General features: G+C 71.5%; 104 protein-coding genes, 1 tRNA gene and 1 riboswitch (1 of these 106 only partly in view). Of the genes, 51 read left to right on the top strand and 54 right to left on the bottom strand.

The annotated features are described in order from the left end of the window. Positions 1-83 precede the first annotated feature (83 nt). Entirely contained in the window at positions 84-1370 is a 1287-nt protein-coding gene (locus tag CP973_RS02195; protein ID WP_030662862.1) for an adenylosuccinate synthase, read from the bottom strand. Positions 1371-1545: 175 nt separating this feature from the next. Here CP973_RS02195 and CP973_RS02190 point away from each other — a divergent pair, with 175 nt between their 5' ends. Continuing rightward, positions 1546-2580 carry a hypothetical protein gene (locus tag CP973_RS02190; protein ID WP_425281926.1) on the top strand — a complete coding sequence of 345 codons (1035 nt, stop codon included), beginning with the start codon at positions 1546-1548 and terminating at the stop codon, positions 2578-2580. A gap of 31 nt (positions 2581-2611) precedes the next feature. Here the strand turns inward: CP973_RS02190 and CP973_RS02185 are convergent, their stop codons facing one another. Then, positions 2612-3127 (bottom strand): GbsR/MarR family transcriptional regulator, encoded by a 516-nt coding sequence (locus CP973_RS02185; protein WP_150237093.1) that lies wholly within the window; start codon positions 3125-3127, stop codon positions 2612-2614. A 101-nt stretch (positions 3128-3228) separates the two neighbouring features. Here CP973_RS02185 and CP973_RS02180 point away from each other — a divergent pair, with 101 nt between their 5' ends. The 4 genes from CP973_RS02180 (at position 3229) to CP973_RS02165 (ending at position 7258) form a co-directional block, all read left to right on the top strand. After that, positions 3229-4173 carry an ABC transporter ATP-binding protein gene (locus CP973_RS02180; RefSeq protein WP_150237091.1) on the top strand — a complete coding sequence of 315 codons (945 nt, stop codon included), beginning with the start codon at positions 3229-3231 and terminating at the stop codon, positions 4171-4173. Further along, the gene (locus tag CP973_RS02175; RefSeq protein WP_150237089.1) at positions 4170-5810 is read left to right on the top strand and encodes an ABC transporter permease; all 1641 of its coding nucleotides are present in this window, start codon (positions 4170-4172) and stop codon (positions 5808-5810) included. The genes CP973_RS02180 and CP973_RS02175 overlap by 4 nt, the downstream gene beginning before the upstream one ends. A 377-nt stretch (positions 5811-6187) precedes the next feature. Continuing rightward, entirely contained in the window at positions 6188-6922 is a 735-nt protein-coding gene (locus CP973_RS02170) for a DUF6082 family protein (protein WP_244409692.1), read from the top strand. Between the two features lie 147 nt (positions 6923-7069). Beyond that, positions 7070-7258 carry a hypothetical protein gene (locus CP973_RS02165; protein WP_150237085.1) on the top strand — a complete coding sequence of 63 codons (189 nt, stop codon included), beginning with the start codon at positions 7070-7072 and terminating at the stop codon, positions 7256-7258. 24 nt (positions 7259-7282) lie between these two features. Here the strand turns inward: CP973_RS02165 and CP973_RS02160 are convergent, their stop codons facing one another. From CP973_RS02160 to CP973_RS02100, 13 genes are all read right to left on the bottom strand, one after another. Further along, positions 7283-7939 (bottom strand): response regulator, encoded by a 657-nt coding sequence (locus CP973_RS02160; RefSeq protein WP_003979912.1) that lies wholly within the window; start codon positions 7937-7939, stop codon positions 7283-7285. Next, positions 7936-9294, bottom strand: coding sequence for a sensor histidine kinase (locus tag CP973_RS02155; RefSeq protein WP_150237083.1), 1359 nt, complete (start codon positions 9292-9294; stop codon positions 7936-7938). Before CP973_RS02155 ends, CP973_RS02160 begins: the two co-directional genes overlap by 4 nt. Positions 9295-9361: 67 nt before the next feature. After that, positions 9362-10114, bottom strand: a complete 753-nt coding sequence (locus tag CP973_RS02150) for an alpha/beta hydrolase family protein (protein ID WP_150237081.1) — start codon at positions 10112-10114, stop codon at positions 9362-9364. Next, positions 10111-11298 (bottom strand): kynureninase, encoded by a 1188-nt coding sequence (gene kynU / locus CP973_RS02145; RefSeq protein WP_150237079.1) that lies wholly within the window; start codon positions 11296-11298, stop codon positions 10111-10113. Before kynU ends, CP973_RS02150 begins: the two co-directional genes overlap by 4 nt. Next, the gene (locus CP973_RS02140; RefSeq protein ID WP_150237077.1) at positions 11291-12169 is read right to left on the bottom strand and encodes a tryptophan 2,3-dioxygenase family protein; all 879 of its coding nucleotides are present in this window, start codon (positions 12167-12169) and stop codon (positions 11291-11293) included. The genes kynU and CP973_RS02140 overlap by 8 nt, the downstream gene beginning before the upstream one ends. Before the next feature lie 225 nt (positions 12170-12394). Beyond that, the gene (locus tag CP973_RS02135) at positions 12395-12808 is read right to left on the bottom strand and encodes a DUF3151 domain-containing protein (RefSeq protein ID WP_150237075.1); all 414 of its coding nucleotides are present in this window, start codon (positions 12806-12808) and stop codon (positions 12395-12397) included. A 623-nt stretch (positions 12809-13431) separates the two neighbouring features. Continuing rightward, on the bottom strand, positions 13432-14454 hold the full coding sequence (gene fbaA / locus CP973_RS02130; protein ID WP_150237074.1) for a class II fructose-bisphosphate aldolase: 1023 nt from the start codon (positions 14452-14454) through the stop codon (positions 13432-13434). A gap of 205 nt (positions 14455-14659) precedes the next feature. Next, on the bottom strand, positions 14660-15202 hold the full coding sequence (gene pyrE, locus CP973_RS02125) for an orotate phosphoribosyltransferase (RefSeq protein WP_150237071.1): 543 nt from the start codon (positions 15200-15202) through the stop codon (positions 14660-14662). An 81-nt stretch (positions 15203-15283) separates the two neighbouring features. Beyond that, positions 15284-16132 carry an aldose epimerase family protein gene (locus CP973_RS02120; protein ID WP_150237070.1) on the bottom strand — a complete coding sequence of 283 codons (849 nt, stop codon included), beginning with the start codon at positions 16130-16132 and terminating at the stop codon, positions 15284-15286. A 67-nt stretch (positions 16133-16199) separates the two neighbouring features. Continuing rightward, complete coding sequence (locus tag CP973_RS02115) at positions 16200-16964, bottom strand: SRPBCC domain-containing protein (RefSeq protein WP_150237068.1); 765 nt, start codon at positions 16962-16964, stop codon at positions 16200-16202. A gap of 116 nt (positions 16965-17080) precedes the next feature. Beyond that, positions 17081-18841, bottom strand: a complete 1761-nt coding sequence (locus CP973_RS02110) for a spermidine synthase (RefSeq protein ID WP_150237066.1) — start codon at positions 18839-18841, stop codon at positions 17081-17083. Positions 18842-18990: 149 nt separating this feature from the next. Beyond that, complete coding sequence (locus tag CP973_RS02105) at positions 18991-19509, bottom strand: DUF2617 family protein (RefSeq protein ID WP_150237064.1); 519 nt, start codon at positions 19507-19509, stop codon at positions 18991-18993. A 300-nt stretch (positions 19510-19809) separates the two neighbouring features. After that, on the bottom strand, positions 19810-20076 hold the full coding sequence (locus tag CP973_RS02100) for a hypothetical protein (RefSeq protein WP_167538242.1): 267 nt from the start codon (positions 20074-20076) through the stop codon (positions 19810-19812). A gap of 251 nt (positions 20077-20327) precedes the next feature. On the opposite strand from CP973_RS02100, the gene CP973_RS02095 reads away from it, so the two are divergent. From CP973_RS02095 to CP973_RS02085, 3 genes are all read left to right on the top strand, one after another. Then, on the top strand, positions 20328-21506 hold the full coding sequence (locus CP973_RS02095) for a pyridoxal phosphate-dependent aminotransferase (protein WP_150237061.1): 1179 nt from the start codon (positions 20328-20330) through the stop codon (positions 21504-21506). Between the two features lie 144 nt (positions 21507-21650). Next, on the top strand, positions 21651-22856 hold the full coding sequence (locus CP973_RS02090) for a hypothetical protein (RefSeq protein ID WP_208853121.1): 1206 nt from the start codon (positions 21651-21653) through the stop codon (positions 22854-22856). A 131-nt stretch (positions 22857-22987) separates the two neighbouring features. Then, positions 22988-23263 carry a hypothetical protein gene (locus CP973_RS02085; RefSeq protein WP_150237059.1) on the top strand — a complete coding sequence of 92 codons (276 nt, stop codon included), beginning with the start codon at positions 22988-22990 and terminating at the stop codon, positions 23261-23263. Positions 23264-23336: 73 nt separating this feature from the next. Here the strand turns inward: CP973_RS02085 and CP973_RS02080 are convergent, their stop codons facing one another. After that, the gene (locus CP973_RS02080) at positions 23337-23873 is read right to left on the bottom strand and encodes a YbjN domain-containing protein (RefSeq protein WP_150237057.1); all 537 of its coding nucleotides are present in this window, start codon (positions 23871-23873) and stop codon (positions 23337-23339) included. Between the two features lie 143 nt (positions 23874-24016). After that, positions 24017-26665: an ATP-dependent chaperone ClpB gene (gene clpB / locus CP973_RS02075; RefSeq protein ID WP_150237055.1), complete on the bottom strand. Its 2649-nt coding sequence runs from the start codon at positions 26663-26665 to the stop codon at positions 24017-24019. 456 nt (positions 26666-27121) lie between these two features. Between clpB and CP973_RS02070 the strand changes: the two genes are divergently transcribed. Together CP973_RS02070 and CP973_RS02060 are read left to right on the top strand one after the other, a co-directional pair. After that, entirely contained in the window at positions 27122-27526 is a 405-nt protein-coding gene (locus CP973_RS02070) for a pyridoxamine 5'-phosphate oxidase family protein (RefSeq protein ID WP_150237053.1), read from the top strand. Positions 27527-27909: 383 nt separating this feature from the next. Continuing rightward, positions 27910-28314, top strand: a complete 405-nt coding sequence (locus tag CP973_RS02060) for a hypothetical protein (protein WP_150237049.1) — start codon at positions 27910-27912, stop codon at positions 28312-28314. A 79-nt stretch (positions 28315-28393) separates the two neighbouring features. Here the strand turns inward: CP973_RS02060 and CP973_RS02055 are convergent, their stop codons facing one another. From CP973_RS02055 to dnaK, 4 genes are read right to left on the bottom strand one after another with little or no spacing between them, the layout of a single operon-like run. After that, positions 28394-28849, bottom strand: a complete 456-nt coding sequence (locus tag CP973_RS02055; protein ID WP_150243011.1) for a heat shock protein transcriptional repressor HspR — start codon at positions 28847-28849, stop codon at positions 28394-28396. Between the two features lie 5 nt (positions 28850-28854). Beyond that, on the bottom strand, positions 28855-30030 hold the full coding sequence (gene dnaJ / locus CP973_RS02050) for a molecular chaperone DnaJ (RefSeq protein WP_030645189.1): 1176 nt from the start codon (positions 30028-30030) through the stop codon (positions 28855-28857). Positions 30031-30072: 42 nt separating this feature from the next. Then, entirely contained in the window at positions 30073-30732 is a 660-nt protein-coding gene (gene grpE / locus CP973_RS02045) for a nucleotide exchange factor GrpE (protein ID WP_150237047.1), read from the bottom strand. Continuing rightward, positions 30729-32585 carry a molecular chaperone DnaK gene (gene dnaK / locus CP973_RS02040; RefSeq protein ID WP_150237046.1) on the bottom strand — a complete coding sequence of 619 codons (1857 nt, stop codon included), beginning with the start codon at positions 32583-32585 and terminating at the stop codon, positions 30729-30731. The genes grpE and dnaK overlap by 4 nt, the downstream gene beginning before the upstream one ends. A gap of 352 nt (positions 32586-32937) precedes the next feature. Here dnaK and CP973_RS02035 point away from each other — a divergent pair, with 352 nt between their 5' ends. From CP973_RS02035 to CP973_RS02020, 4 genes are all read left to right on the top strand, one after another. Beyond that, positions 32938-35202, top strand: a complete 2265-nt coding sequence (locus tag CP973_RS02035) for a (Fe-S)-binding protein (protein ID WP_150237044.1) — start codon at positions 32938-32940, stop codon at positions 35200-35202. Between the two features lie 429 nt (positions 35203-35631). After that, positions 35632-36513, top strand: coding sequence for a trypsin-like serine peptidase (locus tag CP973_RS02030; protein ID WP_244409243.1), 882 nt, complete (start codon positions 35632-35634; stop codon positions 36511-36513). Between the two features lie 200 nt (positions 36514-36713). Continuing rightward, positions 36714-37715: an AraC family transcriptional regulator gene (locus CP973_RS02025; protein ID WP_244409242.1), complete on the top strand. Its 1002-nt coding sequence runs from the start codon at positions 36714-36716 to the stop codon at positions 37713-37715. Positions 37716-38351: 636 nt separating this feature from the next. Further along, positions 38352-39350 carry a Yip1 family protein gene (locus CP973_RS02020; protein WP_150243007.1) on the top strand — a complete coding sequence of 333 codons (999 nt, stop codon included), beginning with the start codon at positions 38352-38354 and terminating at the stop codon, positions 39348-39350. A gap of 171 nt (positions 39351-39521) precedes the next feature. Here CP973_RS02020 and CP973_RS02015 read toward each other — a convergent pair whose 3' ends face one another. The 3 genes from CP973_RS02015 to dcd form a co-directional block, all read right to left on the bottom strand. After that, positions 39522-41054 (bottom strand): ricin-type beta-trefoil lectin domain protein, encoded by a 1533-nt coding sequence (locus tag CP973_RS02015; RefSeq protein WP_425281925.1) that lies wholly within the window; start codon positions 41052-41054, stop codon positions 39522-39524. 206 nt (positions 41055-41260) lie between these two features. Next, positions 41261-41758 (bottom strand): phosphoribosyltransferase, encoded by a 498-nt coding sequence (locus CP973_RS02010; protein WP_030180867.1) that lies wholly within the window; start codon positions 41756-41758, stop codon positions 41261-41263. Between the two features lie 16 nt (positions 41759-41774). Beyond that, positions 41775-42350, bottom strand: a complete 576-nt coding sequence (gene dcd, locus CP973_RS02005) for a dCTP deaminase (protein WP_150237040.1) — start codon at positions 42348-42350, stop codon at positions 41775-41777. Between the two features lie 592 nt (positions 42351-42942). Between dcd and CP973_RS02000 the strand changes: the two genes are divergently transcribed. Beyond that, positions 42943-43016: transfer RNA gene (locus tag CP973_RS02000), tRNA-Gly, on the top strand. A 51-nt stretch (positions 43017-43067) separates the two neighbouring features. Here CP973_RS02000 and CP973_RS01995 read toward each other — a convergent pair. The 10 genes from CP973_RS01995 to CP973_RS01950 form a co-directional block, all read right to left on the bottom strand. After that, positions 43068-44231, bottom strand: coding sequence for a tyrosine-type recombinase/integrase (locus CP973_RS01995; RefSeq protein ID WP_150237038.1), 1164 nt, complete (start codon positions 44229-44231; stop codon positions 43068-43070). Further along, entirely contained in the window at positions 44231-44434 is a 204-nt protein-coding gene (locus tag CP973_RS01990) for an excisionase family DNA-binding protein (RefSeq protein ID WP_150237035.1), read from the bottom strand. The genes CP973_RS01995 and CP973_RS01990 overlap by 1 nt, the downstream gene beginning before the upstream one ends. A 2-nt stretch (positions 44435-44436) precedes the next feature. After that, on the bottom strand, positions 44437-45747 hold the full coding sequence (locus CP973_RS01985) for a replication initiator (protein ID WP_150237033.1): 1311 nt from the start codon (positions 45745-45747) through the stop codon (positions 44437-44439). 167 nt (positions 45748-45914) lie between these two features. Continuing rightward, a complete protein-coding gene (locus CP973_RS01980) occupies positions 45915-46160 on the bottom strand; it encodes a SpdD protein (RefSeq protein ID WP_150237031.1) in 246 nt (81 codons plus the stop codon). 25 nt (positions 46161-46185) lie between these two features. Then, on the bottom strand, positions 46186-46380 hold the full coding sequence (locus CP973_RS01975) for a hypothetical protein (protein ID WP_030023165.1): 195 nt from the start codon (positions 46378-46380) through the stop codon (positions 46186-46188). Between the two features lie 26 nt (positions 46381-46406). After that, the gene (locus CP973_RS01970; RefSeq protein WP_004986816.1) at positions 46407-46598 is read right to left on the bottom strand and encodes a mobile element transfer protein; all 192 of its coding nucleotides are present in this window, start codon (positions 46596-46598) and stop codon (positions 46407-46409) included. 12 nt (positions 46599-46610) lie between these two features. Further along, positions 46611-47258, bottom strand: a complete 648-nt coding sequence (locus tag CP973_RS01965) for a DUF2637 domain-containing protein (RefSeq protein WP_150237030.1) — start codon at positions 47256-47258, stop codon at positions 46611-46613. A gap of 80 nt (positions 47259-47338) precedes the next feature. After that, entirely contained in the window at positions 47339-48715 is a 1377-nt protein-coding gene (locus CP973_RS01960) for an FtsK/SpoIIIE domain-containing protein (protein ID WP_150237028.1), read from the bottom strand. Then, complete coding sequence (locus CP973_RS01955; protein ID WP_030184321.1) at positions 48715-49071, bottom strand: SCO3933 family regulatory protein; 357 nt, start codon at positions 49069-49071, stop codon at positions 48715-48717. Before CP973_RS01955 ends, CP973_RS01960 begins: the two co-directional genes overlap by 1 nt. A gap of 156 nt (positions 49072-49227) precedes the next feature. Further along, positions 49228-50013 carry a GntR family transcriptional regulator gene (locus CP973_RS01950; RefSeq protein ID WP_030184318.1) on the bottom strand — a complete coding sequence of 262 codons (786 nt, stop codon included), beginning with the start codon at positions 50011-50013 and terminating at the stop codon, positions 49228-49230. A 110-nt stretch (positions 50014-50123) separates the two neighbouring features. Between CP973_RS01950 and CP973_RS01945 the strand changes: the two genes are divergently transcribed. The 4 genes from CP973_RS01945 to CP973_RS01930 all read left to right on the top strand — a co-directional run bounded on the left by CP973_RS01945 (position 50124) and on the right by CP973_RS01930 (position 53011). Beyond that, on the top strand, positions 50124-50531 hold the full coding sequence (locus CP973_RS01945) for an NUDIX hydrolase (protein ID WP_060730812.1): 408 nt from the start codon (positions 50124-50126) through the stop codon (positions 50529-50531). Positions 50532-50577: 46 nt separating this feature from the next. After that, positions 50578-51006, top strand: coding sequence for an ATP-binding protein (locus CP973_RS01940; RefSeq protein WP_150237026.1), 429 nt, complete (start codon positions 50578-50580; stop codon positions 51004-51006). Then, a complete protein-coding gene (locus tag CP973_RS01935) occupies positions 51000-51389 on the top strand; it encodes a hypothetical protein (RefSeq protein ID WP_150237024.1) in 390 nt (129 codons plus the stop codon). Before CP973_RS01940 ends, CP973_RS01935 begins: the two co-directional genes overlap by 7 nt. 989 nt (positions 51390-52378) lie before the next feature. Beyond that, the gene (locus tag CP973_RS01930) at positions 52379-53011 is read left to right on the top strand and encodes a hypothetical protein (RefSeq protein WP_150237022.1); all 633 of its coding nucleotides are present in this window, start codon (positions 52379-52381) and stop codon (positions 53009-53011) included. Positions 53012-53298: 287 nt separating this feature from the next. On the opposite strand, the gene CP973_RS01925 is transcribed toward CP973_RS01930, so the two are convergent. Further along, the gene (locus CP973_RS01925) at positions 53299-53703 is read right to left on the bottom strand and encodes a MerR family transcriptional regulator (protein WP_150237020.1); all 405 of its coding nucleotides are present in this window, start codon (positions 53701-53703) and stop codon (positions 53299-53301) included. A 75-nt stretch (positions 53704-53778) separates the two neighbouring features. Here CP973_RS01925 and CP973_RS01920 point away from each other — a divergent pair, with 75 nt between their 5' ends. Next, a complete protein-coding gene (locus tag CP973_RS01920) occupies positions 53779-55011 on the top strand; it encodes an MFS transporter (RefSeq protein ID WP_150237018.1) in 1233 nt (410 codons plus the stop codon). A gap of 85 nt (positions 55012-55096) precedes the next feature. Here the strand turns inward: CP973_RS01920 and CP973_RS01915 are convergent, their stop codons facing one another. Next, positions 55097-56089 carry a D-alanyl-D-alanine carboxypeptidase family protein gene (locus CP973_RS01915; RefSeq protein WP_150237016.1) on the bottom strand — a complete coding sequence of 331 codons (993 nt, stop codon included), beginning with the start codon at positions 56087-56089 and terminating at the stop codon, positions 55097-55099. A gap of 285 nt (positions 56090-56374) precedes the next feature. Here CP973_RS01915 and CP973_RS01910 point away from each other — a divergent pair, with 285 nt between their 5' ends. The 6 genes from CP973_RS01910 (at position 56375) to CP973_RS01885 (ending at position 64165) form a co-directional block, all read left to right on the top strand. Next, complete coding sequence (locus CP973_RS01910; protein WP_150237014.1) at positions 56375-57727, top strand: ATP-binding protein; 1353 nt, start codon at positions 56375-56377, stop codon at positions 57725-57727. Then, positions 57724-58791: a tetratricopeptide repeat protein gene (locus CP973_RS01905; RefSeq protein WP_244409241.1), complete on the top strand. Its 1068-nt coding sequence runs from the start codon at positions 57724-57726 to the stop codon at positions 58789-58791. The genes CP973_RS01910 and CP973_RS01905 overlap by 4 nt, the downstream gene beginning before the upstream one ends. Before the next feature lie 254 nt (positions 58792-59045). Further along, complete coding sequence (locus CP973_RS01900) at positions 59046-59699, top strand: response regulator transcription factor (protein ID WP_150237012.1); 654 nt, start codon at positions 59046-59048, stop codon at positions 59697-59699. Between the two features lie 243 nt (positions 59700-59942). Continuing rightward, complete coding sequence (locus CP973_RS01895) at positions 59943-61247, top strand: sensor histidine kinase (protein ID WP_150237010.1); 1305 nt, start codon at positions 59943-59945, stop codon at positions 61245-61247. A 105-nt stretch (positions 61248-61352) separates the two neighbouring features. Next, the gene (locus tag CP973_RS01890; protein WP_150237008.1) at positions 61353-61955 is read left to right on the top strand and encodes a GNAT family N-acetyltransferase; all 603 of its coding nucleotides are present in this window, start codon (positions 61353-61355) and stop codon (positions 61953-61955) included. A gap of 302 nt (positions 61956-62257) precedes the next feature. Beyond that, a complete protein-coding gene (locus CP973_RS01885) occupies positions 62258-64165 on the top strand; it encodes an MFS transporter (protein ID WP_208853120.1) in 1908 nt (635 codons plus the stop codon). 39 nt (positions 64166-64204) lie between these two features. On the opposite strand, the gene CP973_RS01880 is transcribed toward CP973_RS01885, so the two are convergent. Further along, positions 64205-64711, bottom strand: coding sequence for a DUF6344 domain-containing protein (locus CP973_RS01880; RefSeq protein WP_208853119.1), 507 nt, complete (start codon positions 64709-64711; stop codon positions 64205-64207). 427 nt (positions 64712-65138) lie between these two features. Between CP973_RS01880 and CP973_RS01875 the strand changes: the two genes are divergently transcribed. Continuing rightward, a complete protein-coding gene (locus CP973_RS01875) occupies positions 65139-66521 on the top strand; it encodes an alkaline phosphatase (protein WP_150237005.1) in 1383 nt (460 codons plus the stop codon). 322 nt (positions 66522-66843) lie between these two features. Continuing rightward, positions 66844-67299 (top strand): tellurite resistance TerB family protein, encoded by a 456-nt coding sequence (locus tag CP973_RS01870; protein ID WP_150237003.1) that lies wholly within the window; start codon positions 66844-66846, stop codon positions 67297-67299. 153 nt (positions 67300-67452) lie between these two features. Here the strand turns inward: CP973_RS01870 and CP973_RS01865 are convergent, their stop codons facing one another. After that, positions 67453-68028, bottom strand: a complete 576-nt coding sequence (locus CP973_RS01865) for a TerD family protein (protein ID WP_150237001.1) — start codon at positions 68026-68028, stop codon at positions 67453-67455. 171 nt (positions 68029-68199) lie between these two features. Between CP973_RS01865 and CP973_RS01860 the strand changes: the two genes are divergently transcribed. From CP973_RS01860 to CP973_RS01845, 4 genes are all read left to right on the top strand, one after another. Beyond that, positions 68200-68634, top strand: coding sequence for a BlaI/MecI/CopY family transcriptional regulator (locus tag CP973_RS01860; RefSeq protein ID WP_150236999.1), 435 nt, complete (start codon positions 68200-68202; stop codon positions 68632-68634). A gap of 7 nt (positions 68635-68641) precedes the next feature. Continuing rightward, positions 68642-69607, top strand: a complete 966-nt coding sequence (locus tag CP973_RS01855) for a M56 family metallopeptidase (RefSeq protein ID WP_150236997.1) — start codon at positions 68642-68644, stop codon at positions 69605-69607. 263 nt (positions 69608-69870) lie between these two features. After that, entirely contained in the window at positions 69871-70125 is a 255-nt protein-coding gene (locus CP973_RS01850; protein WP_244409240.1) for a hypothetical protein, read from the top strand. 250 nt (positions 70126-70375) lie between these two features. After that, positions 70376-71710 (top strand): LCP family protein, encoded by a 1335-nt coding sequence (locus CP973_RS01845; RefSeq protein ID WP_150242999.1) that lies wholly within the window; start codon positions 70376-70378, stop codon positions 71708-71710. A gap of 242 nt (positions 71711-71952) precedes the next feature. Here the strand turns inward: CP973_RS01845 and cobN are convergent, their stop codons facing one another. Continuing rightward, positions 71953-75624, bottom strand: coding sequence for a cobaltochelatase subunit CobN (gene cobN, locus CP973_RS01840; protein WP_150236995.1), 3672 nt, complete (start codon positions 75622-75624; stop codon positions 71953-71955). Between the two features lie 55 nt (positions 75625-75679). Beyond that, positions 75680-75752: riboswitch (cobalamin riboswitch) on the bottom strand. Between the two features lie 117 nt (positions 75753-75869). On the opposite strand from cobN, the gene cobG reads away from it, so the two are divergent. The 4 genes from cobG (at position 75870) to CP973_RS01820 (ending at position 80371) form a co-directional block, all read left to right on the top strand. Further along, positions 75870-77471, top strand: coding sequence for a precorrin-3B synthase (cobG, locus tag CP973_RS01835; RefSeq protein WP_244409239.1), 1602 nt, complete (start codon positions 75870-75872; stop codon positions 77469-77471). Positions 77472-77518: 47 nt separating this feature from the next. Beyond that, entirely contained in the window at positions 77519-78151 is a 633-nt protein-coding gene (locus CP973_RS01830) for a precorrin-8X methylmutase (RefSeq protein ID WP_150236991.1), read from the top strand. After that, on the top strand, positions 78148-79692 hold the full coding sequence (locus CP973_RS01825) for a precorrin-2 C(20)-methyltransferase (RefSeq protein WP_150236989.1): 1545 nt from the start codon (positions 78148-78150) through the stop codon (positions 79690-79692). Before CP973_RS01830 ends, CP973_RS01825 begins: the two co-directional genes overlap by 4 nt. A gap of 178 nt (positions 79693-79870) precedes the next feature. Continuing rightward, a complete protein-coding gene (locus tag CP973_RS01820) occupies positions 79871-80371 on the top strand; it encodes a hypothetical protein (protein ID WP_150236987.1) in 501 nt (166 codons plus the stop codon). Position 80372: 1 nt separating this feature from the next. Here the strand turns inward: CP973_RS01820 and CP973_RS01815 are convergent, their stop codons facing one another. Further along, a complete protein-coding gene (locus CP973_RS01815) occupies positions 80373-80582 on the bottom strand; it encodes a DUF397 domain-containing protein (RefSeq protein ID WP_150236984.1) in 210 nt (69 codons plus the stop codon). After that, complete coding sequence (locus tag CP973_RS01810; protein ID WP_341874785.1) at positions 80579-81397, bottom strand: helix-turn-helix domain-containing protein; 819 nt, start codon at positions 81395-81397, stop codon at positions 80579-80581. The genes CP973_RS01815 and CP973_RS01810 overlap by 4 nt, the downstream gene beginning before the upstream one ends. A gap of 131 nt (positions 81398-81528) precedes the next feature. On the opposite strand from CP973_RS01810, the gene CP973_RS01805 reads away from it, so the two are divergent. Then, on the top strand, positions 81529-81756 hold the full coding sequence (locus tag CP973_RS01805) for a hypothetical protein (protein WP_030662600.1): 228 nt from the start codon (positions 81529-81531) through the stop codon (positions 81754-81756). 175 nt (positions 81757-81931) lie between these two features. Here the strand turns inward: CP973_RS01805 and CP973_RS01800 are convergent, their stop codons facing one another. The 3 genes from CP973_RS01800 to CP973_RS01790 all read right to left on the bottom strand — a co-directional run bounded on the left by CP973_RS01800 (position 81932) and on the right by CP973_RS01790 (position 83874). Next, the gene (locus tag CP973_RS01800; protein ID WP_244409238.1) at positions 81932-82306 is read right to left on the bottom strand and encodes a hypothetical protein; all 375 of its coding nucleotides are present in this window, start codon (positions 82304-82306) and stop codon (positions 81932-81934) included. Positions 82307-82313: 7 nt separating this feature from the next. After that, the gene (locus tag CP973_RS01795; protein ID WP_150236980.1) at positions 82314-82913 is read right to left on the bottom strand and encodes a hypothetical protein; all 600 of its coding nucleotides are present in this window, start codon (positions 82911-82913) and stop codon (positions 82314-82316) included. Positions 82914-83070: 157 nt separating this feature from the next. Next, positions 83071-83874, bottom strand: coding sequence for a cobalt-precorrin-6A reductase (locus CP973_RS01790; protein WP_150236978.1), 804 nt, complete (start codon positions 83872-83874; stop codon positions 83071-83073). 17 nt (positions 83875-83891) lie between these two features. Here CP973_RS01790 and CP973_RS01785 point away from each other — a divergent pair, with 17 nt between their 5' ends. Further along, positions 83892-85106 (top strand): cobalt-precorrin-5B (C(1))-methyltransferase, encoded by a 1215-nt coding sequence (locus CP973_RS01785; protein ID WP_150236976.1) that lies wholly within the window; start codon positions 83892-83894, stop codon positions 85104-85106. Here CP973_RS01785 and CP973_RS01780 read toward each other — a convergent pair. Genes CP973_RS01780 through cbiE form a run of 3 tightly spaced genes read right to left on the bottom strand, consistent with a single transcriptional unit; the run spans position 85103 to position 87901 of the window. Beyond that, complete coding sequence (locus tag CP973_RS01780) at positions 85103-85750, bottom strand: cysteine hydrolase family protein (protein WP_244409237.1); 648 nt, start codon at positions 85748-85750, stop codon at positions 85103-85105. The genes CP973_RS01785 and CP973_RS01780 overlap by 4 nt on opposite strands. Before the next feature lie 40 nt (positions 85751-85790). Continuing rightward, the gene (cobM, locus tag CP973_RS01775; RefSeq protein WP_150236974.1) at positions 85791-86570 is read right to left on the bottom strand and encodes a precorrin-4 C(11)-methyltransferase; all 780 of its coding nucleotides are present in this window, start codon (positions 86568-86570) and stop codon (positions 85791-85793) included. Next, entirely contained in the window at positions 86567-87901 is a 1335-nt protein-coding gene (gene cbiE, locus CP973_RS01770) for a precorrin-6y C5,15-methyltransferase (decarboxylating) subunit CbiE (RefSeq protein WP_150236971.1), read from the bottom strand. Before cbiE ends, cobM begins: the two co-directional genes overlap by 4 nt. Before the next feature lie 336 nt (positions 87902-88237). Between cbiE and CP973_RS01765 the strand changes: the two genes are divergently transcribed. From CP973_RS01765 to CP973_RS01755, 3 genes are all read left to right on the top strand, one after another. Then, positions 88238-88471, top strand: coding sequence for a hypothetical protein (locus tag CP973_RS01765; RefSeq protein ID WP_150236958.1), 234 nt, complete (start codon positions 88238-88240; stop codon positions 88469-88471). A 265-nt stretch (positions 88472-88736) separates the two neighbouring features. Then, the gene (locus tag CP973_RS01760; RefSeq protein WP_208853118.1) at positions 88737-89993 is read left to right on the top strand and encodes a hypothetical protein; all 1257 of its coding nucleotides are present in this window, start codon (positions 88737-88739) and stop codon (positions 89991-89993) included. Between the two features lie 365 nt (positions 89994-90358). Next, positions 90359-90646: a hypothetical protein gene (locus tag CP973_RS01755; protein ID WP_150236956.1), complete on the top strand. Its 288-nt coding sequence runs from the start codon at positions 90359-90361 to the stop codon at positions 90644-90646. Here CP973_RS01755 and CP973_RS01750 read toward each other — a convergent pair. Then, positions 90624-92705 carry a tetratricopeptide repeat protein gene (locus tag CP973_RS01750; protein ID WP_244409236.1) on the bottom strand — a complete coding sequence of 694 codons (2082 nt, stop codon included), beginning with the start codon at positions 92703-92705 and terminating at the stop codon, positions 90624-90626. The genes CP973_RS01755 and CP973_RS01750 overlap by 23 nt on opposite strands. Before the next feature lie 140 nt (positions 92706-92845). On the opposite strand from CP973_RS01750, the gene CP973_RS01745 reads away from it, so the two are divergent. Continuing rightward, a complete protein-coding gene (locus CP973_RS01745; RefSeq protein ID WP_244409235.1) occupies positions 92846-96223 on the top strand; it encodes an AfsR/SARP family transcriptional regulator in 3378 nt (1125 codons plus the stop codon). A gap of 80 nt (positions 96224-96303) precedes the next feature. Here the strand turns inward: CP973_RS01745 and CP973_RS01740 are convergent, their stop codons facing one another. After that, on the bottom strand, positions 96304-96522 hold the full coding sequence (locus CP973_RS01740; protein ID WP_150236953.1) for a hypothetical protein: 219 nt from the start codon (positions 96520-96522) through the stop codon (positions 96304-96306). A gap of 200 nt (positions 96523-96722) precedes the next feature. Here CP973_RS01740 and CP973_RS01735 point away from each other — a divergent pair, with 200 nt between their 5' ends. Next, complete coding sequence (locus CP973_RS01735; RefSeq protein ID WP_150236952.1) at positions 96723-97877, top strand: cation diffusion facilitator family transporter; 1155 nt, start codon at positions 96723-96725, stop codon at positions 97875-97877. A gap of 36 nt (positions 97878-97913) precedes the next feature. Here the strand turns inward: CP973_RS01735 and CP973_RS01730 are convergent, their stop codons facing one another. Further along, positions 97914-98810 carry an NADP-dependent oxidoreductase gene (locus tag CP973_RS01730; protein WP_150236950.1) on the bottom strand — a complete coding sequence of 299 codons (897 nt, stop codon included), beginning with the start codon at positions 98808-98810 and terminating at the stop codon, positions 97914-97916. A gap of 459 nt (positions 98811-99269) precedes the next feature. Between CP973_RS01730 and ligD the strand changes: the two genes are divergently transcribed. Next, complete coding sequence (gene ligD / locus CP973_RS01725) at positions 99270-100205, top strand: non-homologous end-joining DNA ligase (RefSeq protein WP_150236947.1); 936 nt, start codon at positions 99270-99272, stop codon at positions 100203-100205. Between the two features lie 73 nt (positions 100206-100278). Beyond that, positions 100279-101436: an ABC transporter ATP-binding protein gene (locus CP973_RS01720; RefSeq protein ID WP_150236945.1), complete on the top strand. Its 1158-nt coding sequence runs from the start codon at positions 100279-100281 to the stop codon at positions 101434-101436. Between the two features lie 53 nt (positions 101437-101489). Here the strand turns inward: CP973_RS01720 and CP973_RS01715 are convergent, their stop codons facing one another. The 4 genes from CP973_RS01715 to CP973_RS01700 all read right to left on the bottom strand — a co-directional run bounded on the left by CP973_RS01715 (position 101490) and on the right by CP973_RS01700 (position 105379). After that, a complete protein-coding gene (locus tag CP973_RS01715; protein ID WP_150242990.1) occupies positions 101490-102407 on the bottom strand; it encodes an ABC transporter substrate-binding protein in 918 nt (305 codons plus the stop codon). A 59-nt stretch (positions 102408-102466) separates the two neighbouring features. Beyond that, the gene (locus CP973_RS01710; RefSeq protein WP_150236942.1) at positions 102467-103141 is read right to left on the bottom strand and encodes an ABC transporter permease; all 675 of its coding nucleotides are present in this window, start codon (positions 103139-103141) and stop codon (positions 102467-102469) included. After that, a complete protein-coding gene (locus CP973_RS01705; protein ID WP_150242988.1) occupies positions 103138-103830 on the bottom strand; it encodes an ABC transporter permease in 693 nt (230 codons plus the stop codon). Before CP973_RS01705 ends, CP973_RS01710 begins: the two co-directional genes overlap by 4 nt. Positions 103831-104107: 277 nt before the next feature. Further along, the gene (locus tag CP973_RS01700; protein WP_150236940.1) at positions 104108-105379 is read right to left on the bottom strand and encodes an alpha/beta hydrolase; all 1272 of its coding nucleotides are present in this window, start codon (positions 105377-105379) and stop codon (positions 104108-104110) included. Between the two features lie 563 nt (positions 105380-105942). Here CP973_RS01700 and CP973_RS01695 point away from each other — a divergent pair. The 6 genes from CP973_RS01695 to CP973_RS01670 all read left to right on the top strand — a co-directional run. Further along, the gene (locus CP973_RS01695; RefSeq protein WP_150236938.1) at positions 105943-107412 is read left to right on the top strand and encodes a vWA domain-containing protein; all 1470 of its coding nucleotides are present in this window, start codon (positions 105943-105945) and stop codon (positions 107410-107412) included. Between the two features lie 288 nt (positions 107413-107700). After that, positions 107701-108135 (top strand): SseB family protein, encoded by a 435-nt coding sequence (locus CP973_RS01690; RefSeq protein ID WP_341874782.1) that lies wholly within the window; start codon positions 107701-107703, stop codon positions 108133-108135. Beyond that, positions 108132-108749, top strand: coding sequence for a hypothetical protein (locus tag CP973_RS01685; RefSeq protein ID WP_150236934.1), 618 nt, complete (start codon positions 108132-108134; stop codon positions 108747-108749). Before CP973_RS01690 ends, CP973_RS01685 begins: the two co-directional genes overlap by 4 nt. Further along, positions 108749-113542, top strand: coding sequence for a putative T7SS-secreted protein (locus CP973_RS41335; protein ID WP_150236932.1), 4794 nt, complete (start codon positions 108749-108751; stop codon positions 113540-113542). The genes CP973_RS01685 and CP973_RS41335 overlap by 1 nt, the downstream gene beginning before the upstream one ends. Before the next feature lie 25 nt (positions 113543-113567). Continuing rightward, positions 113568-113954: a hypothetical protein gene (locus CP973_RS01675; RefSeq protein WP_150236930.1), complete on the top strand. Its 387-nt coding sequence runs from the start codon at positions 113568-113570 to the stop codon at positions 113952-113954. A gap of 278 nt (positions 113955-114232) precedes the next feature. Then, positions 114233-115343, top strand: the 5' portion of a protein-coding gene (locus tag CP973_RS01670) for an MFS transporter (RefSeq protein ID WP_150236928.1). 422 nt of this gene lie beyond the right edge of the window; only the first 1111 of its 1533 coding nucleotides appear in the window; it begins with the start codon at positions 114233-114235; its stop codon lies off the right edge, out of view.

The raw sequence follows: 115343 nt of genomic DNA, 5'->3' as shown, positions 1-115343 counted from the left end.
CGCCCGCCGGAAACGCGAAAGCCGCGTTCCCGCTCCGGAGCGGAGCGGGAACGCGGCTCGGAACCGGCGGTTCCGTTCGGCCGTCAGTCCAGGAACGAGTTGATCTGGATCGTCTCGTCCCGGCCCGGGCCGACGCCGATCGCGGAGATCGGGGCGCCCGACATCTCCTCCAGCGCCTTGACGTACGCCTGCGCGTTCTTCGGCAGCTCGGCGAAGGTCTTGGCCTTGGTGATGTCCTCGGACCAGCCCGGCAGCGTCTCGTAGATCGGCTTCGCGTGGTGGAAGTCGGTCTGGCTGTACGGCAGCTCCTCGACGCGCTTGCCGTCGATCTCGTAGGCGACGCAGACCGGGATCTGCTCCCAGCCGGTGAGCACGTCCAGCTTGGTGAGGAAGAAGTCGGTCAGGCCGTTCACGCGGGTCGCGTAGCGGGCGATGACCGCGTCGAACCAGCCGCAGCGCCGGTCGCGGCCGGTGGTGACACCGCGCTCGCCGCCGATGGTGCGCAGCGCCTCGCCGTCCGCGTCGAACAGCTCGGTCGGGAACGGACCGGCGCCGACCCGGGTCGTGTAGGCCTTGAGGATGCCGATGACCCGGCTGATCTTCGTGGGGCCGACCCCCGCGCCGGTGCAGGCGCCGCCCGCGGTCGGGTTGGAGGAGGTCACGAACGGGTAGGTGCCGTGGTCCACGTCGAGCAGGGTGCCCTGGCCGCCCTCGAAGAGGACGACCTTGCCGTCGTCGATCGCGTTGTTGAGCAGGAGGGTGGTGTCGGCCACGTAGCCCCGGATCTGGTCCGCGTAGCTGAGCATCTCCTCGACGACCTGCTCGGCGACCACCGCGCGGTGGTTGTAGAGCTTGGCCAGCACCTGGTTCTTGAAGTCGAGGGCCGCCTCGACCTTCTGGTGCAGGATCGACTCGTCGAAGAGGTCCTGGACGCGGATGCCGGTGCGGTTGATCTTGTCGGCGTAGGTCGGGCCGATGCCCCGGCCGGTCGTACCGATCTTCCGCTTGCCGAGGAAACGTTCCGTGACCTTGTCGACGGTGATGTTGTACGGCGTGATCAGGTGCGCGTTGCCGCTGATCAGCAGCTTGGACGTGTCGACGCCGCGCTCGTTGAGTCCGCTCAGCTCGGAGAGCAGGACCGCCGGGTCGACGACGACGCCGTTGCCGATGACCGGGGTGCACCCCGGCGAGAGGATTCCGGAAGGGAGAAGGTGCAGCGCATATTTCTGGTCGCCTACGACAACCGTGTGACCGGCGTTGTTGCCGCCCTGGTAACGCACCACATAGTCGACGGACCCACCGAGCAGATCGGTGGCCTTTCCCTTGCCCTCATCACCCCACTGAGCACCGAGCAGCACAAGTGCGGGCACAGGCGTACACCCCTTCCGGGCGGGGCATGTCCAACGTGCGCGAGGCCGTATGCGTGCGGACGCATGCGTACGACACCGCTGAAGCCGTCGAACCGGTGCCCCGGAATAGACGAAGCCCCTGGCGCAATCGCGCAAGGGGCTCTTGCACCGAGATGCTACCTGAGGAAGGACCGAGGTGTCGGCGCAGCCATCTGGGCACTGCTTTCCGGACGGGGTCCGGGGGCGCCCCCTGCTCGTGGTCATCGACCCGGTCGCCCGCAGAACGGACGGGGAATCCGTACGCATCGCCAAGGACGTCCTGTGCGCGGGCGCGGCCGCGAAGATCTGCCTCCCGGACGGCCCCGAGGAGTACGCGCGGGCGCTCGCCCGCCGCGGCCATCGCCGCCCCGTGGTGATCGGGGACGACCGGGCCCTGCTGCGGGCGGTGGCGTTGCTGCACAAGGAGCGCGACCTGGCGGGGGTGGCCCTCGCGGTCGTGCCGGTGGGCGCGCCGGGCGCGGTGGCGCTGTCGCGCGCGCTGGGCGTGCCGACGGACACCGTCGCCGCGGCGCGCACGGTCCTGGACGGTACGGAACAGAGCCTGCACCTGCTCACGGACGACAGTGACGGCATCGTGCTGGGCGGCCTGGACATCCCGTCCGGTACGGAGGAGGGCGACCAGGCCCGCCGCCGCAAGCGCTCCGGTGGGCGCCTGCCGGGACCCCGCGAAGCCTCGGACGGGGCGGACGCGGCGGACTGGGCGGGCGAGGAGGCGCGGGACGCGACGGCCGGGCGCCTGGCGCCGGAGGAGGGGCCGGGGGCCGACGCCCGCCCGGACGCGCCCGCCACCTGGTGGCGCGCACCGTTCCGTAAGGCCCGCGCCGCCCTGGCGCTGCTGGCCGCCCGTGTCCGCCCCGCGGGCGGCGACCGGTCGGCCCCGCCCGGCCACCGGCTGCGGGTCGAGGCGGACGGCGTGGTGCTCGCGGACCTGGACCGGCCGGTGCGGTGGGTCTCGGTGACACCGGGCGACGGCGCGGACGGCAGCGGGCTGGCCGAGATCGTCGTCCACTGGCAGGCGGCCGAGCCTCCGGTACGGGCCCGCGCGCGGGCGGTGACCGTGTCCGGCGCGGACTTCCGCTACCGGGCGGACGTGGTGGTCGGCGGCCCGGTCAGGACCCGTACGTGGACGGTGCAGCCGGGCGCCTGGCGGCTGACGCTGCCGCACGACTGACGCCGGGGCGGTGCCGGGAGGCGGCCGTGCCTCAGCCGTCCTCCGCCAGCCGCTGCGCCCGGTGCTCGCGCCAGCGCTCCAGCAGCACGTCCAGCTCGCCCTGCATGAACTCGAAGAACTCGACGGTCTCGGCGACCCTGGCGCCGGCGGGCGTGTCCGGCCCGAGGGTCTTCGCGCCCTCCCGCAGCACTTCCTCCCAGCGGGTCAGCACCTGCTCGCGGTTGCCCAGCGTCTCGTACCAGAGCTCGTTGTAGAGCCGGTAGCGGTCCCGCCGGGTGCCCGGTTCGCGCTCGCGGCGGACCATGCTGACCTGCACCAGGTAGCGGACCGCGCCGGAGACGGCGGCGGGGCTGATCCGCAGCTGTTCGGCCAGTTCGGCCGAGGTGAGGGCGCCGGAGTCGGAGGCGAGCAGCGCCGCGAAGACCCGGGAGGCCATCCGCTGCATGCCCGCCTCGGTCAGCTCCGCCGCGAAGCGTTCCACGAAGCGGGAGACCGCCTCCTCGTCCCGCCCGGTGTTCTGGCCCCGCTGCTCTGCCTGCTCGCTCACCGTCTCATCCTCTCCCCTGCTCCCCCGGCCCGGAACGTTCCCTCAACTTTATACGGTTTCCTAACTTCACAAATTTGTGAAACGAGCGTACGTTCAGAACCATGACGAAGGCAATCACGGTGTCCGGCCTCCGCAAGGCGTTCGGCCGGACCCAGGCGCTGGACGGCCTCGACCTCGATGTCGAGGCGGGCGAGGTGCACGGCTTCCTCGGCCCCAACGGCGCGGGCAAGTCCACCACCATCCGCGTCCTGCTCGGCCTGCTGCGCGCCGACGGGGGTGGCGCGCGGCTCCTCGGCAAGGACCCGTGGCGCGACGCCGTCGCCCTGCACCGCCGGATCGCGTACGTCCCCGGGGACGTCACGCTGTGGCGCAACCTCTCCGGCGGCGAGGTCATCGACCTGTACGGACGGCTGCGCGGCGGCCTGGACACGGCCCGCCGGGCCGACCTCCTGGAGCGCTTCGAGCTGGACCCCACCAAGAAGGGCCGGACGTACTCCAAGGGCAACCGCCAGAAGGTCGCCCTGGTCGCCGCGTTCGCCTCCGACGTGGACCTGCTCATCCTCGACGAGCCGACCTCCGGGCTGGACCCGCTGATGGAGGAGGTCTTCCAGGACTGCGTCGAGGAGGAGCGCGACCGCGGCCGCACGGTGCTCCTCTCCAGCCATGTGCTGTCCGAGGTCGAGGCGCTGTGCGACCGCGTCAGCATCATCCGCAAGGGCCGCACCGTCGAGTCCGGCTCCCTCGCGGACCTGCGGCACCTGACCCGTACGAGCGTGACCGCCGAACTGGCCGGCGCGCCCGACGGCCTCTCCCGCCTGCCCGGCGTCCACGACCTCGACATACAGGGCCACCGGGTCCGGCTCCAGGTGGACACCGACAAGCTGGACGCGGTGCTGCGCTCGCTCAGCCGGTCCGGCGTCCGCAGCCTGACCAGCACACCACCCACGCTGGAGGAGCTGTTCCTGCGGCACTACCAGGACGACACCCGGGGCGACCGGGCCCCGGCGTCCGCCACCTCCGCTCCCGAGAAGGCGAGCCTGCGATGACCGCCGTGCCGCTCCCCGCGTCCGCCCGTACCGGCGGCTCCCGCGACCTGGCCGGCACCGGCACCCTGCTGCGCCTGGCGCTGCGCCGCGACCGGCTGATGATCCCGGCCTGGGTGGTGCTGCTCGGACTGACCGTCGTCAGCATGAGCGGCGCCCTCAAGAAGCTCTACGACACACCCGCCAAGCGTGCCGACGTGGCGAGTTCGATGACGGGCAACGGCTCCCTGCGCGCCATCTACGGCCCGGTGTTCGGCGACTCCCTCGGCGGCCTGACCGCCTGGCGCATCGGCGGCATCGCCGCGCTGCTGGCCGGCGTGATGAGCCTGCTGATCGTCGTACGCCACACCCGCGAGGAGGAGGAGACGGGCCGCCAGGAACTGCTCTCGGCGGCCATGGTCGGCCGGCGGGCCCCGCTCACCGCCGCCCTGCTCGCCGCGCTCGCCGCCGATGCCGCGCTGGCCCTGCTCATCGCGGCCGGGCTGGCCGGGGCCGGGCAGCCGGCGGACGGCGCGCTGGCCCTCGGTCTCGCGATCGGCGGCACCGGCCTGGTCTTCGCGGGCCTGGCGGCGGTCACCGCCCAGCTCACCGAGAGCGCCCGGGCCGCCAAGGGGCTGGCCGGGGCCGTCCTGGGCGCGGCCTTCGTCCTGCGGGCCGCGGGCGACGCCGCCACCGAGGACGCGTCCTCCCCGCTGACCTGGGTCTCGCCGGTCGGCTGGGCCGAGCAGCTGCGCGCGTTCGCCGACGAGCGCTGGTGGGTCCTGCTGCTCTTCCTCGCCGGTACGGCCGTCACGGTCGGCGCGGCGTACTCTCTCACCGCCCGCCGCGACCTCGGCATGAGCTTCCTGTCCGCCCGGCCGGGCCCGGCCCGCGCGCCCGCCTCGCTGAACGGCGCCACCGGCCTGGCCTGGCGGCTCCAGCGGACCACCCTGTTCGGCTGGGCGGCCGGCTTCCTGGCCGCCGGTGCCGTCTTCGGCGGCATCATCGACGGCGCGTCCGACCTGGTCGGCGACAACGAACAGGCCCGCCTGATATTCGAGCGGATGGGCGGCCGGCAGGGTCTGTCGGACACGTTCGTGTCCGCCCTGACCGGCATGCTCGGCATGGTCGCGGCGATCTACGCGGCGGGCGCGGTGCTCCGGCTGCGCGGCGAGGAGACCGGCGACCGCGCCGAACCGGTGCTGGCGGGTGCCGTCGGCCGGCTGCGCTGGGCGGCCGGACACCTGGTCATCGCCTTCCTCGGCACGGCCGTCGTGCTGCTCCTGGGCGGCCTGGGCCTCGGTCTCACGTACGGCCTGACGAGCGGGGACGCGGGCGGGCGGCTCGGCCCCACGGTGGGTGCGGCACTGGCCCAGGTCCCGGCGGCCTGGGCGCTCACCGGCCTGGCGGTGCTGCTGGTCGGCGCGCTGCCGAAGGCCGCGGTCGGCACCTGGGCCGTGGTCGGCGGCTGCCTCGGCATCGGCTGGGTGGGCCCGGCCGTCCAGCTGCCCCAGTGGGTGATGAACCTGTCGCCGTTCAGCCACCTGCCGAAGCTGCCGGGCGGCGAGGCCACCGCGGCGCCGTTCCTGTGGCTGCTCGGCCTGGCGGCGGTGTCCGTGGCGGCGGGCCTGGCCGCGCTGCGCCGCCGCGACATCGGCTGATCCAGGGTCCCGCCCTCATACGTGCGGCGCCGGAGCTGTAGCGGACTCCGGCGCCGCACTTCCCCGTACCCCGCCGGTGTGTCGTACGGCGGGAGCGATCCCCGCCCGGGGGCGTACGCCCGCCCGGCGCGCGTGCTCCCCGCCCGCTCCAACTGGTAGAGACCTCATCCCGTCACCGCTGCTCCACAAGCGGCTCCGAACGACCAGTGGAGCGGGAGTGGAACATTCCGCGCCCGTGTGCTCCGGGCCACGCCGCCGGACGCGGTTGTCCCCGTTTCCGCCTGGGCACAACCCCCGCGAGCGGCGATGGCGGCGCTTATCCAGCCGGCACGCCGCGGTTTCGCGCCTAGGGGCGGGCGGAGGTATCCGTGAACGAAATGGGACCACGCAAGGCGATGTGGGTGCTGCAGAATCTGGGGGTCGTCCTGGCGGCCGGAGCAGCCTGCGTGCTGCTGAGCCTGATCATGACGGCGGTGCCCGGACTGCGCACCCCGGGCAGTGGGAATGCGGGCCAGGCCTATGGCGCCGCGGCGTCCTCCACTGCCGCACTGGTGCTGTTCTACATGGCGAGGACGCTGCGCCTGCAGCGGGACGAGACCTCGCTGCAACGCCAGGAACTGGAACTGCAACGCGCGGAAATGCGGCTGCAACGCACCGAACTGGAGCTGCAGCGGGACGAGATGCGCCGGTCAGCGGGCGAACTGCACCGCAGCGCCGAAGCCGGTCTGCGGCGCCTGCACATGGACCTGCTCAAGATGAGCATCGCCGACCCGGAGCTGGCCGAGGTCTGGCCCCGATTCGCCCCGGACCTGTCGGTGAAGGAGAACCGCCAGTATCTGTACGCCAACCTGATCTACTGTCACAGCATGCTCGTCCACAAGCTCGGGATGGCGAACGACCGGGAAATGCTCGGGCATCTGCGCTACATCACCAACACTCCGGCCTTCCGGGGGTACTGGGAATCCGCGCGCCGTATGCGCGACGAGATGGACCCCGCCTCGCACGAACACCACTTCGCCGTGCTCGTCGACGAGGCACTGACCCAGACGAACGCACAGACACACCATGTCCCGAATCTGCGTTTGGTCGACGGCCAACACACCGAACAATAAAGCGCTCACCGGTGTAGCGACTGTCACCAAAAAGGAGCAACTCCGTAATTCGGCTCGCGCTGCCGCGCACCGCCGGGGTATTCCGGCCCGGTGACAGCACCAGAGATTTCCCGACGGTTGGGCGCCACCCCTCAGGAGCGCGGCAGCGTGGGCAACGGCAGTTGCCCCGACCTCTTCGAGCTGAGCGACGGACGCTTCGCCGTCATCGGCACCGACATGACAGCCGATCTGGACGCGAAACTGCCGGACGACGCCGGCCGCGCCGGCCACGAGAGAATCGTGGTGATCTCCCGCGACACCCTGCTGCGGGCCAAGGCCGATATCGCCGCACTGTGACCCGGCGGCCCGGCCCGCCGCTCCTCAGCCGCCCGGCGTGACCAGCCGGGCCTCGTACGCGAAGACCGCCGCCTGGGTGCGGTCGCGCAGCCCCAGCTTCACCAGAATCCGGCTGACGTGCGTCTTCACCGTCGACTCGGCCACGACCAGATGCTCGGCGATCTCACCGTTGGACAGGCCCTGGGCGACCAGCACCAGAACCTCGGTCTCCCGCTCGGTGAGGTCGCCGACGCGCTCCTGCGTCGGCGCCCGCGGCGTGCCGAGCTTGGAGAACTCCGAGATCAGCCGCTTGGTGACGGCCGGCGCGAGCAGTGCCTCGCCGTTCGCCACGATCCGCACGCCCTCCGCGAGCTGCCCCGCCGAGGCGTCCTTGAGCAGGAAGCCGCTGGCCCCGGCCCGCAGCGCCTGGTACACGTACTCGTCCAGGTCGAAGGTGGTCAGCACCAGCACCTTGGCGTCCGCGTCGGCGGCGACGATCTCGCGGGTCGCCTCCAGGCCGTTCATCTGCGGCATCCGGATGTCCATCAGCACCACGTCCGGACGCAGCTCGGCGACCTTGGCCACCGCCTGCCGCCCGTCCACCGCCTCGCCGACGACCTCGATGTCCGGCATCGCGCCGAGCAGCACCGAAAAGCCCTCGCGGACCATGACCTGGTCGTCCACGATCAGTACGCGGATCATCCCGCCGTCTCCCCCTTCACGTCCGGCGTCGCCGGAACCGGAATGAACGCCGCGACCTCGAACCCGCCGTCCTCGGTGTGGTCCGCGGTGATCTCACCACCCAGCATCTGCACCCGCTCCCGCATGCCCAGGACACCGTGCCCGGCCCCCGGCGACGGCTTGGCCAGCCGGCTCGGCGCACCGTTGACGATACGCAGTCCGAGCCCGCCGAGCACGTAGGAGATCTCCACCCGCGCCTCGGCGCCCGGCGCGTGCCGCAGCGTGTTGCTCAGCGCCTCCTGGACGATGCGGTACGCGGACAGCTCGACGCCCTGCGGCAGCGGCCGGACCGAGCCGGTGACCACGGCCTCGACCTCCAGTCCCGCGCTGCGCACGCTCTCCAGCAGCGCGTCGAGGCTGGCCAGCGTCGGCTGCGGCGCCTCGGGGTCGGCGTCGGCGAAGGCGTCCGGGTCCTCGGACCGTACGACGCCGAGGATGCGGCGCAGCTCGGTCAGCGCGGCCACCGCGTTCTCCCGGATGGTCGAGAAGGAGGTGGCCAGCTCGGGCGGCGTGTCCTTGACCCGGTACGGGGCGGCCTCCGCCTGAATGGCGATGACCGACATGTGGTGTGCGACCACGTCGTGCAGCTCACGGGCGATCAGGGCGCGCTCCTCCAGCAGCGTGCGCCGCGAGCGCTCCTCGGCGGTGGCGGTCCGCGTCTCGACGACGTGCTGCCGCTCCTCGCGCCAGGCGCGGATGGCGGCGGCGGGCACCAGCACGAACACCGACACCACCGCGAACGGCGCGATGGTCGAGACCGCCCGGGGCATGAGCAGCGTCAGCACCCCGGTCCCGGCCATGGTGAGCAGCCACATCTCCAGGGCGAGCCGCGGCCGGGTGCGCAGGACGACCAGCGCCATCACCGCGAGGTGCGCGACCAGGCTGATCTCGAACCACCCGTGCCCCGCCCCGGCCATGGCGCCGGCCAGCATCGCGAACAGGAGCGCCCCGACCGAGATCCAGAACGCGCCGACCGGCCGGAAGAGCGTCAGGGCGATCGGCGCGGCGGTCAGGAAGCAGTAGGCCACCGCGATGAAGGACTCGATCGGCCCGCCGCCCGCCGTCTGCGCGACGATCACGAGGAACACGAAGGCGGCGATCCCGCCGAGCGCCAGGTGCGGTGCCCAGCGCACATAGCGCCGCAGCCGCTGCGGGAGCCACTCCCACCCGGGCACCCGGGCGTCGTCCAGGGGCAGCATCGGACGGAAGGTGAAGGCGTCCACGATCAGGTCCTGGCGCAGCCGGTGCAGCGCGCCGCGGACGAGCCGGGCTTCCGAGCGCAGGTCGTCCCGCCGCGGGTGAGTCGTCTGGTTCACGCACACCACGGTATGCAGCGCGCGGCCCGCGGGCGTCCCCTCCTGAGCGGATCTCCGGGCCTCCTCCTCAAGTACTACGGAGGGTGGCCAGGAGGACGCGGAAGGCCGCGGTGCCGGGGGTGACGGGCGCGTAGTGCCCCGTTCCGGCCTGTTCGCGCAGTTCGGGTACGACGCCGCCGGCGGCCTCGGCGGCCCGTACGTAGCGCCGGGACAGTTCCACGGGCACCTCGGCGTCCTCGGTGCCGTGCAGCACCGTCACGGGCACCGCGCCCGGCAGCTGCCGTACCGGGTCCGCGGCGGCGAGCCGGTCCGCCCACCCGGGCCCGGCGCCCAGGAACTCCGCCACCGCGCCGTCGCTCAGCCCCAGCTCGTGGGCGTGCGCGAGGTCGGCGACGGGGGCCAGGGCGACGATCCGCCGCGGCGCGTACCGGTCTCGGCCGCCCGCCAGGAGCAGCGCGAGGTGCCCGCCCGCGGAGTGCCCGACGGCGATCACGGGCCGCTCCAGGGCGGCCGTCGCCGCCGTCACGTCCTCGTACGTACGCGGCCAGCCCCCGCCCGCGCCCACCCGCCGGTACTCGGCGAGGGCGACCGGCAGCCCGTGCCGGGCCAGCTCGGCCGCGAGCGGCGACAGGTGCGCACGGTCGTACGCCGCGCGCCAGAACCCGCCGTGCAGCAACAGCACCACCGGGCCGTCGGACGCCGGGCCGTACAGGTCGATCACCTGGTCCGGGTGCGGCCCGTACGGCAGCGTCGCGTCGGGCGGCACGGGCGCGAGGCCGAACAGCGCCGCCTCCTCGCCCCCGGCGCCCGCGCCGCTCACTCCAGGACCTCGCCCAGCACCCGCGCGGCACGCGCCACGTCCGCGAAGGACGTGTAGAGCGGGGTGAAGCCGAAGCGCAGCACGTCGGGGTGGCGGAAGTCGCCGATCACCCCGCGCCGGATCAGCTCCGTCATCACCTTGCCCGCGTCCGCGCACGACAGCGCCACCTGGCTGCCGCGCAGCCGGTGCTCGCGCGGCGTCACGCAGCGCACCCGGCCCTGCGGTACGCACGCCTCCACGCACTCCAGGAAGAAGTCGCCGAGCGCCAGGCTCTTGGCCCGTACGTCCTCGATGCGCACGCCGTCCCAGACGTCCAGGGCCGTTTCCAGCGCGAGCATCGACAGGATGTCCGGGGTGCCGACACGGCCACGGGTGATGCCGTCGGCCGGGGCGTACGCGGCGTCCATGCCGAAGGGCACCGCGTGCGAGTTCCAGCCGGGCAGCGGCGAGTCGAAACAGGCCTGGAGCTCCTCGCGCACATACAGGTACGCGGGCGCGCCCGGGCCGCCGTTGAGGTACTTGTACGTACAGCCCACCGCGAAGTCCACGCCGTGCGCGTCCAGCCGGACCGGCAGGGCGCCCGCGCTGTGGCACAGGTCCCAGGCCGCCAGGGCCCCGGCCTCGTGCAGCGCGGCGGTGAGGCCGGGCAGGTCGTTGAGCCGGCCGGTGCGGTAGTCGACGTGGTTGACCAGCGCGAGCGCGGTACGCGGACCGGCCTCGTCCGGGATCCGCTCGGCCGGCAGGGCGCGCAGCGTGCAGCCCGTCATACGCGCCGCGGACTCCGCGATGTAGCCGTCGGTCGGGAACGACGCCTCGTCCGCCAGGATCTCGTCCCGTCCCGTACCGGCCATCCGGACCGCGCCGACCACCGCCTTGAAGATGTTGACGCTGGTCGAGTCGCCGACGACCACCTGCCCCGGCGCGGCGCCCAGCAGCGGGGCGATCCGGTCGCCGACCCGCTCCGGCGCGGACCACCAGCCCGCCTCCTCCCAGGAGCGGATGCGCAGTTCGCCCCACTCGCGGGCGATCACGTCCGCTACCCGGCCGGGCACCTGGCGGGGCAGGGCCCCGAGGGAATTGCCGTCCAGATACACACACGTATCGAGGACGAACTTCTCCCGTACGTGCCCGAGTCCGTCCCGCGCGTCCAGCGCCGCGGCCCGCTCCGCCGGTGTCTCAGACATGGCTGCGCGCCGTCCACAGTTCGGGAAAAACGTTCTTGCGGGCGCGTTTCTCCAGCCACGCCACACCCGCCGAACCACCGGTGCCCATCTTCGCCCCCATCGCCCGCCGCGTCGCCACCAGGTGATCGTTGCGCCACCGCCACACCAGCTCCGCGACATCCGTCAACGCCTCGCCCAGCCGCACCAGTTCGCTGTCGCGCGGGCCCGCGTACACCTCGGCCCACACCGCCTCGACCCGCGCGTCCGGCTCGTACCTGGCCGTCACCTCGCGCTCCAGCACCTCGGTGGGTATCGCGTAACCACGGCGCGCCAGCAGCCGCAGCACCTCGTCCCACAGACTCGGCTCCTGCAACGCCTTCTCCAGCTCCGCGTGCTCCCGCGGCGCCCCACGGTGCGGCACCAGCATCGACGCGGACTTCTCCCCGAGCAGGAACTCCAGCCGCCGGTACATCGCGGACTGGAACCCCGACCCCTCGCCCAGCGCGCCCCGGAACGCGTTGAACTGCGTCGGCGTCAGCCGGGCCAGCGGCTTCCAGGCCGCGTTCAACGCCTCCAGCTCATGCGTCGAACGCTCCAGCGCCTCCATCGCCACCGGCAGGTCGTCCCGGCGCAGCGCCTGGGCGGCCGTATGCCACTCGTGCACGATGACGGTGAACCACAGCTCCATCACCTGTGTCGTGACCAGGAACACCATCTCGCCCGGATCGTCCGACAGCGGATGCTGGAGGTGGGTGAGCACATCCGCGTGGACATAGTCCTCGTACGGCGTCGTGCTCGTACTGCCGATGCTCAGATCAGGCCGCCGCGGGCCGGCGGCCGTCGGCTCGGCCGGTTCCTCCGGCTCGGCGTGCGGGGCGGAGTGCTGCGACATGAGGAACTCCTCGATGTGCTGGCTTCCGGGTAGCGGTCCGCTCCTTCCCGTCGGCAAACGGAGCCCCGGTCCCCTCGGGCACGGACTCTCCCGGCCCATGGGCATCATCCGTGCTCCACGGAAGGCGCGCAAGGGGGTGGCCAGGCGTGCGAAGGGCCGGTCGCGCTCGCGCGACCGGCCCGTGTTTTTCCCCCGGCCCTTCAGCCGGGAGCGCAGCTCAGCGCCTTAGGAAAGCGTGTCCGCCGCCGTCGGTGACGAGTCACGCAGGAACGTCGTGCAGCGCTCGTACTCCTCCTGCTCACCGATCGCCTGCGCGGCGCGGGCGAGCGCGTGCAGAGCACGCAGAAAGCCCCGGTTGGGCTCGTGCTCGAACGGCACCGGGCCGTGCCCCTTCCAGCCGGCCCGGCGCAGCGCGTCCAGCCCCCGGTGATAGCCGGTACGGGCGTACGCGTACGACTCGACCGTACGCCCCGCCTGGAACGCGTCATCCGCAAGCTGCGCCCAGGCCAGCGAGGACGTCGGGTACTTCGCCGCAACATCCGCCGGCGCGGCCCCCGAAGCGAGCAGCTCGCGGGGCTCGGGGTCGTCGGGCAGTTCGGTCGGGGGCGGTCCCCCGAGGAGGTTTTCGTGAATGGCCATGGGTACCAGTATTCCCGTGGGGCGGTCGGATGCGGCTATCGCGGTGGGTGGGGGCCTGGCCCGCGCTTCGCGCGGATACGCGTTTGCTTGGTTTGTGGGGCGGGGGTGCGCAGGGGGCCATCTCCTCGGCGCCTGGAGTGAACCAGTGTGTGTTGGTGACCGGGGCTACGGTCGTCCTGCGGGGAGTGTCCCCCTGCACACCCCCTCCCGCCGGTTTGGCGAGTGCGGGCCGGTGGGGGGAGTTTTTTCGATGACCCAGGTGCGCGCCCACCCTGTGGTGAGGCTCGCGGGGCGTAGGCGCAGAACCCCGGGCGCCTACACGTGAGGCGTAAGCCCGCGCCAGGGGTCTGTAAAGACCCCAGCCACGGCGGCGGGAAAGCCGCAAACGGCGCGGGCTCGGGGACACGTAGGGGTCTCCCCGCAGGACGACCGAGACCCCGGTTACGAAAAACCACAAGGATGACTCCCGGCGCCGAGGAGTGACCCCTGCGGGGCCCCGAGCCCCCACCCACCGAACCCTAGGCGCGAAACGCGCACCCCCACGCACCGAACCGCGCCGAAGGCGCCAAACACACGGAGGCCCCGCGTTCACCTGAACGCGGGGCCATCGCACGCACAAAGAGCTACTTGATCCGGGTCCCCGTCGAGCGCAGGTTCGCGCACGCCTCGGTGACGCGCTTCGCCATGCCGGCCTCGGCCAGCTTGCCCCAGCTGCGCGGGTCGTAGGTCTTCTTGTTGCCGACGTCGCCGTCCACCTTCAGCACACCGTCGTAGTTGCGGAACATGTGGTCCGCGATCGGCCGCGTGAACGCGTACTGCGTGTCCGTGTCCAGGTTCATCTTCACGACGCCGTTCTCCAGCGCCGTAGCGATCTCCTCGGCCGTGGAGCCGGAGCCGCCGTGGAAGACGAAGTCGAACGGCGCGGCCTTGCCGTACTTCGAGCCGACGCCCTCCTGGAGGTCCTTCAGCAGCTCGGGACGGAGCACGACGTTGCCCGGCTTGTAGACGCCGTGCACGTTGCCGAACGACGCGGCGAGCAGGTAACGGCCCTTCTCGCCCAGGCCCAGCGCCTCAGCGGTCCGCACCGCGTCGTCGACGGTGGTGTAGAGCTCGTCGTTGATCTCGTGGGTGACGCCGTCCTCCTCGCCACCGGTCGGGGTGATCTCGACCTCAAGGATGATCTTCGCCGCGGCGGCCTGGGCCAGCAGCTCCTGGGCGATGGACAGGTTGTCGGCCAGGGTCTCGGCGGAACCGTCCCACATGTGGGACTGGAACAGCGGGTTCTGGCCCTTGGCCACCCGCTGCTCGGAGACGGCCAGCAGCGGACGGACGTAGCCGTCCAGCTTGTCCTTGGGGCAGTGGTCGGTGTGCAGCGCGACGTTGATGTCGTACTTCTCGGCGACGATGTGCGCGAACTCCGCCAGCGCGACCGCGCCGGTCACCATGTCCTTGTTGTGCTGGCCGCCCAGGAACTCCGCGCCGCCGGTGGAAATCTGGACGATGCCGTCGCTCTCGGCCTCGGCGAAACCACGCAGCGCTGCGTGCAGAGTCTGCGTCGAGGTCACGTTGATGGCCGGGTAGGCGAACTTGCCTGCCTTCGCCCGGTCCAGCATCTCGTTGTAGACCTCGGGAGTTGCGATGGGCATCTGTCCGCTCCTTGTGATGTGCGGGTGTGCGTTCTGGGCCCTGACCAGGGGGCGACGACATCGCCGTAGCTCATCTTCCCAGACTCGGCGGTTTGCTCCACATCCCGTACACGCCAGCCGCACGCAAAGGGGTGGCCGGTTTCACGTGAAACCAGCCACCCCTTTGCGATAAGCGCAGGTCAGCGCCGGAGAGGCGGTACGGGACTCAGGCGAGGCCGAGGTCGCCGAGGCGATAGCCGGTGATGTACGGCAGACCCGCGTCGGCGATGGCCGACTCCGCCCCGCGGTCCACGATCGTGGCGACCGCGACCACCTCCGCGCCCGCCTCGCGCGCCGCCTCGACGGCGGTCAGCGGCGAGCCGCCGGTGGTGGAGGTGTCCTCGACCACCAGGACCCGGCGGCCCTTGATGTCCGGGCCCTCGATCCGCCGCTGCATACCGTGCGTCTTCTGCGCCTTGCGTACGACGAACGCGTCCAGCCGCCGGCCGCGCGCCGCGGCGGCGTGCAGCATCGAGGTGGCGACCGGGTCGGCGCCCAGCGTGAGACCGCCGACCGCGTCGTAGTCCAGGTCGGCGGTGATGTCCAGCATCAGCTGCCCGACGAGGGGCGCGGCCGCACCGTCGAGGGTGATCCGGCGCAGGTCGATGTAGTAATCGGCCTCCTTGCCGGAGGAGAGGGTCACCTTGCCGTGCACCACGGCCTTGTCCTTGATCTGCTGCAGCAGATCGCCGCGTACGTCGTCAGTCATGTGCATGAGCTTAGAAGGTGGCCCGGGCCCCGGCCCGACGCCGGGGCCGGGAGCGAGGAGCGGCGGCCGGGCCCCGGCCGGTCACGCCGGCGTGCGCCAGCTCCACGTCGTGGACATCTCCAGCGGGTCGATGGGGGTGACCAGGCGCGGCACCGTGTTGAGGCCGTTCGGCGGGCCGGACTGCGGCTCCACGCAGACCGCCGCCTCCTGCTCGTCGTAGACCACCACCCATTCGGCGCGGCTGGTGACCTTCAGCTCCAGCCGGTCCGGCCAGGTGAGGGTCACGTCCACGCCGTCCGGCATGCCGAAGCAGTCGTCCCAGGGGCCGGGCCGCGGGTCGATCCGGCGCCCGGTGGGCAGGTGGTCCTCGCCGCGCTCCTCCTGCCAGGCGGCCGAGAAGTCGATCCGTACGTCCTCGCTCTGTTGCCCTTCCTCGCCGAGCCGGCGCAGGAACCAGGGGTGCCAGCCGGCCTGGGCCGGGAAGGAGTCGCCGCTGGCCTCGATGCCCATGGTCAGGGTGAGCGATGCGCCGTCCGCCGCCAGCTCGACCAACTGGGTGACGCGCCCCGGGTACGGCCAGGGGGCGGCGCCCGGGTCGAGGAGGTCGTAGGTGAAGGCGGCGCTGGTGGCGTCCGCGCGCGCCGTCTTCCAGGCGACGTTGCGGCCGGTGCCGTGGATCGCGTGCGGCGGTGAGTTCACCGGCATCTGGTGGAGCTCGCCACCGTTGCGGAACCGCCCGTTCTCGATCCGGCCGCACCACGGGACCATCGGGAACGAGCCGTACTTGGCGCCCTGCCGCAGCACTTCCGTGCCGCCGATGCGCAGGCTCGCGAGCCGGCAGCCGTTGGCCGGGTCCACGGTCACTTCGGTGTCGCCGGCGGTCAGCCGCACCTGTCCCGGCGCGGCGTTTCGCGTGTCGTTGTCACTCACGGTCCGACCCTAGCGGGGAGTTCGTTCGAGACGACGGCAGGCCGGGCGCGGGTCGCGGGCCGGGCGCTCAGCGCCGTCGCCGCAGCACCCTGCCCACCACGACCGCCGACGCCAGCGCCAGTGCCGCGGCCGGTGCCGCCCAGCGCAGGGTGGCGGAGGTGGTCGCCGACTGCGGCGCGGGGACCGGTGCGTACCGGCCGCGCGGCGGCGCGTGGTCGACCTCCTCGGCGCTGCGCCCGATCATCGTGCGGCGCGCGTGCGCGGCCTCGGCGGGCACGGTGTCGTCCTGGTCGTCGTCGGCGAGCGGGTCGAGCGACGGGGGCGGGACCTCGGCGTCGAAGACGCCCTGCGCGGCCGGCGGCGCGGCCGCGGCCGGCTCGTCGGCCGGGTTGTCCGTGAGGTCCGCCGCGAGGTTGGCCGCGAAGCGGTCCAGGACGCGGCGGCCGGCGGACTCGGCCGCCTGGCCGGTGGCCTCCGCGAGGCGGCCGGTGCTGGTGACCGTGCCGGTGCAGCTCAGGACCGTGGCGCCGGTGTCGTCGGGCGCGGTGGCGAGCCGTACGGTCAGGGACAGCTCGGCGGAGCCGTCGCCGCGGGACTCGATGCCGCTCGCCTCGACGGTGACCGTGTCGGCGCCGCGCTCGGTGACGGTCAGCGTGCCGCGGTAGGTGATGGTGGAACTGCCGATGCGCAGCCGCAGCCGCCCGCCGGGGGTGCCGGGATCCGCGTCGGCGTCGAGTTGGCATCCGGGGACGCAGCGCGCCACGCGCTCCGGCTCGGACAGTGCCTGCCGTACGGTCTCGACGGGAAACGGAACGTACACCTCGTGCTCCATGGCAAAGGAGCCTACCCAGCCCTCCCGGCGCACGTGCCCGGTCGGGCACCATTTTTCTCCCGGCCCGGTGGTGCGCCACCTGTCCGCCCAGGGGTCACGGCCCGGGCGGGCAGGTGTCAGTCCAGGTGCCGCGGATGCATCAAGGTGGACGGCGGAAGGCCGTCGATGCGGTCGCGGCAGGCGGCGCGTCCGGCGGCACGCAGCCCGTCGCGGGTGAGCGAGCGCAGCGCGGGCGTGTCCGGCGCCAGGTCCAGACGCGGCGTCCGGCGCGCCGCGAGGACGAAGCCCCAGCCGCAGGCGGTCCGGCCGGTGCCGTGCGGAGCCGGTGCGCAGGAGCGTTTTGCCGCATCGTTCCGCCCGGTGGTCCGCCCCGGAATCCGGTACGGGGCGGTGCTCAGGCCCGCTGCCCGCACGGTCGCGTCCACCGTCCAGTACGAGCGCGGCCGGACCAGCGGCTCCCCGGCGTGCACCGCCAGCCGGCCGTCCTCGGCCAGCGCGCGGGCCGTGAGGCCGTAGAACTCCTGGGAGTAGAGCTTGGTGCTGGCCTGGCTGCCGGGGTCGGGGAGGTCGGCGACGATGACGTCGTACGGGCCGCCGTCGCGCGTCGCGCCGCCCCGCCGCAGCCACTCGAACACGTCGCCCGGGACGATCCGTACCCGCGGATCGTCCAGCGCGTGCCGGTTGAGCGCGGACAGCCCCGGGTCCGTACGGGCCAGCCGGATCACGCCCGGGTCCGGTTCGACGACCGTCACGGACGCCACGCCGGGATAGCGCAGCACCTCGCGCGCGGCGAGCCCGTCGCCGCCGCCCAGCACCAGCACCCGGCGGTGCGGACCGACGGACATGGCCGGATGCACCAGCCCTTCGTGGTACGGGAATCCGTCGCCCGCGCTGACCCGCAGCCGCCCGTCCAGGTAGAGCCCGAGCGGCCCGCCCCTCCCCGCCGCGCCGCCGGCCCCCGCCTCCCGGCGTTCCGTCCTGGCCGCGCCACGGCCCGAACTGCCCCGGTAGTCGGCCGCGTCGGTGCGCCCCGTGGCGGCCGGACCCGTACCGCCCGTGATCACCACCTCCTGCGCGCCGGTACGGACCGCGACCCGCGCCGCCGAGCCGTACACCGCGTCCCGCGCGGCCCGTTCGAACGGGGCGACCAGCACCGTCCCGGCGGCGAGCAGCGCCAGTACCAGCACGTTGGCGAGGACCAGCGCCCAGCGGGCCCGTACGGACAGGTCGCTGCGGAAGAGCCACAGCACCAGCCCGCCCCCGGCCACCGCGTTGACCGAACCGGTGAGCAGGGCGCCGGAGACCTGGCCCAGCAGGGGCAGCAGCAGGAAGGGGAAGGCCAGGCCGCCGACCAGCGCGCCGACGTAGTCCGCCGCGAAGAGGTCGGCCACCGCGCCGCCCGCGTCCTGGCGGCGGACCCGCTGGATCAGCGTCATCAGCAGCGGCACCTCGGCGCCGATGAGCGCGCCGATGGCCAGGGAGAAGGCGACCAGGACGGAGCGGGACTGGCCGAACCAGGCGTAGCAGGCGTAGAGCGCCATCGCGGAGAACCCGCCGACCAGCGCGAGGCCCGCCTCCAGCGCGCCGAAGCCGACGGCGGCCCGGCAGCGCAGCCGCTTGGCGAGCAGCGATCCGATGCCCATCGCGAAGACCATGACGGACAGCACGACGGAGGCCTGGGTGACCGAGTCCCCGGTCAGATAGGAGGCGAGGGCGACCAGTTCGAGTTCGTAGACGATGCCGCAGGCGGCGCAGACGAAGACGGTGGCCAGGACGAGCAGCCGGCCGATCCCGGCGGGTACGGGCAGTCGCGCCGGACCTGGAGCCTCCGGCGGGTCGGGCGCACCGCGGTGGACGGGATCAGGCGGGTCGATCATGCCGTGAACGCTACGTGACACCTGGATGGCCCTACGTCACCCACACGAGCGTAGTGAGCCTTCCACACGGGCGACTTGGCGCACTACGGTCGCGAGACGCGGTCCGCGAACCGGCCCGCGGACCCGGCCGGGAGCCGCCGACCGGGCGGTCACAGCGCCGCCGTCATCCGTACGCCCACCCGCGTACGCGTCGCGACCAGGCGCCCCTCCTGCGGGTAGGCGTGCCACGTACGCCAGCGCACCTGTCCGTCCTCGCGCTGCGCCAGCATCGCGGTGAAGGCGTGCGGCGAGCCCGGGAACGTTCCGGCAAGGCCGTGGGGGTGTTCGGCGACCAGGGCGAGCAACTCCTGTGCGCGCCCGGCGAACGAGCCGTGCGACAACGTCTCGACGTGCGCCGCGAATTCGTACTCCCAGTCGCCGATGCGTTTCGCCACGCCCAGCGGGAGCGGGGTGCTGCTGCCGGGTATGCAGGCGACCGTTTCGGAGCAGCTGCCGTGCTCCTCCTCCAGCAGCACCTGGTGGGATGCTCCGAGCAGCCTCAACTGCACGTGCGCCGTGGCGAGTTCCAGGTCGAGCACGGCGAGGGACGGCAACGGCTCCCTGCCCAGCGCCCAGGCCAGATCGGAGGCACGGGTATCGGTGTATGCCGTTTTCAGGGTCGTGAGCATGGGTCGGCTCCGCAAGCACGCAGTGGATGGTGGGCCGGCCTGCCCCGGAGACGGGATCAGGTGGTGACTGTCTGCCGGCTCGTGCCCACGTGGGGTCCGAGAACTGGGATTCTCTAGGGAGAGGGAATCATGAAAAGAGCGGGGCCCACAGCGTTTTTACCCATCTTCGTAGGGTTTCCATCCCTCAGAGGGCCACTCAGTTCAGTTGTTCAACAGCCCACCGCCCAGCGGGCGTTGGCCCCACCCGGCGCATATGCGGACCTGCATGGGCCCCGCGCATGTGGACGGGGCAACAACGCGTCAGGAACCGCCGCAGCCCCCGCCGCCACCACAGGACGAGGAGGAGTGTCCACCGCCCCCACAGGAGGAGTGCCCACCGCTCCCGCAGGAGTGGCCGTGATGGTGGTGCCCGCCGCTCGGTCCCGGATCACCGGCCACCCACCAGCCGGTGCCGTCCCGCCGGCCCCTGCCGAGGCTGCGGTGCCCGCCGTCGCGGCCCTGCGCCGCCGCGGCCACCAGCGCCGCGACCACCCCGCAGATCACCAGGAAGACCACGAATCCCATCATCGCCCCACTCTCCTTTCCGTCCCCCGTAGCGAGGCACCCGCCCCGGCGCCGCCGCTTCCCGGCGAGCCCGGGGCCCTGTCGTACGTGTCCTGCGATCCCTCTCCGATCCGCGCTGATCCACTCCGGTGCGCCCGGTCCGTCTTCCGGACGGCCCGCACCGCGCCGGGTCCGTCGGCGGGGCTCATGCCCCGGCCTCCCCGGCCCCAAAGCACAGTTGAGGAAGTCCAGAGGTTCGGCGGAGGATGGCGGGCATGTCACGACCGCTGCTCAACCGCCGCCTCGCGGAGTTCGGTACGACGATCTTCGCCGAGATGTCCGCGCTCGCCGTACGCACCGGATCGATCAACCTGGGACAGGGCTTCCCCGACACCGACGGGCCCGAGGAGGTCAGGGAGGCGGCGGTCCGCGCACTGCGCGACGGCCGCGGCAACCAGTACCCGCCCGGCCCCGGCGTCCCCGAACTGCGCGCCGCCGTCGCCGCCCACCAGCACCGCTTCTACGGCCACCTCGGCGTCGCGTACGACCCCGAGACCGAGGTCCTGGTCACCGCGGGCGCCACCGAGGCCATCGCCGCCTCGCTGCTCGCCCTCTTGGAGCCCGGCGACGAAGTGATCGCGCTGGAGCCGTACTACGACTCCTACGCGGCGTGCATCGCGATGGCGGGCGGCACCCGTGTCCCGGTGACGCTGCGCCCGTCCACCGAGGACGGTACGTACGCCCTCGACCTGGACGAGCTGCGGGACGCCATCACCGACCGCACCCGCCTCATCCTCCTCAACACGCCCCACAACCCCACCGGCACCGTCCTGGACCGCGCCGAACTCACCGAGATCGCCCGCCTCGCCTGCGAGCGCGACCTCCTCGTGATCACCGACGAGGTCTACGAACACCTCGTCTACGAGGGCGAGCACCTTCCGCTGGCGTCCCTGCCCGGCATGCGCGAACGCACCGTCACCATCGGCTCGGCCGGCAAGACCTTCTCCTTCACCGGCTGGAAGGTCGGCTGGGTCACCGCGAGCCCGGAGCTGGTCGCCGCCGTCCGCTCGGCCAAGCAGTTCCTCACGTACGTCTCCGCGGGGCCGTTCCAGTACGCGGTCGCCGAGGCGCTGGCGCTGCCGGACAGCTACTACACCGGGCTGCGGGACGATCTGCGCGCCAAGCGCGACCTGTTGGCCGACGGCCTCGCCGCCGCCGGTTTCCGCGTCTTCCGCCCGTCCGGCACGTACTTCGTCACCACCGACATCCGCCCCCTCGGCGAGGAGGACGGCTTCGCCTTCTGCCGGGCCCTCCCGGAGCGCGCGGGCGTCGTGGCCATCCCCAACGCCGTGTTCTACGACCACCAGGACCAGGGCGCGCCGTACGTCCGGTTCGCGTTCTGCAAGCAGGAGAAGGTCCTCCAGGAAGCGGTCGACCGCCTCCGCGCCCTCTGAGCGGAGTCCCGCGCGCCCCCGTAGGCCACCCGGTCGGCCTACAGGGGTCGCGTGGCGGGCGGGCCGCACCGAAAGTCGTGGTGTCGGGGTGTGCCGGGTGCGTGAGACCCGGCGGATGGCCGCCGCGCGTACCGGAGGTGTTTCGTGTCCGCCGAGACCGTCGACACCGCGGCAGCGCCACGGCCCGGCTCCGTACGCGTCCACGTCCGGGCCGCGCTGCGCCGTGCGGCCCCCGCCCTCGCCCTGTTCACGGCCATCCGCCTCGCGGGGGCCGTCTGCACGGCGCTGTGGGCCTGGCACACCGGCCGCCACCCGCGCAATCTGCTCGGCGCCACATGGGACTCCAACTGGTACCTGAGCGTGGCCCGGTACGGCTACGGCTCCCCGACGCCGCACCACATGTGGCCCCCGGACCCCCTCGCCGACCTGGCGTTCTTCCCCCTGTACCCGGGGCTGATCCGCGGCGTCTCCACCGTCCTGCCGATCGGCGCGCTGAGCGCCGGGCTGCTGCTCGCGTGGACGGCCGCCGCCGTGGCCGCCTGGGGGATCTTCGCGGTCGGCGCGCACCTCCACGGACGGCGCGCCGGCACGTTCCTGGTGGCGCTGTGGGCGCTGCTGCCGCACGCCGTCATCGAGTCGCTGAGCTACACGGAACCGCTGCTCACCGCGCTGGCCGCCTGGGCCCTGTACGCGCTGCTCACCGACCGCCCGCTGTGGGCCGGAGCGCTGGCGGCCCTGGCCGGCCTGGCACGGCCGAACGGTCTCGCGGTCGCCGCGGCGGTGCTGGCGGTGGCGGCCGTACGGACGTGGCGGCGCGGCCGGGACGGTCCCGTACCGCGGCAGGGCTGTCCCCTCCGGCACTACTGGGCGGCGGCCCTGATCGCCCCCGCGGGCTGGCTCGGATACGTCCTGTGGGTGGGCGCGCGCACCGGCGCGGGGCCGCGCGGCTACTTCCAGGTGCAGGAGATCTGGGGGTCCCGTTTCGACTTCGGCCGGGAGACCCTGCGGTCCCTGAAGCGGATGGTCCTGCACGACGCGCCGCTGGTGCAGCACATGGCGGCGGCGGTGCTCGCCGTGGCGCTGCTGCTCCTCGTACTCCTGGTGCTGGACCGGCCGCCGCTGCCGCTGCTCGCCTACACCGCCGTACTGGTGGCCATGGCCCTCGGCGGCACCGGCTACTTCCCGTCCAAGCCGCGGTTCCTGCTGCCCGCCTTCCCGCTGCTCGTCCCGGCGGCCGTCGCGCTGGCCCGCGCCCGCCCGCGCGCCGTCGTCCTGGCGACGGGCTCGCTGGCCGTGCTCTCTCTGGGTTACGGGCTGTACCTGCTGACCATGGCGCCCGAGCCGCTGTGAGCTTCGGCGGGCGGGCGGTCCCCGCGGTCACCGGAATGGCCGCTGCCAGGAGGGCAAGCGGCCGCTGCGGTGCGTTCATGAGTGGGGGAACCGCAACCCATGTGCTCGGGGAGTGTCCGAAAGGAATCGCCATGCTCAAACGTCTCGCTGCCGCCCTCGGCTGTATCACCCTCGCCTTCGGTGGTGCTGTGGCCATTGCCCCGACTGCCCAGGCCACTCCGCAGTCTTGCTACTACTACGTGCTGGAGCAGTACCCCGGCGCAGATGAAGAGGTGGCCGAACGGGCCTGCCGCGTCGGTGGACAGGGCGGTAGGGAGAACTTCCGCGCCTGCTACTTCGAACTGCGGAAGGACCACGTCCCCGCCGTGGTGGCCGGCGAAGCCTGCCGGCGCGCGGCCCGGGGCTGACGGCAGCACGGCGACGGGCCCCGGAGCGGATCGCTCCGGGGCCCGTCGGCGCCGCTACGGCCGTGTGGAGGACTTACGCCTCCTCGTCACCCGGCTTCGCCTCGCCGTCACCCTCGATGTCGGCCTCCAGGCCGAGCTGCTCGACGATCCACTTGTCGAACTCGATCGACGCGCGGACCCAGCTGACCGTGCTCGACACGAAGTGTTCGAGTGCGACGCCGGTGCCGATCAGCATCGACGCCTCGCCGATCAGGCGGACCGTGCCGTCGTCGTGGGTGTGGGTATAGGCCTTGGGCCACAGCGTCCGGCGGTTCCAGTCGTCGATCGCCTCCAGCAGCTTCGACTTGTCGTCGATGCCGTGCGGGCGGTCGTAGAACGTGCGGACGGAGAAGATCTGCTGCTCCTCCTCGCCGCGGAACATGAAGTACGTGCGGAACTGCTCCCACGGAGCGGCGAGGTCACCCTCGTCGTCGACTACGTACTTCAGCTCCATCTGGTCGAGGAGCTGCTTGACCAGGTCCTGGTCGGGCAGGACGGGACCATCAGGCCCCGACGGCTGCGGTTCGGGCTGGCCCCCGAAATTCGGGATCGAGGACGGGTCGATGCTCACCGTGGAATTCCCTTCGTATGGTCCTCGCCATCCTCCCCCATCCCGGCCCCGTCCTGGCAAGCCCGCCGCCGTCTCTCCGCTGTGGGCCGAACCGGCCCGGCGGACGGGACGGCGGCGGACCGCCGCGACCGCTCCGGTGCGCCTTACCGTACGGGACCGACGGCCAGCGACCGGCCGTCCTCGGCGACATCCACCCGTACGGTGTCGCCGTCCAGCACCTCGCCCGCCAGGATCGCCTTGGCGAGCTGGTCGCCGATGGCCGTCTGGACCAGTCGGCGCAGCGGGCGCGCGCCGTAGGACAGGTCGGGCCCCGGGGAAGCCTCCTGCGGCTGGTCCACGACCGGCTCCTGGCCGAGCCAGGCCAGCCAGGTCAGGGCGCGGTCGGTGACGTCCAGCGTCAGCCTGCGGTCGGCGAGCCGGCGCTGCAGGTGGGCGATCTGGATGCCCGCGATCCGCTGGAGCTGGTCGGTGCCGAGCGGGTGGAAGACCACCAGGTCGTCCAGCCGGTTCAGGAACTCCGGCCGGAAGGACGACCGGACCGTCTCCAGCACCTTCTCCTTCTTCTGGTCCTCCTTCAGGAGCGGGTCCATCAGGAAGGTGGAGCCCAGGTTGGAGGTCAGGATCAGGATCGTGTTGCGGAAGTCCACCGTGCGGCCCTGGCCGTCGGTGAGCCGGCCGTCGTCCAGCACCTGGAGCAGCACGTCGAAGACCTCGTGGTGGGCCTTCTCCACCTCGTCCAGCAGCACGACGCTGTACGGGCGGCGGCGCACCGCCTCGGTGAGCTGGCCGCCCTCCTCGTAGCCGACGTAGCCGGGCGGGGCGCCGACCAGGCGGGCGACGCTGTGCTTCTCGCCGTACTCGCTCATGTCGATGCGGACCATCGCCCGCTCGTCGTCGAAGAGGAAGTCCGCGAGCGCCTTGGCCAGCTCGGTCTTGCCGACACCGGTCGGGCCGAGGAAGAGGAACGAGCCGGTCGGTCGGTCCGGGTCGGCGATGCCGGCACGCGTACGGCGCACCGCGTCCGAGACGGCCCGGACGGCCTCGGCCTGGCCGATCAGGCGCTTGCCCAGCTCGTCCTCCATGCGCAGCAGCTTCTGCGTCTCGCCCTCCAGCAGGCGCCCGGCCGGGATGCCGGTCCAGGAGCCGACCACGTCCGCGATGTCGTCCGGGCCGACCTCCTCCTTGACCATCGAGGACTTGCCGTCGGCGGACGCCTCCTGCTCGGCCTCGGCCGCGGCGGCCTCCTCCAGCTCCCGCTCCAGGCCCGGGATCTCCCCGTACAGCAGCTTGGAAGCGGTGTCGAAGTCGCCGTCGCGCTGGGCGCGCTCGGCCTGGCCGCGCAGCTCGTCCAGCTTCTCCTTCAGCTCGCCGAGGCGGTTGAGGCCCTGCTTCTCCTTCTCCCAGCGGGCGGTCAGGCCGCGCAGCTCCTCCTCCTTGTCGGCGAGGTCCTTGCGCAGCTTCTCCAGGCGCTGCACCGAGCCGGCGTCGGTCTCGTTCTTGAGCGCCAGCTCCTCCATGCGCAGCCGGTCGACGGCGCGCTGGAGCTCGTCGATCTCCACGGGCGAGGAGTCGATCTCCATACGGAGGCGGGAGGCCGCCTCGTCCACGAGGTCGATGGCCTTGTCCGGCAGGAAGCGGGAGGTGATGTAGCGGTCGGAGAGGGTGGCGGCGGCGACCAGCGCGGAGTCGGCGATCTGCACCTTGTGGTGGGCCTCGTAGCGGCCCTTGAGCCCGCGCAGGATCGCCACGGTGTCCTCGACGGTCGGCTCGGCGACCAGCACCTGCTGGAAGCGCCGCTCCAGCGCCGGGTCCTTCTCGATGCGCTCGCGGTACTCGTCCAGGGTCGTGGCGCCGACCATCCGCAGTTCGCCGCGGGCCAGCATCGGCTTGAGCATGTTGCCCGCGTCCATCGCGGAGTCGCCGCCGGCGCCGGTGCCGACGACCGTGTGCAGCTCGTCGATGAAGGTGATGATCTGGCCGTCGCTCGACTTGATCTCCGCGAGGACGGTCTTGAGCCGCTCCTCGAACTCGCCGCGGTACTTCGCGCCCGCCACCATCGCGCCCAGATCCAGCGCCACCAGCCGCTTGTCGCGCAGCGACTCGGGCACGTCGCCCTTCACTATCCGCTGCGCCAGGCCCTCGACCACGGCGGTCTTGCCGACGCCGGGCTCGCCGATGAGCACCGGGTTGTTCTTCGTACGGCGGGAGAGCACCTGCACCACGCGGCGGATCTCCTGGTCCCGGCCGATGACCGGGTCGAGCTTGCCCTCGCGGGCCGCGGCCGTGAAGTCCGTACCGAACTTCTCCAGCGCCTTGTAGGTGCCCTCCGGGTCCGGGTTGGTCACCCGCCGGCCGCCCCGGCTGTCCTCGAAGGCGCTCAGCAGCTTCTTGGCCGTGGCGCCCTGCTCCGCCAGCAGCTCACCGGTGCGGCCGCCCTTGGCGGCGATGCCGATGAGCAGGTGCTCGGTGGAGATGAAATCGTCGCCCAGCTCCTTGGCGCGCTGCGCGGCGTCGGCGATGACGGCCAGCGTGTCGCGGTCCGGCTGCGGCGGGGCGACGGTCGAGCCCTGCACGCTGGGCAGGGCGGCCAGCTGGCGTTCGGCGCCGGAGCGCAGCGCGACGGCGTCCGCCTCGACGGCCGCCAGCAGGTCGGTGATGTTCTCGTTGTCCGCGCCGGCGAGGAGGGCGAGCAGCAGGTGCGCGGGGGTCATGTCCGCGTGTCCCGCCGTCACCGCCCGCTCGTTGGCGGCGCTCAGCGCCTCGCGGCTCTTGTTGGTCAGCTCGGCGTCCACTCGGCCGCTCCTCCTTGTGCTCGGTGTGTGCTCGGTGCCGCCAGGCGGCAGAACCTGCTCAGCTCAACGTCCGATAAGTTGAGTCTATTCCACTCAAGGCCGTTCCGGACAGCGTACGGCGTCTTCCGGCCCTTCTACGGGTGCACCCGGAGCGCCGGGCCATGCTTTTCCCGCCCCCGCCGGTTCCCGCGCGGCCGGTCACCGGAGGCCGCCGTTCGGGCACCGGAGACGCCCGTCCGGGCACCGCCGTCGACCGGACCGGGCCGTCCGACCTGCCTCCGTCGTACCGGGCCCGGACGGCCGGGACCGGTGCGGCGCCGGGCGCGATCTTCCGCGTTCTCCCGGGACATAGGGCGCTTTCCCGGCACCTCCCCGGTACCTCCACTCGGCCTTCACCGTTCCTCCGCAGCTTTTTCTCACGGCGCCCCCACAGGTTCCCCAATTACTCTTCCGCTCATGGCCCACGACCTGGACGACCTCAGCCCCGAGTACCTCGCCTTCTGGAGCGAGCACCTCATGTGCACGCTGACCACCCTGCGCCCCGACGGCACGCCCCACGTGGTCCCGGTCGGCGTCACCTTCGACGCCAACCAGCGCATCGCCCGCGTGATCACCCGCAAGGACAGCGCCAAGGTCGGCCACATCCTCGCCGGGGGAGCTGACGGCGCCCGGGTCGCGGTGTGCCAGGTGCACGGCAAGCGATGGGCCACCCTGGAAGGCGTGGCCCGGATCCGCACGGACGCCGACGTGGTGGCGGACGCGGTACGGCGCTACGCCGAGCGGTACGGCCGCACCCCCACGCCCAAGCCGGACCGGGTGATGGTGGAGATCACCGTGACCAAGGCGCTCGGCCGCGCGTAGGACACCGACCGGCCAGGTCCGTACCTGGCCGGATTCGGACGGCGCGCTTCCGCCGCCGCACGCCCCCCTGCTAAGCCGAGAGCGGGACAACCGCTCCCGCCGCGCACCCCCGCGGAGCGGAAAACTGCTGTTGGAGAGCGCATGGCGTCTGCATCACGCACCGGACCCGCCCCTGCCCGTACGGGCGTCCGCTCCCCCGGCACCCGACGTCCCGCCCGCGCCGAACTGTGCCCCCGCTGCGGCGGCCAGCTCGCCGTGAACCAGGACGGCTGGGCGATCTGCCACGCGTGCGGATACGCCTCCCCGCCCGGCACCGCCCCTCCACCCCGGTCCGCCCACGGCGGTATCGTCACCCCCACACCCGCCACGCCCCGGGGGGCACGATGAACTCGGTCCGAGTGACGGCGATCGCCTGCCTCATGCCGCTGTCGGGGCTGGACGACGACCCGTTCCTGGTGGACGACCGCACACAGCACGCCATGTGCACGCGCTGGGCCGAGGCCCGCGACTACGACCTGACCTGCCGGCTGAGCGTGCACCAGCTCCGCGCCGACCACGCCGCGCTGTGGCAGGACGTGGAGGCCGGGCTGGTCGATGTCTTCGTCGCCGCCAACCGGCGCGCCCTGGAGAACGCCATCGCCTCGGCCGACGAGTTCACCGCCCGCTGCGCCGCCGCCGGCGTCCGCCTGGAGATCGCCGACTACGACGAGCCGGTCTACACCAGCGCGATGAAGTCCCATGTGCACCGCCGGCTGTCCATGCCGACGGCCGGGTACAACGGCTGCTGAACCCGCCGGGCACCACGGCACGAAGCGGCGGGGCCGGAGTGCGCTGTGCACCCCGGCCCCGCCCACGGACGATTACGGCCTAGTCGGAGGACCGCTTCTTCGGACGCCACACGACCAGCGCGCCGGTCTGCTGCACGTCCTGGTAGGGCACCAGATCCCGGCGGTACGAGGCGTGCACGGCCGCCTCCCGCTGCTGCATGGCGGCAGCCGCGCCCTCGACCGCGTGCTGGAGCTCGGCGACCCGCTGGCGCAGCGCCGTGACCTGGTTCTCCAGTTCGATGATGCGCTTGATGCCGGCGAGGTTGATGCCCTCGTCCTGCGACAGCCGCTGCACTTCACGGAGCAGTTCGATGTCCCGGGCCGAGTAGCGCCGGCCGCGCCCGGCCGTACGGTCGGGCGAGACCAGCCCCAGCCGGTCGTACTGCCGCAGGGTCTGCGGGTGCAGGCCCGAGAGCTGAGCCGCGACGGAGATGACGTACACCGGCGACTCTTCGGTCAGTTCATACGGGTTCCGACGCCCGCCCCGGCCATCCATCCGACTCATGCTCCCTTCGCGGCCTGGAACAGCTCCGCCCGCGGGTCCTCGCCCGCGGTCGCCTCACGGTAGGACTCCAGCGACTCCCGTGCCTTGTCGCCGAGGTCCTTCGGGACGCTCACCTCGACGGTGACCAGCAGGTCGCCGCGGGTGCCGTCCTTGCGCGACGCGCCCTTGCCGCGCACGCGCATCGTACGTCCGTTGGGAGTCCCGGCCGGCAGTTTGAGCGTCACCGGCGGGCCGCCGAGTGTCGGCACCCGCACCTCGCCGCCCAGCGCGGCCTCCGGGAAGGTGACCGGGACGGTGACGGTCAGGTTGTCGCCCTTGCGGCCGAAGACCGGGTGGGCGTCGACGTGGACGACGACGTACAGATCGCCGTTCGGGCCGCCGCGCTCGCCCGGGGCGCCCTTGCCGCGCAGCCGGATGCGCTGCCCGTCGGAGACGCCCGCCGGGATACGCACCTGCATCGTGCGCGAACTGGTCGCCCGGCCGCTGCCCTTGCAGACGTCGCAGGGCGTCTCGGCTATCAGGCCGCGGCCCTTGCAGTCCACGCACGGGTCGGTGAGCGAGAAACCGCCACCGCCGCCGCGGCTGACCTGTCCGGTGCCGACGCAGGTCGGGCACACCCGCGGCGTGCCGTTCTTGTCGCCGGTGCCCGAACACGCCTTGCAGGGCGCCTGGCTGGACATCCGCAGCGGGACCGTGGCCCCGTCCGCCGCCTCGGTGAAGCTGAGCGTCACCTCCGACTCGACGTCCTGGCCACGGCGCGGCTGCGTACGCGTGCCACCGCCGCGGTTGAACAGGCCGCCGAAGACATCGCCGAGACCGCCGCCGAAGCCGCCGCCCGCCGAGCCGCCCTGGGCGCCGCCTCCGAAGAGGTCGCCCAGGTCGAAGTTGAACGATCCGCCACCGGCGCCGCCGGGGCCCGCGCGGAAGCCGCCGTTGCCGAACAGCGCCCGCGCCTCGTCGTACTCCTTGCGGCGCTTGGGGTCACCGAGGATGTCGTTGGCCTCGGAGATCTCCTTGAAGCGCTCTTCGGCCTTGGCGTCCCCCTTGTTGGCGTCCGGGTGGAACTCCCGGGCCAGCTTGCGGTACGCCTTCTTGATCTCCGCCTCGGTGGCGTCCTTCGGGACGCCGAGGACCTTGTAATAGTCCTTCTCCACGAAGTCCTTGGTGTTCATCCCCGACGTCCCTCCTCCCGTACTGCTTCTTCCGCCGCCGCGTCAGCCCTCGTCCGGGCCACCGCTCTCCTCGTCCGAAGCCTTGGCGTCGTCCTCCGAGGCGGCCTTTCCGGGCTGCGCGCCCGGCTGCGGCTCGGCCACCGCGACCCGTGCGGGACGGATCGTTCGTTCACCGATGCGATACCCCGGCTGGAGGATGGCGACGCACGTGGTCTCCGTGACATCCGGAGCGTAGGAGTGCATCAGCGCCTCGTGGATCGTCGGGTCGAAGGGCTCGCCCTCCTTGCCGAACTGCTGGAGGCCCAGCTTCGCGACCACGGTCTCCAGCGACTCGGCCACCGACTTGAAGCCGCCGACCAGCTCGCCGTGTTCCCGGGCCCGGCCGACGTCGTCGAGCACGGGCAGCAGCTCGGTGAGCAGATTCGCCGCGGCGATCTCCTTCACCGACACCCGGTCCCGCTCCACCCGGCGGCGGTAGTTCTGGTACTCCGCCTGGAGCCGCTGGAGATCCGCGGTGCGCTCGTTGAGCGCGGTGCGCACCTGGTCCAGCTGCGCCGTGAGAGCTACGTCCTGGTTCGCATCCCCGGCCGGGGCCGAGCCCGCCGTGTCGGCGGACTCGGCCTGCGCCGCGTCATCAGGGGTCTGTGCGGCATCGGCGGGGACGTCGGGCTTCTCCTCGAAGCCCGGAGTCTCCTCCGTCACGCGGCACCGTCCTTCTTCGGCTTCTCGTCGTCCACGATCTCGGCGTCGACCACGTCGTCGTCGGCCTTGGCCTGCTGGCCGCCCGCGGCACCGGCGGCGCCCTCGGCACCACCCGCGGCCTGGGCGTCGGCGTACATGGCCTGGCCCAGCTTCTGGCTGACCGCGGCGACCTTCTCGGTCGCGGTGCGGATCTCGGCCGTGTCCTCGCCCTTGAGCTTCTCCTTCAGCTCGGCGACGGCGGTCTCGACCTCGGTCTTCACCTCGGCGGGGACCTTCTCCTCATTGTCCTTGAGGAACTTCTCCGTCTGGTAGACGAGCTGCTCGCCCTGGTTGCGGGTCTCGGCGGCCTCGCGGCGGCGGTGGTCCTCGTCCGCGTACTGCTCGGCCTCCTGGCGCATCCGGTCGACCTCGTCCTTCGGCAGCGAGGAGCCGCCGGTGACGGTCATCTTCTGCTCCTTGCCGGTGCCGAGGTCCTTCGCCGCGACGTGCATGATGCCGTTCGCGTCGATGTCGAAGGTGACCTCGATCTGCGGCACGCCGCGCGGGGCCGGGGGCAGACCGGTCAGCTCGAACATGCCGAGCTTCTTGTTGTACGCCGCGATCTCGCGCTCGCCCTGGTAGACCTGGATCTGCACGGAGGGCTGGTTGTCCTCGGCGGTGGTGAAGATCTCCGAGCGCTTGGTCGGGATCGTCGTGTTCCGCTCGATGAGCTTGGTCATGATGCCGCCCTTGGTCTCGATGCCGAGGGACAGCGGGGTGACGTCCAGCAGGAGGACGTCCTTGACCTCACCCTTGAGGACACCGGCCTGGAGGGACGCGCCGATGGCGACGACCTCGTCCGGGTTGACGCCCTTGTTGGCGTCCTTGCCGCCGGTCAGCTCCTTGACCAGCTCGGCGACGGCCGGCATACGGGTCGAGCCGCCGACCAGGACCACGTGGTCGATCTCGGACAGCTCGATGCCGGCGTCCTTGATGACGTTGTGGAACGGGGTCTTGCAGCGCTCCAGGAGGTCGGAGGTCAGCTGCTGGAACTGCGCCCGGGTGAGCTTCTCGTCCAGGTGCAGCGGGCCCTCGGCGGAGGCGGTGATGTAGGGCAGGTTGATCGTCGTCTCGGTGGACGAGGACAGCTCGATCTTCGCCTTCTCCGCGGCCTCGCGCAGGCGCTGGAGCGCCATCTTGTCCTTGGAGAGGTCGACGCCGTGGCCGTTCTGGAACTGCTTGACCAGGTAGTCGACGACGCGCTGGTCCCAGTCGTCACCACCGAGGTGGTTGTCACCGTTGGTGGCCTTGACCTCGACGACACCGTCGCCGATCTCCAGCAGCGAGACGTCGAAGGTACCGCCACCGAGGTCGAAGACCAGGATGGTCTGGTCGTCCTTCTCCAGGCCGTAGGCCAGGGCCGCGGCGGTGGGCTCGTTGACGATGCGCAGGACGTTCAGGCCCGCGATCTCGCCGGCCTCCTTGGTGGCCTGGCGCTCGGAGTCGTTGAAGTAGGCCGGAACGGTGATGACCGCGTCCGTGACCTTCTCGCCCAGGTAGGCCTCCGCGTCCCGCTTGAGCTTCTGCAGGATGAAGGCGCTCATCTGCTGCGGGTTGAAGTCCTTGCCGTCCAGGTTGACCTTCCAGTCAGTGCCCATGTGGCGCTTGACCGAACGGATCGTCCTGTCCACGTTGGTGACCGCCTGGCGCTTGGCGACCTCGCCGACCAGCACCTCGCCGTTCTTGGCGAAGGCGACGACGGACGGCGTGGTCCTGGCGCCCTCGGCGTTGGTGATGACGGTGGGCTCACCGCCTTCGAGAACACTGACGACGGAGTTCGTCGTGCCCAGGTCGATGCCGACCGCACGTGCCATTTCGATTCCTCCATGACTTGAGTGGAACAGGCTCAAGCGTGCAGCACGTTGGCCGCTGTGTCAATTGACCTGAGCCGGTCACGCTCAACTTTCATGTCGAGCGCCTCGTCACTCCCGCTACGGGGGACGCGGTGGCGCCCACGAAGGGTTGCCTGCGCGACACAGATCACCGGCCGGGCGGCTTCATGGGGCTCGGGATACTGGGTAACCTCAGCGCAGACCCGAAAAGTTACTGCTTAGTAATCGCTGTAGATCTTGTCCCCGCGGACTCCGTGTACCCCTCGCGCGTACGCGCAGCCCCTCCAGAAGTATTCCCCGTAACCCCCGCACTCGCAGGCCCGAGGAGCCACCCATGCAACTCGCCGCGATCATCGTGTCGCTGGTCCTAATCGCGGTCGGCGTCGCACTGTTCGGCCGTGCCATCCTGCAGATCGTCCGGCAGCTGCGGCTCGGCCAGCCCGTACCGGCCGGCACCCGGACCGACAACCCGAAGCAACGCACGGTCACGGTGGTCAAGGAGTTCCTCGGCCACACCCGCATGAACAAGTGGGGCATCGTCGGCGCGGCGCACTGGTTCGTGGCGGTGGGCTTCTTCTCGCTGCTGCTGACGATCGTCAACGCCGTCGGCCAGCTCTTCAAGGCCGACTGGCTGCTGCCCGTCATCGGCGAGTGGGCGCCGTACAACGTCTTCGTCGAGTTCATCGGCACGATGACGGTGCTCGGCATCCTGCTCCTGATCGTCATCCGGCAGCTGAGCAAGCCCGGCAAGGCGGGCCGCAAGTCCCGGTTCACCGGCTCCAACTTCGGGCAGGCGTACTTCGTCGAGGCGGTCATCCTGATCGTCGGCGTCTGCATCTTCATGCTGCACGCGCTGGAGGGCGCCCAGCACCACGTGGACGGCTACGAGGCCTCGTTCTTCATCTCGTACCCGGTGGTCTCCTGGCTGGAGGGCATGGATGTCGGCACGCTCCAGAACCTCACCTACTTCTTCGCCGGCCTGAAGATCGCGACCTCCTTCATCTGGATGATCACGGTCGCGCTGAAGACCGACATGGGCGTGGCCTGGCACCGCTTCCTGGCCTTCCCGAACATCTGGTTCAAGCGCGAGGCCTCCGGTGACGTGGCGCTCGGCGCGCTCCAGCCGATGACCAGCGCGGGCAAGCCGATCGACTTCGAGGACCCGGGCGAGGACGACCAGTTCGGCGTCTCCCAGATCGAGCACTTCTCCTGGAAGGGCCTGCTCGACTTCTCCACCTGCACCGAGTGCGGCCGCTGCCAGTCGCAGTGCCCCGCCTGGAACACCGGCAAGCCGCTGTCCCCGAAGCTGCTGATCATGGCGCTGCGCGACCACGCGCACGCCAAGGCCCCGTACCTGCTCGCCGGGGGCGGCAAGGACGAGGAGGGCGCCGAGAAGGCGACCGCGGCCCAGCTCAAGGACGTGCCGGCGGCGGCGCTGGCCGAGGCCGAGCGCCCCCTGGTCGGCACCCTCGAAGAAAACGGCGTCATCGACCCCGACGTCCTGTGGTCCTGCACTACCTGCGGCGCCTGCGTCGAGCAGTGCCCGGTCGACATCGAGCACGTCGACCACATCGTCGACATGCGCCGCTACCAGGTCATGATCGAGTCCAGCTTCCCCAGCGAGGCCGGCACGATGCTGAAGAACCTGGAGAAGAAGGGCAACCCCTGGGGCCTGGCCAAGAAGCAGCGCCTGGCGTGGACCAAGGAGGTCGACTTCGAGGTCCCGGTCGTCGGCAAGGACATCGAGGACCTCACCGAGGTCGACTACCTGTACTGGGTCGGCTGCGCGGGCGCCCTGGAGGACCGCGCCAAGAAGACCACCAAGGCGTTCGCCGAGCTGCTGCACATCGCGGGCGTGAAGTTCGCGATCATGGGCGGCGACGAGGCGTGCACCGGCGACTCGGCCCGCCGCCTGGGCAACGAGTTCCTCTTCCAGCAGCTCGGACAGCAGAACGTCGAGATGCTGAACATGGCGTTCGGCGAGGATGCGGACGAGGGCGTCACCGTCCCGAAGGCCAAGAAGAAGATCGTCGCGACCTGCCCGCACTGCTTCAACACGATCGCGAACGAGTACCCGCAGCTCGGCGGCGAGTACGAGGTCATCCACCACACCCAGCTGCTCCAGCACCTGATCGACGAGGGCAGGCTGATCCCCGTCACCCCGGTCGAGGGCCTGATCACGTACCACGACCCCTGCTACCTGGGCCGCCACAACAAGGTCTACACGCCGCCGCGCGAGATCATCGCCAAGGTGCCCGGACTGCGCAACGAGGAGATGCACCGCCACAAGGAGCGCGGCTTCTGCTGCGGCGCGGGCGGCGCGCGCATGTGGATGGAGGAGCGGATCGGCAAGCGCATCAACAACGAGCGCGTCGACGAGGCCCTGTCCCTGAACCCGGACATCGTCTCCACTGCCTGCCCGTTCTGCCTGGTCATGCTGACCGACTCGGTCAACGGCAAGAAGAACGACGGCAAGGCGAAGGAGTCCATCCAGGTCGTGGACGTGGCCCAGCTGCTGCTGGACTCCGTCAAGACGCCGGTCGACCCGGCGGGCGAGGAGGCCGCGACGGACGCGCCGGAGCCGGAGCCGGTCAAGTAGCCGGTTCCGTCCGATTCCTCGGTCGCCCGGTTCCCCGGCCCCCGATCCCCCGGCTCCCCTGCCCCGCACCCGGTCGCTCCCGCTTCGGTGGGGGCGGCCGGGTGCGTTGCGTCGGTACGCATGCGTGTCATCGATACGGAAGCGTGCCGTCGATACGGTCACGTGTCATCGATACGGAAGCGTGCCGTCGATACGGTCACGTGTCATCGCTACGGTCACGTGTCATCGCTACGGTCGCGCGCCATCGATACGGTCACGTGTCATCGATACGGTCGCGCGCCATCGATACGGTCACGTGTCATCGATACGTTGCCGTCCCGTCGCTCCGTCCTCGTCCCGACGCTCCACCTCCGTCCCGACGTGCCGAGGCCGTACCGGCGTAGGCCCGTGGAGCGGCGTACACACGCGGCGCGACGTACCGTCCCGTACATGAGATCCGCCCGGACCCCTGTCGCCACAGCCGCCACCACCGTCACCGCCGCCGCTGCCGCGATGGCCGCACTCGTCGGGCTCACCGGCTGTGGCGGGAGTTCGCGGGCGGCGGACCCCTCGCAGCCCGCCGCCCGGCACTTCGAGGGGCTGCCCTTCGTCGGCGTCCTGTTCGCCGACGGGGAGCACCACTGCACCGCGAGCGTCGTCGACAGCCCGAAGGGCAATGTGCTCGTCACCGCCGCGCACTGCGTCCACTTCCAGGACGACGACGAGGACGGCGACGAGGACGGCGACGAGGACGAGGGCAAGGGCGGGGACCCGGACGGCGGGAAGGAGTCCGGGCCGATCACCGGCGACCTGCAGTTCGCGCCGCGCTTCTCCGGGGCCGGCGAAGGCACGTTCCCGTACGGGAAGTGGAAGGTCAACGGCATCCACGTGCCACGGGCGTGGCAGGAGGAGGACGGCGACCGGGGCGACTACGCCTTCCTGACCGTCGAGCCGGACGCCCAGGGCCGCTCCGTGCAGGAGGTCGTCGGCGCCGCCACCCCCGACTGGTCCTCCGGCCCCCGCCGCCACGTCACCGTCGTCGGCTACCCCAATGAGGCGTACAACCCCGACAACCACCCGATCACCTGCGCCACGGACACCCAGCGCGACGACGACCAGCCGTACATGATGCTGATGCGGTGCGGCGGCTTCCACGACGGCACCAGCGGCAGCCCCTGGCTCGCCGACCACCACGACGCCCGCCGCCCCGGCCGCCTGATCGGCGTGCTGAGCGGCGGCGACACGGACGCCGAGTCGACGGCCGTCCTCTTCGACCGGCAGGCGCGGGAGCTGTACGAGCGGGTGACGGGCGGCGCGGCGAAATCGTCCTGATCCACAGGGCGCCCGCCCCTCAGGGGCCGGTGCCCGGGAGGCGGAGCCGGGGGGATGGCCGTCCACCCCGGAACCACCGCCACCCGACTGCCCCCTGCACATATCCTTTCCCGAGTGCGCAGTTGAGGCGGGCAGTGCCGGACGGACGGTTCTGTCTGCCCGGGGGAACCTGTCAGCCCGGGGGAAGGGTCGTGCTGGACATGTCTGCTGAGCCGGGAGCGGCGTCACCGTCGGCACCCCCGGTGCTGTCCCTGCGGACGGCCGACCTCGACGAGGCCCGGTGGATGCTCGGCAAGGCCTTCTACGTCACCCACATCGACCGGCTCCGCCCGGGCGACGACGTGGGCGCGCACCTCGACGTGGTGCAGCTCGGCGCGGTCACCGTCGGTGAGGTGGGATTCGGCACCGATCTGCGGCTGCGGTCCGGGGAGCTGGGCTCGTACCACGTCGACGTACCGCTGAGCGGCAGCATCCAGTGGCGGCAGGGTACGGGCGCGGCGGAGACCGCCACCCCGGACCGGGCCGGGGTGTTCCAGCCGGACGGCAGCACCACCATCGACCGGTGGCACGCCGGCTGCCGGCTGCTGGCGCTGAAGATCCGTACGGCGGATCTGGAGCGGCACCTGGAGCACATGCTCGGCAGAACCGTCGGCGCGCCGGTGCGCTTCGCCGCCGGTTTCGACGTGTCCCGCGGCCCGGGGCTCAGCTGGGCACGACTGGTACGGGCCGCCGTACGGGACGTCCAGGACGCGGGCGGCCTGCTGCACCAGCCGCTGGTGTCGGCCCCGCTGCAAGAGGCGCTGCTGAGCGGGCTGTTGCTGGCCGCCGACCATCCGTACCGCGAGGAGCTGAGCCGCCCGCCCGCGCCCTCGTACCGCCCGGCGCCCGTCAAGCGCGCGCTGGACGCCATCCAGGACTGCCCCGAGCACCCCTTCGACACCGCCGAACTCGCCGCCGTCGCACAGGTCAGCGTGCGGTGGCTCCAGGAGGGCTTCCGCCGGCACGTCGGCATGTCGCCGATGGCGTACCTGCGCGACGTACGGCTGAGCCGCGTACGGGACGAGCTGCGGCGGGCGGGGCCGGGCGAGCTGAGTGTGGGTGAAGTGGCGTACCGCTGGGGCTTTGTGCACCTCGGGCGCTTCGCGCGCAGTTACCGCGAGCGGTTCGGGGAGACGCCTTCCCAGACGTTGCAGGCGCCCTGACGCGACGGCGGGCGATCGTCCTCGCGCGACGGCGGGCGGGCACCCGCGCACGCGTCCCCGCGGGCAGCCAGGCCCCGCCCACGAACACGCAGCGTGATCCGGATACCGCCTGCGCAGAATGGATCATGCCGCCGCTCCCGTACGGCTACGGTCTGGGTGCCAGGGCCCGGTCGGCGTCGCCGATGCGTACGTCCCTCCGTGAGTGCCGACGGCGGCATTCACCGGTGGACCGTGGTCCCTGGGTACCGGCCGGTATCCCCCCGTAACCGCTGCCGGACCCACCCGCCCGTGAGGCGTCGGACGACGATGATCCGATGCCTCACGGGCCGGTGAAGCCAGTGACGGCCCCGGTGAAGGGGATTCTCCGCGTCCTCTCGGGGAAGCGCGCCGACTCCCCTCGGGATAGCGCACCGACTCCCCTCGGGGAAGCGCACCGACTCCCCTCGGTGAACGCGCCCACGCCCGTCGGTGAACGCGCCCACTCCCCTCGGGGAGCCGTGCCCCCTTCCCGTCGGGGAAGCGCACCCCGCTCCCCTAGGGGATGTCACAGCTCGGCAGCAAAGCGGGCCGCTGTCCCCGGGCCCGGCCCCCGGGCCGCCGAGACCAGGTACGTTCGATGACGTGGCTGGATTCAGGATGGGTCGCGGACGGGACGCCCGGACCGCGCAACAGGGGCAGCAGCAGGGGCAGCAGGCTCCGTACGGTCCGCAGGGGCAGCAGGCGCCGTACGGCGGGCAGGGACAGCCGTACGGGCAGCAGCCCCCGTCTCCGCACGGGCAGCAGTGGCAGCAGCAACCGCACCGGCCACCGCAGCCCCCGCAGTCGTACGGCGGCCCGCAACCGGGTCCGTACGGCGGCGACCGGCACGGCGAGCCCGAGTACTTCGGGGACGGCGGCTACCAGCCGCAGCAGCAGTCCTACGCGCCGTACGCCAACGACAACGCCCCGGGCCACACCCAGCAGTTCAGCGTCGGCGAGGCTCCGGACGCGTACGGCCCCCCGGCGGACGACGGCTACGGCGGCCAGTACGGCGACGACGGCTACGCCGACGGCGGCACCTACCGCGCGGGCCAGGCCACGGCCCCGCCGGCCGGCCCCCGGCTGCCCTGGAAGCAGCTGCTGACCGGCCTGGTCACCCGGCCGAACCCGACCTTCTGGCAGATGCGCGACCACCCGGTCTGGGGCCCGGCCCTGATCGTCACGTTCGTCTACGGCCTGCTCGCGGTCTTCGGCTTCGACAAGGCCCGCGAGGACGTGCTGAACGCCACGCTCTCCAACAGCATCCCGTGGGTGCTGATCACCGCCGTGATGTTCGTCGTCGGCGGACTGATCCTGGGCGCGGTCACCCACACCCTCGCCCGCCAGCTCGGCGGCGACGGCGCCTGGCAGCCGACCGTCGGCCTGTCCATGCTGATCATGTCGATCACGGACGCGCCGAGACTGCTCTTCGCGATGTTCCTGGGCGGCGACAGCACCCTGGTGCAGGTGGTGGGCTGGGCCACCTGGCTGGCCGCGGGCGCGCTCTTCACCTCGATGGTGAGCAAGTCGCACGACCTCCCGTGGCCCAAGGCGCTGGGCGCCGCCGCGATCCAGCTGGTCGCGCTGCTGGCCCTGGTCAAACTGGGCACGCTCTAGCCGTAGACCGGCCCGGCGTACGCCCCGTAGGCCGGGCCGGCCGCACACCCCGTACACCGGCCCGGCCGCACACCCCGCACGCCGATCCCCCACCCTGCCTCCGCCGCAAGGCCCCGCTCTCCCGGAGCGGGGCCTTGCGCGCAAGAGCCGATCACGGCGCCCAAGAGCCGGTCACGCGAACCGCTGCCCCGCCGACCCGTCGCACTTCTGCAGCCGTACCGCGTCCTTGGCCGAGCCCAGCGTCAGGCACAGCCCCGGCGCGGCGGCCGGCCGGACCGAGCCGCTGCCCGCGTCCTTCACGAACTGCTGGTTGGCCGCGCCCGAGCAGTTCCAGAGCACCAGCCCGGCCCCGGCCTCGTACTTCGCGCCCGGCACGTCCAGGCACCGGTCCTGGGTCAGGCCCACGTGCACCGAGCGGCGCTCCGTGTCGTGCCACCAGTCCTGGTTCCGCTGTCCGTTGCAGTCCCAGCCGATCACCGCCGTACCGTTTCCGCTGCTCGCGCCCTTGGCGTCCACACAGCTTCCGGTGCCCGCGTTCTTCAGCGGCCGGTACACGTCGTCCCAGGCCAGCGGGTACAGCTTCGGCTGCCCGGTGCTCGCCGGGTCGGCGCAGGAGGCCTCGCGCCGGTCGGACGCGTACAGCTGCGTCAGGCAGGAGGCGAAGGCGCCGTGGCCGCGCGCGTTCGGGTGGAAGGACTGCCGTACGGAGTTGGAGTCCGGCGGGAAGGGGTTGGTGAGGTCCACGTACAGGCCGCGGGCCCAGGTGTCCTCCATGCACACCTCGTGGCCGTGGAAGAGCCGCGAGTTGTCGAGGTAGGTCGCGCCGGTGTCCGCGGCGACCTTCCGCATCCCCTTCTCGAACGTCGGAACGGCAACGTTCCGTCCCCACGCGGAGTCGGAGGTGTAGCCCGTGCATCCGCCCGGCAGCTTGCCCGGGAAGTTCGGGTTGTCCTCGATGTCCGGCCCGATGGGGCTCGGGTAGCCCATCACGACCAGCTTGTAGTCGCCGTCCGCGTACCCCGCGTCGCGCATCACGGTCCGCAGGTCGCGCACGCTCCGCTCGACCTTGGGCACCAGCGCGTCGACACGGCCCTGCCAGCCCGGCGCGTACTTCGGTTCGCAGGTGCCCTGCAAGGTGAACCAGCGGGTGACGCAGTCCGTCATCACCGGCCCGAACTGAAGGTCGTCGTTGGCCCCGGCCACCAGCAGCACCATCTTCAGCCGGGTGTTGCGGGCCTTGATCGCCAGGTTGTCGCTCTGCACCAGTTCGTCGGCGTACTGCTTGGTCCCGCCGATGTTGATGTTGCCGGTGTACGCGCCGGAGCAGGCGACGTTGTACGTCACGTCCGCCGGTATCCCGGTGCGGTGGATGGCGGCCTCGGGCGAGCGGTGACACCAGTTGTCGGGCCCGTTCGTCCCCGGCTCGTACGTACCGACGCCCTCCCCCGATATCTCGCTGTCGCCCAGCGAGATCAAGGAGGTCTTCCGCTGCCCGGCCGGCCGCTCGGCCGCGTCCCCGTACAGCTTGACGGCCTCGGCCGCCCGGATCTTCTCCAGCTCGGGCGGCAGCGGCTTGGCGGCCGCCGGACCGGCCTGGGCGGCCACCGCCGTACCGGCGCCCACCCCCGCGACCGTGCCCGCTCCGCCGAACCCCACCGCCAACGCCGCTGCGGCGGCCAACAGCCGCCCTGCTCTCGCACGCACCCTTGGGCCTCCCCTCCGGTCTGCTGTTTCCGCCGGTTTCTACTCGGAGGTAGCCACGGGTGGAACACCCGGAACGGGATTGGCCCGAATTCACCTTCCGCCCCGTAAACACAGAAGACCCACCGAAAACTCGGTGGGCCTTCCGTCGGGAACGGTCTCCCTCAGCGCCCGGAGCGGTCTTCCCCGGGCGCCCGGAGCCGCCTCCCTCAGGCGTCCAGGATCTGCCCCTCGCGCCGCACCACCGGCGGCTCGACGCTCCACGGGAAGTTGATCCACTCGTCCGTGCGCTTCCACACGTACTCGCACTTCACCAGCGAGTGCGACTTCTCATAGATCACCGCGCTGCGGACCTCGGCCACCGTCCCCAGGCAGAAGTCGTGCACCAGCTTCAGCGTCTTGCCGGTGTCGGCGACGTCGTCCGCGATCAGCACCTTCTTGTCGGAGAAGTCGATCGCGTTCGGCACCGGCGCCAGCATGACCGGCATCTCCAGGGTCGTGCCGACGCCGGTGTAGAACTCCACGTTCACCAGGTGGATGTTCTTGCAGTCCAGCGCGTACGCCAGACCGCCCGCCACGAAGACGCCGCCGCGCGCGATCGACAGCACGATGTCGGGCTCGTACCCGTCGTCGGCGATCGTCTGCGCCAGCTCGCGAATCGCGCCGCCGAAGCGCTCGTACGTCAGGTTCTCCCGCACACCACTCACTGGTTCTCTCGCACCCTCAGACCTGTGTCCGATGAAAATTCTTGTACGACCGCGAGGGCGTCGGCCCCCGCTGGCCCTGATACCGCGAGCCGTACTTCTCGGAGCCGTACGGATGCTCGGCGGCCGACGTCAGCCGGAACATGCACAGCTGCCCGATCTTCATGCCGGGCCACAGCTTTATCGGCAGCGTCGCGACATTGCTCAGCTCCAGCGTGACATGCCCGCTGAAACCGGGGTCGATGAAGCCGGCCGTGGAGTGCGTCAGCAGCCCCAGCCGCCCCAGCGAGCTCTTCCCCTCCAGCCGCGACGCGAGGTCGTCGGGCAGCGTGATGACCTCGTACGTCGAGGCGAGCACGAACTCACCGGGGTGCAGGATGAACGCCTCGTCCCCCTCCGGCACCACCTCGCGCGTCAGGTCCTGCTGCTCCACCGCGGGGTCGATGTGCGGGTACCGGTGATTCTCGAACACCCGGAAGTACCGGTCGAGGCGCACATCGATACTCGACGGCTGCACCATCGACTCGTCGTAGGGATCGATGCGGACCCGGCCCGCGTCGATCTCGGTCCGGATGTCCTTGTCTGAGAGAAGCACGCATCGAGGATACGCGCCCGGACCGACCCGCTCCGCACACCGCCGCCCCGCCCTCCCCGTCCGATACGGCGAGGGCCCGGCCCCGCCTCCGGGGCCGGGCCCTCGCCCGGAACTCACACAGCCGCTCCACCGGCTGCCGTCCACATCACCTCTCCACCGCCCGGCCGGTCCGGCCGGTCCTCAACGACTCACCGGCGGCCACCGCGCCTCAGCGCTTCTCGCCCCCCACCGGCACCGAATGCCGCAGCCGCGCACAGCGCGGACACCGCAGCAGGCGGCCGGGACCGAGCCGGTCCGTGGTCTGCATGGGAAACGAAGCGGTGCTGAACACGTGCCCTTCGGCACAACGTACGACGGTGCGCTCCATCAAGTCCTTCTCCCAAACGCGTGGACAACAAAAGCCACATTAGGGGATGAACTGGGCGCCACCACACGCGGCACTCCGCGCCCCCACCGTACGCCCCAACTCCCGCACCCCACACCGCAACCCACCCCCCGAACACGACCGGACCCCACGGTCAACTGCACCGGGGGCCTGCGATGGGGTAGAGTGTGCGACGCTGCACCGCCCTCACTACGGGCGGCGCGTCAAGCGGGTGTAGTTTAATGGTAGAACATGAGCTTCCCAAGCTCAGAGCGCGGGTTCGATTCCCGTCACCCGCTCCAGAGTTAAGGCCCAGGTCGCAGACCTGGGCCTTGTTTGTTGTCTAGACCGGCTTAAGCCTCCCGTGCCCGTTGCGTGCCCGATCGCTCTTGATCACGAGCCGCCTTGGCTTTCTGCCGCTCAGCACGAACATGGGCGTCGATGCCGCTGGCCACCTCCTTCTGCCGCTCCATGTCCGAGTGCTGGTAGATCAACGCGGCCCGCTCCGAGGACTGGCCGGCACGGACCATCGTGTCCTTGAGGGTCGCGCCGGATCGCGTCGAGAGCGTGTGCCCGGTGTGCCGAAGATCGTAGAACCGGAAGTCATCGGGCAACCCGACCCTCGCACGAGCCTTGCGCCACTTTCGCCCGAAGGTGGACCGCCGAAACGGCTTGCCGCGCTCCCCCACGAACAGCAGTCCGTTCGGCTCCTTCGCCGCGTACCAGTCGAGATGCCGTTCCAGGTCGACCGCCATGAACTTCGGCAGGACGAGAAAGCGCTTCCCTGCCGCTGACTTGGTGTCGCCCGGCGCGCGCCGACCTGTCGTCAGCTCAGGTTCGGCTGTGCGAATCCACACACCGACGTTCTCCAGGTCCACGTCCGGGCGGCGCATCGCGGCCTGCTCCTCCGGCCGGGCCGGACCGTACGCGGCGATGTAGACCATCAGCCGCCAGCGGGGCCCCATGGCATCCGCCAGAGCGTCCACCTGCTCGACGGTGGCGGTAGGCCGCTCCTTCGCCGACTCCTTACCGGCCCCCTTGATCCGGCACGGGTTACGGCGGATCAGCTCATCCTCGACGGCCGTTTCCATGATGGCCTTCAGCAGCCGGTACGCCTTGGCCACGGTCGTGGCGGCCCCCGTCGTCTGCAACCGCTCAGTACGCCAGGTCCGGACCCGTGGTGGAGTGATCTCATCGAGATCCAGGCCCTCGAACGTCGGCAGAACGTGCAGCCGCAGCAAGCGGCGGTACAGCTCATCAGTGGTCGCTGCGAGCCCGCGTTCATCCACCCACTGCAAGGCGTAGACCTTGAAGTTCACCGCCCCCGCGTCAGGGGCCTGCCAGTCACCCGCACGGACCTCACTCTGCCGATCCGCAAGCCAGCCATCCGCCTCCCGCTTCGTACGGAAGGTATGCGGTGCCGGTCGGTCGATCCCGTCGGGGCCCAGGTACCGAGCCTGGTACCGGCCGGACGGGAGCTTGCGGACCCGGCCGAACGAACGCTTCTTCCCTGCCATCAGGCCGCACCCCGCAGATGACGAACGGCGGGCGCGACCGTGTGCGACGCCACGAAGGCATTCACGGCCCGCTCAGGGATGCGGACGTGCCGACCAAGCTTCACGTATTCGATGCGCCGTTCCTCGATCAGCCGCCGAGGGAAGCGCACCGTCGTGCCGAGCCGGTCAGCGACCTGTTCCACGGTCAGCAGGCGATCAGCCATGGTCACCACTCCCCTTCGGTGCCGAGTGCGGTGTGTAGTTCGCGGGTGGTGTCGCGGGCGAGGCTTTCGGCGAGCCAGGTTTCGGCGTTGGTAAGGCCGGTTCCGGCGTAGACCCAGTGGGCGAGGACGAGGGTGGTGTCCGGAGCTGTCTCGGTCTCTGCTGCGGCCTGGGCGCGGCGCCATTCGGCGCGGGCGTCGCGGAGGGCGCCGAGGGTGGTGGAGTAGCGGCGGGACTTGGTGGAGAAGTGGCCGCGGAAGCCGAGCATGTGGGCCCAGGCGCGGAGCCGGAGGTCTTCCAGTTCCTTGCGGGCGCCGAGGGTCCAGGCGGTTCGGACCAGGCGGCGAGCGTGGTCGTTGATGTCGAGCTGGACTAGTTCGGCGAGGAACTTCAGCGGGCGGTCGAGGGCTCCGGTCGCGGTCTCGGCGCCCTTGGTGGCGTACTTGGCGATGTACGCGGCCACGGCCCGTTCGGTCAGCTCCTGGCCGCCGTCGAAGTCGGCCGAGCGGATGGTTCGTACGTCGAGCTGGCGGCCGAAGGTGAAGACGTGTTCCCGGCCGTCGATCACGGGGCCGTCCACGCGGGCGGCGGTGGCGGCGGCCTGGATGGCGTCGGCGAGTAATTCGGCGGTGGCCCAGGCGGGCGGCGGGGTGTCGCTGCCGGTCGGGCCGTCGAGGCGGATGACCGCGTGGAAGTGGACGGCGCCGCGCTTCTGGTACTCGGCGACCTTGGCGAAGGACACCCGGGCGTACTGCCGGAACGCGCGCTGAGTGAGGCCGGCGCGCTTGGCGACCTCCCGTCGAAGGTAGATGGAGAAGCGCCGCCAGAGGGCACCGGCGTGCGCGTTCCAGAGGACGGCGGCTTCGTAGTCGTAGGTGTCGGGGTCGAGTGCGGTGCCGAGGGCGGTGTCCTCCTGGTCGTGGAAGGCGCCGCAGCGGCAGCGGCGGACCGAACCAGTGGGCCCGGTAGGGCGGTTGTGGACCGGGCCGAAGCCGGGAGCGGTGAAGGTGGCGAAGACACGCGGGTGAGCGGCGACGCGTTCCGGGACGCCTTTCCCACCGCGCAGGCCGGAAGTGATCAGTTGGAAGGTGTCGCGCCGGTAGACCTCGGAGCAGGCCGCGCAGCGGGTGGTACGGCGGTTGTTGCAGCGGACCAGGAGGTGACCGGCCGGGAGGGTGGAGGAGTCGAGGTGGTGGAGGACGTTGCCGATCTCGCCGGTGTGGGTGTTCAAGGCGTGTTCAGTGCGGTGGCCGTCGAGGCGGATCGGGTGGGTGCAGCCGCCGAGGCTGGAGAGCTGGCGCAGGAGTGCAGGCATGGTGCCGAGGGCGGCCAGTTCTCCGAGTTCGATGAGCGGGGGTGGGGTGGCGGGGGTGATGATGGCCTTTCTCCTTCTGGCTTCGGCTGGAAGGTGGAGGGCCCCCGGGGCGGCGGATGCTTGGCGGTATCGAGGCCGACCCGGGGGTTCGGTGTGCTGCTGGTCGGTCAGCGGCGGTGGTGATCGCGGAGCAGCGAGCGCAGGACGACGGCGGCGACCGCCACGGACACGGCCGAGACGGCGACGGCGGCCAGGAGCGCGGTCAGCACCACCCCGCCGACGAGGAGGGCGGCGACCGCTCCGGTGCTGACGGAGACCTGAGGGACGGACCGTCGTGCGGGGGCCGGGGCGGTGGCGGTGGGCGTGATGTGGGTGGGCGGTGTCGGACTGTCGGGGTACTTGGGCAGGAACACGACAGAGGTCTCCTTACCTACTCGTCTAGTCATGTGAGCCGTTGATGATGTTCACGCCGGAGCGCGTGCCGTTCTCGATGGCCGGCGCCATGAAGGTGTGCGAGAGCCAGAACCCGAAGAGCGCGATCACCACGACGATCCAGATGCGGACGCCGAGGTACTTGACCGCACCCCAGGCGAAGAGGCCGAGGACGACGACGAGCGGCAGGCTGACGGTCACGGGGCGGAATCCTTTCGGCGCATGGATCAGCGGACGGGGCAGCGGTGGGTACGTGCGGCCAGCTCGGCGGCGGCGCGGCTGTCGTAGTCGGCGGAGAAGCCGCAACGCGGGGCCGTGCAGGCGGCGGTGTGCTTCTCCCGGCCGCGACCGTCGTAGGACGTGCCGACCTGGACGGGACCGATGCGGGTGACCGAGCGGAAGCGGCGGTTGGCGCTCATGTGGATCTCCTCTCAGAGCTGGGCAGCGATGGCGTCGGCGATCGGCAGGGAGACGCCGAGGCGGGCGCGCAGGGTCGGGGTGTCGATGGCGGTGCCGGTGCGGGTGTGGTGCTCGGTGGCGACCTTGCGGGCGTGTTCGACCAGGGCGGCCGGGACGGAGACCGCAGGGGGCGTGGGGGTCGGTTCGGGGATCGGTGGCGGCGTGAGTGCCGGTGCCGGGTCGGGCGCGTCCTCCTGGTCCTCGATGGCCGAGGGCTCCTCCTGGTCCTCGTCGGCGGTGGGTGCCTCTGCCGGAATCGCTGCGGAGTGAGCGAGGAGCGTGCCGCCGAGGAAGGCGACCGCAGGCCATCCCGCGACGAGGATGCGTAGCCAGGCCGGTACGTGGTTCAGGTCGAGCAGTCCGGCGGTGGCGACGTTGGCGCCCAGCGAGGCGCCCAGTGCGATCATGAACCAGCACCACCCGGCCGCTTTCTCGTCGCTGGTTCGCAGCCGCCGCCAGGCGGCCACCAGCAGCAGGTCAACGGAGATGGGGTACGCCCATGCCTTCCACCCGTCCTGCCCGGCCGCCGAGGCGATGTCGTGCAGGTGGGCGAAGGACAGAGCGGCGGCGATGACCGCCTGGACGAGCACCGCGTCTACGCGGGCCAGCAGGGCGCGCATACTGCGGCTCCTTCCGGATTCAGGCATGGCGGGGGTAGGGACACGGCGCGAGACGGTCACGCCAGCCGGGAGGTGGAGGCTCAGCCGGTCGTCGGTTGCGGCCGTACGACCGGGGCCAGGGACTTGCCCGGCCGTACTGGCACAGCTGGCCGGAACGGCTGGAGCGCGGGTAGGTCGGGGGCCAGGTGAGCCGAGGTGTGGCAGGTCTCAGCCGCCTCAGCGAGGGACAGGTACGGCGTACGGACGCGGGACCAGCCGCCGGATGCGTCGCCGATCACGGCGAGTCCAGGCTGTTCGGGGGCGATGGCACAGGCGGCGGCGACCGCTTCGGGCGCGATGTCACCCAACGCCATCTTCGCGGAGGCTTCATCGTTCACGCGGTGGCAGACGCGGCCGGTCAACTGGGCGCGCAGCATGGTCGCCCCCTTGCCCAGTTCGGCACCGAAGCGCTGGCCGCAGATTTCCAGGTAGATGCCGGCGGCCCGGCCGAGCTGGGCAAGACGGATGAGCTGGGTGACCATCTCGTCCCGACGCTGTTCGTCTTTCTTCGTGGCGACGAGGAAGAGTTCCGCCACCTCGTCCACGAAGAGCACGACAGGTACCGGGCGTTCATGCTCAGGCAGGCCCCAGATGTCCGAGGTGATCTCCTCATCCGGTGTGTCCGGGGCGATGCCCTGCCGGGCCTTGATCAGGTCGTACCGGTCCTCCATCTCCTCGATGAGCACCGGCAGCAGGGCCGCAGCCTGCTCAGGATCGGTGGCCAGCGCCGAGAGGCGGGCCGCGAACGGCGCCAGCTCCACGCCCCGCTTGCAGTCGATGCCGACCAGGGCGACAGGCTGCCGGGCCAGCCCGGCGATGAGGTGGCGCAGGTACATGGACTTGCCTGACAACGTCGCGCCGAGGGTGAGCCCGTGCGGCACGGTGCGGTAGTCCCGTACGAAGGCCGTGGCGTCCTCCCGCAGCGCCACCGGGACCTTCAGCAGCCCAGCCGGGAGCTTGCGCGGCATGCGGACCTTCCGCAGCACGTCGAAGCCGACCAGCCGCAGGTCGATCACGCCAGGCTTGACGGGTGTCACGTACACGGCGTGCACGCCCCAGGCATGGCGCAGCCGTTCGGCCGAGGTCGCGACATCGGCGGGTTCCTGCCCAGGGGCGAGCCGGAGCCGAAGCCGTAACCCCGTCGTGGTCGGCCGGATGATGCCGCGACGCGGCGGTACGGGCCGGACCTCGCGGCGGGTAGTGGCTTTGACCGCCAGGACCCGCAGCCGGGAGGGGGCCACGGTCAGGCCGCAGGCTTCCATGACCGAGTTGTACGAGCCGAGCAGCCGGGCGGTTGAGACCGGTAGGCCGACCGTGGACCAGTAGATGCCCGGGTGCCGTGTCCGGGCGTAGGCGGCCCCACCGCCGAGTGCGGCGACGGGACCACCTACCTCCAGAAGCGTTACCAGGTCGGTCATCAGGCCGCGTCCCCCATGGCGGCCGGGAAGGCGGCCGGAGTGACGGCGGCGGCCCGGTAGGCGATGCCGTGCCGCTGCTGGCCGTTGAACACCGACTCCCACGGCCGGGCAACCAGGCCGGGCAGCGAGACCGGAGCGCCGAGCGTCAGGCCCTCGGAGACACCGCCCTCCGGCACGGTGACCTTGATCAGGGACGACTCCCCTTCCTCGATGTAGACGACGCCGATCGTCATCAGCGCTTCGCCGTTGTTGGCGTCCTTGGCGATCTCGCCCGTCTTGCGGTCGCGGACCTTGGGCTCGGGTGCCTCGGTCAGCAGGATCGTCGCGGCCGAGGTCTCCACACGGATGGTGCGCAAGGCTTCTTCCCATCTACTCGTCTAGACAAGTTGCAGTCTTCGCGCCCGGCTCTTCCGGGAACGGGGACCACCTTGCCACACAACTTGCCCACTCGTCTATACGAGTATGCGTGCCGGGGTGTACGAGTCCGAAGAAGTGGCCTCGCGCACCGTCGGTCAGGTGGCCGGGAGCTGGTAGGAGAGGACGTACGCGTCCGCCGCCATCACCGTGTCGCAGACCTCCACGGCCCGCTTCTCTGTGTCGTAAGCCGTGCGAATCAGGTGAATCACGGGGACACCGGACGCCAGTTGCAGCGTCTTGACCTCGGCAGGTGAGGGCATCCGGGCGCGGATCTCCTCCTCGAAGTGGTCGAGGTGGTGGCCCAGTTCCTCAAGCCGGGCGTAGATGCCGCCGGGGCCGGGGTTGGGCTCGGCGATTTGGGTACCGCGGGCGATGTCGAGCGGCAGGTAGGAGGTGGCGAACTCAACCGGCCGGCCGTCAAGCAGATAGCGGCGCCGCCGGGCAAGCACGCGCCGCACGGAGCCGAGCCGGGCAGAGATGTCCTGACTGGCTTTCTCCTCCTTGACCTCCAGACCATCCACCTTCGGATGGCTCCCGACGGCATCGGCCTCCACGATGAACGCGGACTTCCCCTGCTCGCGGTGGCGCCGGGCGAACCGATCGGAGGCGAGGCGCCGGACGGGCGGGCGCGGCCGGACGAAGACGCCCTTGCCGTGCTCGGCATGGACCAGGCCCTCCCCCTGAAGGACCGAGAAGGAGTTCCGCACCGTCATACGGGATACCCCGTAGTGCTCGACAAGTTCAGCTTCCGAGGGCAGCTTTTCCCCCTCTTTGAAGCGCCCGCGATCAATGGCCTCTCGCAGTTGATCGGCGATCTGTCGAAAGACCGCACGATCACTCGTGGGGTCGAGAGCGCCAAGAACGCTCGGAAGAGACGTCACGTGGACTACTCCTTTAGGTATCTAGACGAGTGGGCGAGTGCTATTGCTACGGTGGAGAGCCTAGCCATCCGAAGGGGCCGAGGAACGTGAGCACCGACCGTCCGCACTCCGTGAGCGTCGCCGGAGTCATCGTTGACGACCAGGGCCGGGCTCTCCTGATCAAGCGGCGCGACAACGGTCACTGGGAACCGCCGGGCGGAGTCCTCGAACGCGAGGAAACCATCCCGGAAGCCCTTCAGCGCGAAGTGCTCGAAGAAACCGGCATCAAGATCGAGCTTCCGGCAACCTTGACCGGCGTCTACAAGAACATGACGGGCTTGATCGTTTCTCTGGTCTTCCGCTGTCGGGCCGCCGACGGCACCCCCACCACCGGGGACGAAACCCGCGCGCTGCGGTGGGCCACCCGCGAAGAAGTCACCGAACTTGCCGACGAGGCTTACGCGATCCGCGTCCTGGACGCGCTCGACGCCACTACCCCGCCGGCCGTCCGCGCCCACGACGGCGTGAAACTCGTCTAGCCCGAACCCGCTGCACATGGCGGCCTACCAGCACGAAGGAACTTGTATGCACGAGTATACGAGTAGAGTCCAGGTCTGGGGGCTCAGTTGCCCAGGTTCCCCGGAAGAGGTGAGCCGGGCCCGCCGATGGACCCGCGACATACTGCGCGATTCCCCGCTGGCCGAGGACGCCGAGCTGATCGTGAGCGAGCTGAGCTCGAACGCGATCCTCCACACCGCCAGCGGGCGGAACTCCGGCAGCTTCCACCTGTCCCTCTCAGTCACCCCGCAGGTCATCGCCCTGTCGGTCACCGACGACGGCGGCGCAGGCACGATCCCGAAGGTCGAGGACCAGGACGAGGAGGCCGAGCACGGCCGCGGGCTCGGCATGGTCAACGCGATCGCCCACCGAGTGGTGGTCCACAGCAGTCAGGGCGCCCACACCGTCACCGCAGAACTCTTCACGAGCAACCGACCAGGAGCCCACCCATGCTGAAGACCGACAAGCCCCGCCGCGGCTACTGGTGCGAATGCTGGACCCAAGACCTCGCGAACCCGGCCGAGAGGCCGGCCCTGCACGCATCCTTCGACGCCTACTCGGCGCACCAGGCCGACAGGTGGGTGGCCGTCGCCCTGCGCACCATCACACCGGCCCTCTCCGCGGACGCCTCCCACGAAGCCTGGACCTGGCTCTGCGAAGGACGACTGAAGGCCAGGGCAGCCCTGCTCCGCCGACAGCCCTACACGGTGACCGTCACCCAGGCCACCACCCGCATCACCTGGACGATCCGCCCGGTGACCTTCCTTCCTCTCGCCCACCGGCAGGGCACCGTACTCCCCGCCTGCACAGAGGACTTCAAGCCCCTCCCGCCAGCCTGAGTTACAACTTTCTCTACTGGTTCAAGCCCCGCCCTGCGGGCGGGGAGGGGGTGGGGGTGGGAGGGGGAACACTCCGGGAGTTCCCCAGGAGGGCTGCCGTTCCCGGCCGGGGCTGCCCTGACGCCGAGCGCGTACGGACGCCAAGCCCCGATTGAAGTCCGTGAGCAGCTGGTGAGAGCGCGCAGACGGGTTCGCTCCCGTCGGCCAAGTACCCAGCGGCCCGGCCGTCGCCGGGGCGGGCTCTGCGGAGGACGGCGTTGGCCTTGCGGGTGCTCTTGCCTTCGGCATCCGGCGCGCGGGTCAACGGCTTTGGCAGCCGCCGCTACGAAGCACACCCCACCGGCCCGCAACGCGGGCCGGCGCGGAGCTCGGGGGCTCGGGCGCCGCTCCTGCCTCCGGCCCGCTCCGCCCGGCCCCCGGCCCCGCGCCACCTGAAGTTGCCACGGGGTGCTTCGTACACGCTTTGCCCCGCCCAAAAGCAGCGCCGGAACGAGCAAACACCCCACCGGCCCACGCCACCAACCGCGATACCCGACCGCATGACCAGGCCGCAGGCGCTCGCCACCAGGACGAGTCGAGCAGCAGCACCAGAGCCCCCGGCCCAAGAGGGCAGACCCAGCGGGGAGCCCGGGGGCGGGGAGGGTGCAGATGAGGGGTGATGAAGGTGGAGGCGGAAGCGGTGAGCGGTTTACGTGACGGGCGCGCTGCCGACCGCCCCATAGGCAGTAGTCCTGTCGAGGCAGGCAGGCTACGGAAGGGGTGGGGTTGGGGGGCGCCGAGCACTCCGGACACAACAGCCGGCGGGAGCTGGGCGCCGTACCGCCACCGTCACGGATGCGACAGCGTGAGCGGACCGGAAACCTCATCTGTGGCTAGCGGGGAGCAGCTGCTGCCGCGATGTGGCTTAGCCCGTCGTGGGCGCTCCGCTCAGCACCTCGTCGTCATGACACATGGCCCATGCCCCACGGTGCAGGGTCCAAAATCGTGTCATGGATGCAGGAGTTGCGGCCATTCTCGGTGCGGTGGTTGGAGCTGGTGGCACTGCTGCGGCGGCAGCAGTGACCGGGTTCTTTGCCCGTTCTCAAACCAAGCTTCAGCTCGCATCGCAAGAGAGGAACCTGGACAGGCAGATACGTGCCGATCATGTCTCGCAGCTACGAGAACCTCGACGGCAGGCTTACGGCGAGTTCGTCGCTGAGGCATCAGAACAGTTGGAGCAGTTGAGCAAGGCGGCCGCCGCTCTGTCTCACGAGCCTCCCCGGCGAGAAGAAGCGATGGCTGCTCTGGCCTCTTTCGATCGGGTCGGCGACCTGACGTACACGCAGGTCCTTATGGCAGGGCCCGAGGACGTCGCATACATGGCAGCAGAGCTCACTGCGGAAATCGCCAGAGCTGTCCTGGCCGGAGGCCACTGGCTCCTCGGCGATGAAGGCATTGCCTCACCCGACGAACCAAGTCCGCAAGAACAGATGCTTGTAGCCATCAACGCGGCAAAGCAAGCAATGAGGACCTTCCGGTTGCTCGCTTTGAACGCGGTCCGGGCAGACGGTAAGGAGCCTGAACAGGATCAAGCGCGAGCGCGAGCCGCGTCGGTGATCGACAGGTTCCGGGAAGGACAGTGAGGTGCCTGGGCTGCTTGGCCTGCTGGCCTTCTCCTTGTTGTGGTGCTCTCGCGGTCAGCAGGACTGTGGCCGACCAATGCGGGAAGCGAAGCTGGGGCACCGGGTATAGCGCGTGCCCGATGCGTGCCCGGCGCGGCGGGGAACAGCGGTGAATGACGAGTTCAGCGACGGTTCAGACTGGCCCCCGTTCAGGATCATCATCGCAGGTCAGCGACCGGATGGACACTAGATCACCCATGATTCCCAAGCTCAGAGCGCGGGTTCGATTCCCGTCACCCGCTCCAGAGTTAAGGCCCAGGTCGCAGACCTGGGCCTTGTTCGTTGGCCGGTGGCGTATCGGCGCGGACCCGGGCCACGTATGCCCGCATGGCGTCGCGGTTTCGGGTCAGGTGGTCGATTCGGCGGGTCATGCGTTCGCACTCGCGCTCCAGCAGGGCGAGCGTCTCCGGGGTCGGGTTCGGGATGTCGATCCGGCCGGGCGGGCCGAGGCAGGGCAGGATCCGCCGGATCGTCTGGGTCGGCAGCCCGGCGTCCAGCAGCCCGCGCACCTGCTGGACGCGGTCCACGCAGAGCTCGTCGTAGTCGCGGTAGCCGTTGGCGCACCGCTGGGACGCGATCAGTCCCTGCTCCTCGTAGTAACGGAGCATGCGCCGCGACGTACCGGTGCGTTCCGCCAGTTCTCCGATGCGCATGGCCGTCCCTCCGAAAGCCCGTCAGCGGGAGCCTACTTGACCTTCACATGTGTGTGAGGGTTTCAGCATGCTGCCATGTCACTCACGGATCTGAACAGGGCGGGCCTGTCGGCCGACCGCGGCGCCGAGGCGTCAGCGCGACGGAAGCTTCCGCTGGCGGCGCTGCTCGCGCTGGCGACCGCCGTATTCATCACCAGCCTGACCGAGACGCTGCCGGCCGGGCTGCTGCCCGCGATGAGCGGTGACCTGGGCGTCGGCGAGTCGGCCGCCGGTCAGACGGTGACCGTGTACGCCCTCGGCACCGTCCTCACGGCGATACCGCTGTCCGCCGCCACCGCCCGTCTACGCCGCCGGAAGCTGCTGCTGACCACGGTGCTCGGCTTCGCCGTCGCCAACACGGTGACCGCGCTCTCCCCTTACTACCCGCTGACCATGGTGGCCCGTTTCGCCGCGGGCGTCGCCGCCGGGCTGGCCTGGGCGCTGCTCGCCGGCTACGCGCGGCGGATGGCCCCGCCGCATCTCCAGGGCAAGGCCATCGCGGTGGCCATGGCCGGCATTCCCGTCGCGCTGTCGCTCGGCGTGCCCGCCGGGACGTTCGTCGGCAAGGTCGTCGGCTGGCAGGCGGCCTTCCTCGTCATGACCGGGCTGACCGTCGTGCTGCTGGGCTGGATCCTGGCCGCCGTTCCCGACTATCCCGGGCAGCGCGCGGGAGCGGGCGGCGGGCCCTCGATGACCGGAACGCTCAAGGTGCCCGGGGTCGCTCCGGTTCTGGTGGTCACCCTCGTCTTCGTCCTCGCCCACACCGTCCTCTACACCTACGTCACCACCTTCCTCGACCACCTGGGGATGGGCGGTCAGGCCGACGTGGTGTTGCTGGTCTTCGGAGGGGCCTCGGTGGTGAGCATCTGGGTCGTCGGTGCGCTGATCAGCCGCTGGCTGCGGGTGCTCATGACGGCCGGCACGCTGCTGGTCGGGGTCGCCGGCGTCGTACTGGCCCTGCTCGCCGGCACCCCCGCGCTGGTGTACGTGGCGGTGGTGCTGTGGGGTCTCGGCTGGGGCGGTGCGCCGACCCTGTTGCAGACGGCGGCGGGTGACGCCGGGGGCGAACGGGCCGACGCCGCACAGGCCATGCTGGTCACCCTGTGGAACGTGGCCATGGCGGGCGGGGGCGTGGTCGGCGGCCTCCTGCTGGACAGGCTCGGCACCGCGTCACTTCCCTGGAGCGTGCCGATTCTTCTGGCTCCGGTGCTGGTCGTGGTCCTCGCAGCCCGTGCGCACGGCTTTCCCGCCCGTCGTAGCGCCGGTTGAGGCACCGTGGCCGGGCCCTGTCCGTACCGGCGGTGCTGCCCGAGGGGTGTGGTGACCGCGCTCACCACACCCCTCGGCCGTGGCGTCAGTCCCGCTGGGTGTTCGCGGGGAGGGTGCGGAGTTTCAGGGTTTTCGCGGTGTTCGCGCCGAAGCCGTGGTCCAGGAGCTTGGCGGCGTCGGCGTAGCGGTCCTTGCTGTTGAGGACGGTCCCGACGAGGGTCTTGCCGTCGCGGGTGGCGGCGAAGACGAGGCAGTCGCCGGCCGGGGTGGTGGTGCCGGTCTTGATGCCGATGACGCCGTTGTACGAGCCGAGCAGCTGGTTGGTGTTGTTCCAGGTGTAGTAGCGGGTGCGGCCGTTGGCGGCGGGGGCCTCGCCCTTGTACTGCTTGGACTTGACGATCGTGCGGAACGTGTCGCTCTTCATGGCGTGCCGGGCCAGCTTCGCGAGTTCGGCCGGGGTGCTGGTGTCGGTGCCGCCGCCGTCGAAGGAGTCGAACCTGGTGTGGGTGAGGTGGAGTTCGGCGGCCTTGGCGTTCAGCCGGGAGATGAAGGACGCGGTGCGTTCGGCTTCGGTGGCGCCGGTGCCGAAGGTGTCGGCGAGGGCGTAGGCGGCGTCGGCGCCGGAGGGCAGGAGGGTCGCGTAGAGCAGCTGGCGGACGGTGAGCTTGTCGCCGGTCTGGAGGTCGGCGGTGCTGGAGCCGTGCCGGGTGACGTAGTCGCGGTAGGCCTGCTTGACGGGGACCTGTCGCTCCAGATCGACGCCCTCGGTCTCCAGGACCACGGACGCGGCCATGATCTTGGCGGTGCTGGCTATGGGGCGGGCGGTGTCGGCTTCCTTGCCGAAGAGGGTGGTGCCGTTCGTGCCGTCCACGAGGACGGCGCCCTTGGCGGCGACGGCCGGTACGGTCCGGGCGGGGATCTGGACGGGGATCCGGGCGGGGATCCGGGCGGTCGACGCGGCGTGTGGGGCCTGGGCCGCCGGGGCTGCCTGGGCCGCCTGGGCGGTCAGTGGAGAGAAGGCCAGCAGAGTGCCGCCGGCGAGGGCCGCCGCGCGGTAAGTCAGGACTTTGGCAGTCACGTTGTGACGCTCCGTATCTGTGAGGGGTGGTGCCGTACCGGGCCCTTGCGTGGGTGCGCGGGCAGAAGATGCCCAGTACATGGAACTGCATCGGTGATCGTTTGCGGAAGGCTTTCCGCCAGGGCGCCCCAGAAAGTGCGAGGCATCCCAGGAAGTGCCGGGAATTCCAAGAAGCGCCAGGTATCTCAAGAGGCTCCAGGCATCTCAAAAGGCGCCAGAGCACCCCAGGCGGCACCCGGCCGCCCGCCGGACGGCCCTGCCCAGGCCATGCATAGGGTGATGCACATGTCAGAGGAATCGGCGCTGGTTCGGAGTTTGCGCGGGGCCGTCGCGGCGGCGCCGGAGGATGTGCCGCTGCGGTTGCACCTGGCGGAGCTGCTGCTGGAGGCGGGGCAGCGTGACGCGGCCATCACCGAGGTCGCCATCGCGTTGCAGCATGCCCCCGGGGACGAGAAGGCCCGGGAGCTGATGGGCCGGGCCATGGGGACGCCCGCCCCAGCCCTGCAAACGTCCGCCCCAGCCCAGCAAACGTCCGCCCCAGCCCAGCAAACGCCCGCCCCAGCCCAGCAAGGTCCCGCCCCCGCTCAGCAGGCGCCCTCTCCGGCTCGACAATCACCCACCCCGGGCCGGCAATCCCCCGCCACCGGCTTCGACTGGCAGGCTGCCGAGGGTCAGGTGCGCGACGTCGTACCGCCGCGCTTCGTGGAGAGCCCGCTGCGTGCGGACGGAAACGACGACCCCGGTGGCGCGGACGCCTGGGAGGTGGACGCGCCGGGTACCGTGCGGCTGGCGGATGTCGGCGGGATGCAGGACGTCAAGGACCGGCTGGAGGCCGCCTTCCTCGCGCCGATGCGCAATCCCGAGCTGCGCAAGCTGTACGGCAAGAGCCTGCGCGGCGGGCTGCTGCTGTACGGGCCGCCGGGCTGCGGCAAGACCTTCATCGCCCGTGCGGTGGCCGGGGAGCTGGGCGCCGCCTTCCTGTCCGTGTCGGTCAACGACGTGCTCGACATGTGGATCGGCAACTCCGAGCGCAACATGCACGAGATCTTCGCGACGGCCCGCCGCCAGGCGCCGTGCGTGGTCTTCCTCGACGAGCTGGACGCGCTCGGCGGCAAGCGCAGCCGTACGCAGCACAGCGGCATGCGCAACACGGTCAATCAGCTGCTGACCGAGCTGGACGGTATCGACGCGCAGGCCAACGAGGGCGTCTTCGTGCTGGCGGCCACCAACCTGCCCTGGGACGTGGACCTTGCCCTGCGCCGGCCCGGCCGCCTGGACCGCACCCTGCTCGTGCTGCCCCCGGACGCGCCCGCGCGCGAGGCGATCCTGCGCTACCACCTGAAGGACCGGCCCATCGAGAACGTCGACCTGGGCAAGCTGGCCAAGGCCACCGAGGGTCTCTCCGGCGCCGATCTGGCCCATGTCTGCGAGAGCGCCGCCGAGACCGCGCTGCTGGACTCGGCCCGTACCGGCACGGTCCGCATGATCGGCATGAAGGACCTGCTGGGCGCGGCGAAGGCGGTGATGCCCTCGACCGAGGCGTGGTTCTCGTCCGCGCGGAACGTGGCGATGTTCGCCAACGAGGGCGGTACGTACGACGACCTGCTCGCGTACCTGAAGAAGCGGCGGAAGCTGTGACGGAACAGCATCCGATGGTGGCCCGTGCCGAGGTGCTCGTCGACCTCGGCCGGTACGACGAGGCCAAGACCGTACTCGCCGCCCGGCTCCAGGAGGACCCGCAGGATCTGTGGGCGCTGCTGGAGCTCGCGCGCTGTCACCTGGCCGGCAAGGAGACCGACCGGGCCGTGGAGGTGACCGGGCAGGCGCTGGAGCTGGCGCCGCAGGACTACGCCGCCCTCCACATGCGGGCGCGGGCCCTGCGGCAGGCGAGCCGTATGGAGGAGACGGGCGCCGTGCTGCGGGAGGCGATACGCGTCGATCCGCTCCGCTGGACCGCCTACGGGACGCTCGCCGAGATCCAGCCGTGGCTGTCCGACGGCGACCGGCAGGAGGGGCTGCGCCTGGGCCTGGAGGCGGTACGGCTCGCCCCCGAGGAGCCGAGAGCGTACGAGTCGCTCTACAAGGCCGCACTCATCGCGAACGACCAGGAGTGCGCGCGGCAGACGCTCGTCACGCTGCGCCGGCTGGACCCGACGAACCCGCTGGCCGTGGTGTTGCAGACGGACAGCGCCGCCAACGCGCCGGGCGTGAAGGCCGCGCAGGCGGCGGACCTGTATGCCGACGCGCTCGGCACCGTCCCCGACTCGCCCTGGCTGCGCAGCGCCCTGGACGGCGCGACGTACCGGCTGCTGCGCGGCACCCGCTGGCTGGCGCTGGCGTGCGTGGCCGGGGCGGGCGCCATGCTCGACCTCTTCCCCCAGGACGGGAAGGTGCCCCGGGACCTGCCGGTGTCGCTCGGCCAGCGGCTCTGGATGCTGGTGCCGATGGCGGCGATCTGGGGCTTCGGGGCGCTGCTGCGGTACCGACGCCTGCGTACGGGGGCGCAGTTGAACGTACGGTCGCTGATCCGCCGGGGCCGCTGGTCCCGCATCGTGCTGGCCCAGGCGGTCTGGTCGATGCTGTGCGCGCTGCTGCTCTCGCAGGTGCCGTGGGCGGACCGTACGGTCCCGCAGGTGCTGTTCTGGGCGGGCATCGTGCCGACGCTGGCGACGGTGCTTTTCGACCGGAAGATGCGCAAGTAGCGCCGGACGCGGCGGTTTTTCACTCCTCGCCGAAGGTCCGCTTGTCGCCGTCGGCGCCGGCCTCGCCGCCCCGGGAAACTCCACCGGTGACCCGGGATCGACGTCCGCAGCGATCACCGCTCGGGCCCGCCGCCCGGCGGCCGGGGCCGTCGATCAGCCGCCACCGGCCCGGCAGGGGGAGAGGTACAGTCCGATCCAAGGGGCGCTGTGTGCGGCGGGCGGCGTCACGGAGCGGCTGCCGCGGGGAGGCCATGATGCGCGTCGTCCTCGGAGAGGACCTCTTCCTCCTGAGGGAAGGCATGGAACGCCTTCTGGAAGCCCATGGCTGCACCATCGTCGCGTCCGTGGACAACGCGCCGGAGCTGCTGCGCGCGCTCGTCGACGAGCGCCCCGACGTGGCCATCGTGGATGTGCGGTTACCTCCCACCTTCACCGACGAGGGCATTCAGGTCGCGCTGGAGGCGCGCCGCCGGGTCCCCGGTCTGCCCGTCCTCGTCCTCTCCCAGTACGTGGAACAGCTCTACGCCCGCGAACTGCTCGCCGACGGCGCCGGATCGGTCGGCTACCTCCTCAAGGACCGGGTGCTCAACAGCGGCCAGTTCATCGAGGCGGTGCGCCGCGTCGCGGACGGCGGCACGGCCATGGACCCCAAGGTCATCGAGAAGCTGCTGCACAACAGGGCGCGTCAGGAGCCCCTGGACAGCCTGACCCAGCGCGAGCTGGAGGTGCTGGGCCTGATGGCGGAGGGCAGGTCGAACGCCGGCATCGCCGAGTCGCTGTTCGTCACCGACAAGGCCATCGGGAAGCACATCAACAGCATCTTCAGCAAGCTCCAGCTGCTGCCGTCCAGGGACGACAACCGGCGCGTGCAGGCCGTTCTGACGTACTTGAACGTCGCCACGGCCTGACCTCCGGACGCAGGGGCCGCGCCCCGGCTCCTGCGAGCGTGCGGACTGCGCCCCGGCTCCTGAAGGCGTACGGTCCGCCCCCGGATCCCGCGGGCGCGGCACGCCCGTGGCCCGGGCCCAGAAGTAGGCCTAACACCACTGACCACCGCGGCCGCGCGCCGGATCATGGATACGCGCGACGCCGGGGACCGCCCTGCACCGAGCACGGACACGGACACGGACACGGACACGGAGACGAACGAGATGACCGATGGTTCACGCACCGACGACCAGCCGGCGCGCCAGGGACGCAACTGGTTGACCGCCGGATGGCTGGCCATGGGCCGCGGGCTGACCATGTTCTTCCTCGGACTGGCGGCCGTCCTCCTCGCGTGGTTCGCGATCGTCGGGACGTCGCTGACGCTCCTCGGCTTCGGCCTCTTCCTCGTCCCGGGCCTGGTCACGGCGCTACGTTGGTCGGCCAACACCCAGCGGCGGCTGACCGGGAACACCGGCGTACGGATCGCCGAGCCGTACGGCCCCGCGCCGCGCGCCGAGGGCGGCTGGAAGGGCGCCTGGCGCAAGTGCGTGGCGGTCTTCACCGACAGCGCGACCTGGCGCGACATGCTGTGGGCCCAGTGCGCCGTCACGGTCACCGGCCTGCTCGCGATCCTCCCGTTCGCCTCGCTCGTCCACGGCCTGTTCGGCATGCTGCTCCCCTTCATCTGGGAGCCGGTCGTCCAGTCCTGGGACGGCACCTGGTACTTGTTCGTGCCGGTACGCGGTCAGGAGTCCGCCTGGATCGCCGGCGGCCTCGGCCTGCTGGAGATCCCGGTCGGCCTGCTGGTCGCCCCGTACGTGCTGCGCCTGCACGCCCGGATCACCCGCTCCCTGCTGGCGCCCACCGCCAAGGCCCGGATGGGGCGGCGCGTGGAGCACCTGGCCCGCACCCGTACCGATGTCGTCGACTCCTCCGCCGCCGAGATCCGCCGCATCGAGCGCGACCTGCACGACGGCGCGCAGGCCCGGCTGCTCGCCATGGGCATGAAGCTGAGCGCCGCCGAATCACTCCTGGACGAGAACCCCGAAGCCGTCCGCACCCTGCTCGCCGAGACCCGCGACGCCTCCATGCGCGCCCTGGAGGAACTGCGCGACCTGGTACGCGGCATCCACCCGCCGGTGCTCGCCGACCGCGGCCTGGTGGACGCCGTCCGCTCGCTCGCGCTGGAGAGCCGCCTCCAGGTGCAGGTCACCGCCGGCGTTCCGGACCGCCCTGAGCCGGCCGTGGAGTCCGCCGCCTACTTCGCGGTGTGCGAGCTGCTGGCCAACGCGACCAAGCACTCCGGTGCGCGCCGCGTCCTCATCGACATCCAGTACCGGGCCAACGCGCTGGCGGTGAGCGTGACCGACGACGGCCACGGCGGCGCGGGCCCGGAGTCCGGCAGCGGCCTCCAGGGGGTGCAGCGGCGGCTGGCCGCCTTCGACGGAACCCTCGGCATCAGCAGCCCGGTCGGCGGCCCCACCACCGTCAGCCTCCAGATCCCCTGCGCGCTGACGGTCACGCCCTGAATCCCTCCGCTTCCCCCAGGCCGGGGGCCAGGTCCGACGCCGACCTGGACATCCGAAAGACATCCGAAAGACATCCGTCCGAACCGACCTGAACCGGTGTCCTCCATGACCATGCACACCCCCGTAGTCCGCCCCGCCACCCGCGACGACCTTCCCCGTGCCCTGCGCACCCTCCAACGCGCCTTCGCCGACTACGCCTTCACCCGCCACACCATCGCCGCCGACGATCACCTCGGCCGGCTGCACCGCTTCAACGAGCTGTTCGTCACCCGTATAGGGCTGGAGCACGGCCGGGTCTGGGTGGCCGACGACGGTGACGCGGTGGCCGTGTGGACCACGCCCGAAACCGCCGACGCGGGCGCGGTATTCGCCGAACTGGGCCCGCTGTTCGCGGAGCTCGCCGGGGACCGGGCCGAGGTCTCCGCGCAGGCCGAGGCCACGATGGGCCCGCACCGGCCCACCGGACCCGTCTGGTTCCTCGGGTCGGTCGGCGTGGACCCGGACCGGCAGGGCCGGGGCCTGGGCGGCGCGGTGATCCGGCCCGGTCTGGAGGCCGCCGACGCGGCGGGCGTGCCCGCCTTCCTGGAGACCTCCGACGAGCGCAACGTGCGCTTCTACGAGCGCCTGGGCTTCGCGGTGACGGCCGACTACGTACTGCCCGGCGGCGGCCCGCGCACCTGGGCCATGACCCGCAAGCCGGGCGCCTGACCCGGCGGCCCCACCGACGCGGCCGGCCGGGCCGCCGCTGCCGCGCACGCACGGCCCGGCCGCCGTACGGATCCGGCCGTTCCGGGGATGGGCTTCGCGGGCGGGCACGTACGGCCCTTCCGCTTCCCGTCAGGCCGCAACCCGGCGCCAACCGCCCCTTCATGGCCGGACGGTAGACGTCATAACCGATAGGAACGCCACGCCCACCGGGCCGAATTCCGCCGCTACGGAGCCCGTTGGAATGTCCACGCCGCCAAAAGCGTTCAAGGGGCATCCATTTGCACCGACCGGAGGCCGTACGTATGCCACAGACGACGGACCAGCGCGCCGGGGAACCGGCGCCCACCGCCGCGCATTCCCTGCCCGCGCCCACCGTGCCACCCCTCGACCCGCCGCAAGGGGACCGGCGGAGCGGGCCCGGCGCCGTCGTCCCCGTCCTCGCCTTCGCCGGCATCGTCGTCGCCGTCATGCAGACGATGCTGGTCCCCGTCATCAAGGACCTGCCGACCCTGCTGGCCACCGCCCCCAGCAACGCCACCTGGGTCATGACGGCCACCCTGCTCACCGGCGCCGTGGCCACCCCCATCATGGGCCGCCTCGGCGACCTCTACGGCAAGCGGCGGATGCTGCTGGCCAGCCTCGCCTTCATGGTCGTCGGCTCGCTGATCTGCGGCTTCACGGTTGACATGACCACGATGCTGGTAGGCAGGGCGCTCCAGGGCTTCGCCATGGGCGCCATCCCGCTCGGCATCGGCATCATGCGCGACCAGCTGCCGCGCGAACGCCTCGGCTCCGCCATGGCGCTGATGAGCTCCTCCATAGGCGTCGGCGGCGGCCTCGCGCTGCCCGCCGCCTCCCTGGTCGCCCAGCAGACCGACTGGCACGCGCTGTTCTTCGGCGCCGCGGGCCTGGGCGTGCTGGCCATGCTGCTCAGCGTCGTCTGCGTCCCCGAGTCGTCCGTACGGGCCACCGGCCGCTTCGACGTGCTCGGCGCCGTCGGGCTGACCGGCGGGCTGGTCTGCCTGCTGCTGCCGATCACCAAGGGCAGCGACTGGGGCTGGGGTTCGCCCACCACCCTCGGCCTGTTCGGCGGCGCGGTCGCCCTGCTGCTCCTGTGGGGCGTCTACGAACTGCGCGTCGCCGCCCCGCTGGTGGACCTGCGCACCACCGCGCGCCGCGAGGTGCTGCTCACCAACCTCGCGTCCATCATGGTCGGCGTCGCCTTCTACGCGATCTCCCTCGTCCTGCCGCAGCTCCTCCAGCTCCCGAGGTCAACCGGCTACGGGCTGGGCCAGAGCATGGTCGTCGCGGGCCTGTGCGTGGCCCCGCTCGGCCTGACGATGATGCTCACCGCCCCCGTGTACGCGCGGATCTCGGCCCGCCGGGGCCCCAAGACCACCCTCATGCTCGGCATGCTCGTCATCGCCGTCGGATACGGCGCGGGCATGGGCCTGATGAGCGCCGCCTGGCAGACCGTGATCGTCTCGATCGTGGTCGGCGCGGGCATCGGACTGGCCTACTCCTCGCTGCCCGCCCTGATCGTCGGCGCCGTCGACCCGTCCGAGACCAGCGCCGCCAACGGCCTGAACACCCTGATGCGCTCGATCGGCACCTCGGTGTCGAGCGCGGTCATCGGCATGGTGCTGGCCCATCTGTCCGCGCCCGCGGGCGCGGTGACGGTCCCGACCATGGCCGGCTTCCGCGTCTCGTTCGCCATCGCGACCGGCGCCGTCGCCATCGGCCTCGTCCTGGCGGCGTTCCTCCCGTCCCGGCCCAAGCCGGGCACACCGCGGCTGCTGGCCCGCAGCGAGGCGGAGACCGGGGCGTTCGAACGGGTCGCTCAGCACGCGGACACCCACGCACAGTCTCCCGGGGACCACACCCCCGAGGTCCTCGCGTCCGATACGGGCACCGTCGACGCCACCACGCCGACTTCCCCGCCGGCCGCTCTCCGCGGCACCGTACGGGACCCGCACGGACGCCCGCTGCCGGACGCCGTCGTCACTCTCCAGGAACCGGACGGCTCACCCGCCGCCCGCACCGTGACCGGCCCGGACGGCTCCTTCACCGTCACCGGTCTCACGGCCGGCACCTACACCCTGACGGCCGCCGGCTACCCGCCGCACGCCGACCGGATCACGCTCGCCCCCGGCGACCGGGAACGCCGCCTCGACTTCGACCTCACCCAGGAGGCCGCGACCAGGCCATAGGCGTGAGCACCACGTGGGCGCGGACCCGCCGAGCCGCCCTCAGGCCGGGCAGAGCAGCCGCTCGCGCTCGGGCCGGCGGGCGTGCGGCACAGTGACCGCGCGGACGGGCGGCGCGCTGACCGGACGGGCCGGCGGCGCGCCCACCGGCCCCGTGTACGGGGCGTCGGACAACTGGACCGGCACACTGCGGGAACTGGGAGCCGCACCGTGCGCCTCGGCCCGGATGCGCTGTTTCATCGTCGGCGGCAGAATCCGCCCGTACCGCATACGCGGCAGCGCGAACGCCGGTACGTCGTACCGGGGGTCCACCCCACCCGGCGCATCCGCCGGACCATCCGTATCACCGTCGGCCGGCGGCTCGGCCCATCCGTCCCCGGCACCGGCAACGGCGGTCCGGGCGGGGGCCGGAGCCGGAACGGCACCGGTGCCGCCGGTGGCGGCAGTGGCGGTGACAGCGGCGGGCGTACGGAAGCCCAGCGCGGCGAGCAACTTGACGATGACGGTGACGAAAGCGGCCCAGAGTCTCGTGACCTTGGTGGCGGCCATGATCCCTCTCTTCTCTGCTCGGTCCTGCGGTCATTCCCCGGCCCTCGGACGGCACCGCGGGGAGGCGGTGTTCCAGCGCCGCACGGACGCTTGTCCCGATGACCGATTTGCGTACTTTCCTCATGATGTGTAGACGCCCCGGGAACACGAGGACCCGCGCCCGCGATTCGCCGTTCTTCGGATGAACACCACACGGTCGGCGGAACGGGGCCGGACTTCCCGATGGCGACGCCGATCCGCGCCACCGTTCCGCGACGCCCTCCCGCCACCCCACCGAGCCGCCCCACCGAGCCGCCGCCCCACTCCACCGACCACCCCCGTTGACCCCTGGGCGGCCAAGGCGCCGCATGCCCGTCACCCGGGGTTCACCGGGGGCTGGTGGGCTTCAGCGCGTCGGCACACGGCCGGCGTGCGAAGAGGAGTACTCATGCGAAGACTGCGCCTGTCCCGTCGCAGCGTCATCACCGGTGCCGCCGTGGCGCTCGCCGCCGCGGCGGCCGTGCCCGCTGGGGCCGCCGCCTTCGGGTCCGAGCACCAGGCGGAGCGGGCGATCCGGGGCGGGTCGGCGAAGAACGTCATCCTGCTGATCGGCGACGGGATGGGGGACAGCGAGATCACCCTGGCCCGGGACTACACCGTGGGGGCCGCCGGGCGGCTGAACATGGACAAGTTCCCGCTGACCGGCGCCTACACGACCTACGCCGTGGACAAGAACGGGAAGCCGGACTACGTCACGGACTCCGCGGCCAGCGGCAGCGGCTGGGCCACCGGGCACAAGACCGTCAACGGCCGCATCTCCAAGACGCCGGACACCGACAAGGCGCTGCCGACGATCCTGGAGCTGGCGCAGAAGAACGGTTACGCCACCGGCTCCGTCACCACCGCCGAGCTGACCGACGCCACCCCGGCCGTGCTCGCCTCGCACGCCACCGACCGCAGCTGCCAGGGCCCGGCCGACATGGCCAAGTGCCCCACCGACAAGATCAGCAAGGGCGGCCCCGGCTCGATCGCCGAGCAGAGCGTGAACCACAAGGTGGACGTGCTCCTCGGCGGCGGCAAGCAGCGCTTCGACCAGAAGATCACCGAGGGTCCGTACAAGGGCCTGACGGTGGCCGAGCAGGCGCGCAAGCTGGGCTACCAGGTCGTCACGGACCGGGACGGCCTCCAGCGGGTCAAGAGCGTCGCGGGCGGCAAGCCGGTGCTCGGGCTGTTCGCGCCGGGCAACGTGCCCGTGGAGTGGACCGGCAAGCCCGCCGCCGTCGGCGGCACCGACCCGCAGCGCTGCACCACCGGCAACCCGCAGCGGCCCAAGGGCACGCCCGCCCTGGACGAGCAGGCCGCCAAGGCCATCCAGCTGCTGGAGAAGAAGCAGAAGTCGCAGCGCGGCCACGGCCGGGACAAGGGCTTCTTCCTCCAGGTCGAGGGCGCCTCGATCGACAAGCAGGACCACGCGGCCGACCCCTGCGGGCAGATCGGCGAGACCGCGGCGTTCGACCGCGCGGTGAAGGTGGCCCGGGACTACGCCGCCAAGCACCCCGACACGCTCGTCGTCACCACCGCCGACCATGGCCACTCCAGCCAGATCGTGCCGCTGGACGCCAACCCGCCCGGCCTCTCCTCGACCCTCGTCACCGACGAGGGCGGCAAGCTGAAGGTCAACTACTCGACCAACACGCCGGGCAAGTCGCAGGAGCACACCGGTACGCAGGTACGGATCGCCGCGCAGGGCCCGCAGGCGTACCGCGTGCTCGGCGTCACCGACCAGACGCAGCTGTTCACCACCCTGCGGACGGCGCTGCGGCTGCGGTGAGGGGGCGGGGGCGAGCCTGACCACCACCTGAACCCGAGGGGGGCTTTCGGGGGAACGGGGGAGCGGGGGACACGGAGGGCCGGGGCGGACGCCCCGGCCCTCCGTACGTGTGCGCCCGCCGTGGCGGCCCGGTGTCCCGGCGCCCGGTCCCGGCGCCCGGCCCCGGCCTCCGACCCCGGCGCCCGATCCCGGCGCCCGGCCCCGGCGCCCGGTGTCCGGCATCCGGTGTCCCGCGGAAATCTACAAGGCTGTAGATTTTGCTTGCGCATTACTCGACGGCGAGCGATGCGCGGCACCCCGCGGGAACGACAAGGAGATCCACATGGCTCTGTGGGACCGGATCAAGGATTCCGCCCAGACGATGCAGAACCAGCTCGTCGCCAAGAAGAACGAACTGAAGAGCGGCGCCTTCCGGGACGCGAGCATGGCGATGTGCGCGCTCGTCGCCGCCGCCGACGGCCACGTCGACCCCTCCGAGCGGCAGCGGGTGGCCCAGCTCATCGCCACCAACGAGGTGCTGCAGAACTTCTCCGCGGACGACCTGCGCCGCCGCTTCGACGACTACCTGGACAAGCTGTCCGCCGACTTCGACTTCGGCAAGGTCGGCCTCATGCAGGAGGTCGGCAAGGTGAAGAAGAAGCCGGTCGAGGCGCGCGCCGTCATCCAGATCGGCATCGTCATCGGGGGCGCCGACGGCGACTTCGACAAGACCGAGCAGGCCGTGGTGCGCGAGGTCTGCTACGCGCTGGACATTCCGCCGGCCGAGTTCGACCTCTGAGGCCGTACGGGCGGCCCGGCCCGGCACGCGGTGCGGGCCACCCGGCTCCGGCCCACGACGGCGGGCCCGCGGCACACACGCCGCGGGCCCGCCGTCGTACCGGTCACGGCCGTACGAGCCGCGCTACGGCAACGGCAACGGCAACGGCAACGGTCAGACGTTGACGCCGAAGTCCGCCGCGATGCCGGCCAGGCCGGACGCGTAGCCCTGGCCCACCGCGCGGAACTTCCACTCCGCGCCGTGCCGGTACAGCTCGCCGAAGACCATGGCGGTCTCGGTCGAGGCGTCCTCGGTGAGGTCGTAGCGGGCCAGCTCGGTGCCGTCGGCCTGGTTGACGACGCGGATGAACGCGTTGCGGACCTGGCCGAAGCTCTGGCCGCGGTTCTGCGCGTCGTGGATGGAGACCGGGAAGACGATCTTGGCGACCTCGGCGGGCACGCCCGCCAGGTTCACGTTGATCGACTCGTCGTCGCCCTCGCCCTCACCGGTGAGGTTGTCGCCGGTGTGCTGCACCGAGCCGTCCGGGCTGGTGAGGTTGTTGTAGAAGACGAAGTGCCGGTCCGAGACGACCTTGCCCGACTCGTTGCACAGCAGGGCGCTCGCGTCCAGGTCGTAGTCGGTTCCGGTGGTGGTCCGCACGTCCCAGCCGAGGCCCACCGTCACGGCGGTCAGGCCGGGCGCCTCCTTCGACAGCGAGACGTTGCCGCCCTTGGCCAGCGAGACTCCCATGGATGTTCCTCCCGGGTCGGGGTGTGTGGCCGTCCTGTGCGGCGGGCCACAATCTCTACAGTGCTGTAGAGGATGACGAACGAAGGGCGGGACGCGTTCCCGGTCCGCTCAGTAGGATGCGGCGACGCCCCGCCGCCGCGGGGCGGCCGGCACGGAACGGGAGGCGACGGCATGAACGGGGACCCCTTCGGCGGCCGTCCGGGCGGGCGCGACCGCGCGCGCCGCCGGGGCCAGGGCGAGCTGGAGGCGCAGGTGCTGGCCGCGCTGCACCGCTCCCCCGGGCCCGTCACCGCCGCCTGGGTGCAGGACCACCTCGGCGGCGACCTCGCGTACACGACGGTGATGACGATCCTCTCCCGCCTGCACGCCAAGAAGGCCGTCACCCGCGAACGCGTCGGCCGGTCCTACGTGTGGACCCCGGCCGCCGACGAGGCGGGGCTCGCCGCGCTGCGGATGCGCCGCGTACTGGACAGCGAGTCGGACCGGGACGCCGTGCTGGCCAGCTTCGTCTCCGCCCTGTCCGCCCAGGACGAGCAGCTGCTGCGCACCCTGCTGGAGCGCGCCACCGGCGACGGCCCCGAAGCGGGCGAGAGTTCCGGAGCCTGACTGACCCATGGGCGTCTTCGTCTTCCTCCCGCTCGTACTGCCGCTGACCGCCCTGCCGATCGCCCGCCTCGCCGGCCAGCACCTGCACCCGCGCGGCACCACCCGCCTGCTGACCGCGCTGGCCGTGGTCCTCGGGGTGTGCAGCACGCTGTGCCTGGCGCTGCTGATGGTGGTGGGCACCGCCCAGCTGCCGGGCAACCCGCTGCCGGACGGCTGGTCCGACCCGGAGGTACGGGCCGCGGTGCCGGTCGCGGAGGTCGCGGGCACGGCGGCGATCGCCGCGCTCGCCGCCGTCCTCGCGGCCTGCGGCCTCGAACTGCGCCGCCACCACCGCGTCCGCTCCCGTACGCACCGGGCGCTGGACGGCCTGCCGCCCGGTACGGAACTGGCGGTGCTGCCCGACGACATCCCGTACGCCTACGCCGTGCCCGGCCTGCCCGCCCGCCCCGGCAGGCCCGCGCGCCCCGGCCGGATCGCGGTCTCCCGCGGCATGCTGCACAGCCTGGACAGCGACGAGCGCCGGGCGCTGCTCGCCCACGAACGCGCCCACCTGGCGGACCGCCACCACCGCTACCAGCTGGCCGTACGGCTGGCCGGCTGCGCGAACCCCCTCCTGCTGCCGCTGCGCGCGGCGGTCGCCTTCAGCGCCGAGCGCTGGGCCGACGAGGAGGCGGCGCGGACCGTCGGCGACCGGCGGCTGACCGCGCGGGCCGTGGGCAAGGCCGCGCTGGTCTCCCGGCCCGCCCCCAGCCCCCTGCTGGCGGGCTTCGCCGCCCCGGAGCCGGGTCCCGTGCCGCGCCGGGTGGCGGCCCTCCTCGGCCCGGCCCCCACGGCCCGCAGCTGGCCGCCCGCGCTCACCCCGACGGGCCTGGCCGCCCTGGTGGCCGCCGCGGGCACCGCCGCCTCCGCCCTCTCCTCGCTCAACGCGGCGGTGGCCCTCTTCCTCGTCCTGAAGGCGGCCACCCCGCTCTGAGTACGCGGCCGCGCGGGACGTGGGGGGCCTGTGCTCGGGTGCGGGGCCGGCCGACTCCGTAGCGTGCGGTGGTGATCACCGTGAGAAGAAGAGAGGGCCGGGTCCGCCGACCGGGTCCGTGAGCCACCCCACCCCGTAACCGCCCGCCCCGGACGCCTCCTTTACGATGTGATCCGCCCCACACGACCGTGTTTCTACAGCGCTGTAAAAGTTGGCTGTAGAGTGCGCCAGAACGATCGCAACCGGCCTGGCGGGAGGGGGAGATGACGACGAGGAGCGGCCCCCGGCAGCAGGGCGGGCCTCCCCCGGAAGCGGAGGTGCGGTGGGTCTACCAGCCGGTGGAGCTGCAACATCCCGACGGCGGGTGGGAATTGGGCCGGATCAGCGCCTGGTGGCGGGACGGGGCGGGCGAACTGTGGTGCAGGTTGCGTACGATGCGCGGCAGCAGCGGCAGTTGCCCGCAGTGGTTTCCGTACGACCCCGACCGCATGCTCGTCCTGCCGAGCGCGGGCATCTGACGCACCAGAAGGACCAATAGGCGTGCAAGACAGGAACCGGCCCCGGCGGGGCGTGACCTCCGGCCAGAACGGCACTTCCGTCGCCCCCGGCCCCACGGGCCGCACCGGGCGCACCGGCCCCGCCGCGGACGGACCCGGCGTCCCCGGCCCCCGTTCGCGACGGGCCGACCGGACGGGCTCCGGCCCCGGCCGCTCGCGCCGCGCCGCGGGCTCCGGCTCCGGCCGCGGCCGCCGCCCCGGCAAGGCCCGGATGACCCGGCGCGGCCGCATCCTCGCCTGGACCGGTGGCATCCTCGGCGTCCTGCTGCTGATCACGGCCGGCGTCGGCGGCTGGATCTACTTCAAGCTGGACGGCAACATCCACGGCGCGGACGTCGGCAGCCGCCTCGGCGGCGACCGCCCCGCCAACCTCAGCCCCGGCTCGAAGAACATCCTCGTCGTCGGCTCGGACAGCCGCGCGGGCGCCAACGCCAAGTACGGCAAGAACCTGGACACCATGCAGTCGGACACGCTGATGGTGCTGCACATCGCCGCCAACCGCGAGTGGGCCACCGCGGTCTCCTTCCCGCGCGACTCCTGGGTGTCCATCCCCTCCTGCGACAGCGGCAACGGCCGCAAGTCCAAGCCCCACCACTTCAAGATCAACGAAGCCTTCACCATCGGCGGCGAGAGCGGCGACGTGGCCAGCGCGGCGGCCTGCACGATCAAGACCGTCGAGAAGAACACCGGACTGCGCATCGACCACTTCGTCTCGGTCGACTTCCAGGGCTTCAAGGGCATGGTCAACGCCCTGGGCGGCATAAAGGTGTGTCCGAAGACCGCGATCCACGACAAGAAGGCGCACCTCGACATGGAGGCGGGCTGCCAGGAGGTCAGCGACGAGAAGGCGCTCGGCTACGTCCGTACCCGCTACAGCGTCGGCGACGGCTCCGACCTCGGCCGCATCGGCCGCCAGCAGGAGTTCATGAAGGCGCTCGGCGAGAAGGCGCAGTCCAAGCTGACCAGCCCCGGCGCGCTGTACGACTTCCTCGACTCGGCCACCAAGTCGATAACCACGGACAACGACCTGGCGGGCGTCAAGCCGCTGTCCGAACTGGCCTCCACGGTCAAGGACATCCCCAGCAACCGGCTCACGTTCCTGACCGTGCCGAACTACTCGCGCGAGGCGGACGTGCCCACCGACAAGGCCAACGTGGTGTGGCAGTACCCGCAGGCCGGTGACCTCTTCAGCGACCTGGCGCACGACAAGGAGGTCGACAAGGACAAGCTGGCCGCCGAGTCCAAGAAACTGGTCACGGCGCGCTCGGTGAAGGTACGGGTCCTCAACGGCACCGGCACGCCCGGCTACGCGGCCGGCGCGGCGGCGGACCTGCGCAAGATGGGCTTCTCGGTGGTCTCCACCGGCAACGCGGCCCCCGGCGCCAAGGAGACCGCCATCACCTACCCCGCGTCGATGGAGGCGCAGGCGAAGGTGCTCTCCGCCCGGCTGGGGAACGTGAAGGCGGAGAAGGCGGCGGACACGGCGGCCGCGGGGTCGGACGTGGTGACGCTGACGGTCGGCGAGGGGTTCAGTACGACGGGCTGAGCCCGGGCCACCTCGTACGAGAGGGGCTCAGTACGGCGTGCTGAGCCCGGGTCATCTCGTACGAGAGGGCACAGTACGGCGTGCTGAACCCGCGTCACCCCGTACGAGACGGGTTCAGTACGACGAACCGACCCGGCCCCGGGCCACTGCACACGAACCGGAGGAGCGCCGGACGGGCACGCACAGCCCGTCCGGCGCTCCTTCGTTCCTTCGTTCCTTCGTTCCTTCGTCGTGCCCGGGCGTCAGCCCTGCTCCTCCAGATCGCCCTCGGTCTCCAGGAACGCCTCCCGGAGGGCCGCCAGGGTCTCCTTGTCCGGCTCGGCCCACATGCCGCGCGACTCCGCCTCCAGGAGGCGTTCCGCGATGCCGTGCAGGGCCCAGGGGTTGGCCTCCTGGAGGAAGGCGCGGTTCTCCGGGTCGAGGACGTACGTCTGCGCCAGCTTGTCGTACATCCAGTCGGCGACGACGCCGGTCGTGGCGTCGTAACCGAACAAGTAATCGACCGTCGCGGCGAGCTCGAAGGCGCCCTTGTAGCCGTGGCGGCGCATCGCCTCGATCCAGCGCGGGTTGACCACCCGGGCGCGGAAGACCCGGGAGGTCTCCTCGACCAGCGTGCGGGTGCGGACCGTCTCGGGGCGGGTCGAGTCGCCGATGTACGCCTCGGGCGCGGTGCCCTTGAGCGCGCGGACGGTCGCGACCATGCCGCCGTGGTACTGGAAGTAGTCGTCCGAGTCGGCGATGTCGTGCTCGCGGGTGTCGGTGTTCTTCGCCGCCACCGCGATCCGCTTGTACGCGGTCTCCATCTCCTCGCGCGCCGGGCAGCCCTCCAGGCCGCGCCCGTACGCGTAACCGCCCCACACCGTGTAGACCTCGGCGAGGTCCGCGTCGGTGCGCCAGTCGCGGGAGTCGATGAGCTGGAGCAGGCCCGCGCCGTACGTGCCGGGGCGGGAGCCGAAGATCCGGGTGGTGGCCCGGCGCTCGTCGCCGTGCGCGGCCAGGTCGGCCTGGGCGTGGGCGCGGACGAAGTTGACGTCGGCGGGCTCGTCCAGGGACGCGGCGAGCCGTACGGCATCGTCCAGCAGGCCGATGACGTGCGGGAACGCGTCGCGGAAGAAGCCGGAGATACGCAGCGTCACATCGATGCGGGGGCGCCCGAGTTCGTCCGCCGGGATCGGCTCCAGGCCGGTCACGCGGCGCGAGGCGTCGTCCCAGACGGGCCGGATGCCGAGCAGGGCGAGGGCTTCGGCGACGTCGTCACCGGAGGTACGCATCGCGCTCGTCCCCCACAGCGACAGCCCCACCGAGGTCGGCCAGTCGCCGTGATCGGTGCGGTAGCGCTCCAGGAGCGAGTCGGCGAGCGCCTGGCCGGTCTCCCAGGCCAGCTTGCTCGGCACCGCCTTGGGGTCGACGGAGTAGAAGTTACGGCCGGTCGGCAGCACGTTGACCAGGCCGCGCAGCGGCGATCCGGACGGGCCGGCCGGGACGAAGCCGCCGGCCAGCGCGTGCACCGCGTGGTCGATCTCGGCCGTGGTGGCGGCCAGGCGCGGCACGACCTCGCGGGCCGCGAAGGCGAGGATCGCGGCCACCGGCCCGCGCTGCGCCTCGGGCAGCCCGGCGGTGACCCGCTCGGCGGCCGCCGGGTCCCAGCCCGCGTCGTCCATGGCCTGCACCAGGCCGCGGGCGCGTCCCTCGACCTCGTCGGCGGTCGTACGGGTGGCCGCCGACTCGTCCAGGCCCAGCGCCTCGCGCAGGCCGGGCAGCGAGGACGTACCGCCCCAGATCTGCCGGGCGCGCAGGATGGCGAGCACGAGGTTGACGCGTGCCTCGCCCTCCGGCGCGCCGCCGAGCACGTGCAGCCCGTCGCGGATCTGCGCGTCCTTGACCTCGCACAGCCAGCCGTCGACGTGCAGCAGGAAGTCGTCGAAGCCCTCGTCGTCCGGGCGCTCCTCCAGGCCGAGGTCGTGGTGCAGCTTGGCGGCCTGGATCAGCGTCCAGATCTGGGCGCGGATCGCGGGCAGCTTCGCCGGGTCCATGGCGGAGATCGCCGCGTACTCGTCGAGCAGCTGCTCCAGGCGCGCGATGTCGCCGTACGACTCGGCGCGGGCCATCGGCGGTACGAGGTGGTCGACCAGCGTGGCGTGCACCCGGCGCTTGGCCTGGGTGCCCTCGCCCGGGTCGTTGACCAGGAACGGGTAGATCAGCGGCAGGTCGCCGAGGGCCGCGTCCGGGCCGCAGGCGGCGGACAGGCCGGCGTTCTTGCCGGGCAGCCACTCCAGGTTGCCGTGCTTGCCGAGGTGCACCATGGCGTCGGCGCCGAAGCCGCCGTCCTCGCGCGAAGCCGCGATCCAGCGGTAGGCGGCCAGGTAGTGGTGCGACGGCGGCAGATCGGGGTCGTGGTAGATCGCGATCGGGTTCTCGCCGAAACCGCGCGGCGGCTGGATGAGAATGAGCAGATTGCCGCGGCGCAGGGCCGCCAGCACGATGTCGCCGTCCGGGTTCCTGCTCCGGTCCACGAACATCTCGCCGGGCGGCGGACCCCAGTGCTCCTCGACCTGCTCGCGCAGCTCCCGCGGCAGCGTGCCGTACCAGCGCTTGTAGTCGGCGGCCGGGATGCGGACCGGGTTGCGGGCCAGCTGCTCCTCGGTCAGCCACTCCTGGTCGTGGCCGCCCGCCTCGATCAGCGCGTAGATCAGCTCGTCGCCGTCGCCGGACTCCAGCCCCGGCACCGGCTCGTCCCCGAAGTCGTACCCCTCCTCCTGGAGACGGCGCAGCAGCGCGACCGCGCTCGCCGGGGTGTCCAGGCCGACCGCGTTGCCGATGCGGGAGTGCTTGGTCGGGTACGCGGACAGCACCAGCGCCAAGCGCTTGTCGGCGGGCGCGATGTGGCGCAGCCGGGCGTGGCGCACGGCGATGCCGGCGACCCGGGCGGCACGCTCGGGGTCGGCGACGTACACCGGCAGGCCGTCCTCGTCGGTCTCCTTGAAGGAGAACGGGACGGTGATCAGGCGGCCGTCGAACTCCGGCACCGCGATCTGGCTGGCCGCATCCAGCGGGGACAGGCCCTCGTCGTTCTCCTCCCAGGCGCTGCGCGGCCCGGTCAGGCACAGCGCCTGGAGGATCGGCACGTCCAGCGCGGCCAGCGCGCCCGCGTCCCACGCCTCGTCGTCGCCGCCGGCCGACGCCTCGGCGGGCTTGGTGCCACCCGCCGCGAGCACGGTCGTCACGATGGCGTCGGCGGCGCGCAGCTCCTCGATCAGCTCCGGCTCGGGCGCCCGCAGCGAGGCCACGAACAGCGGCATCGGCCGCCCGCCGGCCTCCTCGATCCGCTCGCACAGCGACTCCACGAAGGCGGTGTTGCCGCTCATGTGGTGGGCGCGGTAGTAGAGCACGGCGACCAGCGGGCCGGTCGCGGCGCCCGTGTCGTCCGTACGGGCCACCACCTCGGCGCCCGTCCGTGCCTCCGCCGCCAGGTGCTTCGAGCGCTCCAGGTGGCCCCAGGAGGGCGCGGCGGCCGGCGGCTCGAAGCCGTGGCCGGTCAGCAGCACGGTGTCGGACAGGAAGCGGGCGAGCTGCTCCAGGTTGGCGGGGCCGCCGTGCGCCAGGTAGGCGTGCGCCTCGGCCGCGATGCCGATGGGGACCGTGGAGGCCTCCATGAGCTGCGCGTCCGGCGCCTGTTCGCCGGTGAGCACCACGACGGGCCGGGGCTGGTCGGCGGCGAGGAGCTGGTCCAGGCCCTCCTGCCAGGCGCGCAGGCCGCCGAGGAGGCGCACGACGACCAGGTCGGCGCCCTCCAGGAGCCCGGGCAGCTCGGAGAGGTCGAGCCGGGCGGGGTTGGCGAGCCGGTACGGCACCGGGCCGTCGGCCGCGCGGGCGCTGAGCAGATCGGTGTCGGACGTCGACAGCAGCAGGATCATGGCGGCGTCTGGCCTTCCTCGGGGTCCGCGCCCCGGGCGGTGTCACGGACGGCGGGAGTTCCTGGCTCGCCCGGCGGTGGCCGGGCTCACAGTGGCGGGACCGCGCCGGATTTCCACCGGGCTTCCTCCCTTGGCGCCGTCGCTGGCGTCCGGCGGGCCAGCTGACCCACCGACCTGCATAGTAAGGGCTGCCGCCGACGGCCGGGCGGGGGACCGCCCGAGCCATCGTCGGTATGCTCGCCGCCATGCCGCCCACCCCCGCGATACCCCCGCATCGGGACGAATCCCTCGTACGGGACGGCGGTGACGCCTGCGCAGGGGGCGGCCGCGATGCCCGCGTGCGGGGCTGTGGTGACGCTGTCGTACGGGATGTACGGGACGGTGCGGGCGCTGACGTATCGGAGGGCGGCGGTGCCGTCGTGCCGGAGCGTGGCGATGCCGTCGTACGGGACCGTGGTGACGCCGTTGTACGGGACCGTGACGCCCCCGTGCCGGACCGCGGCGATGCCCTCGTACGGGACCGTGGTGACGCCTGTCCGGGAGCGCTGCGGCTGCACGAAGCGGCCGACGGTTTCCTGGCCCGGCTCCGCCTGCCCGCAGGGCTGCTGACGCCGTCTCAGGCGCTCGCTCTCGCCGATGCCGCCGACCGTCTCGGCGACGGCCACCTCTCCCTCACCTCCCGCGGCAACGCGGAGCTGCGCGGCCTCGCCGCCGACAGTGCCGCGCCCCTCGCCGACCTCCTGCGCACCGCCGGTCTCCTCCCCTCCGACCAACACGAACGCGTCCGCAACATCGTCGCGTCACCGCTCGCCGGACTGGACGGACAAGGCGCCGACGGCGGCGCCGCCGTCCAGGACTGGGCCCGTGAACTGGACCGCCTCCTGTGCGCGAGCGCCACGGCCCCCGCCCTCTCCGGCCGCTTCCTCTTCGCGCTGGACGACGGCCGCGGCGACGTGGCCGCGCTCGGCGCCGATGTGACGTTGATCGCAGAAGCGGGCGGTACGGCGCTGCTGCGCATCGGCGACGACGTGGAGGCGCTGCGGCTGCCCGGCTGCGACGCGCCGCGCGTGGCGCTGAACGCCGCGGAGGCGTTCCTCGCGGTCGCCCGGGAAGCGGGCAACGGGGCGTGGCGCGTACGGGAGCTGCCGCCCGGCTACGGGGCGGCGACGGTCCGCGTACATCTGCGTACGCAACTCGCGGAGTCCTGCGCGACCGCCGCGCCCCCGGCCCCCACCCGCCCGGCCCCGCCCCGGCCGGGCCTGGTCACCACCCCCGACGGCACTTCGGCCACCGCCCTCTCCCTCCTCGCCCCCCTCGGCCGCCTCACCAGCGCCCACCTGCGGGAACTGGCCGCCATCGCCGCCCGGGACGGGGCCGGCGAACTGCGTATGACACCCTGGCGCGGCGTGGTGCTGCCCGGCCTGTCCGCGGAGACGGCCGGTACCAGGCTGCGTGACCTGGCGGCGACCGGCCTGGTCACCGATCCCGCCTCCCCCTGGTACGGACTCGGCGCCTGCACCGGCCGCCCCGGCTGCGCCAAGTCCCTGGCCGACGTACGGGCGGACGCGGTGGCCGCGGTGGCCGCGGTGACAACGGGCACCGCCGTGCCCACTGCGGGCGGCACCGATCCGCTGCCCGTCCACTGGTCGGGCTGCGCGCGTCGCTGCGGCCACCCGCACGGCGCGTGGGTCGATGTCGTGGCCACCGGTGACGCCTACGAAGTGTCCGTACGGGGCACCCGCGACGGGGCGAACGCCGTGACCGCCGTCCCCGCGGCCGAACCCGGCCGCCTCGCCGACGCCGTCGCGACGGCCCGCGCGGCCACCCGTACGCCCCCCGCGACATGACCGAATGACCGGATGAATGACCGAATGACCGAGGGCAACGAAACACAGTGAGCGAGTTCGACTACGAGAAGGACGGGGCGGAGATCTACCGCCAGTCCTTCGCCACCATCCGCGCCGAGGCGGACCTCGCGCAGCTGCCCGAGGACGTCAGCCGGGTCGCCGTCCGGATGATCCACGCCTGCGGCATGACCGACCTCGTACGCGACCTGGCGTACTCCCCGCGGGTCGTCGCCCGCGCGCGCGAGGCGCTGCGCGACGGCGCCCCCATCCTCTGCGACGCCAACATGGTCGCCAGCGGCGTCACCCGCAAGCGGCTGCCCGCGGACAACGAGGTGATCTGCACCCTCGCCGACCCGTCCGTACCGGACCTGGCGAAGCGCATGGGCACCACCCGCAGCGCCGCCGCCCTCGAACTGTGGCGGGACCGCCTGGACGGTGCGGTGGTCGCCGTCGGCAACGCGCCCACCGCGCTGTTCCGCCTCCTGGAGATGATCGAGGAGGGCGCGCCCCGCCCGGCCGCCGTCCTCGGCATACCGGTCGGCTTCATCGGCGCGGCCGAGTCCAAGGACGCGCTGGTCCAGCACCCGTCCGGCCTGGAACACCTGGTGGTACGCGGGCGGCGCGGCGGCAGCGCGATGGCCGCGGCGGCGATCAACGCGATAGCGAGCGTGGAAGAGTGACCGAGCAGCACACCACCCCCGGCCGCACGGCCGAGCGGTCCGGGGCCGCCCCGGGACGTCTGTACGGAGTCGGCCTCGGCCCCGGCGACCCCAACCTGATGACCCTGCGCGCCGTCGAGGTCATCGCCGCCGCCGACGTGATCGCCTACCACAGCGCCCGGCACGGCCGCTCGATCGCGCGCTCCATCGCCGAGCGGCACATCCGGCCCGACCACATCGAAGAGCGCCTGGTCTACCCGGTCACCACGGAGTCGACCGACCACCCCGACGGCTACCGCGGCGCCCTCAACGACTTCTACACCGAGGCCGCCGCCCGCCTCGCCGCCCACCTCGACGCGGGCCGCACCGTCGCCGTGCTCGCCGAGGGCGACCCGCTCTTCTACGGCTCGTACCAGCACATGCACCAGCGCCTGGCCGACCGCTACGAGACCGAGGTCATCCCCGGCGTCACGTCCGTCAGTGCGGCGGCGGCCCGCCTCGGCAAGCCCCTGTGCGAGGCGGACGAGGTGCTGACGATCCTCCCCGGCACCCTGCCGACCGAGGAACTCACCGCCCGCCTCGCCGCCACCGACGCCGCGGTCGTCATGAAGCTCGGCCGCACCTTCCCCTCCGTGCACCAGGCGCTCACCGACTCCGGCCGCCTGCCGGAGGCGGACTACGTCGAGCGCGCCACGATGCCGGGGGAGCGGACGGCACCGTTGTCGGAAGTGGACCCGGCCTCCGTCCCGTACTTCTCCGTCGCCGTGGTCCCCAGCCGCATCGCCACCCCGCCGCCCGCTCCGGCCGCCGGCTCGGTCGTGGTCGTCGGCACCGGCCCGGCCGGCCCCCTGTGGCTGACCCCGGAGTCCCGCGGTGCCCTGGCCTCCGCCACCGACCTGGTCGGCTACACCACCTACCTCGACCGCGTCCCCGTACGCCCCGGCCAGGCGCGCCACGCCTCCGACAACAAGGTCGAGTCCGAACGCGCCGAACTGGCCCTCGACCTGGCCCGCCGCGGCCGCCGGGTCGCGGTCGTCTCCGGCGGCGACCCGGGCATCTTCGCCATGGCGACAGCCGTCCTGGAAGTAGCCGCCCAAGACCCCTACCGCTCCGTCCCCGTACGCGTCCTCCCCGGCGTCACCGCCGCCAACGCGGCAGCCGCCCGCGCGGGCGCGCCCCTCGGCCACGACTACGCGGTGATCTCCCTCTCCGACCGCCTCAAGCCCTGGGAAGTCATCGCCGACCGCCTGCGCGCGGCCGCCACCGCCGACCTGGCGATGGCCCTCTACAACCCCGGCTCCCGCACCCGCACCTGGCAGGTGGCCAAGGCCCGCGCACTCCTCCTGGAACACCGCTCCCCCGACACCCCGGTGGTCATGGCCCGCGACGTGGGCGGCCCCACCGAATCCGTCCGCGTGGTCCCCCTGGCCGCCCTCGCCCCCGAGGAAGTCGACATGCGCACGATCCTCCTGATCGGCTCGTCCCAGACGGAGTCGGTACGGCGCAGCCCGGAGGACGAGCGCGAGACGGTGTGGACGCCGCGGCGGTATCCGGAGAAGTAATCACCCGGGGTGGGCCCGTGGCCCGGGCCCACCCGTCCCGTCGAATCCCCGCCACGATCCCCCCGCCCACCCGGCAGATTCAGCCACCACCGGTCCGGACCGCCGTAGATCACTTACTCTCGGCGCGATCCCGCCCGTACGGCGGGCAGCTCACCGGACAAGCGGGGGAATCACCCACATGACCAGCCAATGGAAGAGGCGGGTGCGCTTACGGCTACGCTCCACGGCGGCCGCCTCCACCCTGCTCCTGCTCGCCGTTTCCCTCACCGGCTGCGCGACCGAGGAGGAACGTTGCGGCCCGGTTCCGTCCACGCGCTACGACGCCGCCGATCTGTACGGTGAGTGGTCTTCTTCCAGAGGAGCCTCACTGGATCTCAAGAATCTCGGCGGCCGGCTCGGCCGCACCTTCCTGACCCACGACTGGCCGAAGAACACAAGCATCGAGCAGGCCACCGCCGAGCCACCCTCTTCGGGCATCATCGGTGACGGCAACTGGGCCGTCTCCCCGGACCGCACCACACTCACCCTTGCCTTCGACCGCATCGACGCCGACCTGGAACGCAGCACGGTCCGTTCCCTGCGGATCGGCGAGGAGAAGGGTCACCCGGTCCTGTACCAACGCCTGGGCGGCGCACCGGACGCGTGCCACGTCCTGAAGTTGAAGCGACGGGGCGACTGAGTCAAGCGCGACTGCTCCCCTTCAGCCCACCGACGAAGGCGCCCCACACCTCATGGGTGAATATCAGCACCGGACCGTCCGGGTCCTTGCTGTCACGTACGGGAACGACCTCCGGGAAGCCGTCGGCAACCTCGACGCAGTTCCCGTCCCCGCCGTTGCTGTGGCTGCTCTTTCGCCACTGCACGGCTGTCGGACCGATGCTTTTCTTCATGCTCTGCTGTCCTCCAACAACCGCTTGATGAACGTGACTGAGTCGCCCGGCTGTAGCGCCAGGTCCCGCAGTTGCTCGTAGGAACGGCGGTACTGCGCCACCTCTGCCGCCTCCTCGATCAGGACGCCCGACTTGTTGCCCTCAAGGTAGGCAACGGTGGCGCCGTCCGCCATCCACAGAAGCGAGAGTGAGCCACCCATCAAGTCGTGCACTCCGGCATTGAGCGGGAGAACCTGGAGGGTGATGTTCGGCGCCTCGCCGGGCTCGACCAAGTGCGCGAGTTGCCGCTGCCAGGCGCCGTCGTCCGCCAAGGGCCGGCGAAGCACCGACTCGTCGAGAATCACCCGGAGACTGGGCGGTTCCGGGCGGCTCAGGATTTCCTGCCTGCCCATGCGTGCGACGACCAGTTCGTCCAGCTCATCGGGGTTGACCGGAGTCGGCGCGGAGGACAGTACGGCCCGGGCATACTCCTCGGTCTGCAACAGACCGGGCATGACCATCATGTACTTGTGCATGAAGGTGGCCATCGATTCGTACCACATGAACCTCTTGTAGCGGTCGGGGAACGTCTCACGGCGTGCCAGTTTCCACAGCCCGACGAGCAGTTGGTCAGTTCCGTAAGCCCGGTCCAACGCCTCCATGACTTCTCGCTTGGAAAGACGCTCACCGTTCTCCAGGCGATTCAAGTACGTCCGGTCGTAGTTGACCTCCTCGGACAACTGAGCCAGCGTTTTCCCCGAAGCGCTGCGCAAGCGTTGCAGCTCCCTCGCGAGCACCTCACGAGCTGACTCTTCCTCGGACTCGGAATCGCGCATAGCCACCTCAACTCCCTGTTGTCCCGCGCGAAGAGCAACGCCGACCTCCCTGCCAGCGCCCCCTTCGGAGGGTAACCATGTTTATACGCAAGGTGTTTGCGTTTCCTTCGACCACTCAAAGGCAGAAGCACATGGCTACGACCGAGCCCATCCGAACCACAAATACGATCAAAATCGCCGAGGAAGCGCGCGACGAACTCCGTACCGCCCTCACCGCCGTCGGCATCAAGCTCCCGACCCTGAGCCTGGACACCCCGTCCATCACCGGCGACATCGCCCGCCCACTCGTCACGCTCGGCCGCTGCACCCCCGAGGTGGCCCGCCGTCTCGCCGCCGTACTCCGGACGTGCTCGACGTGACCGACGAAGAGCCTCGGCCCCCGGCCCCGACCCCGCAACCAGCCCCACCCCCGGACGACGCCGCCCGCCGCGAGGCCTTGGCGGCACGCGTCCGGGAAGCCAACCGATGGAGCGCGTCACGGCCCCGGTGACGGCCGGGTTGGCGGCTATCGGCTTGATAGGGGCTGCGTGCGGGTCAGGCCGCCGGAACGTCCAGCGCCACCTCGTACGCGTACTCCTCGCCGCCCCGTAGGAAAGTGACGTGGACGGCCAGGCTCCGCGCGCCGGGCGGGAGAGCCGGCTGGGCGGTGAGTGTGCCGTCCGTGTGCGAACCGTCGTCGCTGAGGCCGTACGCCCCGCCCCAGTCGCTGTACTCGTTGCCGAGGTCGTCCTCGGCTTCGAAGACCAGCAGGACGGGGCTGCCCCCGGGGCCGTCGGAGTCGTCCGGCAGCGGCGGAGCGACCGTGTAGCCGATGCGGAACGAGTCGTCCTGACGGGTCACGCCACGCAGCGTCAGTTCGTGGCGGCCGTCGAGGACGCGGACGGTGGTGGGGCGGGGCTCACGGCTCATGGCGGGGTCACGCGCTCCCGGGCTTGGGGACCTTGCAGGTGATGTAGCGGTCGGCCGCGGTGTTCGGCTTGGCGCCCTTCAGGAACCAGTAGAACGTCACCTTGTTACCGGTGGCGATGGTGCCGGACCCACCACCCGTGTACTGGTACTTCTTCATGCTCCCGTGGAAGTTGTAGGTGTTCACGGCAGTGTGCGGGCTGTACGGCGGATTGATCGACTTGCCGTTGACGTACGCGTACGGCATGGAGACGACCACCGGTGATCCGAGGTTCGCGCGGGACGTGTGCGACAGCTTGAAGCCCCACGCCAGCGTGCCGCCGTGCGCGCGCTGGAAGGTGACGGTGGATACGGCGTGCTTCCAGGTGCCGGTGCAGAGCTTGTTCGCGGGCGTGCGGAGGTGGACGGCCTCGGCACGCTCCCGGGCCAGCTTCGCGGCCTCCGCCGGGTCCTTCGGAACGGGCCGGTTCAGGTACGCGCCGCCATTGTCGGCGGGCGCCTCGGCGGCTCCGGCCGGAGCGGCGAGGGTGGTGGTGAGGAGGGCGCCGCACGCCACGGCGATCGCTGCGATGGTCTTCTTGAGCACGAGATGTTCCCCCTGAACAGGCATGGCGGCCACCCCGGCGGCCAGGCAGGGTCAGACCGGGTCGGGCCGCTGCTCGGGTGGCATGGCCCCAACAGTCTCGGCCGACCGGATCACCGGGGACAACGGCTCGCCCGTATGCGTCCCGTCAAAAGCGACCGGAAGGCGCAAAGAAAGCAGCAGATCAGCCGAGGCGTATCCGGAGCCATGCGATCGCGTCCCCCACCGTCTCCACCACCGGCACCCCCTCCGGCACCGCCGGCCGCCGCACCACCACAACCGGTACCCCCGCCTCTCGCGCCGCCGTCAGTTTCGGGGCCGTGGCCGCGGCGCCGCTGTCCTTGGTCACCAGGACGTCGATGCGGTGGTCCGAGAGAAGCGCGCGTTCGCCTTCGAGGGTGAAGGGGCCCCGGTCGAGGAGGACCTCCATGCGCGGCGGGAAAGGTGGCTCGGGGGCGTCCACCGAGCGGACCAGGAACCACTGGTCGGTGAGGTGGGCGAAGGTGGCGAGGCCCATGCGGCCGGTGGTGAGGAAGACGCGGTGGCCGAGTCCTCGTACGGCTTCCGCGGCCTCGGCCAGGGACGCCACCGGGTGCCAGTCGTCGCCGGGCTCCGGGACCCAGCCGGGCCTGCGGAGGGCGAGCAGGGGAACATGGGCGGTGGCGGCCGCCTGCGCCGCGTTGAAACTGATCGTGCCGGCGAAGGGATGGGTGGCGTCGATGAGCGCGTCCACCGCGTGCTCGCGCAGCCAGTGTGCGAGGCCGTCCGGGCCTCCGAATCCGCCGATGCGGACCTCGCCGGCCGGGAGCCGCGGCGCGGCCACCCGGCCCGCCAGGGATGTGGTGACGCGCAGGCCGGGGAGCCGGTCCGCCGGGCCGGTCGCGGCGGGGAACCGGTCCGCCAGGTCGGCGGCCAGGGCGCGGGCCTCGGTCGTGCCGCCGAGGATCAGGACGTGCGGGCGGCGTGCGGAGCCGGCGGGGGCGCTCATGGCGGGCGGGTTTCTCCATGGGTGAGGCGCGTACGGGTACGGGTGCGGACACGAACGGTACGGGAGGCCGCGCCGGGGAGCCCACGGCCGGTGCGGGCAGCGCCACCGGCGGCCGTACCGCCCAGCTCGCGCACACCGGGCTGCGGCACGGCTGGACGACCGGGGCCTGTGCCACCGCGGCGACCACGGCGGCGTACACGGCCCTGTTGACGGGGGACTTTCCCGATCCGGTGCGGATCACCCTGCCGAAGGGGCAGACGCCCGCGTTCGCGTTGGCCGCGGAGGAGATGGCCGAGGACCGCGCCGTGGCCATGGCAGCGGTCGTGAAGGACGCGGGGGATGACCCCGATGTCACGCACGGGGCGCTGATCCGCGCCACCGTGCGCCGGCTCCCGGCGGGGAGTGGCGTGGTGTTCAAGGCCGGGCCGGGGGTGGGTACGGTCACCCGTCCCGGGCTGCCGCTCGATGTGGGCGAGCCGGCCGTCAATCCCGTACCCCGGCAGATGATGCGTGAGCATGTCGCCGAGGTCGCGGCGCGCTACGGGGGCGGCGGGGACGTCGAGATCGAGCTGTCGGTCGATCACGGTGAGGAGATCGCGCGCAGTACGTGGAATCCCCGGCTGGGGATCCTGGGCGGGCTGTCGATCCTGGGGACGACGGGGATCGTCGTGCCGTACTCGTGCTCGGCGTGGATCGACTCGATCCGGCGCGGCGTGGACGTGGCGCGCGCGGCGGGCCGTACGCATGTGGCCGGGTGCACCGGCTCGACCTCGGAGAAGGTCGTGGTGGCCGAGCACGGTCTGCCCGAGGACGCGCTGCTGGACATGGGGGACTTCGCGGGCGCGGTGCTGAAGTACGTACGGCGGCACCCGGTACCCCGGCTGACGGTCTGCGGCGGCTTCGCGAAGCTGTCCAAGCTGGCGGCGGGCCACCTCGATCTGCATTCGGCGCGTTCGCAGGTGGACAAGGGGTTCCTCGCGGAGCTGGCCCGGCAGGGCGGCGCGGACGAGGCGCTGGCGGGCGAGGTGGCGACGGCCAACACGGGGCTGGCCGCCCTCCAGCTGTGCGCGGCGCGCGGCGTGCCGCTCGGCGACCTGGTGGCCGCGACCGCCCGCGACGAGGCCCTGGCGGTGCTGCGCGGCGCCCCGGTCGCGGTGGACGTGATCTGCATCGACCGGGCGGGGAACGTGGTGGGGCGGGCCGCGCCGCGCGGGCCCCGGGACGCCTCCTAGGCCGGGCCCGACGCCCCCTCGAACGGCACGTCCTTCGCATACGCGACGATCTCCACCTCGTCGCCCAGCGCCCATTCCGCCACCCGCGAGGCCATCGCCGCCGGGACGCCCTCGGTCTCCCCGGGGGCGGGCGGCACGTCGTACGTACCGTGCGCGTCGTGCGGCAGGACGACGCGGTACTTCCGCTCCAGGGCGCTGCGCGCGGTCGCCAGTACACACATCTCGGACATCACGCCGCAGACGACGAGGGACCGCACTCCGGATTCGGTGAGCAGGCCGCCGAGCGGGGTGTCGTGGAAGCCGTCGTCCTCGGTCTTGCGGATCACGACCTCTCGGGGGCCGGGGGTCACCGGCAGGTGCAGCTCCCAGCCCTTGGTGCCCGTTTCGTCGGACATGCCGGGCGCGCCGTCGTTCTGGAGGTGGACGATCAGGGCGCCGGCGGCCCGGGCGCGGCCGACCAGGTCCTCGATGTGCTGCTGGACGGCCGCCGCGTGCGGCGCCGCCTCCTCGCCCTCGAAGAACGCCGACTGGACGTCCACGACGATCAGGGCCTCGACGGGCCGCACGCCGTTCCCGCTCCCGCTCTCCACGGGCCGTACGCCGCTCTCGCTCACGCTCACCCCTGGCCGCACGCTGTCGCTCATCCGGCCGATCCTGCTGCCCCGGCCGCTCCCGATCAACCCGTTATCCGGCCTGTCCGGCCCCGCCGGTTCCCGCCGCACACCCCCGCTCCCGCTCCGTCGAGTACAGGTGGCTGTCCCGGAACTGCGAGGCGCCCAGCGTGCGGCCGACCATGATGACCGCCGTACGGACCACGCCCGCCGCCTTCACCTGGTCCGCGATGTCGGACAGGGTGCCGCGCAGCACCAGTTCGTCGGGGCGGGAGGCCATCGCGACGACCGCGGCGGGGCAGTCGGCGCCGTAGTGCGGGAGGAGTTCGGCGACGACCCGGTCCACGTAGCGGGCCGCGAGGTGCAGGACCAGGAGGGCGCGGCTGCGGCCGAGCGTGGCCAGGTCCTCGCCCTCCGGCATGGGGGTGGCCTGCTGGGCGATACGGGTGAGGACGACGGTCTGGCCGACGGTGGGGACGGTCAGCTCGCGCTTGAGGGCGGCCGCCGCGGCGGCGAACGCCGGGACGCCGGGGACGACCTCGTACGGCACGCCCGCCGCGTCCAGGCGGCGCATCTGCTCGGCCACGGCGCTGAAGACGGACGGGTCGCCGGAGTGCAGCCGGGCCACGTCCTTGCCCTCCTCGTGGGCGCGCACCAGCTCCGCGGTGATCCGGTCGAGGTCCAGGTTCGCGGTGTCGACCAGGCGCGCGCCGGGCGGGCACTCGTCGAGCAGTTCGCGCGGTACCAGGCTGCCGGCGTACAGGCACACCTCGCAGCGGGCCAGCGTACGGGCGCCGCGCAGCGTGATCAGGTCGGCGGCGCCCGGTCCGGCGCCGATGAAGTGGACGGTCACTGTGCGTCTCCTGGGGCTGAGGGGGTGGGGGGAGGGCCGGAGGGGGCGTCGGTTCTCGTCACCGACCACTGCGTCACCGGCATCGCCTGCCGCCACCCGGTGAAGCCGCCCACCGGTACGGCGTGCGCCACCGCGAGCCGTACGAGGTCGCCGCCGTGCCGCCGGTACCAGTCGGCGAGCAGCGCCTCGGACTCCAGCGTGACCGTGTTGGCGACCAGCCGGCCGCCGGGCGGCAGCGCCGCCCAGCACGCCTCCAGGAGGCCGGGCGCGGTCAGGCCGCCGCCGATGAACACGGCGTCGGGCGTCGGGAGGCCGGCGAGCGCTCCGGGCGCGGGGCCGGTGACCACGCGCAGGGCCGGTACGCCGAGCGCGGCCGCGTTCCGGGAGATGCGTCCGGCCCGTACGGCGTCCCGCTCGACGGCGACGGCTCGGCAGGTGCGGTGGGTGCGCATCCACTCGATGCCGATGGAGCCGGAGCCGCCGCCGACGTCCCACAGCAGTTCGCCGGGCGCGGGGGCCAGCGCGGCGAGCGTGGCGGCGCGGATGTGGCGCTTGGTCAGCTGTCCGTCGTGCTCGTACGCGTCGTCCGGCAGGCCGGGGGCGGCGGCGAGGCGCAGGGCGTCCGGGGCGCGGACGCAGTCCAGGGCGATGACGTTGAGCGGGTCGGTGCGGTCGGCGGCGGTGGGCGGCCAGTCCTCCGCCGTGCTCTCGTACTGGCGCTCGCGCGGGCCGCCGAGCTGTTCCAGTACGCGCATCCGGGTCGGCCCGAAGCCGCGCTCCCGCAGCAGCCCGGCGACCTCCGCGGGCGTCCCGGCGCCGGCGGAGAGGACGAGCAGGCGGCGGCCGTCGTGCAGGGCGGCCGTCAGGCCCGCGAGGGGGCGGCCCACGAGGGTGACGACCTCCGTGTCCTCGACCGGCCAGCCGAGGCGGGCGCACGCGTACGAGACGGAGGACGGGTGCGGCAGCACGCGGGGCGGCGCGGCGCCCGTCTCGCCGAGCACCTCGGCCAGCGTCCGCCCGATGCCGTAGAACATCGGATCGCCGCTGGCCAGGACGCACACTTCGCGCCCGGCGTGCGCGGCGAGCAGGCCCGGTACGGCGGGCCGCAGCGGCGACGGCCACGGGACGCGCTCGCCCGTGCACTCGGCGGGCAGCAGCGCGAGCTGCCGCGCGCCCCCGATGAGCGTCCCGGCGCCGCGCAGCGCTTCCCGGGAGGCCGCGGGCAGGCCGTCCCAGCCGTCGGCGCCGATGCCGACGACGGTGACTCGGGAGGCGGCAGGAGCCGGGTCTGGGGTGTGCGGCGCGGGCGCTGCGGGCGGGGCGGGGCTCACTGCCGGTTACCTCGGGGCTTCGGTCGTACGGGAGTCGGAGGGGGCGGACGGGCCGCGGGGCGGCGGCACCGCACGGTGGTACGGGAAGCACGACCGGTCCGGCGGACGCGGCCGTCAACCCGGCACGGACCATCCGGACGGGGCGTTTCAAGGGTAAGAGGCGGTCCACGGCGGCTTCGCGGGCGGTCCCGTACACCCGGTTGCGCGGGTATCGCCACAAGCTCTCCCGAATTCGTTTCGTGGCCGCATAATTGGCTACTCCTAGTAATCGTGGTTTCACCGAGCGATGCTCTTCGGTGAAGCGCGACACGGGCACCGAGGGAAGGCGCTGGGAACATGGACACAGTCGAACGCGTGACGGCGGACGAGACGGTCACGGACGCGGAAGCCGCACGGGACGAACTACGGGACGCGCTGGCCGGAGTGGGCATCACCCTCCCGTCCCTGGGCCTGGACGGCCCGTCGCTGGCGGCCGACGCGCCACGGCCCCTGGTCGAACTGGGCCGCTGCGCACCCGAGGTGGCCCGGCGGCTGGCGGCCGCGCTGCGGCGCACGGGCCGGGACCGATGACGACGCCCCGGGCCGGTGACGGTCCGGCGGGGTGAGGACCCGGTGGACGGCTGCCCGGCGTACGCGCACCCGTAGGTCCACGCTGCCCCGGGCACCGCACCCCACCAGCCGCCACACGGAGCGACGGCATCCCGTCCGACCTCGTACGCAAGGTTTTCTCAAGGGCCGGTACAGCTTTCCGTCCAGGCCCCCGGGCACCACCTCCCCGCAACCGGCCGGGGCGTCCGCATGGGACGCGCCGGTTCGATCGGACAGGGGGGATGTCATGGGGGCATGGAGCGTGCTCGACAAAAGCTCACCACAGCCGTTACGCGAATGGCTGACGCTGACCGGCCGTAAGCGGGTCCTGGTCGTCGCCCACACGGTGACGTACATCAAGCGCCTCCAGGAAGTGTTCTCGCTCCTGGAGTCCGACCTGCGCGTGCAGGTCCTGTTCACCGCTCCGCCGCACCCGTTCGGGGACGGCGTGGCCCAGCTTCTCCACCGGCTCGGCAGCGCGGTGCTGCCGTGGGAGAAAGCGGCCCGGATGGAATTCGACCTCGCGCTGGCGGCGGGGCCCAGGGGGCTGGGCGAGATCAGCGCGCCGCTGATCACGCTGCCGCACGGGGCCAACTACCTCAAGCGGGTCACCGAAGGTCCCGAGACGCGCGTGGCCGGGCTCGGGCGCGCGGACATCGTCCCGGACGGCCGGTGCCTGCCGGCCGCCGTGGTCCTGCCGCACCGGGACGACCTGCACGGACTGGCACAGCTGTGCCCGGAAGCCCTGCCGGTGGCCTCCGTCGTCGGGGACCCGGTGCACGACCGGATCGTGGCCAGCCTTCCCCGCCGCGCCGCCTACCGCCGCGCGCTCGGGATCCGGAAGGGGCAGCAGCTCATCGCCGTCGTCTCCACCTGGGGCACGCGGTCGTCCTTCGGGTCGATCGAAGCGCTGCTGCCGCGGCTCATCGGCGAACTGGCCGGCGCGAACCGGCGGGTGGCCATCCTGCTCCACCCCAACGTCTGGTCCGGCCACGGCGCATGGCAGGTACGGGCCTGGCTGGCGCGGTGCCGGGAGTACGGCATCGCCGTCGTACCGCCCGAGGCGGACTGGCGCTCCGTGCTGCTGGCCGCCGACCGGATCATCGGGGACCACGGGTCGGTGACGCTGTACGGCACGCTGACCCGGGCCCCGATCCTGCTCGCCGTGTCACCGGAAGCGGAGATCAATCCCGCGTCGCCCGCGGCGACCCTCGCCCGGACGGCCCCGGCGCTCTCCCCGGGCCATTCCCTCACCAGCCAGCTGGAATACGCGGCCGCCGAATACCGGGAACACCAGCACGTGGAATACGCGGCCATCGCGGCCCGCATCACCTCGGAACCAGGGCGGTTCTCGCGGAACATGCGGGCATTGATGTACCGCGTACTGGGCCTGGGCCAGCCCGCACACCCGGCCGGCACCCGGCCGCTGCCGCTTCCTCCACCGCTGGATTTCTGGTCCGCCCCCGCGGCGGACGCGGACACCGGCACCGAGGCGACGGCATGACCGCCGTACCGGACCGTTCGGCCCGCCCGGCCCCGCGGTGGCTGTGGCACCGTTCCGTACGCGTGATGTCCGGACCGGACATCGGCACCACCGGTGCCGGTTCGGTGCCGGTTTCCGGGCTCATTGCCGTGACCGCCGCCGGGGTTCGGTCCGTGTGCGTCGATGCCGGAAGATCCGTAGGTGACGGGGAAACCGCATACGGGCCTGCCGGAAAACCCGCATATGGCCTTGCCGGGGAATCCGTGGGGTCCCGCGCTGGAATTGCCGGAAGCCGGGCAGCGTACCGATGCCCCCTCAGCACAGACGAACACGTCGCCGTGGATGCCGACAGGTGTTCCGGAAAACACTGGCTCGACTGTGCGGATGTGCTGTGCCACAGCCGGCCGCTGCGTCACGAGTACGCGTGGCGCCGGCTGGACCGGACGCTGGAACGGCACATCGGCTGCCGGCTCGTCGCCCTGCCGACCGTGGACGGTGACTGTGCGGTCGCCGACCGGAGCGGTGCCCGGCGTCTGCTGCGCCTCGCCGGCCGGAGCGCGGGTACGGCCGGGCCTGTGAGCTGGTCCCGGACCGCGTCGTGCCTGCACGCGCTGCTGGTGGCCGGGCACACCTTGGACGAACTCCGCTCCCTCACCGTTCTTCGGGACGGGTAGGCCGCTCGTCCCGGGGGTCTGTTGGCCGCTCCGGTTCTCCCGGACCGGTCAGGGCGGCCAGCAGGTCCCCGACGCGCTGCGCGTCCGACGGGCTGTGCAGCGCGTACAGGCCCCGGGAACGCTCGTAACGGTCCCGGGCCACGTCCGTCAGGGAGTGCTCGTGCGCGCACTTCCCCAGCATTTCCCAGGTCCGCGCCTGCCAATGGGTGGCCCCCGCGGACTCGAAGAATTCCAGCGCCTCGCCGAGATGCGTCACCGCCGTGTCGTACCTGCCCCTGAGGGAGCAGACGCGCCCCAGGAAAGCGCGTGCCCGGGCGGCGTCGTAGGGATCGTCCAGGGCGGTCAGCGCTTCATGCGCCGCCGCGAAGTGCTCTTCTGCCCGCTCGGCCGACTCCGCTCCGCCGCCGCTTTCCTTTTCCGCGGTTTCCAGGGCCATTTCTCCCAGTACGGTGCGGGACAGCGCCACGCCCCTGCCGTATCCCGCGGCGTTCCAGACCGCGATGGCTTCGGAAAGGCGGCGGGCGGCCTGCCGGAAGCGCCCCGCCTCCCGGTGAGCGGACCCGATGCCGTGCAGGGCCTGTCCTTCGTCACGGATGTCACCGGCCTCGCGGGCCGCGCGCAACGACTCCTCGAACCATTCGACGGCCTCTTCCGGGCGCCCGGCGGCGTTGAGCCCGATGGCCCCGGAATTGAGCATCTGGCGTTCCGCCGTACGGTCTTCGGCCCGCGCGGCCGCGCGTCGGCCGATGGCGTGCGCCTCGGTCCAGAGTTCGTAATGGCGCAGCCGGTGGAACAGCGGCCACATGGCGTCCACGAGCTGCCAGGCCAGACCGTCCCATTGCCTCTCGTACGCGGTACGCACCGTCGCCATCAGGTCGAACCGGTGGCTCTCCAGCCAGTGCAGCGCACCGCCCTCGTCCGTGAAGGGGGGCGCCACATCCGGGTAGTGGGCGTAGACGCGGTCGAAGGTGGCCTGGATGGGGGAAAGCAGCTTCTGGGCTTCCGAGGCGGTGGCCAGGTGCCAGTCACCCACGCGGCGAAGCGTTTCTTCGCGCACGTCCGGATGCTCCTCCGCCCGTCCGCGTTCCTCGGCGTGCAGGCGGACCAGGTCGTGGAAGCGATAGGCGTCCGGGCCCGTGTCCTCCAGTAAGTTCGCCTCCACCAGCACACCCAGCAGCCGCTCGGCCTCCTCCAGGGACACCGCGAGGGCGGCCGCCGCGATACGGGAATCCAGCACCCGGGCCGGCAGCAGCGCGAGGCTGCGGTAGAGGTGCGCCGCGTCGGACGCCAGTACCGCATACGACTCGTCGAGAGCGTGGTACACCGAGGATTCCCCCTCCACGGCCAGCGCCGCCAGCCGGCTCCGGTCCTGGGTGAGCGCGTCCACCAGGGCGCGCGTGGGCTGACGGGGACGGGAGGCGAGCCGCGCGGAGGCCAGGCACACCGCCAGGGGCAACCCCGCGCACAGCGAGGCGACTTGGTGCACGGCGGTGGTCTCGCGCCGTACGCGCTCGGCGCCGATCCCCAGAGAGATGATCTCCACGGCGGCCGACTGCTCCAGCAGGCCGAGTTCGTGGTAGAGCGCTCCGTCGGCCCGTAACCCGGTCAGCCGGTACCTGCTGGTCACGACGACCAGGCCGGGCCGGCCACCGGGCCGCAGAGACCTGGCCTGGGCCGCGGAGAAGACATTGTCGAGCATGACCGACACGCGCAGCCCATCGGTGACGGAGCGCCAGAGCGCGGCGCGCTCCTCCAGGCCGAGCGGCACCTGCACGACGCCCATGGCGCGCAGGAACTGGCCCAGCACCTCTCCCGGAGCGGCCGGTCCGGCCGCCGAGTGGCCGCGGAGGTCGGCGTACAGCTGGCCGTCGGGAAATCTGCCCGCCATTCCCCGGAGCCACCGGGACACCAGGGTGGTCTTGCCGACTCCGGCGGGGCCGCTGACCACGATCAGCGGGCCGGCCGGCTCCGCACACCCTTCGTAGAGATCGTCCAGCGCCGACAGATCACGTTCCCGGTCGGTGAAATGCCGGGTGACGGACAGCAGCTGACGTGGCACCGGAGGCCGTGGCGCGATCTCCGAATGCACGTGAATACCGCCCGCGACATCTCCCGCCTGAATACTTGTTCCGTAAATCCGCGCCGAACCACCGATCGCGTTCACATCCCGGCGCATCCGCCACCCCCGTCCGATACGTCTTGGATCACTTCAGCTCTACCCATGGAAGGACGGCGGGAGACCTGGCGGCCCGCGCACGGGCCCCGAACCGGCCACCCCGCAGTAGTGCGCACTGGTCTCTTGAACCCCTCGGTGTCATGCTCACAAAACCGGTGTGTGCGCCGACGAGGGAGGCGCTGATGGAAATTTTCGTCCTCGGCCCCATTTGCCTTGGTGCGGGCACGCACCGGCTCCGTCTCGGCTCCGACAAGGAACGCTGCCTGCTGGCCTCGCTGGCCCTGTCGGCGGGCCGGCCGGTGGCCCTGGAAACCCTGGTCGACCGCCTCTGGGACGGCTCACCGCCGTGCAAGGCCCGGGAGTCGGTCCACACCTACGTCTCACGCCTGCGCAGGTCCCTGCGCACGGCCGCCGCGGGAGCCGCGCGGCCGGGCGCTCCGGCGATCACCCGTCACGCCCACACCTACGCCCTCGACGTCCTGCCCGAGTCCGTCGACTGGCACCGCTTCCAGGGCCTCGTCGCCCGCGCCAGGTCGCTGTCGGACGGCGGCGACGACGCGGGTGCCGTCCAACTGCTCGACGCGGCGGACGATTTGTGGCAGGGAGATCCCCTGGCAGGCTTGCCGGGAATGTGGTCCGAGCGCATGCGCACGACTCTGACCGAACAGCGCCTCAAAGCGACCACTTCACGGGTGGCCGTGCAACTGCGCCTGGGCCGTTTCGGCGAGGCCGCCGACGCTCTCTCCTCCCTGGTCGATCAGTACCCGGAAGACGAAACGCTCGTGGGGTACTTCATGCTGGCGTCCTACGGATGCGGCCGGCCCGCCGACGCCTTACGGGCCTATCAGGAAGCACGCCGCCGCCTGCGCCAGGAGCTGGGCTCCGACCCGGGTGAAGAGCTGACGCGCATCCACCAGCACATTCTCCGGCGCACCCCGCCACGCGACGTACTCCCCAGGAATTCAGGACGCGCCCCCGACGGGTTCAGGACTGTGCTCACACCGCACAATCTGCCTCGGCAGACCTCCCTCGTCGGCCGCCATACGGAAATGCGGCGGCTGCGTGCCATCGTCACCGGCGCGGTCCGCAGGAAGGACGGTGATTCCGCTCCGTCCATCGTGGCGCTGGAAGCCATTTCCGGCATGGCCGGGGTGGGCAAGACGGCATTGGCCGTGAATGCGGCGAGCACCCTGGGGCGGCACTTCCCCGACGGACAGCTCTACATCGACCTCCGGGCGCACGCCCGCATTCAGGAGCCGCTGAACGCGGCAAGCGCACTGGCGTCCCTCCTGCGCCTTCTGGGCGTCCCGGCAGGCACCATCCCTTCGGAACTCGATGAACGCACGGCACTGTGGCGCACTCTGCTGGCGCACAAGAGGGCGGTCATCATCCTGGACGATGCCGCGCACACCGACCAGGTGCGTCCGCTGCTTCCCGGACCGTCCCCCTCGCTCATCATCATCACCAGCCGCCGCCATCTGGCCGGCCTGCCCGGTGCCCAGTCGCTCGCCCTCGACGTGCTGCCGCCGGAGGATTCCGTGGCGCTGTTCCGCGCTTTCGCCGGACATGACCGGACGCAGGACGCGACCGGCATTTCCCGGATCGTGGATCTGTGCGGTCATCTGCCCCTGGCGATCGAAATCGCCGCCAATCGCTTCAACGCCCGCCCCGCCTGGTCCCTCGCCCATCTCCGCGAGCGGCTCACCCGGGGCCCGGGCCGTCTCGCGGAACTCCATGACGGGTATTCGGAGGTGGCCCGCGCCTTCGAGATGTCGTACCAGACCCTGACCGGTACCCAGCGGTCGGTGTTCCGCCGCCTGTCCCTCCACCTGGGCGCCGAGTTCGGCCCGCACGCGGCAGCCGCGCTGGTCGGGCTGCCGCGGGAACAGACCGAGCGACTGCTCGAAAGCCTGCTGCACTGCCACTTGTTGCAGGAACCCGCCCCCGACCGGTACCGCTTCCACGATCTGCTCGGCGAATACGCACGGGCCCTGGCCCACTCCGAGGACGACGAAGAGACCCGCGACCTGGCCGTGCGCCGCCTGATCGATTTCTACCTGGCTTCCGCCGACGCCGCCGATGTCCTTCTGTATCCGAGGCGTTCCCGGCTCGCGGACCGCCACCTCGCCACCGGCAGCACGCCTCCCGCGGTCCCGCTCCGGAACGCGGACGAGGCGAAGAACTGGCTCATCACGGAGCGCTCGAACCTCCTCACCGTGGAACGGTACGCACGTACGCACGGGGCTCCCGCCCAAGCCGCGGTCATGAGCCACGTACTGGCGGAATTCCTGGATTCCGAATGCCACTGGGTGGACACCGACCGTATGCAGCGGCACGCCGTCGAGCACTGGGAGCAAGCGCGCGAGCCGCGCGCGCTGTGCCTGGCCCTGCTCGACCTCAGCGCGACCCGCACGAACACCGGCCACTATCCCGAGGCGGAAACCGCGGGCCGCCGCGCACTGGAACTCGCCCGTCGTACGGACGACCCGGACGCGGAAGCGGACGCGCTGCGAAAGCTGGGAATCATCCGCTGGAACCACGGCCAGAATCACGAGGCGCTCGCACTGTACCGGCAAGCGCTGGCGGTGCATATGCGTTCGGGAAACACCTGGGCGCAGGCCCGCTGCGAAAACAACTTCGCGATTTCACTGCTGCATCTGGGCCGGCATCAGGAGGCTCTGGAATTCTTCACCAAGGCCATCGACACCTTTCAGCGTGCCGGAGACACCCGGAACGCGGCCAAGTGCATCAATAACCTGGGCGATCTGCACGTACAGGTCGGCTCCATCGAGCTGGCCCGCCGGAAATACGAGGAATCCCTCGCCCTCACCGAATCCGTCGGCAGCCTCTCCGACCTGGCCACGGTCCAGGCCAACCTGGCCGCCCTGCTCTCCGCCTCGGCCGATCGCGGCGAAATTCTGTCCGGGATGGACATGTACCGGGAGTGTCTGTTCACTTTCCGACGGCTCGGGGACCGAAAAAATGAGGGCAATGCCCTGATCGGCCTGGGCACCGCCCACCACAGCCTCGGCCGGTTCGCCGAGGCCGCCACGCACCACCGGCAGGCCCTGGCGCTCGCGCGCAGCATCGGCGCCGCCCAGGAGGAAGCGCGTGCGCTGCGCTGCCTCGGCAGCGCGGAGGCCGCCCAGGGGCGGCCGGCCGCCGCCACGGAGAGCCTGTGCGCGGCCATCGCCCTGGCCCGCCGCATCCAGTTCCCGGAGGAGGAGGCCCGGGCGAGCGACGTCCTGGCGGGCGTCCGGCTGTCCGAGGGGCACCGGGAGGAGGCTCGGACGCTTTGGCGACAGGCGTTCGAATTGTTCGTCGGTTTGGACAAGTGTGCGGCTGATCGTATTGCGCGGCGGCTCGGCGAGGATGGCGGCGGGAGGCAGCACACTTCCTAGCACTTCAGGGCTAGATCACCGTTACAGAAGGACTATTGCCATCCCGCTTCCGGGCGTGTTCAGATCGCTGCGTTTGCCGATCACACGAGTTCACTGGGATCACAGAACGTGAGCATCTTTCTCGCCCGGCGCATCGTCACCTTGGCACTCTTCGGTGCCGTCGCCGCCTTGGCACTGAGCACGGCTACGGTTTCGCCCGCGATGGCGAAGCCCCAGCACGCTTCCCACAGCACGATGGCCACCGCCATACCCGCTGAAAGCACCTCCGCGCGCATCTGCATACCGACGTAGCCGCGCATGGGCCAGTAATCGTTCGAAGGGCGGCGGCCGCGCGATCCGCGGCCGCCGCCCATCTGTTGGAACGCCTCCCTGACCAGCAACAATGCGCCGTCCGACGGTAATGACAACGGTCACCGGTGCAGCCTTTGGATCTAGCGGCGAAGTGCGGTTTGCTTCCTTGCGCACGTCCTTTCGGACGCCCCAGGGAAGGAGCGCGCCCATGACCGAGCACGCCCACGCCGACGCCACCACCTCCGGACACCCGCCGCCCACCGCACACGGCCCGGCCCCCGCCCATACGGACGGCCGGGACCACTCGCACGGCCACGACGACTCGCACGGCCACGACCATTCGCACGGCCACGACCACAAAGGCCACTCCCACGGGCCCGGCGGCCACTCCCACGCCCTCTCCCCCGACGCCGACCGCCGCTGGCTGCGGGCCGCGCTGGTGCTGATCGCCGCGTTCATGGCCGTGGAGGTGGTGATCGGCTTTCTGGCGCGCTCCCTGGCGCTGATCTCCGACGCGGCCCACATGCTCACCGACGCGGCCTCGATCGTGCTGGCCCTGGTCGCGATGCGGCTGGCCGCCCGGCCCGCGCGCGGCGGCTACACGTACGGGCTCAAGCGCGCCGAGATCCTGTCCGCGCAGGCCAACGGCATCACCCTGCTCGTGCTGTCCCTCTGGCTCGGTTACGAGGCCGTCGCCCGCCTCGTGGAGCCGCCCGAGGTCACCGGCGGACTGGTCGTGATCACCGCGCTCGCCGGGATCGTCGTCAACGTGGTGGCCGCCTGGTGCATCTCCAAGGCCAACCGCAGCAGCCTGAACGTCGAAGGCGCCTACCAGCACATCCTGACCGACCTGTTCGGCTTCATCGCCACCGCCGTCGCCGGCGCGGTGGTGCTGGTCACCGGCTTCGCGCGGGCCGATGCCATCGCCTCGCTGGTCGTGGTCGCGCTGATGCTGCGGGCGGGCACCGGCCTCGTACGCGAGTCGGGCCGGATCTTCATGGAGGCCGCGCCGAACGGTGTGGACCCGGACGCGCTGGGCGATCACCTCGTCGAGGCGGACCAGGTGGTGGAGGTCCACGACCTGCACATCTGGGAGATCACGTCCGGCGAGCCGGCCCTGTCCGCGCACATCCTGGTGGCGCCGGGCGGCGACTGCCACGCCGTACGCCGCAATCTGCACGACCTGCTGAGCCGGAAGTACGGCATCACCCACGCCACCCTCCAGGTCGACCACGTGGGCGAGCAGCCGCTGCCCGGCGAGGTGCTGCACATAGCGGCCGGGCCGGACGACGCGGCGCTCGTCCCCCCGCACTGCGAGGACACCCACGGGCCGGTCCACCGGCCGGGGCCGCACGATCACTGAGGGATGCCGAGCCGGGGAGAGGCCCGGCGCCGTCCGTCAGAAGCCGATGACCGTCTTCCCCTGCGTATGCCCCGTACGGCTGGCCTCCAGGGCCTCGGGCGCGTCCTCCAGGGCGACCTCGTCGCTGATGACCACCGTCAGCCGTCCCGCGTCCAGCTGCCCGGCCAGGATCTCCAGCAGCTGCGGCGAGGGCCGGTTGTGGAAGTTGAAGCCGCGCAGGTTGTGGTCGGTCAGCACGTCCGCGTCGGCGGCCCCGACGGTGGAGACGGCCGTCCCGCCGTCCCGTACGGTCCGGGTCATCTCACCGAACGCGGCCGGGCCGCCGACCAGGTCGAGCAGCACGTCCACGCCGTCCGGATGGGCCGCCAGCACCTGGTCGGCCACCGGGCCCACCGTGTGGTCCACCGTCTCCGCCGCGCCCAGACCGGTCAGCAGGTCGGCCAGGCCGTCCCGGGCGGTGGCGATCACCTCCGCGCCCCGGCCGGCCGCGAGCTGGGTGGCGAAGATGCCGACGCCGCCGGTCCCGCCGACGATCAGGACGCGCTTGCCCTCGCCGATCCGGGTCTCCTCCACCAGGTTGTAGGCGGTCGTGCCGGCGGTGGGCACGGCGGCGGAGGTCGCGTACGTGACGGCGCGCGCCGCGCCCGCCACCGCCCGCTCGTCGGCCACCGCGTACTGCGCGTACGAGCCGCCGCCCCGCTCCGGCCGCTGGAACTGCCCGAACACCGCGTCCCCCACCGCCAGGCGGCGCACGCCGGTGCCGACGGCGACCACCTCGCCCGCACCGTCCGAGCCCAGGACGAGCGGGAAGGAGTGCTGCGCGGTGTCCTTGAGGAGGCCGTCGGCGATCTTCCAGTCGACCGGGTTGACCCCGGCGGCGGACATCCGCACCAGGACCTCGCCGGGGCCGGGCTGTGGCTCCGGCAGCTCCATGAGCCGAGGCTGTTCGCCGAATGCGCTGACTGCTACGGCTTTCATCGTCGCGTTCCCTTCCGCCCGTGTCCGCCCTGGTCCGCCCGTGTCCGCCCGTGCGAGCCACCCTCCCGGCCGATGGCAGGGCAAGGGCCGCCGTCAACGTGACGCCTGTCGTGGCCCGCCTTCGGGTGAAACGACGCCGGGAGACGACAGCCCTCAGGATCGTAAGCACGCGAAGCGGGCGTATCGGGCAGGACAAGGCCGGTGCGCCGGAAGCAACTCGTACGGCCCCCGCCGGAGCCGCGTACGGTCCGCGCCGCGCCCCCGTACGGCCTACATCGCACGAATGCCGCATGGATGCCGCATGGATGCCGCATGGATGCCGCACCGGGGCCGCACGAAGGCCGCGCGGATGCCACCCGCCCCCCGCGCCGCCCCGCGTTTGCCGCGCGCCCCCTCCGGTTACCCGTCCCCGATATGAGCGGCAAGAGCGGCGGCGCGGACGACACCCGCACCATCAAGGCGGGGCGGCGCACGGTCACGGTCAGCCGGCCCGGCAAGGTCCTCTTCCCGGACGACGGGATCACCAAGGGCGACCTGGCCGACCACTACAAGGCGGTCGCCCGGCGCGCGGTCCCCCAGCTGCGTGACCGTCCGCTGATGATGGAGCGGTACCCCGACGGCATCGGCGGCAGGCCCCTGATGCAGAAGAACGCGCCCGACTACTTCCCCGAATGGGTACGGCGTTCGGAGCAGTCCAAGGAAGGCGGCACGGTCACCCACGTCGTGTGCGACGACCCGGCGACCCTCGTCTACCTCGCCGACCAGGCCAGCGTCACGGTCCACCGCTGGCTCTCCCGCGAACACCGACCCGACCACCCCGACCTGCTGATCTTCGACCTCGACCCGGCGGAGGGCGCGGACTTCGAGGACGTCCGGTGGGCCGCCCACCGCGTCTGCGAGCTGTGGGACGAGCTGAAGCTGCCCGCCCGCCTGATGACGACCGGCTCGCGCGGCCTGCACGTCATCGCGCCGCTGGACGGGGGCTCCGACTTCGATTCCGTACGCGACTTCGCGCACCTCGCCGCCGGACTCCTCGCCCGGCGCCACCCGGACCGGCTCACCACCGAACAGCGCAAGGCCGAGCGCAAGGGCCGCGTCTACCTGGACGTGCAGCGCAACGCGTACGCGCAGACGGCGGTGGCGCCCTATTCCGTACGGGCCAAGCCGGGCGCGCCGGTGGCCACCCCGATCACCCGCGAGGAACTGGACGACCCGGACCTGACGGCCCGGCGGTGGACGGTGGCCACCATTCCGGACCGCCTTTCCGCTTCCGATCCGTGGTCGGGGCTGTCGTGGCGCGGGCGGTCGGTACGGGCCGCGCGGGAGCGGCTGGAGGACTTGGCGGAATAAGGGCCGCCCCCTGGGGAGAGCCCGTTTGCCCGCATAAAGCGACCGTCCCGTGGCCGCGGGCTTCAATGGTCCAATGATCCGGTTCGAGTCCGTCACCAAGCGCTACCCGGACGGCACCACCGCCGTGGACGACCTCTCCTTCGAGGTGGCCGAGGGCGAGCTGGTGACGCTGGTCGGTCCGTCCGGCTGCGGCAAGACGACGACCATGAAGATGGTCAACCGGCTCATCGACCCGACCAGCGGACGGATCTTCGTCGAGGACCGGGACATCGCGACGACCGACCCCGTACGCCTGCGCCGCCGCATCGGCTACGTCATCCAGCAGACCGGCCTCTTCCCGCACCGCACCGTCCTCGACAACACCGCCACCGTGCTCCACCTGCTCGGCCGGCCGCGCAAGCAGTCCAGGAACCGCGCCGCCGAACTCCTGGAGCTGGTCGGCCTGGACCCCGCCGTGCACGGGCCGCGCTATCCGGAACAGCTGTCCGGCGGCGAGCGGCAGCGCGTCGGCGTGGCCCGCGCGCTGGCCGCCGATCCGCCCGTCCTGCTGATGGACGAGCCGTTCGGCGCGGTGGACCCGGTCGTCCGCGACCGGCTCCAGAAGGAGTTCCTGCGGCTCCAGGCGACGCTGCACAAGACGGTGCTGCTGGTCACCCACGACATCGAGGAGGCGGTCCGGCTGGGCGACCGGATCGCGGTCTACGGACAGGGCCGGATCGAGCAGTACGACACGCCGGCGAGCGTGCTGGGCGCGCCCGCCTCCCCGTACGTCGCCGAGTTCGTCGGCAGCGACCGGGCGCTGAAGCAGCTCGTGGTCACCGGCATCGACCCCGGCGACCTGGAACACCCGCCGTTCGCCCGCCTCGGCGAACCGGCCGCCCGGGCTGCGGACCGGCTGCGCGCGGAGGGCGCGCGCTGGGCCGTCGTCCTGGACGAGGAGGGCGGGCTGCACGGCTGGGTGGGCACGGAGGAGATGTCCGGTGCGCGGGGGAACGTTTCGGCGCATGCGCGCCGGATGGAGGCCTGGGTACCGGTGAGCGGCTCCCTGAAGGACGCCTTCAGCGAGATGCTCAAGTACGACGCGGGCTGGATCGCGGTGGTGGACGGCACCCGTTTCCTGGGCGTCCTGACCCCGGCCAAGCTGCACGAGGCCCTGCGGCGCACGATCGGGGCGGACGAGCAGGGGCTGCCGCGCGAGGAGACGGAGGTGGACTCGGTGCCCACGGAGTGAGGTGGGCGGGCCGGACCGGGCCGGGCGCGCGGGTAAGGGCATTCGCCCCGGGACTACAGCAGCCCCTTCTTCCGCAGATAGTCCCGCGCCACGTCCTCCGGCAGCCGCCGCCAGCTGTCCACCCGCCGGTTGAGATCGGTCAGGTCCTCCGTCGTCAGTACGGAGTTGAGCTTGCCCAGCGCGCCGGCGACCCGCGCACTGCCCGCGCGGGCCCGGTTGACCACCGGGACGAGGTAGTCCGCGTTCTGGAGCTTCTTGTCGTCCTCCAGGAAGACCAGCCCGAACTGCTCCACCGTCGCGTCCGTGCTGGTCGTGAGCACCATCTGGTCCTGCCCGTTCTGTACGGCCTGCTTGGCGGGCGTGGTGCCGACGCCCTTCGGGTCGACGGCCGTGATGTCGATCCCGTACGTACGCTTCAGGCCCGGCGCGCAGAACGGCCGCTGGACGCACTCGTCACCCGCCGCCAGCCGTACCGGAAGCTTCGCGCGCCCGAGGTCGCTGAGCGTCTTCAGGCGGTGCTCCTTCGCGTACGAGGCGGCCACGGCGAACGCGTTCTGGTCGACGGCCCGGCCCGGCGGCAGCACCGTGAGTCCGCGCGGCGTGGCCAGGCTCCGCAGCACCCGCATGGTCGTGTCGAGATCCGGTGACGCGACCGGGTCGGCGTCCGCCCCCTTGGTCTTGGCGTTCAGCCAGTCGGCGAAGGTCGCCGCGTACTCCGGTACGACGTCGATCTGACCGCTCTCCAGGGACGGTTCGTACAGCTCCCGGTTCCCGACGGTCAGGATGTCGGCCTCGTAACCGGCCTTGCGGAGCAGCACCGCGTACATCTGGGCCAGCAGCTCGCTCTCGGTGAAGCCTGCCGAGCCGATGGAGAGGTGGCGGCTGTCACCGGGCGCCGCGGTGACCTGGCCGCGGTTCTCCAGGGAGGGGCCGGTGGCGCAGCCGGTGAGGGCCAGCGCCACCAGCGCCATGAGGTGAGCGCTCCGGCGCGCGCGCCGGAGCGTCGCCGCCGAGGCACCACCCCGCCCGCTCACCGTGCCCGTCCTCGCACCCACGCCGGACCCAGCCGCTGCGCCACCTCGAACACCGCCTCCAGCAAGAGCGCGAACACCGCCACGATCACCGCCCCCGCGACCACCTGCGGCGTGCTCGCCAGGTTGAACCCCGCGGTGATGATCCGGCCGAGCCCGCCCCCGCCGACCAGCGCGGCCAGCGTCGCCGTCGCGACCAGCTGCACCGCCGCGATCCGTACGCCCGTCAGCATCAACGGCAGCGCCAACGGCACCTCGACCCGCCACACCAGCTGCCTGCCGGACATGCCCATCCCGCGCGCCGCCTCCACCACGTTCCGGTCCACCCCCCGCATGCCGACGTACGCGTTGGTCAGCAGCGGCGGCAGCGCGAACAGCACCAGCGCGATGAACGTCGGCCAGTCCCCGTGCCGCCCGAGCGGCGTGAGCAGGAGGAGCACCAGCACCGCGAAGGTGGGTACGGCGCGGCCGACGTTCGCGAGGTTGACGGCCAGCGCGCCGCCGCGGCCGAGGTGCCCGAGGGTGACGGCGACGGGCAGCGCGATCAGGCACGAGGCGGACAGACAGCCGACGGTCAGCGACACGTGTTCCACGAGCCGGTGCCACACGCCGTTCTCACCGGCCCAGTTCGCGCCCGTACCGAGCCAGGTCCACACCTCGCCGAGGGTGCTCATGCGCGCCGCCACGGCGTCAGCAGCCGCTCCAAGCCGAGCAGCAGCAGATCGAAGGCGACGGCGATGACGACGCACAGGACGGACGCCGTCAGCACCTGTGCCTTGAAGTACGCGTTCATGCCCGCGTAGATCAGGTTGCCCAGCCCGCCGTGGCCGACGATCGCGCCGATCGTGGTCAGCGCGACGGCCGAGACGGTGGCGATGCGCAGCCCGGCCATCGCGGCGGGCACCGCCAGCGGCAGTTCGACGGCCAGCAGCTGCCGCAGCGGCCCGTACCCCATGCCGCGGGCGGCTTCCTTCGCCTCCTCCGGTACGCCCGCCAGGCCCGCGAGGATGTTCCGTACGAGGAGGGTGAGCGAGTACAGCGCAAGGCCCACGATCACGAGCGTGGCGGACAGCCCGTACAGCGGCAGCAGCAGCGAGAACATCGCCAGCGACGGGATGGTGTAGAGCACGGTGGTCAGGCCCAGTACGGGCCCCACGGCCCACCGCCACCGGCGCGCGACCAGTGCCAGCGGCAGCGCGATCACCAGACCGAGCAGCACGGAGACCACGGTGAGGTGCAGGTGCTGGAGGACGGCGTCGAGGAGGATGTGGCGGCGGGTGGCGAGGTAGTCGCCGCAGATCCAGTCGTTGCGGGCCAGGCAGTCGTCCGGAGGGGCGGTCGCGGTAGCCGGAGCGGCGGTCATGGTGGCCGGAGGGGCGGCCACGGTTTCCGGAGCGGTGGTCAGGAGATCCGGAGTGGCGGTCACGAGACCCGGAGCGGTGGTCACGGTTTCCGGAGCGGCGGTCAGGAGATCCGGAGCAGTGGTCACGGTTTCCGGAGCGGTGGTCAGGAGATCCGGAGCAGTGGTCACGATTTCCGGAGTGGCGGTCACGGTAGAAGTTCACCGCGGTGGAGGGGCGGGTGTCGCGCCGGGTGGGCCGGACGGGTGGGGTTCGGGGCATCTTCTCCAGCCGACGGCCTTACCCGGTGCCCGAAGGCCCTCCGGGAGACGCGGGTGCCGTGGCCGACGGGGGCGGCACCGCCCCCGCCCCCGGCCGCTTGGGCCGTGCGTGCGCCGACTCCACGTCCTGCGGGAACGTCAGCTGCCGCCCCTGCCATTCCAGTGCCGGCGCCACCTCCCGCCGCCACGTCGAGAACTGGTGGCTGCCGCGCGGCAGGATGATCGAGTCGATCGTCATCGGGGGCCTCGCGGCCTGGATGAACCGCAGGGTGTCGCGGTAGTTCGGCTCACCCAGACGGCTGCTGGCCACCAGCGCGGAGATCTGCGGCACGGGCCGGTTCCGCAGCCGCCACAGCAGATCGTGCTCGCGCTCGCGCTGCGCGGCCGCGGCCCCGCTGCCGAACAGGCTCCCGGTCGTCAGGTCGTCCTTCACCGCGTAATCACCGGACAGCGATACGGCCGAGGTGTAGACGCCGGGGTTGCGCAGGGCCAGCAGCAGCGAACACGTACCGCCGGACGAATAGCCGAACGCGCCCCACGCGCTGGGGTCGTGCCCCACCCGGTACGCCGCCTTGACGGCCTCCGGCAGATCGCGCGTGAAGAACGACTCGGCCTGCGGCCCGCCCGGCACGTCCACGCACTCGGTGTCGCGCGGCGGCGCGATCGTGGGCCGGACCATCACCAGGACGGTCGGCTGCATCCGGCCCCCCTCGATCAGCTCACCCGCGGTCTGCGGGATGCGGAGGTGCTGGGCGAGGTTCATGATGCCGCCCGGGTAGCCGCTGATGACGACGGAGACGGGGAAGCGCTGGCGGCGGTACTGGTGCTGGAAGTACTGCGGCGGCAGGTAGACGAAGGCCGGGTTGATGACGCGGGTGCGGCGCCCCACGATCCGTACGGACTCCACCTTGCCGACCTTGTCCGGTGCCCCCTTCGGCAGCCCGCTCACCCGGTCCAAGCCCTGCGGCCCGGCCGGCTGGACCAGACCGCCCCGCAGACTGCCGGCATCGGCGTACCGCGGACCGCCACCGCCCTTGCCGACCGCCACCGGAGCCTCGTCGGTGTTGCCCAGCAGCTCGTCCCAGCTGCTGTAGAACGCGAAGCTGGAGTTCACGGCGAGCGCGAGCGAACACAGCACCGCCACCTGCGTGACGAGGACGGACCCGAGCCTGCCCAGCACGGGCAGCACCCCGCGTCCGGACAGCCGCGGCCACTGCCACACCGTGAGGCCCACACAGGCCACCGCCAGCATGGCCACCACGACTTCGAGCGACTGACTGGTCAGCCCCATTCGCCCACATCTCCCGTCACCCGTACGAGGGTTGCCTGCCCCTCCCGAACCGCCGCCAGGGTCAACGGGCGGCCGGGGCTATGGTCACCGGACGGAGGGCGAACGGGGCGGAGGGGGCGGAGGGGCCATGGGCGCCGAGCGGACGCGAACAGGGCGGGAAAGACCGGGCCCACGGGCGCCGAACGGACGCGAACGGGACGGGGAAGGCCGGGCCCACAGGCACCGAACGGATCCGAACAGGGCGGACGCCCGGACATCGGCGTCCCAATTTCCGTTCCCCGCTTCGCACATCCAACCGGCGCACATACGCTCTCCCCCACACGCCCCCACGACCACGCACCCACCCCACCCACCGCACCCCCATCACACCCCCACCCGACAAACACCCCGCCCCCACACCACTCCGCACCGCAAAACACCCGAACGGGGCGTGCCGCGAGACGCGCGGGGTCCCACGATGGGACCGGGCCAGGCGGCTACCCTTACGTGTCCGGCCTGGTCAGGGACATGTCCGCGCTTCTCGGACATTCGCCGCACCGTACACACGCTAGAGAGGTTCGCCGATGGGCATTCGGAGTCTGCTGCGCAACGCTTTCGGTCGCTCCAAGGCGGCCCGCGAGGAATCGAACGAGGCGGCGAGCGGCACGCGGACGCCGGAAGCGGCCACGATCCCGGAGGCCCGCGAAGAGGCCACCCCGGAGCCCGCCGCCCCCCGTGACCCCGCCGTCCCCACCGCCCGCACCGCCCCCACCGACACCCCATCCCCCTCCCTCCCCACCCAGGCCACCACCCCGGACGCCGCCCCCGCCCCCGAGGACTCGGCGTCCGACCTCGTCTCCCAGGCGTTCGACAACCCGAAGACGCCGGGGAAGGCGGAGCCGGATGCCGAGGCTGGGGACGCGGGCAAGGTCGAGGCCGTGGTCGAGGCGGAGCCGGAGGTTGCGGGCAAGCCGGAGGCCGCGGGCAAGGTGGAGGCCGCGGGCAAGGTGGAGCCGGAGGCCGTGACCAAGCCGGAGGCCGTGACCAAGCCGGAGCCCGTAGTCGAGGCGGAGCCGAAGGCCACGGCCAAACCTGAGGCCGCGGCCAAGGCGGAGCCAACCCGGGAACCCGAGGCGGAGCCGACGCCGGTCACAAAGGCGGAGCCGGCCCCCGTCACCAAGGCGGAGCCGGATGCCGCGGCCAAGACCGAGCCGAAGCCGGAAGCCACGCCCCAGCCCGAGAACACGCTTCAGCCCGAAGCCACGCCCCAGCCGGACGCCTCCTCTCAGCCGGAATCCGCCCCCCGACCGGAACCCGTGCCTGAAGCCCCCGCGACCGCCATCTCCCTCACCAAGGTCGAGTCCCAGGCCCCCGGCCTCGTCAGCCTCTACAAGGCGGCCCGGGTCTCCCTCGAAAAGCAGGGGCTGGCCACTCAGCGCGCGGCCGTCTACCTCGTACTCGACCGCTCCGGCTCGATGCGCAACTACTACAAGGACGGCACGGTCCAGCACCTCGCCGAACAGGCCCTCGGCCTGTCCGCCAACCTCGACGACGACGGCACCGTGCCGGTGGTCTTCTTCTCCACCGACGTCGACGGCACCGCCGAACTGGATCTGGCCAACTACGAGGGCCGCATCGAGGAGTTGCACGCGGGCCTCGGTCACATGGGCCGCACGAACTACCACTGGGCCATCAACGCCGTCATCGAGCACTACGAGAAGTCCGGCGCCACCGACCCGGCCTTCGTCATCTTCCAGACCGACGGAGCCCCCACCTCGAAGCCGGCCGCCGAGAAGGCCCTCTGCGAGGCCGCGAAGCTGCCCATCTTCTGGCAGTTCGTCGGCTTCGGCGACCCGGACGCCAAGGGCTTCGACTTCCTCCGCAAGCTGGACGAACTGGCCGTCCCGGAGAAGCGCGTCATCGACAACGCGGGCTTCTTCCACGCCGGCCGCGACCCCCGCGCCGTCGCCGACGCGGACCTCTACCAGCAGCTCATGACCGAGTTCCCCACCTGGCTCACCGAGGCCCGCAAAGCCGGCATCCTCCCCGACTGACTCCCGGCCTCCCTCACCTCCCTCGCCTCCCCGCCTCCCCGACTCCCCGCCTCCCCGCCTCTCCAGCACCTCACAGCTCCACCCACCGGCCGCGGCGGGCCGCCCCGGCCCGCCGCGGCCGACGACGTGTCCGGCACGTTCCCCGTTGTTGAATTCTTCATCACAACACCGGGTCAGACGGTTCTCCCGGGGCTCAGGCCCATTGTCAGTGCCATGTGTAAGAGTGTTACGGCATTGACCGCACGGGGGTGGGGGCCAGCTATGCCATTGACCGACGAAATTGCCAGTATGTACGCGTACGAAGGCGACCCGGCGGCACTCGTCGGGGAATTCCGCCGTACGAGCGTCTTGGTGCCCATCGACAACGATGGGCTCATGTCCGCCGAAATGGGCGGTATCCGCTGGCTGTACGCATTCACGGACGAGGAAGCCCTCAACAGGTTCGCGCTCTCCAGAGGAAGCACCCCGCAGAGCGAGTGGCAGTACGTCTCCGCCCTCGGTGCCCGCCTGCTCGATGTCGTCATACCGGCCATCGAGGGGCCGGCCGGTGTCGCCCTGGACGCGGGCAGCGAGCAGGGCATGCTGTTCCCGCCGGCCGCCGGCATCGTGCCCGACGCCGTAGCCGTCCGCACCGAGGAGGACGGCGAGGCTCCCGAGGTGAGCGCCGCAGCACCGCAGCGCGACACCGCCACCGGCGCCCAGCCGGGCGGTGAGCGGATATGAGCGCGGGCGACGGCTACAAGCTCGACCAAGACGCCCTCAAGCAGGTCAGCAAAGGCATCAACGACACCATCTCCGAACTCAAGGAGCTGGGCTTCGACAGCGAGGCACAACTCGGCCACGGATTCGAGAAGATCCAACTGTCCGGAATGGAAGCCGGACATGCCGAACTGGCGTCGACTTTCGAGACCTTCTGCGAGCGCTGGACCTGGGGCGTACGGGCCCTGGTGCACGAAGCCAATTCCTTCGCCCGCCGCCTCGACCTGTCGGCCGGCCTTTACCACGAGCAGGAACAATACGTTTCCGGCCAACTGAAGGTGGCGTCCAACGCGGCTCTGGGGAATCCGACCCTGACCGCCGAAGAGCTCAAGGACAAGACCTGGGGCCAGGTTCTCTCCGACAACCCGCTCACGCAGGTGAGGGACGCCGACTACAACCCGAACTCGGCCGACTCGAAGGCTGCCGCGGAGCGGGTGCGGCAGACGTGGGAGCAGACGAAGGAGGACTGGTCCACGTCCCGCTGGGCCGGTGACGCCGAGCACAACCTGGCCTTCCGGGCGGCGGGCATCGGCAGGAGCAAGCCGCAGGAAGCACAGGACGCCGGGGGTGAAGGCTGATGGGGGGCGTTTTCGACGGCCTGGTGAACACCGTCAACTCGCTGGCCGACAAGGGCGGCGACATCATCGACGGCGCCGCGGAGAAGTTCGGCGAAGGCGTCGAGTTCGTCACCGACAAGACCGCCGACGCGCTGGACACGCTCGGCGCGGACGGCGCGGCCGACAAGGTCCGGTCCGCGGGCGAGGGGCTCGCCGACAGCCTCGGAGCCCATGTCGACGAACGCAACCTGGGGGAGTCCGAGAACCCCAAGGACCTGATCCACGGCGACGCCGGAGCAATCAACGAAGCGTCCTCGCACCTCAAGGACTTCTCCGCCGCCTTCGAACGGGTCGGCCAGGGCCTGCGCAAGCTGGACTCGGGCGGCTGGGAGGGCAAGGCGGCGGACAGCTTCCACGAAAAGTTCGACGCCCACCCGAAGCAGTGGATGCAGGCGGCGGATGCCTGCGAGGCGGCCGGCAAGGCCCTGCACGCCTACGGAGAGACGGTTTCCTGGGCGCAGAGCAAGGCCGAGACGGCCATCCACAAGTACAAGGCCGCCCAGGACGCCACGAAGAAGGCCATTGACGCCTACAAGGCCCAGGTCGACTCGTACAACGCCAAGGTGGACGCGTACAACTCCGCCCTGGAGAACAACTCCGATCCGGGCCAGAAGCCCCAGAAGCCGGGCGCCTTCACCGACCCCGGCGCCGAAGGGCGCAAGGCCGCCGAAGAACTGCTCAAAAGCGCACGCCACCAGCGCGACGAGGCCGCGGAGCGGGCCCAGCACGCCATCAGCCAGGCGCTGGCCCACGCTCCGAAGGAGCCCAGGTTCACCGACCGGGTCCTTTCCGACCTGTCGGACGGTGTGGTGTCCGGTGGCATCCAGCTGACCCACCTGGCAGGCGGCGCGCTCCGGGCCGCGTCCGAAACGGTGAAGCTGGTCCGTACGGTCAACCCGTACGACCCGTACAACATCACCCACCCCTGGCAGTACGCGTCCAACGTGACCACGACGCTCATGGGGCTCAGCACCACGGTCGCGCACCCCGAGCGGCTGCCCAAGGCCCTGCTGGGCACGGGCTGGGGAAGCGACCCGGCGGACGCGGCCGGCTCACTGATCGTCAACCTCGTGGGGGCCAAGGGGACAAGCGGCCTGGCCAAGGGGGTCCTCAAGGCCGGCGCGAAAGGCGCCGCCAAGGACACCGCGCGCGCCGCCCTCAAGGACGGCGGCAAGAGCACCCTGCGCGACCGCGCCCGCCGCGCCTGGTGCAAGACCTTCGGCAGCGACCCGATCGACATGGCCACCGGCCGCATGATCCTGCCGCAGACCGACATCACCCTGCCCGGCAGCTTCCCGCTCACCTTCACCCGTACGTTCGAGTCGTCCTACCGGACGGGCCGCTGGTTCGGGCCCACCTGGATGAGCACCGTCGACCAGCGCCTGGAGATCGACGCCGAAGGCGTGGTCCTCATAGGCGAGGAGGGCGACCTCCTCGCCTACCCGCACCCGGCCGTCGGCGTCCCCACCCTGCCCGTCGAGGGAGAGGGCCACCCGCTCGAACGCACCCCGGACGGCGACTACGTCCTCACCGACCCGGCCGGCGGCACGCGCTGGTACTTCACCACGTACAGCGACGACACAGCCGTACTCGACGAAATATCCGACCGCCGCGGCAACCGCCACACCTTCGACTACGACGAAACCGGCACGCCCACCGCCATCACCCACAGCGCGGGCTACCGCCTCCTCCTCACCACCGAAGCGGGCCGCATCACCGCCCTCCACCTGGCGGGAGCGGCCCCCGACGGCGGCGACCAGCTCATCCGCCGGTACGGCTACGACGAGTCCGGCAACCTCACCACGGTCACCAACTCCACCGGCCTACCGCTCCGCTTCACCTACGACGACGCAGACCGGATCACCTCCTGGACGGACACCAACAACAGCTCGTACAGCTACGCCTACGACGACCGGCACCGCTGCATCTGGCAGAGCGGCACCGAAGGACACCTACGGGCGCACTTCACCTGGGGCGACCCCGACCCCGACACGGGCCTGCGCACCAACCTGCACCACAACTCCCACGACCAGGTCACTCGCCACCTCGTCAACGACCGCCACCAGATCGTCGCCACGACCGACCCGACCGGTGCCACGACCCGCACGGTCCGCGACGCCAAGCACCGCGTGCTGTCCGTGACCGATCCGCTCGGCCGCACGACCCTCTTCACGTACGACGACGAAGGCCGCCCCACGGAGATCACCCTCCCCGACGGCAGCCGCACCACGACCACGTACGACGACCGTGGCCGGCCCCTGACCACGACCGGCCCGGACGGTGCCACCTGGACCCACACCTACGACCTCGGTGGCAACCGCACCTCTTCCACCGACCCCGCCGGCGCCACCACGCACTACGCGTACGACACCCGAGGCCACCTCTCCTCCGTCACCGACGCCCTCGGCAACACCACCCGCCTCTACTGCAACGAAGCGGGCCTGCCGCTCTCCACCACCGACCCGCTCGGCGCCCGCACCCACTACCGGCGCGACGCGTTCGGCCGCATCACCTCCATCACCGACCCCCTCGGCGAAACCACCCACTTCGTCTGGACCGTCGAAGGCCAGCTCGCCACCCGCATCGACCCGACCGGGGCCGCCGAACACTGGACGTACGACGGCGAGGGCAACCGCACCTCCCACACCGACGCCATCGGTCAGGTCACCCGCTTCGAATACACCCACTTCGACCTGCTCGCCGCCCGCACCGACCCGGACGGCACCCGCCACACCTTCACCCACGACACCGAACTACGCCTCACCCAGGTAACCAACCCACAAGGCCTGACCTGGACCTATGCTTACGACTCCGCCGGCCGCCTGACCTCCGAGACCGACTTCGACGACCGCGTCCTCACCTACACGCACGACGCCGCCGGCCAACTGACCACCCGCACGGACGCACTCGGCCAGACCACCACCTACACCCACACCCCCCTCGGCGCGCTCGCCGAGAAGAACGCCGCGGGCCTCGTCACCACCTACGAGTACGACACCGCCGGTCGCCTCCTCCGCACCACCAACCCCGACGCGACCGTCACCTACACCCGCGACGCCCTCGGCCGCGTGCTCACCGAAACCGTCAACGGCCGCACGCTGTCCCTCACCTACGACGTCCTCGGCCGCCGCACGTCCCGCACCACACCCACCGGCGCCACCACCACCTACACCTACGACGCCGCCGGCAACCGCACCCACATGTCGGCCTCCGGCCACCCGATCGCCTTCGACCACGACGCCGCCGGCCGCGAAATCGCCCGCCACCTCTCCGACGCCCTCACTCTCACCCAGGCCTGGGACCCCACCGGCCGCCTGACCGCCCAGTCACTGGGGGCCACGACCACCGGTACGGCGCCCCAGCCCCCGGCCCCCCTCCTCTCCCGCACCTACACCTATCGCCCCGACGGCAACCTCACCGGCATCGACGACTCCGCCCGAGGCCACCGCACCTTCGACCTCGACCGCGCGGGCCGCGTCACAGCCGTCACCGCCGCCGACTGGTCGGAGACCTACGCCTACGACGAGTCCGGCAACCAGACCCACGCCACCTGGCCCGCCGAACACGCCGGCGCTTCCGCCCAAGGCCCCCGCACCTACACCGGCACCCGCATCACCCGCGCCGGCTCCATCCGCTACGAACACGACGCCCTGGGCCGCGTAACCCTCTGCCAGAAAACCCGCCTCTCCCGCAAGCCGGACACCTGGCACTACACCTGGAACGCGGAAGACCGCCTCACCGCCGTCACCACCCCCGACGGCACCACATGGCGCTACACCTACGACCCCCTGGGCCGCCGCACCGCCAAACACCGCCTCTCCCCCGACGGCACCACCCCCGTCGAATCCACCCACTTCACCTGGGACGGCCCCACCCTCACCGAACAATCCACCACCACTCCGGACTCCCCCCAGTCCCTAACCCTCACCTGGGACCACCAGGGCCTGACCCCCCTGACCCAAACGGAGCGCAAACTCACTACGACCGACCTGGCTTTTGCCTCTCAACGGGTTATTGACGAGCGCTTCTTCAACATCGTTACGGACCTGGTCGGCGCTCCGACCGAGTTGGTATCCGAATCGGGAGAGGTCGCGTGGCGGTCCCGCCCCACCCTTTGGGGTACCACCACCTGGAATACAGACGCTACGGCGTACACGCCGTTGCGCTTCCCGGGGCAGTACTTCGACTCCGAATCCCTGCTTCACTACAACTTTCATCGCTACTACGACCCAGGTTCTGGCCGTTACATGTCCCAGGATCCCCTCGGGCTTGAGCCCGGCCCCGACCCAGTCGGGTACGTGCACAATCCGAGTTCCTGGGTCGACCCGCTCGGCTTGATGCCTTGCACCCCAACGGGCGGAGGACGAGGCACCTACGACTTTCGACCGCCGCACCCGGATCACCCGCCACACCAACCAGCGATAGAGGCCATGAGGTCTGCGCCTGTGGGTGGCAACGTCGATTGCTCCGAACTTGCCGAGTACATTCTGCGACGATCCGGAGGCCATGGGAAAATCGTGAACTTCACGACTCCTTCAAGGGAAGAGTTCGCCGTGCCACAGAACTGGACCCAAGGAGTTCGACACGAAAACTTCATCTATCATGACGTATACACAGACGGAAAGTACGTGTACGACCCGGAACTTGGAACCGACCCCGTCCCCCTGGGCGACTTCAAGCGGGCATTGCGCCACTCGAACCCGGGAAAGAAAATAATCATGAAAGACGGAGGTTACGATGGCCCCCTCTGGTGAACATGAACACGCTTCCGGTCGATCAGTGATCACATCGAAAGAAATCTTGCAGGGGGTCTCAACGCTGGGCCTTCTAGAATGGTCCAAGGTCTCAGGCGGAAGAGATTCACGCGGGAACCTTCAAGTTCCCTATGCAGCCTGGCGCTACCATGAACGCACAGAGAAAAAGAGGGAAATTATCGCCGCCATTTGTACCTCGCCCCCAAAGAACATCGAATGGACTTTCGACACCTCAAGAAAAAACTGGCTCATCTGCCCCACACGGCTGATCACCGAACAACAAGTCAGCGGCAGGAGGTTCAGCGAGACTGCCGCCGCCATAGAGGCCTCTGACCAATCATTTTGCATGGCGGCCCATGCCGACATGGTGAGCATCGTGCAAAACATCAGCGACGCGGGGGATTTTTTTTAGCCCATACACGCCAGCACGTCAAACTAACCGCTATCGACACGTTCCCGGCATCATGAAACACCTGGTACTGGCTAGCCGATCGTTCTGAAACGAGCAATGGTCGCCTGGCGCAAGAGAAGTCCACCCAGGCCAAGAGGAATCAGGGTGCCGATCGGGCAATAAGCGAAGCGCAGCCGGCCGACGCGCGAGGTCGCGGGGCGGCGCCTACGCTGGATTGAGGCTGCGGCGCTCCTTGGCGGGTGACCGCTGACCGTTGACCACGGCGAAGGCAGGTCCTCATGAGCCAGAGCCAGAGTCGGACGCAGGGGCGGGTGGAGGCCGCGGGGGAGCCTGATCCTCGGCGGTGGTGGGGGCTCGTTGTCATTGCGTTGGCGCAGTTGATGGTTGTGCTGGACGCGACGATTGTGAATATTGCCCTGCCTTCCGCGCAGCGGGAGTTGGGCATGTCGGATGCCAATCGGCAGTGGGTCATCACCGCGTACACGCTCGCGTTCGGCGGGTTGTTGTTGCTGGGTGGGCGGATTGCCGATCTGGTGGGGCGGAAGCGGGCGTTCGTCACCGGGCTGGTGGGGTTTGCGGTCGCTTCGGCGCTGGGTGGGGCGGCCACCGGGCAGGGGATGCTGTTCGGGGCGCGGGCATTGCAGGGGGCTTTCGGGGCGTTGCTGGCGCCGGCCGCGCTGTCGTTGCTGACGACGACGTTCACGGACGGGAAGGAACGGGGGAAGGCGTTCGGGATTTACGGTGCCATCGCGGGTGGCGGGTCGGCCATCGGGCTGATAGCGGGCGGGCTGCTGACCGAGTATCTGGACTGGCGCTGGTGTCTGTACGTGAACGTGCCGATCGCCCTCATAGCGATAGCCGGCGCTTCGGTGTTTCTGCACGATCGGCGCGGGCATGGCGGGGCGGCCAGACTGGACGTACCGGGCGTGCTCCTCGGCTGTGGTGGGCTGGTCGCCATTGTTTACGGGTGCAGCGAGGCGCAGCCGCGGGGGTGGAACGACGGGCTGGTGCTGGGGATGCTGGTGGGCGGGGCCGCGCTGCTGGTCGTCTTCGGATGGTGGCAGAGCCGGGCCCGGCACCCGTTGTTGCCGCTGCACATCGTGCGGAACCGGAATCGCGCGGGTGCGTTTCTGACCATGGCGCTGGCGGTCGTCGCCATGTTCGGGATGTTCTTGTTCATGACGTACTACCTCCAGGTGGTACTGGGGTATTCGCCGGTGAAGACCGGCATGGCGTTTCTGCCGATCACGGCGGCGATCATCGTCGGATCGACGCAGATATCCGCGCGGCTGCTGCACCACATCCCGCCACGGGTGCTGATGGTGCCGGGTGCCGTACTGGCGGCGGCCGGGCTCGCCTGGCTGACGACGCTGACGGCCGAGCCCGCGT

This window comes from Streptomyces albofaciens JCM 4342 (genome assembly GCF_008634025.1).
Classification (GTDB): Bacteria; Actinomycetota; Actinomycetes; order Streptomycetales; family Streptomycetaceae; genus Streptomyces; species Streptomyces albofaciens.
Note: the sequence above shows the minus strand (reverse complement) of the source record. Positions and strands in the feature narration are given on the sequence as shown.

Bases quoted from the DNA above. Each gene is read 5' to 3' on its own strand.
- CP973_RS02180 (WP_150237091.1), top strand. From the start codon at position 3,229: ATGACGAAGGCAATCACGGTGTCCGGCCTCCGCAAGGCGTTCGGCCGG.
- CP973_RS02175 (WP_150237089.1), top strand. From the start codon at position 4,170: ATGACCGCCGTGCCGCTCCCCGCGTCCGCCCGTACCGGCGGCTCCCGC.
- CP973_RS02170 (WP_244409692.1), top strand. From the start codon at position 6,188: ATGGGACCACGCAAGGCGATGTGGGTGCTGCAGAATCTGGGGGTCGTC.
- CP973_RS02160 (WP_003979912.1), bottom strand. From the start codon at position 7,939: ATGATCCGCGTACTGATCGTGGACGACCAGGTCATGGTCCGCGAGGGC.
- kynU (WP_150237079.1), bottom strand. From the start codon at position 11,298: ATGTCTGAGACACCGGCGGAGCGGGCCGCGGCGCTGGACGCGCGGGAC.
- CP973_RS02140 (WP_150237077.1), bottom strand. From the start codon at position 12,169: ATGTCGCAGCACTCCGCCCCGCACGCCGAGCCGGAGGAACCGGCCGAG.
- CP973_RS02135 (WP_150237075.1), bottom strand. From the start codon at position 12,808: ATGGCCATTCACGAAAACCTCCTCGGGGGACCGCCCCCGACCGAACTG.
- fbaA (WP_150237074.1), bottom strand. From the start codon at position 14,454: ATGCCCATCGCAACTCCCGAGGTCTACAACGAGATGCTGGACCGGGCG.
- pyrE (WP_150237071.1), bottom strand. From the start codon at position 15,202: ATGACTGACGACGTACGCGGCGATCTGCTGCAGCAGATCAAGGACAAG.
- CP973_RS02115 (WP_150237068.1), bottom strand. From the start codon at position 16,964: ATGGAGCACGAGGTGTACGTTCCGTTTCCCGTCGAGACCGTACGGCAG.
- CP973_RS02110 (WP_150237066.1), bottom strand. From the start codon at position 18,841: ATGATCGACCCGCCTGATCCCGTCCACCGCGGTGCGCCCGACCCGCCG.
- CP973_RS02105 (WP_150237064.1), bottom strand. From the start codon at position 19,509: ATGCTCACGACCCTGAAAACGGCATACACCGATACCCGTGCCTCCGAT.
- CP973_RS02100 (WP_167538242.1), bottom strand. From the start codon at position 20,076: ATGATGGGATTCGTGGTCTTCCTGGTGATCTGCGGGGTGGTCGCGGCG.
- CP973_RS02095 (WP_150237061.1), top strand. From the start codon at position 20,328: ATGTCACGACCGCTGCTCAACCGCCGCCTCGCGGAGTTCGGTACGACG.
- CP973_RS02085 (WP_150237059.1), top strand. From the start codon at position 22,988: ATGCTCAAACGTCTCGCTGCCGCCCTCGGCTGTATCACCCTCGCCTTC.
- CP973_RS02070 (WP_150237053.1), top strand. From the start codon at position 27,122: ATGGCCCACGACCTGGACGACCTCAGCCCCGAGTACCTCGCCTTCTGG.
- CP973_RS02060 (WP_150237049.1), top strand. From the start codon at position 27,910: ATGAACTCGGTCCGAGTGACGGCGATCGCCTGCCTCATGCCGCTGTCG.
- CP973_RS02055 (WP_150243011.1), bottom strand. From the start codon at position 28,849: ATGGATGGCCGGGGCGGGCGTCGGAACCCGTATGAACTGACCGAAGAG.
- dnaJ (WP_030645189.1), bottom strand. From the start codon at position 30,030: ATGAACACCAAGGACTTCGTGGAGAAGGACTATTACAAGGTCCTCGGC.
- dnaK (WP_150237046.1), bottom strand. From the start codon at position 32,585: ATGGCACGTGCGGTCGGCATCGACCTGGGCACGACGAACTCCGTCGTC.
- CP973_RS02035 (WP_150237044.1), top strand. From the start codon at position 32,938: ATGCAACTCGCCGCGATCATCGTGTCGCTGGTCCTAATCGCGGTCGGC.
- CP973_RS02030 (WP_244409243.1), top strand. From the start codon at position 35,632: ATGAGATCCGCCCGGACCCCTGTCGCCACAGCCGCCACCACCGTCACC.
- CP973_RS02025 (WP_244409242.1), top strand. From the start codon at position 36,714: ATGTCTGCTGAGCCGGGAGCGGCGTCACCGTCGGCACCCCCGGTGCTG.
- CP973_RS02020 (WP_150243007.1), top strand. From the start codon at position 38,352: ATGGGTCGCGGACGGGACGCCCGGACCGCGCAACAGGGGCAGCAGCAG.
- CP973_RS01995 (WP_150237038.1), bottom strand. From the start codon at position 44,231: ATGGCAGGGAAGAAGCGTTCGTTCGGCCGGGTCCGCAAGCTCCCGTCC.
- CP973_RS01990 (WP_150237035.1), bottom strand. From the start codon at position 44,434: ATGGCTGATCGCCTGCTGACCGTGGAACAGGTCGCTGACCGGCTCGGC.
- CP973_RS01985 (WP_150237033.1), bottom strand. From the start codon at position 45,747: ATGCCTGCACTCCTGCGCCAGCTCTCCAGCCTCGGCGGCTGCACCCAC.
- CP973_RS01970 (WP_004986816.1), bottom strand. From the start codon at position 46,598: ATGAGCGCCAACCGCCGCTTCCGCTCGGTCACCCGCATCGGTCCCGTC.
- CP973_RS01965 (WP_150237030.1), bottom strand. From the start codon at position 47,258: ATGCGCGCCCTGCTGGCCCGCGTAGACGCGGTGCTCGTCCAGGCGGTC.
- CP973_RS01960 (WP_150237028.1), bottom strand. From the start codon at position 48,715: ATGACCGACCTGGTAACGCTTCTGGAGGTAGGTGGTCCCGTCGCCGCA.
- CP973_RS01940 (WP_150237026.1), top strand. From the start codon at position 50,578: ATGCACGAGTATACGAGTAGAGTCCAGGTCTGGGGGCTCAGTTGCCCA.
- CP973_RS01935 (WP_150237024.1), top strand. From the start codon at position 51,000: ATGCTGAAGACCGACAAGCCCCGCCGCGGCTACTGGTGCGAATGCTGG.
- CP973_RS01930 (WP_150237022.1), top strand. From the start codon at position 52,379: ATGGATGCAGGAGTTGCGGCCATTCTCGGTGCGGTGGTTGGAGCTGGT.
- CP973_RS01925 (WP_150237020.1), bottom strand. From the start codon at position 53,703: ATGCGCATCGGAGAACTGGCGGAACGCACCGGTACGTCGCGGCGCATG.
- CP973_RS01920 (WP_150237018.1), top strand. From the start codon at position 53,779: ATGTCACTCACGGATCTGAACAGGGCGGGCCTGTCGGCCGACCGCGGC.
- CP973_RS01910 (WP_150237014.1), top strand. From the start codon at position 56,375: ATGTCAGAGGAATCGGCGCTGGTTCGGAGTTTGCGCGGGGCCGTCGCG.
- CP973_RS01900 (WP_150237012.1), top strand. From the start codon at position 59,046: ATGCGCGTCGTCCTCGGAGAGGACCTCTTCCTCCTGAGGGAAGGCATG.
- CP973_RS01895 (WP_150237010.1), top strand. From the start codon at position 59,943: ATGACCGATGGTTCACGCACCGACGACCAGCCGGCGCGCCAGGGACGC.
- CP973_RS01890 (WP_150237008.1), top strand. From the start codon at position 61,353: ATGACCATGCACACCCCCGTAGTCCGCCCCGCCACCCGCGACGACCTT.
- CP973_RS01885 (WP_208853120.1), top strand. From the start codon at position 62,258: ATGCCACAGACGACGGACCAGCGCGCCGGGGAACCGGCGCCCACCGCC.
- CP973_RS01880 (WP_208853119.1), bottom strand. From the start codon at position 64,711: ATGGCCGCCACCAAGGTCACGAGACTCTGGGCCGCTTTCGTCACCGTC.
- CP973_RS01875 (WP_150237005.1), top strand. From the start codon at position 65,139: ATGCGAAGACTGCGCCTGTCCCGTCGCAGCGTCATCACCGGTGCCGCC.
- CP973_RS01870 (WP_150237003.1), top strand. From the start codon at position 66,844: ATGGCTCTGTGGGACCGGATCAAGGATTCCGCCCAGACGATGCAGAAC.
- CP973_RS01865 (WP_150237001.1), bottom strand. From the start codon at position 68,028: ATGGGAGTCTCGCTGGCCAAGGGCGGCAACGTCTCGCTGTCGAAGGAG.
- CP973_RS01860 (WP_150236999.1), top strand. From the start codon at position 68,200: ATGAACGGGGACCCCTTCGGCGGCCGTCCGGGCGGGCGCGACCGCGCG.
- CP973_RS01855 (WP_150236997.1), top strand. From the start codon at position 68,642: ATGGGCGTCTTCGTCTTCCTCCCGCTCGTACTGCCGCTGACCGCCCTG.
- CP973_RS01850 (WP_244409240.1), top strand. From the start codon at position 69,871: ATGACGACGAGGAGCGGCCCCCGGCAGCAGGGCGGGCCTCCCCCGGAA.
- CP973_RS01845 (WP_150242999.1), top strand. From the start codon at position 70,376: ATGACCCGGCGCGGCCGCATCCTCGCCTGGACCGGTGGCATCCTCGGC.
- cobN (WP_150236995.1), bottom strand. From the start codon at position 75,624: ATGATCCTGCTGCTGTCGACGTCCGACACCGATCTGCTCAGCGCCCGC.
- cobG (WP_244409239.1), top strand. From the start codon at position 75,870: ATGCCGCCCACCCCCGCGATACCCCCGCATCGGGACGAATCCCTCGTA.
- CP973_RS01820 (WP_150236987.1), top strand. From the start codon at position 79,871: ATGACCAGCCAATGGAAGAGGCGGGTGCGCTTACGGCTACGCTCCACG.
- CP973_RS01815 (WP_150236984.1), bottom strand. From the start codon at position 80,582: ATGAAGAAAAGCATCGGTCCGACAGCCGTGCAGTGGCGAAAGAGCAGC.
- CP973_RS01810 (WP_341874785.1), bottom strand. From the start codon at position 81,397: ATGCGCGATTCCGAGTCCGAGGAAGAGTCAGCTCGTGAGGTGCTCGCG.
- CP973_RS01805 (WP_030662600.1), top strand. From the start codon at position 81,529: ATGGCTACGACCGAGCCCATCCGAACCACAAATACGATCAAAATCGCC.
- CP973_RS01800 (WP_244409238.1), bottom strand. From the start codon at position 82,306: ATGAGCCGTGAGCCCCGCCCCACCACCGTCCGCGTCCTCGACGGCCGC.
- CP973_RS01795 (WP_150236980.1), bottom strand. From the start codon at position 82,913: ATGCCTGTTCAGGGGGAACATCTCGTGCTCAAGAAGACCATCGCAGCG.
- CP973_RS01790 (WP_150236978.1), bottom strand. From the start codon at position 83,874: ATGAGCGCCCCCGCCGGCTCCGCACGCCGCCCGCACGTCCTGATCCTC.
- CP973_RS01785 (WP_150236976.1), top strand. From the start codon at position 83,892: ATGGGTGAGGCGCGTACGGGTACGGGTGCGGACACGAACGGTACGGGA.
- CP973_RS01780 (WP_244409237.1), bottom strand. From the start codon at position 85,750: ATGAGCGACAGCGTGCGGCCAGGGGTGAGCGTGAGCGAGAGCGGCGTA.
- CP973_RS01765 (WP_150236958.1), top strand. From the start codon at position 88,238: ATGGACACAGTCGAACGCGTGACGGCGGACGAGACGGTCACGGACGCG.
- CP973_RS01760 (WP_208853118.1), top strand. From the start codon at position 88,737: ATGGGGGCATGGAGCGTGCTCGACAAAAGCTCACCACAGCCGTTACGC.
- CP973_RS01740 (WP_150236953.1), bottom strand. From the start codon at position 96,522: ATGCGCGGCTACGTCGGTATGCAGATGCGCGCGGAGGTGCTTTCAGCG.
- CP973_RS01735 (WP_150236952.1), top strand. From the start codon at position 96,723: ATGACCGAGCACGCCCACGCCGACGCCACCACCTCCGGACACCCGCCG.
- CP973_RS01730 (WP_150236950.1), bottom strand. From the start codon at position 98,810: ATGGAGCTGCCGGAGCCACAGCCCGGCCCCGGCGAGGTCCTGGTGCGG.
- ligD (WP_150236947.1), top strand. From the start codon at position 99,270: ATGAGCGGCAAGAGCGGCGGCGCGGACGACACCCGCACCATCAAGGCG.
- CP973_RS01720 (WP_150236945.1), top strand. From the start codon at position 100,279: ATGATCCGGTTCGAGTCCGTCACCAAGCGCTACCCGGACGGCACCACC.
- CP973_RS01715 (WP_150242990.1), bottom strand. From the start codon at position 102,407: ATGGCGCTGGTGGCGCTGGCCCTCACCGGCTGCGCCACCGGCCCCTCC.
- CP973_RS01710 (WP_150236942.1), bottom strand. From the start codon at position 103,141: ATGAGCACCCTCGGCGAGGTGTGGACCTGGCTCGGTACGGGCGCGAAC.
- CP973_RS01705 (WP_150242988.1), bottom strand. From the start codon at position 103,830: ATGACCGCCGCTCCGGCTACCGCGACCGCCCCTCCGGACGACTGCCTG.
- CP973_RS01700 (WP_150236940.1), bottom strand. From the start codon at position 105,379: ATGGGGCTGACCAGTCAGTCGCTCGAAGTCGTGGTGGCCATGCTGGCG.
- CP973_RS01695 (WP_150236938.1), top strand. From the start codon at position 105,943: ATGGGCATTCGGAGTCTGCTGCGCAACGCTTTCGGTCGCTCCAAGGCG.
- CP973_RS01690 (WP_341874782.1), top strand. From the start codon at position 107,701: ATGTACGCGTACGAAGGCGACCCGGCGGCACTCGTCGGGGAATTCCGC.
- CP973_RS01685 (WP_150236934.1), top strand. From the start codon at position 108,132: ATGAGCGCGGGCGACGGCTACAAGCTCGACCAAGACGCCCTCAAGCAG.
- CP973_RS41335 (WP_150236932.1), top strand. From the start codon at position 108,749: ATGGGGGGCGTTTTCGACGGCCTGGTGAACACCGTCAACTCGCTGGCC.